Annotated in this window: 86 protein-coding genes and 1 pseudogene (1 of these 87 running past the window's edge); 44 read left to right on the top strand and 43 right to left on the bottom strand. The window is 58.5% G+C overall.

What is annotated here, in order from left to right:
• Positions 1-958 precede the first annotated feature (958 nt).
• Entirely contained in the window at positions 959-1,831 is an 873-nt protein-coding gene (locus tag ICA15_RS06445) for a helix-turn-helix transcriptional regulator (RefSeq protein ID WP_210552747.1), read from the bottom strand.
• Between the two features lie 144 nt (positions 1,832-1,975).
• Between ICA15_RS06445 and ICA15_RS06450 the strand changes: the two are divergent.
• Together ICA15_RS06450 and ICA15_RS06455 are read left to right on the top strand one after the other, a co-directional pair.
• Positions 1,976-2,329: pseudogene (locus ICA15_RS06450) on the top strand (asparagine synthase-related protein); the annotation flags it as partial.
• Between the two features lie 52 nt (positions 2,330-2,381).
• Positions 2,382-3,614 (top strand): MFS transporter, encoded by a 1,233-nt coding sequence (locus ICA15_RS06455; RefSeq protein WP_210552749.1) that lies wholly within the window; start codon positions 2,382-2,384, stop codon positions 3,612-3,614.
• Here the strand turns inward: ICA15_RS06455 and ICA15_RS06460 are convergent.
• The 4 genes from ICA15_RS06460 to ICA15_RS06475 form a co-directional block, all read right to left on the bottom strand.
• A complete protein-coding gene (locus ICA15_RS06460) occupies positions 3,594-5,996 on the bottom strand; it encodes a TonB-dependent receptor (protein WP_210552750.1) in 2,403 nt (800 codons plus the stop codon). The two genes, ICA15_RS06455 and ICA15_RS06460, sit on opposite strands and share 21 nt — an antisense overlap.
• Positions 5,997-6,063: 67 nt before the next feature.
• Positions 6,064-7,011: a FecR domain-containing protein gene (locus tag ICA15_RS06465; RefSeq protein WP_210552751.1), complete on the bottom strand. Its 948-nt coding sequence runs from the start codon at positions 7,009-7,011 to the stop codon at positions 6,064-6,066.
• Positions 7,011-7,520 (bottom strand): sigma-70 family RNA polymerase sigma factor, encoded by a 510-nt coding sequence (locus tag ICA15_RS06470; RefSeq protein ID WP_210552752.1) that lies wholly within the window; start codon positions 7,518-7,520, stop codon positions 7,011-7,013. Before ICA15_RS06470 ends, ICA15_RS06465 begins: the two co-directional genes overlap by 1 nt.
• An 84-nt stretch (positions 7,521-7,604) precedes the next feature.
• Positions 7,605-8,513 carry a helix-turn-helix domain-containing protein gene (locus ICA15_RS06475; RefSeq protein WP_210552753.1) on the bottom strand — a complete coding sequence of 303 codons (909 nt, stop codon included), beginning with the start codon at positions 8,511-8,513 and terminating at the stop codon, positions 7,605-7,607.
• Between the two features lie 161 nt (positions 8,514-8,674).
• Between ICA15_RS06475 and ICA15_RS06480 the strand changes: the two genes are divergently transcribed.
• The 5 genes from ICA15_RS06480 to ICA15_RS06500 all read left to right on the top strand — a co-directional run bounded on the left by ICA15_RS06480 (position 8,675) and on the right by ICA15_RS06500 (position 15,319).
• On the top strand, positions 8,675-10,033 hold the full coding sequence (locus ICA15_RS06480) for a glutamine synthetase family protein (protein ID WP_150603546.1): 1,359 nt from the start codon (positions 8,675-8,677) through the stop codon (positions 10,031-10,033).
• Positions 10,034-10,203: 170 nt separating this feature from the next.
• A complete protein-coding gene (locus ICA15_RS06485) occupies positions 10,204-11,292 on the top strand; it encodes a polyamine ABC transporter substrate-binding protein (RefSeq protein ID WP_210552754.1) in 1,089 nt (362 codons plus the stop codon).
• A complete protein-coding gene (locus ICA15_RS06490) occupies positions 11,289-12,590 on the top strand; it encodes an NAD(P)/FAD-dependent oxidoreductase (RefSeq protein WP_210552755.1) in 1,302 nt (433 codons plus the stop codon). The genes ICA15_RS06485 and ICA15_RS06490 overlap by 4 nt, the downstream gene beginning before the upstream one ends.
• A 505-nt stretch (positions 12,591-13,095) precedes the next feature.
• Positions 13,096-14,751: an intermembrane transport protein PqiB gene (locus tag ICA15_RS06495; protein ID WP_210552756.1), complete on the top strand. Its 1,656-nt coding sequence runs from the start codon at positions 13,096-13,098 to the stop codon at positions 14,749-14,751.
• A 16-nt stretch (positions 14,752-14,767) separates the two neighbouring features.
• Positions 14,768-15,319 (top strand): membrane integrity-associated transporter subunit PqiC, encoded by a 552-nt coding sequence (locus ICA15_RS06500; RefSeq protein ID WP_210552757.1) that lies wholly within the window; start codon positions 14,768-14,770, stop codon positions 15,317-15,319.
• Here ICA15_RS06500 and xerC read toward each other — a convergent pair whose 3' ends face one another.
• The gene (gene xerC / locus ICA15_RS06505; RefSeq protein WP_224450872.1) at positions 15,320-16,165 is read right to left on the bottom strand and encodes a tyrosine recombinase XerC; all 846 of its coding nucleotides are present in this window, start codon (positions 16,163-16,165) and stop codon (positions 15,320-15,322) included. It lies immediately after the preceding gene.
• Positions 16,166-16,549: 384 nt separating this feature from the next.
• Between xerC and ICA15_RS06510 the strand changes: the two genes are divergently transcribed.
• From ICA15_RS06510 to ICA15_RS06530, 5 genes are all read left to right on the top strand, one after another.
• On the top strand, positions 16,550-17,929 hold the full coding sequence (locus ICA15_RS06510) for a UDP-glucose dehydrogenase family protein (RefSeq protein WP_210552758.1): 1,380 nt from the start codon (positions 16,550-16,552) through the stop codon (positions 17,927-17,929).
• 195 nt (positions 17,930-18,124) lie between these two features.
• A complete protein-coding gene (locus ICA15_RS06515; RefSeq protein ID WP_210552759.1) occupies positions 18,125-19,303 on the top strand; it encodes an MFS transporter in 1,179 nt (392 codons plus the stop codon).
• A 155-nt stretch (positions 19,304-19,458) separates the two neighbouring features.
• Positions 19,459-20,148: an HPP family protein gene (locus ICA15_RS06520; protein WP_210552760.1), complete on the top strand. Its 690-nt coding sequence runs from the start codon at positions 19,459-19,461 to the stop codon at positions 20,146-20,148.
• 247 nt (positions 20,149-20,395) lie between these two features.
• Complete coding sequence (locus ICA15_RS06525) at positions 20,396-21,502, top strand: enoyl-CoA hydratase/isomerase family protein (RefSeq protein WP_210552761.1); 1,107 nt, start codon at positions 20,396-20,398, stop codon at positions 21,500-21,502.
• A gap of 3 nt (positions 21,503-21,505) precedes the next feature.
• A complete protein-coding gene (locus ICA15_RS06530; protein ID WP_150615577.1) occupies positions 21,506-22,657 on the top strand; it encodes an acyl-CoA dehydrogenase family protein in 1,152 nt (383 codons plus the stop codon).
• Positions 22,658-22,794: 137 nt separating this feature from the next.
• On the opposite strand, the gene ICA15_RS06535 is transcribed toward ICA15_RS06530, so the two are convergent.
• The 6 genes from ICA15_RS06535 to ICA15_RS06560 form a co-directional block, all read right to left on the bottom strand.
• Positions 22,795-23,568, bottom strand: a complete 774-nt coding sequence (locus ICA15_RS06535; protein WP_150615576.1) for an enoyl-CoA hydratase — start codon at positions 23,566-23,568, stop codon at positions 22,795-22,797.
• Between the two features lie 15 nt (positions 23,569-23,583).
• On the bottom strand, positions 23,584-24,711 hold the full coding sequence (locus ICA15_RS06540; RefSeq protein ID WP_210552762.1) for an acyl-CoA dehydrogenase family protein: 1,128 nt from the start codon (positions 24,709-24,711) through the stop codon (positions 23,584-23,586).
• Positions 24,712-25,058: 347 nt separating this feature from the next.
• Positions 25,059-26,252, bottom strand: a complete 1,194-nt coding sequence (locus tag ICA15_RS06545) for an acetyl-CoA C-acyltransferase (RefSeq protein WP_210552763.1) — start codon at positions 26,250-26,252, stop codon at positions 25,059-25,061.
• Positions 26,253-26,264: 12 nt separating this feature from the next.
• Positions 26,265-27,026 carry an SDR family NAD(P)-dependent oxidoreductase gene (locus tag ICA15_RS06550; RefSeq protein ID WP_150615573.1) on the bottom strand — a complete coding sequence of 254 codons (762 nt, stop codon included), beginning with the start codon at positions 27,024-27,026 and terminating at the stop codon, positions 26,265-26,267.
• Between the two features lie 16 nt (positions 27,027-27,042).
• Positions 27,043-28,707 carry an AMP-binding protein gene (locus ICA15_RS06555; protein ID WP_210552764.1) on the bottom strand — a complete coding sequence of 555 codons (1,665 nt, stop codon included), beginning with the start codon at positions 28,705-28,707 and terminating at the stop codon, positions 27,043-27,045.
• A gap of 273 nt (positions 28,708-28,980) precedes the next feature.
• Entirely contained in the window at positions 28,981-29,997 is a 1,017-nt protein-coding gene (locus ICA15_RS06560) for an AraC family transcriptional regulator (protein ID WP_210553186.1), read from the bottom strand.
• Between the two features lie 306 nt (positions 29,998-30,303).
• Here ICA15_RS06560 and efeU point away from each other — a divergent pair, with 306 nt between their 5' ends.
• The 4 genes from efeU to efeO (ICA15_RS06580) are packed head-to-tail and all read left to right on the top strand — an operon-like array spanning position 30,304 to position 34,520.
• Positions 30,304-31,143 (top strand): iron uptake transporter permease EfeU, encoded by an 840-nt coding sequence (gene efeU / locus ICA15_RS06565; protein ID WP_150603561.1) that lies wholly within the window; start codon positions 30,304-30,306, stop codon positions 31,141-31,143.
• An 8-nt stretch (positions 31,144-31,151) separates the two neighbouring features.
• Positions 31,152-32,351, top strand: a complete 1,200-nt coding sequence (gene efeO / locus ICA15_RS06570; protein WP_210552765.1) for an iron uptake system protein EfeO — start codon at positions 31,152-31,154, stop codon at positions 32,349-32,351.
• Between the two features lie 17 nt (positions 32,352-32,368).
• The gene (gene efeB / locus ICA15_RS06575) at positions 32,369-33,667 is read left to right on the top strand and encodes an iron uptake transporter deferrochelatase/peroxidase subunit (protein WP_210552766.1); all 1,299 of its coding nucleotides are present in this window, start codon (positions 32,369-32,371) and stop codon (positions 33,665-33,667) included.
• Between the two features lie 28 nt (positions 33,668-33,695).
• Positions 33,696-34,520: an iron uptake system protein EfeO gene (gene efeO, locus ICA15_RS06580; protein ID WP_210552767.1), complete on the top strand. Its 825-nt coding sequence runs from the start codon at positions 33,696-33,698 to the stop codon at positions 34,518-34,520.
• Between the two features lie 151 nt (positions 34,521-34,671).
• On the opposite strand, the gene pssA is transcribed toward efeO (ICA15_RS06580), so the two are convergent.
• Positions 34,672-36,015 carry a CDP-diacylglycerol--serine O-phosphatidyltransferase gene (gene pssA / locus ICA15_RS06585; RefSeq protein ID WP_210552768.1) on the bottom strand — a complete coding sequence of 448 codons (1,344 nt, stop codon included), beginning with the start codon at positions 36,013-36,015 and terminating at the stop codon, positions 34,672-34,674.
• Positions 36,016-36,230: 215 nt separating this feature from the next.
• Here pssA and ICA15_RS06590 point away from each other — a divergent pair, with 215 nt between their 5' ends.
• From ICA15_RS06590 to ICA15_RS06610, 5 genes are all read left to right on the top strand, one after another.
• Positions 36,231-36,794, top strand: a complete 564-nt coding sequence (locus tag ICA15_RS06590; protein WP_210552769.1) for a TetR/AcrR family transcriptional regulator — start codon at positions 36,231-36,233, stop codon at positions 36,792-36,794.
• A 55-nt stretch (positions 36,795-36,849) separates the two neighbouring features.
• Complete coding sequence (locus ICA15_RS06595) at positions 36,850-37,329, top strand: DUF1348 family protein (protein WP_150603567.1); 480 nt, start codon at positions 36,850-36,852, stop codon at positions 37,327-37,329.
• A 211-nt stretch (positions 37,330-37,540) separates the two neighbouring features.
• Positions 37,541-38,398 carry an SDR family oxidoreductase gene (locus ICA15_RS06600; protein ID WP_150603568.1) on the top strand — a complete coding sequence of 286 codons (858 nt, stop codon included), beginning with the start codon at positions 37,541-37,543 and terminating at the stop codon, positions 38,396-38,398.
• Between the two features lie 171 nt (positions 38,399-38,569).
• On the top strand, positions 38,570-39,943 hold the full coding sequence (locus tag ICA15_RS06605) for a cation:proton antiporter (protein ID WP_210552770.1): 1,374 nt from the start codon (positions 38,570-38,572) through the stop codon (positions 39,941-39,943).
• 242 nt (positions 39,944-40,185) lie between these two features.
• Positions 40,186-40,482 carry a hypothetical protein gene (locus ICA15_RS06610; RefSeq protein ID WP_150615566.1) on the top strand — a complete coding sequence of 99 codons (297 nt, stop codon included), beginning with the start codon at positions 40,186-40,188 and terminating at the stop codon, positions 40,480-40,482.
• A gap of 80 nt (positions 40,483-40,562) precedes the next feature.
• Here the strand turns inward: ICA15_RS06610 and ICA15_RS06615 are convergent, their stop codons facing one another.
• The 4 genes from ICA15_RS06615 to ICA15_RS06630 all read right to left on the bottom strand — a co-directional run bounded on the left by ICA15_RS06615 (position 40,563) and on the right by ICA15_RS06630 (position 47,069).
• The gene (locus ICA15_RS06615; protein ID WP_150603888.1) at positions 40,563-41,099 is read right to left on the bottom strand and encodes a hypothetical protein; all 537 of its coding nucleotides are present in this window, start codon (positions 41,097-41,099) and stop codon (positions 40,563-40,565) included.
• 77 nt (positions 41,100-41,176) lie between these two features.
• A complete protein-coding gene (locus ICA15_RS06620; RefSeq protein WP_210552771.1) occupies positions 41,177-43,096 on the bottom strand; it encodes a PAS domain-containing sensor histidine kinase in 1,920 nt (639 codons plus the stop codon).
• Positions 43,097-43,101: 5 nt separating this feature from the next.
• Positions 43,102-45,420: an ATP-dependent DNA helicase gene (locus tag ICA15_RS06625; RefSeq protein WP_210552772.1), complete on the bottom strand. Its 2,319-nt coding sequence runs from the start codon at positions 45,418-45,420 to the stop codon at positions 43,102-43,104.
• Complete coding sequence (locus ICA15_RS06630; RefSeq protein ID WP_210552773.1) at positions 45,417-47,069, bottom strand: VRR-NUC domain-containing protein; 1,653 nt, start codon at positions 47,067-47,069, stop codon at positions 45,417-45,419. Before ICA15_RS06630 ends, ICA15_RS06625 begins: the two co-directional genes overlap by 4 nt.
• A gap of 194 nt (positions 47,070-47,263) precedes the next feature.
• Between ICA15_RS06630 and ICA15_RS06635 the strand changes: the two genes are divergently transcribed.
• Positions 47,264-47,488, top strand: a complete 225-nt coding sequence (locus tag ICA15_RS06635; protein WP_150603884.1) for a YgdI/YgdR family lipoprotein — start codon at positions 47,264-47,266, stop codon at positions 47,486-47,488.
• 112 nt (positions 47,489-47,600) lie between these two features.
• Here ICA15_RS06635 and ICA15_RS06640 read toward each other — a convergent pair whose 3' ends face one another.
• From ICA15_RS06640 to ICA15_RS06705, 14 genes are all read right to left on the bottom strand, one after another.
• Positions 47,601-47,975: a hypothetical protein gene (locus ICA15_RS06640; protein WP_150615562.1), complete on the bottom strand. Its 375-nt coding sequence runs from the start codon at positions 47,973-47,975 to the stop codon at positions 47,601-47,603.
• Positions 47,976-48,232: 257 nt separating this feature from the next.
• Positions 48,233-50,086, bottom strand: a complete 1,854-nt coding sequence (locus ICA15_RS06645; protein WP_210553187.1) for a polyurethanase — start codon at positions 50,084-50,086, stop codon at positions 48,233-48,235.
• A gap of 258 nt (positions 50,087-50,344) precedes the next feature.
• Positions 50,345-52,033 (bottom strand): polyurethanase, encoded by a 1,689-nt coding sequence (locus tag ICA15_RS06650; protein ID WP_210552774.1) that lies wholly within the window; start codon positions 52,031-52,033, stop codon positions 50,345-50,347.
• Between the two features lie 23 nt (positions 52,034-52,056).
• Complete coding sequence (locus ICA15_RS06655; RefSeq protein ID WP_210552775.1) at positions 52,057-55,143, bottom strand: autotransporter serine protease; 3,087 nt, start codon at positions 55,141-55,143, stop codon at positions 52,057-52,059.
• 173 nt (positions 55,144-55,316) lie between these two features.
• A complete protein-coding gene (locus ICA15_RS06660) occupies positions 55,317-58,268 on the bottom strand; it encodes an autotransporter serine protease (RefSeq protein ID WP_210552776.1) in 2,952 nt (983 codons plus the stop codon).
• Positions 58,269-58,445: 177 nt separating this feature from the next.
• Positions 58,446-59,813, bottom strand: a complete 1,368-nt coding sequence (locus tag ICA15_RS06665) for a TolC family outer membrane protein (protein WP_150615558.1) — start codon at positions 59,811-59,813, stop codon at positions 58,446-58,448.
• A gap of 2 nt (positions 59,814-59,815) precedes the next feature.
• Positions 59,816-61,165, bottom strand: a complete 1,350-nt coding sequence (locus ICA15_RS06670) for an HlyD family type I secretion periplasmic adaptor subunit (protein ID WP_150603874.1) — start codon at positions 61,163-61,165, stop codon at positions 59,816-59,818.
• A complete protein-coding gene (locus ICA15_RS06675; RefSeq protein ID WP_210552777.1) occupies positions 61,162-62,940 on the bottom strand; it encodes a type I secretion system permease/ATPase in 1,779 nt (592 codons plus the stop codon). Before ICA15_RS06675 ends, ICA15_RS06670 begins: the two co-directional genes overlap by 4 nt.
• Positions 62,941-63,145: 205 nt before the next feature.
• Complete coding sequence (locus ICA15_RS06680) at positions 63,146-63,574, bottom strand: AprI/Inh family metalloprotease inhibitor (protein ID WP_191626463.1); 429 nt, start codon at positions 63,572-63,574, stop codon at positions 63,146-63,148.
• A 93-nt stretch (positions 63,575-63,667) separates the two neighbouring features.
• Positions 63,668-65,134 carry a serralysin family metalloprotease gene (locus ICA15_RS06685; RefSeq protein WP_210552778.1) on the bottom strand — a complete coding sequence of 489 codons (1,467 nt, stop codon included), beginning with the start codon at positions 65,132-65,134 and terminating at the stop codon, positions 63,668-63,670.
• Between the two features lie 448 nt (positions 65,135-65,582).
• The gene (locus ICA15_RS06690) at positions 65,583-66,668 is read right to left on the bottom strand and encodes a polyamine ABC transporter substrate-binding protein (protein WP_210552779.1); all 1,086 of its coding nucleotides are present in this window, start codon (positions 66,666-66,668) and stop codon (positions 65,583-65,585) included.
• A gap of 56 nt (positions 66,669-66,724) precedes the next feature.
• Positions 66,725-67,069, bottom strand: coding sequence for a cupin domain-containing protein (locus ICA15_RS06695; RefSeq protein ID WP_210552780.1), 345 nt, complete (start codon positions 67,067-67,069; stop codon positions 66,725-66,727).
• A 30-nt stretch (positions 67,070-67,099) separates the two neighbouring features.
• Complete coding sequence (locus tag ICA15_RS06700; RefSeq protein ID WP_210552781.1) at positions 67,100-68,506, bottom strand: NAD(P)/FAD-dependent oxidoreductase; 1,407 nt, start codon at positions 68,504-68,506, stop codon at positions 67,100-67,102.
• A 52-nt stretch (positions 68,507-68,558) separates the two neighbouring features.
• On the bottom strand, positions 68,559-69,374 hold the full coding sequence (locus ICA15_RS06705) for a helix-turn-helix domain-containing protein (protein WP_210552782.1): 816 nt from the start codon (positions 69,372-69,374) through the stop codon (positions 68,559-68,561).
• 263 nt (positions 69,375-69,637) lie between these two features.
• Here ICA15_RS06705 and ICA15_RS06710 point away from each other — a divergent pair, with 263 nt between their 5' ends.
• Complete coding sequence (locus ICA15_RS06710; protein WP_150603867.1) at positions 69,638-69,910, top strand: DUF1652 domain-containing protein; 273 nt, start codon at positions 69,638-69,640, stop codon at positions 69,908-69,910.
• Positions 69,911-69,960: 50 nt separating this feature from the next.
• Here the strand turns inward: ICA15_RS06710 and ICA15_RS06715 are convergent, their stop codons facing one another.
• On the bottom strand, positions 69,961-72,435 hold the full coding sequence (locus tag ICA15_RS06715) for a UvrD-helicase domain-containing protein (protein ID WP_210552783.1): 2,475 nt from the start codon (positions 72,433-72,435) through the stop codon (positions 69,961-69,963).
• Between the two features lie 277 nt (positions 72,436-72,712).
• On the opposite strand from ICA15_RS06715, the gene ICA15_RS06720 reads away from it, so the two are divergent.
• Positions 72,713-73,408 carry a pirin family protein gene (locus tag ICA15_RS06720; RefSeq protein WP_150603865.1) on the top strand — a complete coding sequence of 232 codons (696 nt, stop codon included), beginning with the start codon at positions 72,713-72,715 and terminating at the stop codon, positions 73,406-73,408.
• Positions 73,409-73,483: 75 nt separating this feature from the next.
• On the opposite strand, the gene pgm is transcribed toward ICA15_RS06720, so the two are convergent.
• The 4 genes from pgm to ICA15_RS06740 all read right to left on the bottom strand — a co-directional run bounded on the left by pgm (position 73,484) and on the right by ICA15_RS06740 (position 79,710).
• A complete protein-coding gene (gene pgm, locus ICA15_RS06725) occupies positions 73,484-75,130 on the bottom strand; it encodes a phosphoglucomutase (alpha-D-glucose-1,6-bisphosphate-dependent) (protein ID WP_210552784.1) in 1,647 nt (548 codons plus the stop codon).
• Between the two features lie 105 nt (positions 75,131-75,235).
• Positions 75,236-76,636: a PLP-dependent aminotransferase family protein gene (locus ICA15_RS06730; protein WP_150615549.1), complete on the bottom strand. Its 1,401-nt coding sequence runs from the start codon at positions 76,634-76,636 to the stop codon at positions 75,236-75,238.
• Positions 76,637-76,685: 49 nt separating this feature from the next.
• Entirely contained in the window at positions 76,686-78,140 is a 1,455-nt protein-coding gene (locus tag ICA15_RS06735; RefSeq protein WP_210552785.1) for a hypothetical protein, read from the bottom strand.
• Positions 78,141-78,687: 547 nt separating this feature from the next.
• On the bottom strand, positions 78,688-79,710 hold the full coding sequence (locus ICA15_RS06740; protein ID WP_150603861.1) for a zinc-dependent alcohol dehydrogenase family protein: 1,023 nt from the start codon (positions 79,708-79,710) through the stop codon (positions 78,688-78,690).
• A gap of 269 nt (positions 79,711-79,979) precedes the next feature.
• Between ICA15_RS06740 and ICA15_RS06745 the strand changes: the two genes are divergently transcribed.
• Entirely contained in the window at positions 79,980-80,897 is a 918-nt protein-coding gene (locus ICA15_RS06745; protein ID WP_224450859.1) for a LysR family transcriptional regulator, read from the top strand.
• 50 nt (positions 80,898-80,947) lie between these two features.
• On the opposite strand, the gene ICA15_RS06750 is transcribed toward ICA15_RS06745, so the two are convergent.
• On the bottom strand, positions 80,948-81,100 hold the full coding sequence (locus ICA15_RS06750; RefSeq protein ID WP_191623970.1) for a hypothetical protein: 153 nt from the start codon (positions 81,098-81,100) through the stop codon (positions 80,948-80,950).
• Between the two features lie 334 nt (positions 81,101-81,434).
• On the opposite strand from ICA15_RS06750, the gene ICA15_RS06755 reads away from it, so the two are divergent.
• The 6 genes from ICA15_RS06755 to ICA15_RS06780 all read left to right on the top strand — a co-directional run bounded on the left by ICA15_RS06755 (position 81,435) and on the right by ICA15_RS06780 (position 90,334).
• Entirely contained in the window at positions 81,435-83,174 is a 1,740-nt protein-coding gene (locus tag ICA15_RS06755; RefSeq protein ID WP_210552786.1) for a dipeptidase, read from the top strand.
• Between the two features lie 193 nt (positions 83,175-83,367).
• Positions 83,368-83,715 (top strand): DUF4190 domain-containing protein, encoded by a 348-nt coding sequence (locus tag ICA15_RS06760; RefSeq protein ID WP_210552787.1) that lies wholly within the window; start codon positions 83,368-83,370, stop codon positions 83,713-83,715.
• A gap of 15 nt (positions 83,716-83,730) precedes the next feature.
• Positions 83,731-84,183: a DUF805 domain-containing protein gene (locus ICA15_RS06765; protein WP_210552788.1), complete on the top strand. Its 453-nt coding sequence runs from the start codon at positions 83,731-83,733 to the stop codon at positions 84,181-84,183.
• Between the two features lie 272 nt (positions 84,184-84,455).
• Positions 84,456-85,709 (top strand): multidrug efflux RND transporter periplasmic adaptor subunit MexE, encoded by a 1,254-nt coding sequence (gene mexE, locus ICA15_RS06770; protein ID WP_150603857.1) that lies wholly within the window; start codon positions 84,456-84,458, stop codon positions 85,707-85,709.
• A gap of 15 nt (positions 85,710-85,724) precedes the next feature.
• On the top strand, positions 85,725-88,916 hold the full coding sequence (locus ICA15_RS06775) for an efflux RND transporter permease subunit (protein ID WP_150603856.1): 3,192 nt from the start codon (positions 85,725-85,727) through the stop codon (positions 88,914-88,916).
• Complete coding sequence (locus tag ICA15_RS06780) at positions 88,913-90,334, top strand: efflux transporter outer membrane subunit (RefSeq protein ID WP_150603855.1); 1,422 nt, start codon at positions 88,913-88,915, stop codon at positions 90,332-90,334. The genes ICA15_RS06775 and ICA15_RS06780 overlap by 4 nt, the downstream gene beginning before the upstream one ends.
• Positions 90,335-90,452: 118 nt before the next feature.
• Here ICA15_RS06780 and ICA15_RS06785 read toward each other — a convergent pair whose 3' ends face one another.
• Positions 90,453-90,923: a hypothetical protein gene (locus ICA15_RS06785; protein ID WP_210552789.1), complete on the bottom strand. Its 471-nt coding sequence runs from the start codon at positions 90,921-90,923 to the stop codon at positions 90,453-90,455.
• A 226-nt stretch (positions 90,924-91,149) separates the two neighbouring features.
• Here ICA15_RS06785 and ICA15_RS06790 point away from each other — a divergent pair, with 226 nt between their 5' ends.
• The 3 genes from ICA15_RS06790 (at position 91,150) to ICA15_RS06800 (ending at position 95,528) form a co-directional block, all read left to right on the top strand.
• Positions 91,150-92,205 carry a tetratricopeptide repeat protein gene (locus tag ICA15_RS06790; RefSeq protein WP_150603854.1) on the top strand — a complete coding sequence of 352 codons (1,056 nt, stop codon included), beginning with the start codon at positions 91,150-91,152 and terminating at the stop codon, positions 92,203-92,205.
• Positions 92,206-92,361: 156 nt separating this feature from the next.
• The gene (locus ICA15_RS06795) at positions 92,362-93,861 is read left to right on the top strand and encodes an ATPase domain-containing protein (RefSeq protein WP_210552790.1); all 1,500 of its coding nucleotides are present in this window, start codon (positions 92,362-92,364) and stop codon (positions 93,859-93,861) included.
• Complete coding sequence (locus tag ICA15_RS06800; protein WP_210552791.1) at positions 93,858-95,528, top strand: ATP-binding protein; 1,671 nt, start codon at positions 93,858-93,860, stop codon at positions 95,526-95,528. The genes ICA15_RS06795 and ICA15_RS06800 overlap by 4 nt, the downstream gene beginning before the upstream one ends.
• Before the next feature lie 106 nt (positions 95,529-95,634).
• Here ICA15_RS06800 and ICA15_RS06805 read toward each other — a convergent pair whose 3' ends face one another.
• Genes ICA15_RS06805 through ICA15_RS06825 form a run of 5 tightly spaced genes read right to left on the bottom strand, consistent with a single transcriptional unit; the run spans position 95,635 to position 102,182 of the window.
• Positions 95,635-96,012 (bottom strand): response regulator, encoded by a 378-nt coding sequence (locus ICA15_RS06805; protein WP_100846045.1) that lies wholly within the window; start codon positions 96,010-96,012, stop codon positions 95,635-95,637.
• A 44-nt stretch (positions 96,013-96,056) separates the two neighbouring features.
• Positions 96,057-97,271: a hybrid sensor histidine kinase/response regulator gene (locus ICA15_RS06810; RefSeq protein WP_150615539.1), complete on the bottom strand. Its 1,215-nt coding sequence runs from the start codon at positions 97,269-97,271 to the stop codon at positions 96,057-96,059.
• Positions 97,265-97,858, bottom strand: a complete 594-nt coding sequence (locus ICA15_RS06815; protein ID WP_210552792.1) for a chemotaxis protein CheB — start codon at positions 97,856-97,858, stop codon at positions 97,265-97,267. Before ICA15_RS06815 ends, ICA15_RS06810 begins: the two co-directional genes overlap by 7 nt.
• Positions 97,855-98,688 (bottom strand): CheR family methyltransferase, encoded by an 834-nt coding sequence (locus ICA15_RS06820; RefSeq protein WP_150615537.1) that lies wholly within the window; start codon positions 98,686-98,688, stop codon positions 97,855-97,857. The genes ICA15_RS06815 and ICA15_RS06820 overlap by 4 nt, the downstream gene beginning before the upstream one ends.
• Complete coding sequence (locus ICA15_RS06825) at positions 98,688-102,182, bottom strand: response regulator (RefSeq protein ID WP_210552793.1); 3,495 nt, start codon at positions 102,180-102,182, stop codon at positions 98,688-98,690. The genes ICA15_RS06820 and ICA15_RS06825 overlap by 1 nt, the downstream gene beginning before the upstream one ends.
• A gap of 264 nt (positions 102,183-102,446) precedes the next feature.
• Here ICA15_RS06825 and ICA15_RS06830 point away from each other — a divergent pair, with 264 nt between their 5' ends.
• From ICA15_RS06830 to ICA15_RS06875, 10 genes are all read left to right on the top strand, one after another.
• Positions 102,447-102,809, top strand: a complete 363-nt coding sequence (locus tag ICA15_RS06830; RefSeq protein ID WP_210552794.1) for a response regulator — start codon at positions 102,447-102,449, stop codon at positions 102,807-102,809.
• Positions 102,810-103,053: 244 nt separating this feature from the next.
• Entirely contained in the window at positions 103,054-107,004 is a 3,951-nt protein-coding gene (locus ICA15_RS06835; RefSeq protein ID WP_210552795.1) for a hypothetical protein, read from the top strand.
• An 80-nt stretch (positions 107,005-107,084) separates the two neighbouring features.
• The gene (locus ICA15_RS06840) at positions 107,085-108,389 is read left to right on the top strand and encodes a glycosyltransferase (RefSeq protein ID WP_210553188.1); all 1,305 of its coding nucleotides are present in this window, start codon (positions 107,085-107,087) and stop codon (positions 108,387-108,389) included.
• Between the two features lie 119 nt (positions 108,390-108,508).
• Complete coding sequence (locus ICA15_RS06845; RefSeq protein ID WP_210552796.1) at positions 108,509-109,405, top strand: phospholipase; 897 nt, start codon at positions 108,509-108,511, stop codon at positions 109,403-109,405.
• 101 nt (positions 109,406-109,506) lie between these two features.
• On the top strand, positions 109,507-110,412 hold the full coding sequence (locus ICA15_RS06850; RefSeq protein WP_150603843.1) for an AraC family transcriptional regulator: 906 nt from the start codon (positions 109,507-109,509) through the stop codon (positions 110,410-110,412).
• Between the two features lie 321 nt (positions 110,413-110,733).
• Complete coding sequence (locus ICA15_RS06855) at positions 110,734-112,044, top strand: ABC transporter substrate-binding protein (RefSeq protein WP_150598277.1); 1,311 nt, start codon at positions 110,734-110,736, stop codon at positions 112,042-112,044.
• 148 nt (positions 112,045-112,192) lie between these two features.
• Positions 112,193-113,119: a carbohydrate ABC transporter permease gene (locus ICA15_RS06860; RefSeq protein WP_150603842.1), complete on the top strand. Its 927-nt coding sequence runs from the start codon at positions 112,193-112,195 to the stop codon at positions 113,117-113,119.
• Positions 113,120-113,127: 8 nt separating this feature from the next.
• On the top strand, positions 113,128-113,958 hold the full coding sequence (locus ICA15_RS06865) for a carbohydrate ABC transporter permease (protein ID WP_150603841.1): 831 nt from the start codon (positions 113,128-113,130) through the stop codon (positions 113,956-113,958).
• 127 nt (positions 113,959-114,085) lie between these two features.
• On the top strand, positions 114,086-115,189 hold the full coding sequence (locus tag ICA15_RS06870) for an ABC transporter ATP-binding protein (protein ID WP_224450860.1): 1,104 nt from the start codon (positions 114,086-114,088) through the stop codon (positions 115,187-115,189).
• Between the two features lie 19 nt (positions 115,190-115,208).
• Positions 115,209-115,343, top strand: partial view of a mannitol dehydrogenase family protein gene (locus ICA15_RS06875; RefSeq protein WP_210552798.1) — the 5' portion only. It continues 1,338 nt past the right edge of the window; only the first 135 of its 1,473 coding nucleotides appear in the window; it begins with the start codon at positions 115,209-115,211; the stop codon falls past the right edge of the window.

Raw genomic sequence — 115,343 nt, forward strand, 5'->3', positions numbered from 1 at the left:
AGTACAGCGAAAAAAAGGCCTCGCATAATAGACGTTATGGCTAAATCCTCGCCGGGGCTTCGCGATTTTCCCGGCGTCGGATTCTGCCCGTTCGGGCGGCTTCGCTACCATAACGTCGGCCTCATTACACGTAACAAAGTATTACCGGATTGGCCCGACTACCCATAGGTGTCGAGATTACTTAAAAATGGAAAAGGCATTTGAAACTGAAAAACTTTTAAAGATCATTGCCTTATCGATCGCTACGCGCTAGGGATTCAGAGCATTTTGGAAATTTAACGTGAAAAGTTATTTAAATGCGAAACGACAAAGTCGTGCTTCGCTCCTCAAAAATCAGCCCTGAGCCGATACTTCTAAGCTTAGCTTCTCTGCTAGGTGTTTCCACCTCGGCAGTTTTCAGAAGTCATCATGGGAAAAATGTGAAGTTGTCGTGTAAATCAAGCATGGCATTTTTCACGTCACAACCCCGTCTTCAAGCACGTCACGCTATGAAATCTACAGCGTTCAACATGGAGTTGGTGCGTAGATTTCAGGCGGCTCCAATCGCTGGCTGATTTACATGCAGGTGCGCAAGGTGTGCCAGTACATACCTTGCGCTTGGCGCGCTGATCTCCGATTCCTCGAGTTTCAGGCATTAGGTGTCGAGCCTCGAGCCAATCCTATGTAAGCAGGAAGGCCTGGTGAATGGCATTGTTCATCATGACGAACCCAAAACTTTACGTAATTCTCATGCAGAACTGCGGCTGTTCGAGAGGAACACTTGCTGTGCCCATCCTCTGCTACAGATTTGTACTTCAAATTCGGCGCAAGCAGGCGAAACGATCATCGACTTCCTTTTTTGTACCGCAACTTCGCGAAAGCAGCGGTCACACTAATGTATGCCGCTAACTCATTGATAATTCGACTAAACGACCATTTAGTGTAGTTATATATAAACGCCATACTGCGATATCAAAAACTAAGAAATCACAAATTGATCACATTTAGCTCCAGTCACACCCTGCCCCAGCCATTTCTCAAATTCAAACAATGCCATTTTATGTTCCACAGGCGCGAAGTACACCAGGCGCAAGTGCCTTTCCACGTCGATGGTTAACGTCGTGTGCTCTAACGTGACATTGCCGAATGACTCAATCGCCAGATGTCGTATGCCTTGGCAGAGTCCATGGATGTCTTGCCTAGACCACCACTCCTTGAACTCCGGACTAGCGCTTTCAAGGTCACGTACCAGTGAAGCAACATCACTTTCATTCGACGCGTGAACGTAATCCCGACGAAAGCTGGACAGCATCTGGATCGCTTGGTCGTCCCACGGGCGGAAAAGCGACTTCATGTGTTCGTCGGTAAACAACATCGATAACATGTTGCGCTGCTCGGGCGCTTTTTCTGAAAACCTGAAGATCTTGTCAGCCGCGGGATTCCAGGCCAGAACATCCCAGCGCAAGTTCAAAACATAAGCAGGCCGCAGAGGGAGATCTGCCATCAAACGGTGGACGATCTGCGGAACGACGCACCATGTTTTGCCCTGCTCGGCTGGTGGACGCTGGTGGGAAAGTAGATAAAGGTGCCGGCGCTCAACAGCATCAAGTTTGAGAACCCGACACAAATTGTCCAGAAATGCAGGTGAGACGCCAATATCACGCCCCTGTTCAAGCCATGTGTACCATGACAATCCAACACCCGCCAACGCGGCTACTTCCTCGCGACGCAGCCCCGGAGTTCGGCGTCTTCCCGTAGGTGGCAACCCCGCTTCTGCCAGTGAAATGCGCTCTCGTCGGCTGCGTAAAAACTCAGCAAGGTCTTGACGAGTTCTTTCCAGATTCCTTTCCATTATCCAGTTACTCCTAGTAACACTATAAACAGTAGCCATTGTACTAACTATTAGGATGTTAAAGAATTCACTCGACCCGGAAACATCTGGTCACTGTACACCCGCCAAGGATTATCGCGGGATTTCATGCCAAGGAGTAGCAAGGTCGAATACGCGTTCAACATCCCTTGGGAGATCAAGGCGTTTGATGGCCGAGAGAAAAGCATCTTGCGCGCCGCAACACGCGACCTGCTCCCCGCTTCGATTTCCGATCGCGTGAAGAGCCCGTACCCGTCGACTCAAGATCCTGCCTATGAAGCGGTATTGCGGGCCGACCTTGCTGCAATCATGGCGGATCCGAATGCGCCGGTACGGGCATTGCTCGACAGCCAGCAAGTCACTACCACCCTCGCCCGTCAACTGGGCGACAACTCGCCCATGTACGATCGCATGGGCATGGAGTTAGCCGTGGGACTCAACGCCTGGCTCACCGAGTACGACGTCAATCTGGTGATCTGATCAAAACCTGGGGCTGCGGAGTCACGCCCCTGCTTTGCACAAGGAGTAACTCATGTCCAAAACAATACCGGCACCCGTATACCTCATCGCCATTGGCGCCTTTGCCTTGGGGATGGCGTCCTATGTCACCGCGGGCCTGATCCCGATGATCGAGCAAGCGTTTAATGTGCAAGTGGCCGTTGCAGCACAACTGGTAACTGCATTCACTCTGGCCTATGGCATCGGCTCGCCACTGTTCGTAGCCATGCTGCCGGCGCAACGGCAACGGTTCGGCCTGCTGGTCGCACTGGCGTTGTTCGTCGTGGCCGACGTGGCGAGTGCCTTGGTCGAAGACTTTGTCGCGCTGCTGGTGTGTCGAGCTGTCGCAGGCGTCGGTGCCGGGGTCTATCTGGCTACCGGCATCGCGGCGTCGGCGGCCGTTTGCGCGCCCGAACTGCGGGGCAAGGCGATTGCTGTGATCATGGGCGGCATGGCCAGCGGCACGGTACTTGGGGTTCCTGTCAGTCTGTTGCTCGCGGAACAGTTCGGCTGGCAAATGGCACTGTGGCTGGTGGCATTTCTGGGGCTGATTTCCTGGCTGGGGTTGCTGGTCAAGTTGCCCGCCATCCCTGCCGGGCCGGCGATGCCCATCAGCCGCAAGCTCGCCCTTCTGGGCGATCGCAACGTGATGACCATCCTGCTGGTTTCGCTGTTGGCGGCTGTCGCCAGTCTTGGCATGTATACATTCGTGGTTCCGCTGATGGCTGACCCGGCCTATGGCGGTGTCGCCAACATCACTCCATATCTCTGGGTCTGGGGCCTGGGCGGTGTCGGGGGCAGTTTCCTCGTCGGGCCGTTGGTGGATCGCATCAAAGGGCCGACGCTGACGTTTCTGATTCTGCTCATCCTCAGCGTTTCGTTGTTCGCGCTGCCAGCCGCCGCAGCCATCACACCTTGGCTGGCGATGATCCCGATTGCCGTGTGGGGCGCTGTAGGCTGGGCATTGCAGGTGCCTCAAAACAACGAGCTGATCGCTGCTCGTGATCACCAGGGCGATGGCAATCTTGCCGTGGCATTGAACGAATCAGCGCTCTATCTCGGTAGCGCCATGGGCGCCGCAGCAGGTGGCTTCATTTTGCTGCTGCAAATGCCGGGCTGGACATTGGCCATCAGTGCAGGCGCGGTATCCGTTATCGCGGCTTTATTGCAACTGGTGCATCTGCGCAACAGAAAAGCCCAAGCGACCAACACGCACTTGCACCTTGACCGGTCTGCGCGACCAGGATCAAAAATCCACAGTGGCTGACAACAGATAAGTCCGCGGCGTCGACAGCGTCAGCCCCGGCTCGCTGTCGTCCGAAGCGCCCGCCGAACTCCAATAGCGTTTATCCATCACGTTCTCGATGTTGGCACGCAAGGTAATGTTTTTGTCATCGACCTTGAACGCATAGCGCGTGCCTACGTCGAAGCGCTCCCAGGAGTCGATCTCCTTCTCGTTGGACTGATCCAGATACTGCGAACTGGAATAGATTCCGCGCCCGGTCAGCGTCAGCCCTTGCACAGTCGGCACGTCCCACTCAGCGCCCAGGTTGACGTTGTATTTCGGCGTTGCCGGCGCGCGGTTGCCATCGAAAGTGCCGTTGGTGGTGTGGGTCAACTCACTGTCGATATACATCACCCCGCCGAGCAGCCGGAAACCTTTCAGCGGCTCACCGAACATACTCAGCTCCACCCCATTGTTCTGCCGTTTACCGTTCGGACCGAACACTCGCGTCGTGGCGTTGGTTTCGTAGGCTGGCTGTTTGATCCGGAACACTGCAGCGGTCAGTGCGTACGCGCCGGCGTCGTATTTGGCGCCGACCTCGACCTGACGGCTGATGAACGGCGGGAAGATTTCATCCTCGTTCACCGAGGTCGAAGGCGCGATCTTGCCCTGACTCAGGCCTTCCATGTAATTGGCGTACAGCGACAATTTATCGGTTGCCTTGAACAGAATGCCGCCCGACGGCGAAATCTTTTCCTCGTCGTAAGCGGTGTCGCCCTTCACGTCATCGCTCCAGTCGTCGACCTTGACCCGCTGCCAGCGCGCGCCGAGGGTCAGCAAAAGGCGATCATCAAAGAAGCCCAGCGTGTCGGACAACGCCACGCCGCTGAAGCGGTTTTCGGTATAGACCTTGGCATCTTGACGCGTCGGTGTGCCGGGCTTGGCCGTTGTCACCGGGTCGTAAAGGTTGCTGCGCCCTGCCGCATAGCGGGCGCCGCCGTTTTCGAAGTCCATGTAGAAGTAGCTGGCCGCCAGGTTGACTTCATGGCTGACCGGGCCGGTATGGAACCAGTTGCGTACGCCCGCCGTGGCCGTACGAACGTTCTCGTCGCGGGTGAAATCCCGTGGCTGTACGCTGAAATCGCCAGCGTCGTTGGTGACGGAAACGGCATGGCGCAGGAAATCATGGTTGCTTTTACGCGCGCCGACACCGCCGTACACCATCACCGAATCGCTGACATCGAACTCACCGCTGACCGTGCCAAAGGTGTCCTTGGTTTGCGCCTGGCTCCAGGGCTGCGCGTAGTTGTCGCGCACGTCGTTAGCATTTGGAACCTTGGCATTGGCCGCCACCTGAACGCGTTCTTGCGGGGCGTCAGTATCGCGCTCGGTATGACCGATGTCGGTCGACAGGCGCAGACGATCGCCACGAAAGTCCAGGCCCAGCACAGCCATATCGCGATCGACACTCTGGTGATCCCATTCAGTGTCGCCAGACTGTTTGACGCCGTTGAAGCGCAGGCCGAATTGATTGTCTTCGCCGAAACGTCGACCGACGTCCACTGCACCGCCAAGCTGATTGTTGGAGGCGTAACTGGTTGTCAACGAAGTGATGGGCTTGTCGGTAGCGTGCTTGGGCACCACGTTGATCCCGCCGCCCACACTGCCCCGAGGTGAGATGCCGTTGATCAGTTGGCTCGGGCCTTTGATGATGTCGACGCGATCGGCCATTTCCATGTCGATCGTGTAGGTGGGCAAGACGCCGTAGAGGCCGTTATAGGCAACGTCACTGTTGAACAGACTGAAGCCGCGGATGGTGAATTGCTCGTAACGTCCGCCTGCCGGATTGGTGGCGCGCACCGAAGGATCACTGGCGATAAGGTCCCCCAGGGTTCGGGCCTGCTGGTTCTTGACCGCCTCACTGGTGTAAGTGGTCATGCTGAACGGGGTTTCCATGAAGTCCTTGGACCCCAACAGCCCTTGCGAGCCACGTCGTGCGACCTGGCCACCGGCAAACACGTCGGCATCTGACGAACCGGTGGCGCCGAGAATCGAGGTCGGCGCCAGTTCCAGACTGCTGCCGTCCGCCGCCGGAACCAGGATGTAGGCATTGCCGCCAACTGGCTGCAATTGCAAACCACTGCCCAGCAACAACCGGGTGAAGCCCTCCTCCACCCCGTATTCACCCGACAGCCCTGCACTGTTCCGCCCGCTGACCAGCGCCGGGTCCACCGACAGATTGACCCCGGCCAAACCGGCAAAACGCGTCAACGCCGCGCTCAGATTACCGGCCGGTACTTGATAGCTGCGGCGCTCGGCGCCATCGGCCCAACTGGTCGACATCAACAGGGGGCTGGCACTCAGGCTCAGCAGCAGACTCAATTGCAACAACGGACGCAAACGACTTGGGAATACTGCGGGCATTGGAAAAAGCTCTCGATTTTGTTCACTTGCCTGAAATGACCAGCGAGGCGAAAAAAAGGGACAGCCTTCAGCTAATGTTTTTTCGCGGGACGAGAGAAACCCAGAAACGGGTGCGCGTATGGACGTCGATTGGCAGACTCGCGGCCAGTAATGAAAGGACTTGATCAGTGTTGTCGAGACGGAAACTGCCGGTGATGCGCAAAGATTCCAGCGCCGGGTCCCAGCGCAATAGCCCGGATCGATAACGGCTCAGCTCTCGCAGGAAATCACCCAGCGGCTGGTTCTGCGCCATCAACACACCTTCACGCCAGCCCGGCATCAAGGCGTCGAACGCCGCGACAGGCCCGGCGCCGGAGGCTTGCAGACTGACCTGCTGGCCATGATTCAACATCAGCGCCGGCCCATGCAGCGGCTGCAACTGCACCGCGCCACTGACCACCGAAACGCGGCATTCACGTTCGCTGAGGCGCAGGCAGACTTCGCTGCGACTGACGCTGATCCGCCCGTAAGGAGCATTGATCATCAAGGCTGAGTTGCCGGGAACCTTGAGCGCCATCTCGCCGCGCACCAGCGTCAATTGACGGGCAACCAGATCGATATTGACCGCGCTGTCCGTGTTCAACTGCAACGAACTGCCATCCGCCAACTGTAATTGACTGCGCTCACCAATGCCGGTGTGCAGATCGGCCCGCCACACGTCCAGCGGCAATTGCCGACTGATCAGCCACGCCGCTGGCACCAGCGCCGCCAGACCGAGTGCGCGTTTCAGCGCTGCACGACGTTCTGGATCCGGGCGATCCAGGGTCGCCATGGCCAATGCCGAAGGCAGGCTGGAAAACCGTTGGCGCAACAGCTGAATCTTCTGCCAGGCATTTTCATGGCGGTGATCGCTGCTGCGCCAGTGTTGCAGGCGCGTGTGATCATCATCCGTGGCCTCGCCCGACTCCAGCAACGCCAACCATTGCGCAGCAGCTCGGGCCACTTCACGCGCTTCGTCGCTGGGGGCAACGCGCATCAGAAATCCACCAGCAAGCAATGCTCGTAGGCCTGCGCCATGTAGCGTTTGACCGTGCGTTCAGAAACCTTCAAGCGCTCGGCAATCTCGCGATAGCCAAGCCCTTCGAGCTGACTCCACAAAAATGCCCTGCGCACTGCTCGCGGCAAACCATCGAGCAACTCATCCAGCGCTTGCAGGGTTTCCAGCAGCAGCCAGCGCTGCTCTGGCGAAGGCACGCTCTCCTCCGGCAATTGCGCCAGTGCTTGCAGATAGGCTTTTTCGAGTTGGCGGCGGGTGTAGAAGTTGCTCAGCAGGCGTTTGCCCACGGTCAGCAGATAGGCTCGCGGTTCCTGAATATCGATCAGGGGTTGCGCACTGGACAGCACGCGCAGGAAGGTATCCTGACTCAGATCAGCCGCATCCCAGGCGTTGCCCATGCGGCGACGCAACCAGGTTTCCAGCCAGCCCCGGTGATCCCGGTACAGGTCGTGCAGGTTCTGCTCCGAGGGCGCTGCTGCTTCAATCATCTCAAGAGACCCTGCGCGAAGTTAGATTCAAATGAGACTGATTCTAATTAACTTCACGTTTTAGACAAAGGTCTTTTTTGTTGGTCAGGCCATTCGCGAACGCTTGAGGGTCTCGCTCGGCAACTCTTTGAACAGCGCTCGATAGCTACTGGAAAACCGCCCCAAGTGCCAAAACGACCAATGCATCGCGACCTCGGCCACCGTGGTTTCCGTCGGCCTGCGCTTGAGCAACTCGCGGTGCGCACTGTTCAACCGGCGCAAGCGCAACCAATGGCTCGGCGTCATCCCGGTGAAGTGCTTGAAGGCTTGCTGCAATTGCCGCAGCGGAACACCCGCCACTTGCGAAAGCTCCAGCAGATTGAGCGTTTCTTCGGGTGAATCCGCCGCCCATTCGGCGACGCGCTTCATGATCATTCGCTCTTCGGTGCGGCGCTGCAATTCGCTGCGATCCAGATGCACCCGAGCGTTATCAAGAATGAACAAACAGTCCTCAAGCAACTGCTGAGTAAGCACCTCTTTTTCAATCAGATCAATGGGTTGCGTCAACTTCGTGAGAATTGAGCTTAACCAGCGACTGAACAAGGCGTTCTGCCCGCCATTGAGCGGCGTCATGAACAGGCCTTCGAGTCTGGCCACATCCAGACCGTGCTGGCGAACGAATTCCGGGCCGAACACCACCGCAATTTCCTGATAGTTCTCCGGGGTGATCCAGATGTTGCGGCTCTCTTCATTGAGCAGATACAGCGCGTTGTCACTGCGATCAAAACAGAACGCCAAAGCACCCGATGGCGCGCTGAAATTTTGCTCGACCCGGGTGTTCATCTGCTCTTCGTAGACCTCGACGCCCTGCAAATCCAGATAGCGAATCTGTCCGGCAAAATGGCCCGGCGACATCTGTTGGTAATGCTGAACCCAGCCCGGCGTGGCGCGGACCTGCTCGGCCACATCGGCGGTGTTGAAAGCTTGAACCTGGAGCGAATTACACGTTGTCATGGGGTGACCTTGTGCACTCTTTTGGTGCGCTTTGGTGTGCTTAAAGTGGATAGATGGAACGGCAAGGCTCGCCCAAGATAGTCGTCAACGCGCTACAGGGGAAGGGGCGGAAGATGAAACCCGCCCTCCCCGGCGTCAATAAAACCAATAACGAGGTCTTTATGAATGCCCCTTTCGATCAGCTCTTCACTTGGCTGAAAGATCACAAGATTACCGAAGTCGAATGTGTGGTCAGCGACCTGACCGGCATTGCCCGCGGCAAGATCGCACCGACCAACAAGTTCCTGCATGAGCGAGGCATGCGCCTGCCGGAAAGTGTGCTGCTGCAAACGGTAACCGGGGATTTTGTCGACGACGACATCTACTACGACCTGCTCGACCCGGCTGACATCGATATGGTCTGCAAGCCTGTGGCGGACGCGGTCTACGTGATTCCATGGGCGATCGAGCCGACCGCCATCGTCATCCACGATACCTTCGACAAGTTCGGCAACCCGATCGAACTGTCGCCACGCAACGTGCTGAAGAAAGTCTTGCAGCTGTACACCGATAAAGGCTGGAAGCCGATTGTTGCGCCGGAAATGGAGTTCTACCTGACGCAGCGCTGCGAAGACCCTGACTTGCCGCTCAAGGCGCCACTGGGCCGCTCGGGCCGTGCTGAAAGTGGCCGTCAGTCGTTTTCCATCGATGCCGCCAACGAATTCGATCCGCTGTTCGAAGACGTCTACGACTGGTGCGAGCTGCAAGGCCTGGACCTCGACACGCTGATCCACGAAGACGGCCCGGCGCAGATGGAAATCAACTTCCGTCACGGCGACGCCCTGGATCTGGCCGACCAGATCACCGTGTTCAAACGCACCATGCGTGAGGCTGCGCTCAAGCACAACGTCGCGGCGACGTTCATGGCCAAGCCTGTGGGCGACGAGCCGGGCAGCGCCATGCACATTCACCAGAGCGTGGTGGAAATCGCCACCGGCAAACCGATCTTCGCCACCGCTGATGGGCAGATGAGCGAACTGTTCCTGCATTACATCGGCGGTTTGCAGAAGTACATCCCGAAAGTCCTGCCGATGTTTGCGCCCAACGTCAACTCGTTCCGCCGCTTCCTGCCGGACACGTCGGCGCCAGTGAACGTCGAATGGGGCGAAGAAAACCGCACCGTCGGCTTGCGTGTGCCGACGTCCAGCCCTGAGGCGATGCGCGTGGAAAACCGCTTGCCGGGCGCCGATGCCAACCCGTATCTGGCGATTGCCGCGAGCCTGTTGTGCGGTTACCTCGGCATGGTCGAGAAGGTCGAGCCAAGCGCGGGCGTCGAAGGTCGTGCTTACGAGCGCCGCAACCTGCGCCTGCCGATCACCATCGAAGAAGCGCTGACGCAGATGGAAGAGTGCGCCACCGTGGCCGAGTATCTTGGCAGCAAGTTCGTCCGGGGCTATGTCGCAGTGAAGCGTGCCGAGCATGAAAACTTCAAGCGCGTGATCAGCTCGTGGGAGCGTGAGTTCCTGATGATGAGCGTCTGATTCAAATCTGCACAATCCATGTGGCAGCGGGCTTGCCCGCGATGAGGCCGGCAGCCTCGCTATCAATGTTGCCTGTGCCGCCGCCATCGCGGGCAAGCCCGCTCCCACAGGGTCCGTGCAAGACATGACCTACCCAACACAATAAAAAGACCATTTAAAGAGGTGTCGATATGCGTCTATTGAAATCCCTGATCCCGCTCAGCCTGAGCGTTCTGTTCAGCGCCGTATCCCACGCCCAGCCACAGGTCAGCGTCTACAACTGGACCGACTACATCGGTGAAACCACCCTCGCCGATTTCCAGAACCAGAGCGGGATCAAGGTGATCTACGACGTTTTCGACTCCAACGAAACCCTCGAAGGCAAGCTCCTCGCCGGCCGCACCGGTTATGACGTGGTGGTGCCGTCCAACCATTTCCTCGCCCGCCAGGTAAAGGCCGGAGCGTTCCTCAAACTGGATCGCTCGCAACTGCCCAACTGGAAAAACCTCGACCCGAAACTGCTCGAACTGCTGGAGAAAAACGACCCGGGCAACGAGCATTCCGTGCCGTACCTGTGGGGCACCAACGGCATCGGCTACAACGTCGACAAGGTCAAGCAAGTGCTGGGCATCGATCGCATCGATTCCTGGGCCGTGCTGTTCGAGCCGGAAAACCTGAAGAAACTCAGCCAGTGCGGCGTGTCGATGATGGACTCTGCCGACGAAGTGTTCCCGGCCATCCTCAACTACATGGGCCTGGACCCGCGCAGCGAGAATCCCGAAGACTATAAGAAGGCCGAAGCCAAACTGCTGAGTATTCGCCCGTACATCACCTACTTCCACTCGTCGAAATACGTGTCGGACCTGGCCAATGGCGACATCTGCGTGGCGTTCGGTTATTCCGGCGACGTGTTCCAGGCGGCCAACCGCGCCAAGGAAGCCAAGAACGGCGTGAACATCGCCTATGCGATCCCGAAAGAAGGCGCCAACTTGTGGTTCGACCTTTTGGCGATTCCGGCCGACGCCGGTAATACCAAGGAAGCCCACGCGTTCATCAATTACCTGCTCGATCCGCAAGTGATCGCCAAGGTCAGCGGTTCGGTCGGTTATGCCAACCCGAACCCGGCCGCCAAGCAGTACATGGATCAGGAGCTGGTCAACAACCCTGAGGTGTATCCGTCTCAAGCGGTGCTCGACAAGCTCTACATCTCCTCTACCCCGCCCCAGGCGATCATGCGTTTGATGACCCGTTCCTGGAGCAAAGTGAAGTCGAACAAATGAATCAGCACAGCCACGAACACGCCCGCTCCTACTACGCAGCCTCGGCTCGGGCGACCACACCCTACCCTGTCCTGGACGGCGATCTGAGCGTCGATGTCTGCGTGATCGGCGGCGGGTTCACCGGGGTCAACACCGCCATCGAGCTGGCTCAGCGCGGCCTGTCGGTGGTGTTGATCGAGGCGCGGCGCATTGGCTGGGGCGCCAGCGGCCGCAATGGCGGCCAGTTGATCCGCGGAATTGGCCACGAGGTCGAAGGTTTCGCCAAGTATGTGGGTCAGGAAGGTGTGCGCTATTTACAGCGCGCCGGGATCGATTCGGTGGACCTGGTGCGCCAGCGCATTACAGACAACGGCATCGAATGCGATCTGCGTTGGGGTTTCTGTGAACTGGCGAATACGCCGGCGCAATTTGCCGCGTTCAAGGACGAACAAGTCAGTCTCGCCGAACTCGGTTATGCCCATGAAACCCGACTGGTCGGCCCCGAACAGATTCGCCGGCAAGTGGTGAATGCCGAAGGTTATGCGGGCGGTCTGATCGACATAGGCTCGGGCCATCTACATCCACTGGATCTGGTGCAAGGCGAAGCGCGACTGGCGGCATCACTTCGCGTGAAAATATTCGAGCAGAGCCCGGTACTGGAAATCATCCATGGCCCGACGGCTCAGGTGCGTTGCGCCACTGGCACTGTGCGTGCCGGCAGCCTGGTACTTGGTTGCAACGCGCATCTGGATGAACTCGAACCTCAGCTCAGCGGCAAAGTACTGCCCGCCGGTAGCTACATCATTGCCACCGAGCCGTTATCAAAGGAGCGCGCCGCGCAACTGATCCCGCACAATCTGGCCCTGTGTGATCAGAAGGTCGGACTCGATTACTACCGGCTCTCGGCGGACCGGCGCTTGTTGTTCGGCGGTGCCTGCCATTACTCCGGGCGAGATCCGGCAGACATCGCCGCCTATATGCGCCCGAAGATGCTCAAGGTCTTCCCGCAACTGGCCGACGTGCGCATCGAATATCAGTGGGGCGGCAAGATCGGCATCACCGCCAACCGTTTTCCTCAGGTCGGGCGCCTCAAGCAGCATCCGAATGTGTTCTACGCCCAGGGTTACTCCGGCCATGGCCTGAACGTCACCCACTGGTGCGCCAAGCTGCTCGGCGAGGCGATTGATGCGGGCCACAGTCAGGGCATGGACGTGTTCAGCGGCGTGCCACACATGACCTTCCCCGGCGGCCCGGCCCTGCGTTCGCCGCTGCTGGCACTGGGCATGTTCTGGTATCGCCTGCGCGAACTTATGGGCTAACCCCACGCAAGCCCCCTGTAGGAGCTGCCGCAGGCTGCGATCTTTTGATCTTGATCTGCGTGAAGATCAAAGGATCGCAGCCTCGTTTCACTCGACAGCTCCTACACCGCCACCCCACCACACTGGCACATGCACGATCCCCTGTAGGAGCTGCCGAAGGCTGCGATCTTTTGATCTTGATCTGCAAGAGGATCAAAAGATCGCAGCCTCGTTCCACTCGACAGCTCCTACACCGCCACCCCACCACACTGGCACATGCACGATCCCCTGTAGGAGCTGCCGAAGGCTGCGATCTTTTGATTTTGATTTGAATGAAGATCAAAAGATCGCAGCCTCGTTTTACTCGACAGCTCCTACAGGGGTTGGCGAGCGCATTTCATCTGCCGATCATTATTCATGGCGCCCGACTGCTAGACACATTTGCTCTATCGCCAAGCACTTCTATATTGATGAAGTGCTTTTGCGTTCCTGACGCTCAGTGCCCAATTATCAGAGGAGGACACGGATGAAGTCGTCAGCCATCGACGAGCCACGAGCACCAGGCCAGGCCCCCATAAAAACCCGACGCTTCAGCATATCGCTGGTATGGATCGTGCCGATTGTCGCGGTGCTGGTGGGTATTTCGCTGGTCGTGCACAACCTGATGCAGGAAGGGCCGACCATCGTCATCAACTTCAAGACCGGCAGCGGGCTGGTGGCGAACAAGACCGAGGTCAAATATCGCAACGTAGTCATCGGCCAGGTCACCGATGTCGAGTTGAGCGATGACCAGAAAAGCGTCAACGCCACCATCAAACTGGCCAAGCAGGCCGAAAGCTTTACCCGCGAAGACTCGCAGTACTGGGTGGTACGCCCGCGCATTGGCGCTGGCGGCGTGTCCGGCATCGACACCCTGCTCTCCGGCGACTACATCGGCGCCGACATCGGCCAGGCCAATAACCGCGCCAAGCAGTTCAAGGGGTTGGAGAACCCGCCGCCCATCACCTACGGCGAGCCGGGCAAGCGCTTCATGCTGCACACCCAGGATCTCGGTTCGCTGGACATCGGTTCGCCGGTTTACTACCGCAAGATTCCGGTGGGCCAAGTGGTCGCCTACACCCTCAGCAAGGACGGCAAAGGCGTCGACATCGAAATCTTCATTCATTCGCCCAACGATGCCTTCGTCACTGAAAACACCCGCTTCTGGAACGCCAGCGGCATAGACGTCAGCGTTGGCGCCAACGGCTTCCAGGTCAAGACCGAATCGTTGTCGTCGATGCTGGTCGGCGGCATTGCCTTCCGGGCGCCGGATTACAGCCCCAACGATGTCGCTGCGGCCGATGACAAAGATTTCGAGCTGTTCGAAGACCAGTTGACCGCCCTCGCCCCACCCAACGGCAAAGCGCAATACCTGAGCTTGCGCTTCGACCAGGCCCTGCGTGGGCTGAAAGTGGGCGCACCGGTGGAGTTCCTCGGCATGGAGATTGGCCGGGTGGTGGGGATCAATCTGGATTTCGACGCGAAAAAACGCAGCTTCCCTCTGAACGTCGGCATCGTCATTTACCCGCAGCGCCTCGGTCAGGCCTACAGCAAAATGCTCACGGCCTTCAAGCACGACCCCAACGACGAAGCCGCCGGCATACGCCTGATGGGCACTTTTATCGACAACGGCCTGCGCGCCCAGGCCCGCAGCGGCAACCTGCTCACGGGCCAACTGTATGTGGCGCTGGACTTCTTCCCTAAAGCCGAAAAAGTCGCCTTCGATCCGACGGCTCGTCCCGTGGTCATACCGACCGTGCCCGGCAGTCTCGAACAGTTGCAGGAAAAACTCGAAGCGATGGTCGACAAAATCAACAAACTGCCGGTGGAACGGATCGCCAACAACCTCGATGGCAACCTGGTCGAGTTGCGCAAAGGCCTGACCCAGTTCAATGCGAAAACCTTGCCGGGCGTACAGAGCACCCTCGCCGATGTCAGCAAAACCCTGCAGTCCGCCAACTCCACGCTGGCCGATGATTCACCGCAGCGGGAAAAAATCAATGAGACCCTCGACGAGCTCTCTCGCATGTCGCGCTCCCTGCGTGAGTTCTCGGATTACCTGGGTCGTCATCCGGAATCGTTGATTCGCGGTCGTCCCGAAAACGCCGGGCCGATGGACCTGAAAGGACCGCCACGTAATTGAGCACAGGAGCTGAACCATGGCTTTACCGTTGAAGATCACCGTGCTCGCTGCATTGATGCTGCTTGGCGCTTGTCGTAGCGATCCGATCAGCTTTCACACGCTGGTACCGGCACAACCGGGTTCTGGCCGAAGCGGATCGGAGATCGCCATTGAAGGCGTCACCGTGCCGCCGCAGGTCGATCGCGCACAAATCGTCATCCGCCAGGGCAACAGTGGCCTGGCGATACTGGAGACTGATTGGTGGGGCGCGACGCTCGCGGATGAATTGCGCAGTGCCTTGGTCGACCAGTTGAGCAGCGCCAGCGGCCAGCAGAAACTCTCGGTGCGCGTCGACGTGCAGCGCTTCGATTCGATCCCCGGCCAGTACGGCTTGATCGACGTCAAATGGCGTTTGCGGCCACTCGGCGCGGCTGACAGCGCACTGCTGACCTGCCGTTCCGTCCTGCAAACGCCTTCCGGGCCAAGCATCGACGAACTGGTGACGGCGCAGCAAAACAACGTCAAGCGTCTTGCCGCGCAAATCACTCAGGCCGCCAGTGGGTCGCGCGGTTGCCCACCCTCCTCCTGATCAGAGATCGAAGCGATCCACCGCCCGCCGCCGCTCGTTGTCGTCACGCACATCGTAGTTGGCGGTGGTCTGGATGTTGCTGTGATGCGCAAGCTTCTGCGCAATCGACAGATCATGCTCTTCGATCACCCGGGTGATGAACGAACGCCGGAAATCGTGGGGCATGATCTTCACCCCGACCTGCGTGCCGCGCTGACGGGCGATGTAATAGATCGCGTGTTTGGTGATGCGCTCGCGGGTGATGTGGCTGCCGCGACGGATGCGATTGAACAGAAACCCGTCATCGCTTTCACCTTCCTTGAGCTGTGATCTACGCAGTTTCAGCCACGCATCGAGCTTGGCGAACGCCCACGCCGGGGCATACTTGATCAGTTGCTTGTTGCCCTTGCCGATGACGGTCAGGCTGCGCTCAGTGAAATCGACCTGATTCAAATCCAGATCCACCGACTCGGATTTGCGCATGCCGGTGCCGTACAGCAGCGCAATCACTGCGGCGTCACGCAGCCCCTGCGGACGTGGATCGGCGGCGCAGACTTCCATCAATTCATGAATCAGCGTGCGCTTGAGGTTGCGGCCCTGCGACAACCGCGTGCCGGCGATGCCCTTGACCGAACGCATCTTCAACAAATGATCCTGGCTGATCAGGCTCATGCGCCAGGCTTCGTTCATCACCCCGCGTACGGCATTTACATACAGCGAAGAGGTGTTGGGCGCATAACCGTCGGAGCGCAATGCGGCGACCAATGCCACCACATCCTCCGGTTGCAGGGCATGCCAAGGGATTTCCTCGATATTCACTTCTTCGAATCCGAGGCGGTCGGCGGCATCCTGCAAAACGTAGCGCATGGTCAACTGGCTGGAAGGCGCCAGACGTGCCAGATAAAGCGTCAGCGGATTAGTGTTGGACGGGGTGGATTCAATACTCGACAAGTCAATCAAACGAAACGGCCTTGAATGGAAAACGGTTCATTACAACATGACAAAAAACGGCAAAACCTGAATGCAACCGTTTGCCGGAAAAGGCTCACAACCTGCCGGCCAAGGGCTTAAAAGTCAATCAGGCATTCCCCGGCCGGTATTCCAAGCCCTTGAAATTCCGTGTTTTTCAGACAACCGGGCGGACGTTGCAAGCGCGATAGACGAATTGAAACATGCGCCTGTCTACCCTGATCGCGGTCATCAACCGATCAACACTCATCTGGCTCGCGCGTCCGCATTCAGGAGTGCTTCATGAAAATCACGGTATTTGGCAGCGGTTACGTCGGTCTGGTGCAAGCGGCTGTGCTGGCCGAAGTCGGGCATGACGTGGTGTGTATGGACGTCGACCAGAACAAGGTCGACTTGCTGAGTCAGGGCCACGTCAGCATCTTCGAACCGGGGCTGGCCAGCCTGGTGCGCGAGGGGCTGGATGCGAAACGCCTGTTGTTCACCACCGATGAAAAACTCGCCGTGCAGCATGGTCGGGTGGCGTTCATTGCGGTGGGCACGCCGTCCCGTGAAGACGGCTCGGCCGATTTGCGCTACGTGCTCTCGGTCGGCGATGCGATTGCCCGTCACCGTGAGCAACCGCTGATTCTGGTGGAGAAATCCACGGTGCCGGTGGGCACTGGCGACACCTTGCGCACTCACATCGAAAAGGCCTTGATCAAAGTGGGTCGGTTGCTGCATTTCGATATCGTCTCCAACCCGGAATTTCTCAAGGAAGGCTCCGCCGTTGCCGACTGCCGCCGCCCGGACCGCATCGTCATCGGCTGCGAGGGCGATGAGGTGCGTGATGTGATGCGCGATCTGTACGCGCCCTTCAACCGCAACCATGACCGCATCATGTTCATGGACCTGCGCAGCGCCGAGCTGACCAAGTACGCCGCCAACTGCATGCTCGCGACCAAGATCAGCTTCATCAACCAGATCGCCGAACTGGCCGAACACTTGGGTGCCGACATCGAATCGGTGCGCCAGGGTATCGGCGCCGATACGCGCATCGGCTACCACTTTATCTATCCGGGTTGTGGTTATGGCGGTTCGTGCTTTCCCAAGGACATGCGCGCCTTGATCCACAGTGCCGAACAGGCGCACTGCTCCAGCGACTTGCTGCAAGCAGTCGAAGCGATCAACCAGCGGCAGAAGCACAAACTGTTCGAGCGCATCAATGCGTTCTACCGAGGCGAACTGCGCGGCAAGACCTTCGCCCTGTGGGGCCTGGCCTTCAAACCCAACACCGACGACATGCGCGATGCACCGAGCCGGGTCTTGCTGGAAGAACTCTGGGCCGCCGGCGCCAGCGTCCGCGCGTTCGACCCGGAAGCCATGCAGCAAACCCAGAATCTCTACCCGGACGAGTCGAAGCTGATGTTGATGGGCACACCGGAGTCAACATTGCCCGGCACCGACGCATTGATCATCTGCACCGAATGGCAGCAGTTCAAGGCGCCGGATTTCGACCTCATCAAGCAGCGCCTCAACACCCCGGTGATCTTCGACGGTCGCAATCTGTACGACGCCGAGCGGCTGGCGCGTAACGGCTTCCAGTACTTCCCGATGGGCCGTGGCGAGTCGCGCAAATTGCCGATCCCGCTACAACAATGGCCCCATGCGTCCGACGTCGCCTGAGCGGTTTATTGCGAACACGAGGCCCCATGTAGGAGCTGCCGAAGGCTGCGATCTTTTGATCTTGATTGTTAAAGATCGCAGCCTTCGGCAGCTCCTACATAGGGGATTTTGTTGTGTCAGGTTGACCGGTGACTGAGACCCGGTGAGGATGGCGACGCCCGCCTGTGCATTTGAAATAAGGACATTGACCTCTTCGTGGCCACCTACTCTCCCCTGATCCGCCGGCTGATGATCAGCTCGCTGACAGTCGTCATCAGCCGTGCCCTGATCAGCCCATTGCTGACCTTGTTTCTCAGCAACAAACTTGGCCTCAACCCACAGGACGTCGGGCTGCTGCTGGGCATTGCGGTGTTCAGCGCCACACTGCTGTCGCTTTATGGGGGCTACATCATTGATCGGCTGAACAAGCGCCAGTTGCTGATTCTGACCATGCTGTCGAGCGGTATCGGCCTGATGCTGCTGACCTTCGCGCAGAATCTGTACCTGGTCACGCTGGTGCTGATCATCAGCGAAACCGCCTCGGCGCTGTTCCTGATCTGCTCCAAGGCGATCCTCAGCGAGAACCTGCCCGTCGGCCAGCGGGTCAAGGCGTTTTCCCTGACCTACACGCTGACCAACATCGGTTACGCCGTCGGCCCGATGATTGGCGTGGTGATTGCCGGCATCCAGCCTGCCGCGCCTTTTATCGTCGCCGGGGCGATTGCGTGTGGCAGCGTGTTCCTGCTGCTCGGCGCCGCCAGGGAGGTGAACCCGATATCGCCGCTCGGCCAGCCGCAAAGCTTTCTGAATACCCTGATCATTCTGAAAAACGACCGCACGATGGTCCTGTTCACTCTCGGCTGCCTGCTCAGCACGTTGGTGCACGGGCGATTCACTTTGTACCTGTCGCAGTACCTGCTGGTGACGCACACTCAGCAACAGACCCTCGACACCATGGCCGCCCTGCTCGCCTGCAACGCGATCACGGTTATCCTGCTGCAATACCAGATTGGCCGCTTCCTCAAACGTGAACACCTGCGGTACTGGATTGCCGGGGGCACCGCGCTGTTCATCGTCGGGTTGATCGGCTTCAGTTTCGCCGACAGCCTCATCGGCTGGTGCGTGGCAATGTTCATTTTCACCTTGGGCGAGATGATCATCTACCCGGCGGATTTCCTCTTCGTCGATACCCTGGCCCCGGAAGAACTGCGCGGCAGCTACTACGGCGCACAGAATCTCGCGGCACTGGGCGGTGCTCTAAGTCCGGTAATGTGTGGGTTTCTGCTGATGCACACGCCGGCGCCGAGCATGTTTTATGCGCTGAGTATTCTGGCGGGATTGGGTGGTTATCTGTGTTTTGTCAGTGGGCGCAGGGTCGCTTCAATGCAAAAGTAATGCACTCAAACTGCATTAATATGAATTTGTCAGCATCGAGAATGAACGGCACACTGTGCGCGTTCCTCCCCCAATGTTGGAACACTTCGAGGGCTTACCGGATTTACCGGGCAAGTCCTTTTTTTTGCCCGGATTTTTGCAAGGATCGGTTTTACATGCTCGCTCGCTGGTTACCCGCCGCCATCAACACCCGACCGACCGAATGGAGCCGCGCCGCTATCGGCATGGCACTGGGGACGCTGTTCAGCGTGTGGTTGTGCGCCCAGGTCTTCGGGCATGAAGTGGCTTATCACCTGATCGGCCCGTTGGGCGCGTCGGCGGTGCTGCTGTTCGCCGTATCGTCCGGCGCCCTCGCCCAGCCTTGGTCGATTCTGGGCGGCTATCTGTGTGCCGGCGTCGTAGCGCTGCTGGTCGCCCATGTGCTCGGCCGAACACTCGGTAGCGCGTGCCTGGCGGCGGGCATGGCGTTGATTCTGATGTGCTGGTTGCGCTGCCTGCACCCACCGGCCGGCGCGTTGGCACTGACTCTGGTGCTGGCCGACCCGGCAACCATCGCCCTGGACTGGAAAGCCATGGAGCCAGTGATGCTGGGGGCTGCGTGCATGTTGGCCAGTGCCTTGGCCTACAACAACCTGACGCGCATTCGTTACCCGAAACGCCCCGCCGAACCTGCGCCCGTGGTTGCACCGGTCGACAGCCAGGCGATTACGGCTGAAGACCTGAAACTGGCGCTGGCCGACATGGAGGCGTTCATCGACATCACGCCTGAAGATCTTGAGCAACTGATTCACGCCAGTGAACTGCATGCCAAGCGGCGCAGCATCCGCAACGTGTTCACGCAATAACCTGTAGGAGCTGCCGAAGGCTCGGGCCGCGATCGGACGATCTTTTGATCTTGATTATAAAAAACAAGATCAAAAGATGCAGCCTTCGGCAGCTCCTACACTGGTACTGCATTCCATCACCTGATGTAAAAACGCACACAGCCCCTGCAGATATCCCCGTTGTACACGGCAAATTTGCACTGTTACGATCCGTTAACGCTCGCGTGCGAGCTTCTCGAATAAAGACAATAAAAGCAGGGAGTTAGTGATGACTGCTCAGGCTTCATCCCCGCGGACTCTGTCCATGGATGCCACGCAAAACGAAGTGCTGGCCGAGGTTCGCAACCACATCGGTCACCTGACCCTTAACCGCCCCGCCGGCCTCAACGCCATTACCCTCGACATGGTTCGCCTGCTGCAACAGCAGCTCGACGCTTGGGCGAGCGACGCCGATGTGCACGCCGTTGTGCTGCGCGGTGCCGGTGACAAAGCCTTCTGCGCCGGTGGCGACATTCGTTCGCTTTACGACAGTTTCAAGAGCGGCGACACGCTGCACGAAGATTTCTTCGTCGAGGAATACGCCCTCGACCTGACGATTCACCATTACCGCAAACCGGTGCTGGCCCTGATGGACGGATTTGTCCTCGGTGGCGGCATGGGCCTGGTGCAAGGCGCCGATCTGCGCGTGGTCACCGAAAAGAGCCGACTGGCAATGCCGGAAGTGGCCATCGGTTATTTCCCGGACGTCGGCGGCAGCTATTTCCTGCCGCGCATTCCCGGCGAGCTGGGGATCTACCTGGGCGTCAGCGGCGTGCAGATCCGCGCTGCCGATGCGTTGTATTGCGGGCTCGCTGACTGGTATCTGGACAGCAGCAAACTGGCCATCCTCGATGAAAAACTCGATCAGATGGAATGGCAGGACACGCCACTCAAGTCGCTGCAAAACCTGTTGGCCAAACACGGCGTGCAAACCCTGCCCGATGCGCCGCTTGAAGCCTTGCGTCCGGCCATCGACCACTTCTTCGCGCTGCCGGACGTGCCAAGCATGGTCGAGCAACTGCGTGCCGTGACCGTGGCTGACAGCCATGAATGGGCGACCAACACGGCTGATCTGCTGGAAACCCGCTCACCGCTGGCCACGGCCGTTACCCTGGAAATGCTCCGTCGCGGCCGGCACTTGAGCCTGGAACAGTGCTTCGCCCTCGAACTGCATCTGGATCGTCAGTGGTTCGCCCGCGGTGACCTGATCGAAGGCGTGCGCGCGCTGCTGATCGACAAAGACAAGACACCGCGCTGGAACCCGCCGACCCTCGCCGCGCTGGACCCTGCGCATGTGGCGAGTTTCTTCCACGGTTTTGCTGAGAGCGGGAGCTGAGCCATGCACGATCTCGAACTGACTGAAGAACAAGTGATGATCCGCGACATGGCCCGGGACTTTGCCCGCGGCGAAATCGCGCCTCATGCGCAAGCCTGGGAAAAGGCTGGCTGGATCGACGACGCCCTCGTGGCGAAGATGGGCGAGTTGGGTCTGCTGGGCATGGTCGTGCCCGAAGAATGGGGCGGCACTTACGTTGATTACGTCGCTTATGCGCTGGCCGTAGAAGAGATTTCCGCCGGCGATGGCGCGACGGGCGCGTTCATGAGCATCCACAACTCGGTCGGTTGCGGCCCGGTGATGAATTACGGCAGCGACGAGCAGAAACAGACCTGGCTGGCGGATCTGGCCAGCGGCGCGGTGATCGGCTGCTTCTGCCTGACTGAGCCGCAGGCCGGTTCCGAAGCGCACAACCTGCGCACTCGCGCCGAGTTGCGCGATGGCCAGTGGGTGATCAACGGCGCCAAGCAATTTGTCAGCAACGGCAAACGGGCAAAACTGGCGATCGTGTTTGCGGTGACTGACCCGGATCTGGGCAAGAAAGGCATTTCGGCGTTTCTGGTGCCCACCGATACACCGGGGTTCATCGTCGATCGCACCGAACACAAAATGGGCATCCGCGCATCCGACACCTGTGCGGTGACGCTGAACAACTGCAGCATTCCCGAGGCCAATCTGCTTGGCGAGCGCGGCAAAGGTCTGGCGATTGCCCTGTCCAACCTTGAAGGCGGACGCATCGGCATTGCCGCGCAAGCGTTGGGGATTGCCCGTGCGGCGTTTGAAGCGGCGTTGGTTTATTCGCGGGACCGAGTGCAGTTCGGCAAGCCGATCAACGAGCACCAGAGCATCGCCAATCTGCTGGCCGACATGCACATGCAATTGAACGCGGCACGGCTGATGATTCTGCATGCGGCGCGTTTGCGCACGGCGGGCAAACCGTGTTTGTCGGAGGCCTCACAGGCCAAGCTGTTTGCCTCGGAAATGGCCGAGAAGGTTTGCTCGTCGGCGATTCAGATTCATGGCGGGTATGGCTATCTGGAAGACTATCCGGTCGAGAAGTACTACCGCGATGCGCGGATTACCCAGATTTATGAAGGGTCGAGCGAGATTCAGCGGATGGTGATTGCTCGGGAGTTGAAGAACTACCAGCTTTAAAAGCAAAAGATCGCAGCCTGCGGCAGCTCCTACAAGGAAACACATATTCCCGTGTAGGAGCTGCCGCAGGCTGCGATCTTTTGATCTTCTAAAAGCATCGCCAGCAAGCTGGCGATGAGGCCAGTCAAGTTTGCGAATTACTTACCCTTGAACTCAGGCGCCCGCTTGGCCACAAACGCTGCCATCCCTTCCTTCTGATCCTGCGTCGCAAACGCCGCATGGAACACCCGGCGCTCAAACCGCACACCCTCCGTCAGGTTGACCTCAAACGCACGGTTGACGCTTTCCTTGACCATCATCGCAATCGGCAGCGATTTGCTGGCGATCACCGCGGCGACCTTCAGCGCTTCGTCCAGCAATTCATCACTCGGCACGATCCGCGCGACGATGCCGCAACGTTCGGCCTCAACCGCGTCGATCAAACGCCCGCTCAGGCACATTTCCATGGCTTTGGCTTTGCCCACAGCGCGAGTCAAACGTTGTGTGCCGCCCATGCCCGGCAGCACGCCGAGGTTGATTTCCGGCTGACCAAATTTGGCGTTGTCGCCGGCCAGGATAAAGTCGCACATCAACGCCAGCTCACAGCCACCGCCGAGAGCGAAGCCGTTGACCGCGGCGATGATCGGCTTGCGGCGGTTGGCCACGCGATCACTGTCGCTGAACAGGTCGTCCATGTAGATTTGCGGATAAGTCAGCTCGGCCATTTCCTTGATGTCGGCGCCGGCAGCGAAAGCCTTTTTTGAGCCGGTGATGACGATGCAACCGATGTTGCCATCCGCTTCCAGCGCATCAAGTGCCTGGTTCACTTCGCTGACCAGTTGCGCGTTCAGCGCGTTGAGCGCCTGCGGTCGATTGAGCGTGATCAGGCCCACGCGGCCGTGATTTTCCAGGAGAATCGTTTCGTACGTCATGAATAAAATTCCTTGTCAGAGATTGCGCGAAATAACCATGCGCTGAATATCGCTGGTGCCTTCGTAGATCTGGCAGACGCGCACGTCACGGTAAATGCGCTCCAGCGGGAAATCGTTGAGATAACCGTAACCGCCGAGCGTCTGCAAGGCCATCGAGCAGACTTTCTCGGCCATCTCGGATGCAAACAGTTTGGCCATGGACGCTTCAACCAGCGCCGGTTGACCGCTGTCACGCAGCGCCGCCGCGTAATGCACCATTTGCCGGGCGACGGCGATTTGGGTGGCCATGTCGGCAAGACGGAAAGCAACCGCCTGATGTTCGATGATCGGCTTGCCGAAGGTGTCACGGTCACGGGCGTAATCGCGCGCCGCTTCGAATGCTGCGCGGGCCATGCCCACCGATTGCGAGGCGATACCAACGCGGCCACCTTCGAGGTTGGCCAAGGCGATTTTGTAACCTTCGCCCTCCTCGCCCAACCGGTTGGCGACCGGCACTTTGACGTCTTCGAAGAGAATCTGGCAAGTGTCCGAGGCGTGCTGGCCGAGCTTGTCTTCAACGCGGGCGACCTTGTAGCCCGGCGAATCGGTCGGCACGATAAACGCGGTGATCCCGCGCTTGCCGGCACCGGGATCGGTCACCGCAAAGACGATCACGATCCCGGCGTTCTGCCCGGAGGTGATGAACTGTTTGCAGCCGTTCAGCACGTAATGATCGCCTTCCAGACGTGCGCGGGTCTTCAGGCTGCTGGCGTCGGAACCGGCCTGCGGTTCGGTCAGGGCGAACGCACCGAGCATCGCACCGCTGGCCAGCGGTTTGAGGAAGCGTTCACGCTGGTCGTCGTTGCCGAACTTGAGGATCGGCACACAACCCACCGAGTTGTGCACGCTCATGATCGTCGAGCAGGCACCGTCGCCGGCGGCGATTTCTTCCAAAGCCATGGCATAGGACAGGTAACCGGTGTCGCAACCGCCCCACTGCTCCGGCACGAGCATGCCGAAAAAGCCCAGTTCAGCCATCTCGCCAATGGCTTCCTTGGGAAAGCGGTGCTCGCGATCCCAATCGGCGGCGAACGGTTTCAGCCGTTCCTCGGCAAATTGCCGGGCCATGTCGCGGATCTGTTGTTGGTCTTCGTTGGGGATCATGGTGAGTCCTTAAATCCGGGTTACCACACGATTCCCTGTAGGAGCTGCCGCAGGCTGCGATCTTTTGATCTTTTTTTTGCGAACTAAAGTCAAAAGATCGCAGCCTTCGGCAGCTCCTACAGGGGGAAGGTGTGTGTCAGTAAACGCATTCCACGGCCATGGCCGTCGCTTCACCGCCACCGATGTTGTTGGTCTTCATTGGGGATCATGGTGAGTCCTTAAATCCGGGTTACCACACGATTCCCTGTAAGAGCTGCCGAAGGCTGCGATCTTTTGATCTTTTTTTTTGCGAACTAAAGTCAAAAGATCGCAGCCTTCGGCAGCTCCTACAGGGGGAAAGGTGTGTGTCAGTAAACGCATTCCACAGCCATGGCCGTTGCTTCGCCGCCACCAATGCAGATGGCTGCGATGCCGCGTTTCAAATTGTTCTGGCGCAACGCCGAAAGTAACGTCACCAGAATCCGCGCACCAGACGCACCAATCGGATGGCCCAGCGCACAAGCGCCGCCGTGGATATTGAGTTTCTCGTGCGGGATGTCGAGGTGCTTCATGGCTGCCATGGCAACCACGGCAAACGCTTCGTTGACTTCAAACAGGTCAACCTCGGCCAGCGACCAGCCGGCCTTCTTCACCAGTTTGTTGATCGCCCCGATCGGTGCCACCGGAAACAGCCCCGGCGTATCGGCGAACGCCGAGTGACCGTGAATGACCGCCAGCGGTTTCAAACCAAGTGTCTGCGCCTGCGACTGACGCATCAGCACCAGCGCCGCCGCACCGTCGGAGATCGAACTGGAATTCGCCGCCGTCACCGTACCGCCCTCGCGGAACGCCGGTTTCAGCGAAGCGACCTTGTCCAGCTTGGCTTTCGGCGGCTGCTCGTCATTGCTGATCAGCACCTGGTCTTTGCCGACAGTCACGGTCAGCGGGACGATTTCTTCCTTGAAGCGGCCGTCCTTGATCGCCTGTTGCGCGCGGGTGGTCGAGGCGATGGCGAAGGCGTCCTGCGCTTCACGGCTGAACTCATTGGTGTCGGCGCATTCCTCGGCGAAGGTGCCCATCAGACGCCCCTTGTCGTAGGCGTCTTCGAGACCGTCGAGGAACATCGAATCCAGCACCCGGCCGTGGCCCATGCGGTAACCGGCGCGGGCACGATCCAGCAGATAGGGCGAGTTGGACATGCTTTCCATGCCGCCGGCGATCACCACATCGGCGCTGCCAGCGACCAGCATGTCGTGGGCCAGGATGGTGGTTTCCATGCCCGAGCCGCACATCTTGTTGACGGTGGTGCAACGGGTCGATTTATCCAGCCCGGCGCCAAGCGCTGCTTGCCGCGCGGGGGCCTGGCCGAGTCCGGCAGGCAATACGCAACCGAACAGCACTTCGTCGACCGCATCGCTGGCGACACCGGCGCGTTCAACCGCTGCCTTGATGGCGGCAGCGCCGAGTTGTGGCGCGGTGAGGCTTTTCAGTTCGCCCTGAAAACCGCCCATCGGGGTACGAACGGCGCTGACGATAACAATCGGATCGTTGGAAATAGTCATGACAAATCCTCCTTACTTGGCGGCCATGCGCAAGGCACCGTCGAGACGGATCACCTCGCCGTTGAGCATGCTGTTTTCGATGATATGCCGAACCAGCGCGGCGTACTCGGCAGGCTTGCCCAGACGCGGCGGGAACGGTACGCCCGCAGCCAGCGAGTCGCGGACTTCCGGGGTCATGCCGGCCATCATCGGCGTTTCAAAAATGCCCGGGGCGATGGTCATCACGCGGATGCCGAAGCGCGCCAGTTCGCGGGCGGCTGGCAGGGTCAGGCTGGCGATGGCACCCTTGGATGCTGCATACGCGGCCTGACCAATCTGGCCGTCGAACGCCGCTACCGAAGCGGTGTTAATGATCACGCCGCGCTCACCGTCAGCATTGGCCTCGCTCTCGGCAATCGCCGCTGCAGCCAGGCGCAGCATGTTGAAGCTGCCGATCAGGTTGACGTTGATCACCTGGGCGAAACTGGCCAGTGCGTGCGGGCCGGTCTTGCCGAGAATCTTCTCGCCACGGACGATGCCGGCGCAGTTGACCAGACCGTTGAGGCTGCCAAATGCAGTGACGGTCGCTTGAACGGCGGCTTCGGCGGCGGCTTCGTTACTGATGTCGGCGACGACGCTTTGCGCACCCAGGCGCTTGGCCTGCGCGGCCACCGCTTCGGCGTTCATGTCCACCAGCATCACTTTGGCGCCGGCACTCACCAGCAATTCAGCGGTGGCTGCACCCAGGCCAGACGCGCCGCCGGTGACGATAAAAACCTTGTTCTCGATCTGCATGACTGTTTCCTTCGATTCAAGCTGAAACGTTGTGCGCCGCGGCCTCTTGAGCCTTGGCGATTTCCTGGTTGCGCAAGATAAAGCGCTGCAATTTGCCGCTTGGGGTTTTGGGCAATTCACTGACAAATTCGATTTCCCGCGGGTACGAATGCGCGGCCAGACGCTTGCGTACGTGCTGGCGAAGTTCTTCGGCCAACGCAGGCTCCGCGCGGTATTGCGCGCTGAGCACCACGAAGGCTTTGACCAGTTCGGTACGCTCCGGATCGGGTTTGCCGACCACCGCTGCTTCGACCACGGCAGGATGTTCGATCAGCGCGCTTTCGACATCGAACGGGCCGACGCGGTAGCCAGACGTGGTAATCACGTCGTCGCTGCGGCCGACGAAACTGATGCTGCCGTCCGGATTCCATTCCACGGTGTCGCCGCTCAGGTAGTAATCGCCGACGAAGGCTTTGGTTGGCGCGCCCTCATAGCCGCCAAACCAGCACATCGGCGACTTGGCGCGGTCGATGGCGAGGATGCCCGGCTGACCGACGCCGAGTTCGTTGTTCTGCTCGTCGAGCACCACAATGCGATGCCCCGGTGAGGCGAAACCGGCGGCGCCAACGTGAACCGCATGGTCGAGGCCATGGTGGTTGCACAGCACCATGCCCAGTTCGGTCTGGCCGTAATGGTCGTGGATGACCACGTCGAGGTTGTCGGCGAACCAGCGGATCACTTCCGGGTTCAGCGGCTCGCCCGCGCTGCTGATGATCCGCAGCTTGCCTTTTATCAACCTTGCGAACTCGTCACCGCCGGCAATCAGCAGACGATAGGCCGTCGGCGAACCGGTGAGATTGGTGATCCCGTACTTGTTGATCACCCGGCAGGTGCTTTCGAGGGTGAACGGGCCATCGTAGAAAGTGATCGGATGCCCCATGGCCAGCGGACCGGTAACGCCGAAATAGATGCCATAGGCCCAACCCGGATCGGCGACGTTCCAGAATGCATCTTCCGGGCGCAGATCCACCGCATCACGGGTGTAACTCTGGAACGCGACAATCGCCTTGAGCGGTACCGACAGCGCTTTCGCCGGGCCGGTGGTGCCCGAGGTGAACATCAGCAGGAACGGGTCTTCGCCGCTCAGCCGCACGGGTTCGCAGACGTTGGAATAATTGGCCAGTTCGGCCCAGAAACTGAAATCGCCACGGACAATGCCCTGGCCCTTGGGGCCGCCAACTGTGACCAGGGTCGGGCAGTCGGCAACTTCGCTGAGTTTCGGCCGGTTGACCGCGTCGGTCACCACGACTTTGGCGCCGGAGCTGTTCAGTCGATGTTCGAGGGCCTTGGGCCCGAACGCGGTGAACAGCGGTTGGTACACCGCTCCGATGCGCCAGGTGGCAAAAACGGTAATGAGCAATTCGACATTGCGTGGCAGCAGACCGGCGACCTTGTCACCCTTCTGTACGCCTTGGGCGAGGAGGAAATTGGCGAAACGCGCGGCTTTGTCCTGCAAGTCGCTGAAGGTGTACGTCGCGCTGGCGCCGTCGCGACCTTCCCAGAACAGCGCGATGCGCCCCGGCAATGCATGGCGGTCGCAGCATTCAACGCAGGCGTTGAGCGCCTCAAGCGAGCCGCTGAGCGCGGCGTCTACAGTGTGCTGATAGTTGAACTGTTCGGTGGCAGACAAGTAATCGCGCATTGCCAGAATCCCTCTGTGTTTTTATTAGGCTGGGAACCGTAAACAACAGAGGGATAGTCGCGCTGCGCGGGGCTGGGGGCAATGGTCAAAGCCATCAAAGTGGCTGACTGGTTTGGCCAAACCTCCGAAAATGATTCATACCTTCTGTAGGAGCTGCCGAAGGCTGCGATCTTTTGATTCTGCTTTTTAAGATCAAAAGATCGCAGCCTTCGGCAGCTCCTACAGGGAATGCAGTTCCAATGTGGGAGCCAGCCTGCTGGCGATGGCGGCAGATCAGACGGCTTCGTTAAGGATCAGCGTGCGGTAATGCCCGGGATTTGACCCCGACCACTTGCGAAACGCCTTGTAGAACGAACTGGCATCGGCAAACCCCAAACGGCTGGCGATCTCGACAAAGCTGATCGACGGCTCGGCCAGCCAGACAATCGCCAGCTCCTTGCGCACGCTGTCCTTGAGGCCCTGATAGGTCTGCCCTTCTTCCGCCAGACGGCGGCGCAAAGTCGAGGCCGACATGCACAGTTGCTGGGCCAGCGCTTCGGTTTCCGGCCACTGCTCGGCAGGCAACTGACGCAAATCGTGTTTGATCCGGCTGGCCAGGCTCTGCGGGTCGCGGTACTTGACCAGAATGTTGGCCGGCGCGTGAGCCAGAAAGCGCTTGAGCTCCTCGGCGGAACGTTTGATCGGCAAATCGAGGCAATCGGCGGAAAAGATCATCCGCGTGCGTGGCCGATCAAAGCGCAGGTTGTCCGAGAACATCACCCGATAGTCATCGGTAAAGTCCGGCGCCGGGCAACGCAGCTCGATGGCCAGGATCGGAATCCGCCGCCCCGCCAGCCAGCAGGCCACGCCGTGGACGATCATCCAATAGGTGAAATAGGTAAACGCGCGGCGTGGTTCGGGATCGTCTTCGAGCAGGACAATTTCCGCCAGACTCTGCTGATGCACCAGTTGCGCCGGCAGGCGTTCGAGCATCAGCGACAGAAAGCTCAGCCCTGTGCTCAAACCGGCCGCCAGCGTCGGTTGTGCCATGGCGCTGCGACAGAGGAACTCCAGACTGCCGGACTTGAGCTTGCGCGGGTCCATGCCGAAAAACTCGTCATCACCGCGCCGAGCCAACAAGCGCCAGAGCTTTGCATATTGCGACGCCGGCACACGGCCTTCGCCGGTTTGCAGCAATACCGGATCAATACCGACCTTGCTCAAGACTTCTTCCGTGGTAATGCCCGGGGCACAACTTTGCAGCAGCGCTTCACGCACCAGTTGCACGGCGATGGTGTCTTTTTCCGACATGGAACGCGGCAGACCTTGTTGTTTTTGAATGACGGGCATCTTACCGCAGCCACCCGCGCGTTGCTGTCTCGAAAACACTGCAAAACCCTGTGGGAGCGGGCTTGCCCGCGATAGCGATGGAACTGCTGGCATTTCTGTTGGCTGAAAGGACGCCATCGCGGGCAAGCCCGCTCCCACAGGGAATTGTGCAGAACAAAAATTCAGGTTGTTCAGCTTGTGTTCAGGTTCTTGTCAATCATTGTCATATGGGAATGAGTGTCATTATGTTACAACTTAGCTTCCTATCTAAATCACCGCGGATACCGAATGCTCGTTCCCTTTCTGATCATGCTGCGCGAAGGCATTGAAGCCGCGCTGATCGTTGGCATCATCGCCAGCTACCTGCAACAGACCGGCCGCGGCCAATGGATGCCCGCCGTGTGGATCGGCGTTTTTCTCGCGGCAGCCCTGGCATTGCTGGTCGGCGGTGGCCTGGAACTGGTCAGCGCCGAATTCCCGCAAAAGCAGCAGGAACTGTTCGAAGGCGTGGTCGGGTTGGTGGCTGTGGCGATTCTCAGCTCGATGGTGTTCTGGATGCGCAAGGTCGCGCGGTCGATCAAACATTCGCTGCACGCGTCGCTGGATCAGGCACTGACTTCGTCCAAGCATCAGGTGATTGCGCTGATCGCCATGGTCTTCTTCGCCGTGGCGCGAGAGGGTCTGGAAACCGTGTTCTTCCTGCTCGCCGTGTTCCAGCAGAGCGAAGGCCCGGGCGCGCCGATTGGTGCCCTGCTCGGCCTGATTCTGGCGATCATCGTTGGCTTCCTCATCTACAGCGGCAGCATGCGCCTCAACCTCTCGGCATTTTTCAAGTGGACCGGGTTGTTCATTCTGGTCGTGGCCGCGGGGATTCTCGCCAATTCGGTGCAAGCCCTGCATGAAGCCGGCGTGTGGAATCACCTGCAAACCGTGCTCTTCGATTTCAGCGCGACGCTGCCGATGGATGGCCCGCTGGGCTCGGTGCTGGCCGGCATGTTCGGTTATCAGGATGCGCCGACGGTCAGCACCCTTGGCGCGTACCTGATCTATCTGCTGCTGGCGCTGGTGATGTTCTTCCTGCCCGCGCCCAAGCCTGTCGCGCAATCGTCTTCCGTTTCCAGCCAATAAGGGCACTCATGTCAAAGCCTAATACTCCTCAGGCCTCGCCGCCCCGTGCCTTGCGTTGGGCGCTGGCTGGTTCGGTGGTCGTGATGATCGCCGCCGGTGGTCTGTTCTGGTACGCCTCGAAAATGGCCGCGGCCAAGCGTCAGCACAACCACGATGAAGTGGTGGTCAACATTCATCCGGGCAATTGCGAGCCGAACGCCCTGACAGTCCCGGCCGGTCGCGCCAGTTTCCGTATCGTCAACCGTTCCGAACGTGCGGTGGAATGGGAGATCCTCGACGGCGTGCTGGTGGTCGAAGAGCGTGAAAACATCGCCCCAGGCCTGAGCCAGGTGATCAATGCCAACCTGCAACCCGGCGACTACGCCATCACTTGCGGCCTGCTGAGCAACCCGCGCGGCACCCTGCATGTGACACCGACCGCCGCTTCTGACGCCGCCGCGAGAGCCAAGCCGTCGATGGTTGCCTTCATCGGGCCGCTGTCGGAATTCCGTGTGTATCTGGCCAGCCAGGGCAGCGCGTTGATCAAAGCCACCACCGCGCTCAATCAGGCGATTGCCAGTGGCGACTTGAGTCAGGCGCAGGCGTTGTACCTGCCGGCGCGGGCGGCGTATCAACGCTTGGCCCCGGCGGCTCAGCGACTGGCCGAACTGGACAAACGCATCAATGCACGCGCCGACTACTTCGAGAAACGCGAGCAGGATCCGGCGTTCGTCGGTTTCCACCGCATCGAATACTCGCTGTTCCAGCAACACAAACTCGATGATCTCGCCGTCGTCGCCCAGCGTCTGGTGAGCGACGTCACCACGCTGAAACAGCAACTGCTCGCACAATCGTTGCCGCCGGAGCAACTGGTCAACATCGTCGTGCGCAACCTCAACACTCTCGCCGACGTGCGTGCCGCCAGCGGTGAAGAAGAACGCTACAGCCACAGCGACCTCAACGGGTTCGCCGCCAATCTGCAAACCGCGCACAAAGTCGTCGATTTGCTGCGGCCGATGCTGAGCAAATCAGCGGCGGATCTCTTGCCGAAAATCGAGCAGACGCTGGCCGACTTCGACAACCAACTGAATAGCTACAAGGTCAAGGACGGCTACGCCAGCTACGACGCCATCAACGGCGCGCAACGCAAGCAGATCGCCGACAAGGCGCAGGCTTTGGCCGACGCACTTGATGGCATCGATCCAGCCCTTGGCCTCTCCGGCCTGTAAGCAGAAGACCCGTACCGATGAAAGACTCAGAACAACTCAACCTGCAACGCCGCCGCGTACTGATGGGCATGGGCGCTGCCGGTGTCGCACTGGCCGGATCGGCCCTGAGCTGCCCCGCCATGGCTGCCGCACCTGCGCAAGTCACCGAAGCACCGAGCAGCGACAAGACTGAAGACCGTCACGATTTCCACGGCGTGCATCAAACCGGCATCGTCACCCCTCGCCCGGCGTCGGGCATGTTGGTGGCGTTCGATGTGTTGGCCAGTGATCGCGAAGATCTCGAGCGACTGTTTCGCACGCTCAACGAGCGCATCGCCTTCCTGATGAAGGGCGGCCCGGTCGCGCAGCTCGATCCGAAACTGCCGCCGCCGGATTCCGGCATTCTCGGCCCGGTCGTCACCCCGGATAACCTGACCATCACCGTGTCCGTGGGCGAATCGCTGTTCGATGAGCGCTTCGGCCTGGCGGACGCCAAACCCAAACGTCTGCAACGCATGGTCGGTTTCCCCAACGATGCGCTGGAGGCCGATTGCTGCCATGGCGACTTGAGTCTGCAGTTCTGCGCCAACACCACCGACACCAACATCCACGCCCTGCGCGACATCGTCAAGAACCTGCCGGACCTGTTGCTGGTGCGCTGGAAACAGGAAGGCAGCGTGCCGCCGCAAGCCCCGGCCAAGCCCGGTGCGCCGGCGCAATCGGCGCGCAATTTCCTTGGTTTCCGTGATGGCTCGGCCAACCCCGATTCCAACGACGATAACGCCATGGATCGCCTGGTATGGGTGCAACCGGGCAGCGACGAACCGGCCTGGGCGGCGCATGGCAGTTATCAAGCCGTACGGATCATCCGCAACTTCGTCGAACGCTGGGATCGCACGCCGTTGCAGGAGCAGGAAAGCATTTTCGGTCGGACCAAGAACACCGGCGCGCCGATGGGCGGCCACCACGAAAGCGAGGTCCCGGATTACAGCAAAGACCCGGAAGGCAAGCTGACCAGGCTCGACGCGCACATTCGTCTGGCCAACCCGCGCACTGCCGCCAGCCAGGCCAACCTGATCCTGCGTCGCCCGTTCAACTATTCAAACGGCGTCAACAAGAACGGCCAGCTCGACATGGGCCTGCTGTTCATCTGTTACCAGGCCGATCTGGAAAAAGGCTTTATCACCGTGCAGACCCGCCTCAACGGCGAACCGCTGGAGGAATACCTCAAACCGGTCGGCGGCGGTTACTTCTTCACCCTGCCGGGGGTGACGGGCGACAAGGACTTTATCGGTCGCTCGCTGCTCAACGCCACACAACCCAAAACAGCCGCATAAAACAACTTCAACACTGGAGCCGCCACCCATGAAAAAGACGCCACTCGCGTTATTGCTGACCCTCGGATTGCTCAACACCCCGCTGTCGGCATTCGCCGCGACAGCACCGCTGGATCTGGTCGGGCCGGTTTCGGACTACAAGATCTACGTCACCGAACAACTCGATGAACTGGCCAGCCACACCCAGCAATTCACCGACGCCGTGAAGAAAGGCGACCTGGCGTCCGCGCAACAACTCTACGCACCGACCCGCGTTTTCTACGAGTCGATCGAGCCAATTGCCGAGCTGTTCAGTGACCTCGATGCGTCCATCGACTCGCGTGTGGATGACCACGAGAAAGGTGTGAAGGCTGAAGATTTCACCGGTTTCCACCGTATCGAATATTCGCTGTTTTCGGAAAAGAGCACCCAGGGCCTCGACGCATTGGCGGATGGCTTGAACAAAGACGTGCAAGACCTGCAAACCCGCGTCGCTGGCCTGACCTTCCCGCCGGAAAAAGTGGTGGGCGGCGCTGCTGCGTTGCTGGAAGAAGTGGCCGCAACGAAGATCTCTGGCGAGGAAGATCGCTACAGCCACACCGACCTGTATGACTTCCAGGGCAACATCGATGGCGCGAAGAAAATCGTCGATTTGTTCCGTCCGCAAATCGAGCAGCAGGACAAGGCTTTCATCGCGAAAGTCGACAAGAACTTCGCCACCGTCAACAAGGTGCTGGCCAGGTACAAGACTCAGGATGGCGGGTTTGAGACGTATGACAAGGTCAAGGATAACGACCGCAAGGCGCTGGTCGGACCGGTGAATACCTTGGCGGAAGACCTTTCCACGTTGCGTGGGAAGTTGGGGCTGAACTGAGTTTATGTAGGGTTTTTCAGGGCCTCATCGCTGGCAAGCCAGCTCCCACAGGTTTGGCCGGTGTTCACAAAATCTGTGTGCACTGCAAACCCTGTGGGAGCTGGCTTGCCAGCGATGGCGTCAGCAGGCCCGCCGCATCATCCGGATCAATTTACAAAATCCGGTAAAGCAACCGCTCAATCCGCACCCGACTCACGCGCTTGAGAAACTTCGCCACCCCTGCCGGGTATTCCGGCAAGGTCTCCAGATCGTGGAAGCTGGAAATCCGCGAAGTATGGCGGAAGATCGCCTCCAGCTCCTGCGCTCGCGGGGCCACCCACTCGCCTTTGGGATCATCGATCAACAACGCATTTTCCAGGTCCAGGCGGAACGCCCTTGGATTGAGGTTGTTGCCGGTCAGCAGCGTATAGCGCTGGTCGATCCACATGCCCTTGAGGTGATAGGTGTTGTCGCCGTCACGCCACAGGTGCAGGTTCAACTGACCACTGTCGATGCTGCGCTGATGGCGTTTGGCGAAGCGGCGCAGGCTGATCTCGTACAGGTACGGCAGCGCGGCGATCACCCGGAACGGCTCGCTCGGCGGGATGTAGAAGTCGTTGGCGGTCTTGTCGCCGACCACGATGTCGATCTTCACGCCACGGGCCAGCGCGCGGTTGATCTCGCGGATCACCCCCAGCGGCAGGTTGAAGTAAGGCGTGCAAATGGTCAGCTGCTTTTGCGCACTAGCGATCAATTCGAGAATCGCCCGGTTCAACGGGTTGTTCTTGCCCACGCCGAGCAATGGACTGACCGACAGCCCCTCTTTTGCGGTGCTGCCGGCACTGGTGTCGTAGGTCGCGTGCTTGAGGCGGCTGCGCAAATCACCGATGTCGTTGCGCAGGCTGCGGGTGGTCGGCAGGTTCGGCAGGTCGAGGCGATGCACCGCTTTGGATTCGATCAGGCCGTGCTTGACCAAGTGATGCATCGAGTCCGCCAGCTCATGGCTTTGCAAGACGTGATAGCGGTCGAACCGGTACTTGTCGAACTTGTGCAGGTAAACGTTGTTCAGGCTGGCGCCGCTGTAGACCACGCAATCGTCGATCACGAAGCCCTTCAAATGCAGCACGCCGAACAGTTCGCGGGTTTGCACCGGCACGCCATAGACCGGCACTTCACTCTGGTGAGTGCGGGTCATTTCCTGATACCACGCCGAATTGCCCGGCTGCTTGCCGGCACCGATCAGCCCGCGCTGGGCGCGCAGCCAGTCAACCACCACGGCGATTTCCAGCTCGGGACGCTTGAGTTTGGCGGCGTGCAAGGCATCAAGGATTTCCTGACCGGCTTCGTCTTGCTGCAAATACAGGGCGACGATATAGATGCGCTGGGTCGCCGCAGCGATTTTCTCCAGCAGGCAACGACGGAACTCGGCGGCGCCGGACAAAATGGTCACGGCCTCGGCGGTCAGCGGAAAGCTGCGCAGTTTAGGCAGCAGAGAGCGTTTGAAAAGCAACGGCATAGGGCTCGCAATGGGTCGAATCCGAAGAACCCGAGAGCTTACACCATCGATCTCTGTGGGTCTTGTGAGGGTCTGTAAAGAGATCAAAAGATCGCAGCCTTCGGCAGCTCCGGCACGGGGGTTGTGAACACCTTGCAGGAGCTGCCGAAGGCTGCGATCTTTTGATTTTAAAAAATACCTTGCCAATGAAGAACGGTCGTTCTACTGTGCGCAACATGAACAAAATCACTGACACCTCAACCCGCAACATCATTCTGGATGTCACCGAAAAGCTGATCTACAAAAGTGGCATCGCCGCCACGGGCATGGATCTTCTTGTGAAAACCGCCGGCGTCTCCAGAAAGAGCATCTACCGCTACTTCACCAATAAAGACGAGTTGGTGACCGCCGCCCTGCAACGCCGCGACGTGCGCTGGATGCACTGGTACCGGAGCGCTGTCGGTCAGGCCGAAACGCCGGCCGATCGCCTGCTCAACCTGTTTACCGTGCTCAAGGGCTGGTTCGCCTCGGAAGGTTTCCGCGGCTGCGCCTTTATCAACACCAGTGGTGAGACCGGCGACGCGCAAGATCCGGTGCGTCTGGTCGCCAGGGAACACAAACAGAAACTGCTCGACTACGTGTGCGAGCTGTGTACCGAACATGGCGCCAAGGACCCGCAGTTGCTGGCCAGACAACTGCTGATCCTGATTGACGGCGCCATTACCGTAGCGCTTGTGATGGGTGATCACAGTGCCGCCGATAATGCGCAATGCATGGCGCGAAAGTTATTGGACCTGTAACGCCTTAATAAGCCTGACAAGTTGTTTAAACGTTGAATCTATCGGGAGACTGATTATGTCTACTGCAGCTCAGGTACGTCCGCCATTGCCACCCTTCAACCGTGAATCGGCCATCGAGAAAGTTCGTCTGGCCGAAGACGGCTGGAACTCCCGCGATCCTGAAAGGGTTTCGCTGGCTTACACCCTCGACACGAAATGGCGCAACCGCGCCGAGTTCGCCAACAACCGTGAAGAAGCCAAAGCCTTCCTCACCCGTAAATGGGCGAAAGAGCTGGATTACCGCCTGATCAAGGAACTCTGGGCCTACTCGGACACGCGCATTGCCGTGCGCTATGCCTACGAGTGGCACGACGATTCAGGGAACTGGTTCCGCTCCTACGGTAATGAAAACTGGGAGTTCGACGACAACGGCCTGATGTTCCAGCGCTACGCGTGCATCAACGACATGCCGATTCAGGAAAGCGAGCGCAAGTTTCACTGGCCGCTGGGTCGCCGGCCGGATGATCATCCGGGGCTGTCGGACCTCGGTCTGTAACCCGCACCTGTAGGAGCTGCGGCACGCTGCGATCGTTTGATCTTGCTCTTAAAAAACGGATCAAAAGATCGCAGCCTCGTTTCACTCGACAGCTCCTACAGGGGGACTTGGGTTTTGCTCAACGCAAAATCGTCAGCGCAAATCCGATCGAACTCATGGCAAACCCGCCGGGTCAACCAGCCATACCCGCCATGAGACTCGGAGACCTACGATGACCGATTATCCAAAACCACCCTTCCCTGCGCAGGCCCAATCCGTTCCCGGTTCACAACGCAAAATGGAGCCGTACCCTGACTGTGGTGAGCAAAGTTACGTTGGCTCGGGCCGCCTCGCCGGCAAAATCGCGCTGATAACCGGAGGCGACAGCGGTATTGGCCGCGCTGTGGCCATTGCCTTTGCCCGTGAAGGCGCTGATGTTGTCGTCGCTTACCTCAATGAACACGAAGACGCGAAGGAAACCGCACGCTGGGTCGAACAGGCCGGTCGCCAATGCCTGTTGCTGTCGGGTGACCTCGCGCAAAAGTCCCATTGCCAGGACCTGGTCGATCAAACCATTGAACGCTTCGGCCGCATCGACGTGCTGGTCAACAACGCCGCGTTCCAGATGACCCATGAAAACTTCGAAGACATCCCCGATGACGAATGGGTGATGACATTCGACGTCAACATCACCGCGATTTTCCGTTTGTGTCAGGCGGCGATCAAACACATGCGCCCCGGCGCGTCGATCATTAACACCAGTTCAGTCAATTCCGACATGCCGAAGCCGACCCTGCTGGCCTACGCCACCACCAAAGGTGCGATCGCCAACTTTACCGGTGGTCTGGCGCAGATGCTCGGGCCCAAGGAAATCCGCGTGAACTGCGTGGCGCCGGGGCCGATCTGGACCCCTCTGATTGTCTCGACCATGCCGGATGAAGAAGTGCAGAACTTCGGTGGCAATACACCGTTGGGGCGTCCCGGCCAGCCGGTGGAAGTGGCGCCGATCTATGTGCTGCTGGCCTCGGATGAAGCCAGCTACATCACTGGTCAACGCTATGGCGTGACCGGCGGCAAACCGATGCTCTGACGTTCGCTCCTGATCAGTGCCGCCCCCGTCCCGTGTAGGAGCTGCCGCAGGCTGCGATGTTTTGATCTGGTCTTCTAGAATCAAAAGATCGCAGCCTGCGGCAGCTCCTACAGGGAATTCGGCGGGAAAAATGAACACGACGCCCGGTCTACCCATTACGAGAGAAGAATCATGAGTTTTACCGTGTGGGTTGCCGTGCTCGGCGCCGTGTTGCTGACCTTGGCGCTGACGTCCTCGTACTTGCGCTGGATGCCGGTGACCACCTCGGCGGTGTGCTTGCTGCTGGGTGTTGCGATTGGCCCCAGTGGCCTGGATCTGCTGAAACTGTCGCTGGAGGACGCCTCGTTGTGGATGGAGCACCTGACGGAAGTCGCGGTGCTCTTTTCGTTGTTTGTCTGCGGATTGAAACTGCGCCTGCCGTTACGCGATAAACGCTGGCGAATCGCGTTCGGCCTGGCCGGCCCGGTGATGGTGCTGACCATCGCTGGCGTTAGCCTGTTGCTGCATTGGGGCTTGCAGCTGCCGTGGGGGCCATCGTTGCTGATCGGCGCGATTCTGGCGCCGACCGACCCGGTACTCGCGGCGCTGGTCCAGGTCAACGATGCGCGGGATGTCGACAGCGTGCGGTTCGGCCTGTCTGGCGAGGCCGGGCTGAATGACGGTATCGCCTTTCCTTTCGTAATCCTCGGGTTGTTATTGCTACAGGGCGATAGCAGCACCGGACTATGGCAGGACTGGTTTTTGCGCAGCGTGTTATGGGCTGTACCCGCCGGATTGCTGACCGGTTACTGGATGGGCCGCGGCATTGGCCGCGTAACGCTGTCATTACGTATCCACAACGAAGACAGCACCCTGAGCCCCAATGACTATCTGGCGCTGGCATTGATCGCGCTGGCCTATGTCGTGGCCGAAGCCATTGGTGGTTACGGCTTCCTGTCGGTATTCGCTGCGGGACTAGGCCTGCGTCAGGTGGAAGTGCAATCCACCGGTGCCGGCCAGCCGCCCGCCGAGCATCTGGTGCAACCGGTGGTCGGTCACCTGAACGCTGAACCGCAGCATGCGGTGCATGGCGATACCGAGCAGTTGGAGGACAGCCAGGTTGCTGCCGGGATCATGATGGGTGACATGTTGTCGTTCGGGGGCTTGGTCGAACGGGCAATGGAAGTGTTTCTCGTCACACTGCTGGGTGTTGTGCTGATTGCACACTGGGACTGGCGGGCGTTACTGATTGGCGGCGTGTTGTTCTGCCTGATTCGCCCGCTTTGTGTTGCGCTGATGCCGTGGGGATCTTTGCTGGAGGGACGGCAACGTTTGCTGATCGGCTGGTTTGGCATTCGCGGGATCGGCAGCCTGTTCTATCTGTTTTATGCCTTGAATCATGGGCTGAGCGATTCGGTGGCTACGTTGTGTACCGACCTGACGCTGTCGGTTGTGGCGCTGAGCATTTTATTGCATGGCGTCAGTACGCAACCGATCCTGGCGCGGTATGAACAGCGCAAAAAGCGTTTCCCGCAACAACCCAAAAAAAACCGCCAACCCCTGTAGGAGCTGCCGAAGGCTGCGATCTTTTGATCTTGTTTTTTTTACGATCAAAAGATCGCAGCCTTCGGCAGCTCCTACAGGGAGTTGTGGGGGTGCAAAATTGTTGTGAAAAAAATGGATCGCTCAGCAATGGTCAGCGGTCACAACCTTAACCCCCGTCGCACCCTGTGTCGGGGCACGGCAGGTTCGGTTCCCCTGCGGCGCTACGCCTTAGAAAAGGAATCCCGTCATTTAAGGTTACGGTCATGAAAGAATGCTCGACTCCTGCGCAAATCAAGGCTTGCAGGGCTTTGGCCCTGGAACGCAATCGTCAATTGTTCGAAGAAGCGCAGGCGCTCAATCGAGCGGCGCATCAGTTACTCGAATCCGGGCAACTGGACGCCGAACAGTTTGAGCACTATCGGGCGTTGCGAGGCAAAGCCGATGTGAAGTTTGCCGATGCGATTGATCATCTGTGCGTGTTGAATGAGGATTTTCCGCCGATTCCGATGTCGGTGCAGAATTCGCAGGGGTTGCGGCGGGAGCTTGAGACAGCGCAGTGAGGTCGGGCGCCGAGAGCCCTCACCCTCTGGGAGAAGGCTGGGATGAGGGGCTGTTGATCTTCGACTCGGGTAGCTAAAACCTAGCCCCCCGGATTCGTAACCTGGATAAACACCGCATAACTGCCCAACATCACCCAGAACGTCGCAAAAATCCAAGGCGTACGCACCGAGAACAACAGTGACTTTCGGTAGCCCTTGTGGCTCGACTCCATCTCGCTGAACAGCGGCGATTCATCGTACGCCAGACCCATCAAAGGCTCGCTCTGCAGCAAATTGCTTTGTTTGAAGTGCCAGTGGTCGATGATGTCGTACGCCGCGCGAATCCCCGGCCAGGCGTTTAGCGAGCTGAGCAGCCCCAACAGCGCCAGAAACGGTGGCACCACCAGGGTGAACAACTTGCCCCATTCCGGGTTGAGGTTGGACATGCACGACGCAAAGGCAATCACCAAAAACGATTGCGCAGCCAGATAGGCATCGGTTCGATTGGCGAGGATGCTGGTTTCGTACTGGATCTCGCGTCGATAAAAGTCCAGACGTTCCTTGGGTGAACCGAACATCTTGGCATCATGTTCAGTCTGGATTTCTTCAGCGGTCGGGTGGGTCAATATGCGAGACACGAGACGCAGGCTCCGGGGCAGGTAAAAAACTTAGAAGCCGCCTGCCGCACACTAGTTCAGCCGAATATCCTCACACCTCATTTCATCGACCGAGCAATGATTTCCACAAGATTCAACTGCGTGAATGGTTTGGGTAGGCGCGGCAATTGCGCGGCAAAGCCTTCCAGGCGCTCGGCGTAACCGGTGGCCAGGACGATCGGCAGATCAGGTTTAAGCACCCGCACCGCGTGGGCCAGTTGTGCACCGCTCATGTGCGGCATGGCCATGTCGGTAATCATCAGGTCGATGACCTCGCCCCGGTCGAACAACGCCAGCGCCTCGGTGCCCGAGGTTGCGCTGACCACCCGGTGCCCGAGGTCTTCGAGCAGCAGACTGGTGCTGGTCAACACCAGCGAGTCGTCGTCCACCACCAACACGCTGAGCCGCGGAACAACAATCGGAGCGGCCGGCGGGAACAATGGCTTCGCCGTCGCGCCCTCGCCGGCCACCGGAATCCACAGTTCGGCAGTAGTGCCATTGGCTTGTTTACTTTTGAGGATGAAACGGCCACCGAGCTGTTCAATGAAGCCATGCACCATCGACAAACCCAGGCCAGTGCCTTTGCCGACGCCTTTGGTGGTGAAAAACGGGTCGCGGGCCGAAGCCAGCGTCTGTTCGTCCATGCCTTCGCCGGTGTCAGTCATGCTCAGGCAAATGTAACGCCCCGCCGCCAATTCCGAATGACTGAGTTCAAGCACGACTTCGCGTTGCGCGGCAATGGTCACGCTGCCGCCCTCGGGCATGGCATCACGAGCGTTGGTAGCCAGGTTGAGCAGCGCCAGTTCAAGTTGATTGACGTCCGCCAGCACCGGCTCCAGGTCTTCGGGAAAATCTGTTTCGATACGAATGCCCGGCCCCAGCGAGCTGCGCAGCAAGCCGGTAATGCCTTGCACCAATTGCGGAATGTCCACCGACTCGGTCTTGAGCTCCTGACGCCGGGCGAAGGCCAGCATGCGCTGGGTCAGTGACACGCCGCGCAGAGCGCCTTGAGTGGCGTTTTCCAACAGGCGGATGATTTTCGGATCGTCGCCAATGCGTTTCTGGACGATCTCAAGATTGCCGAGAATCACCGTCAGCAGGTTATTGAAGTCATGCGCTATACCGCCACTGAGCTGACCAATGGCCTGCATCTTCTGCGCTTGAGCCAGCGCCTCGCGAGTTTTTTCCAAAGACTGTTGGGCCTGATGGGCTTCGGTCACGTCGCGGGTGATCTTGGCAAAACCGAGCAACGTGCCGGTTTCACCGCGAATCGCATCGACCACCACGTGCGCCAGAAATTGCGTACCGTCCTTGCGCACACGCCAGCTTCGATTCTCGAAGCGGCCGGTTTCGGTGGCTATCGCAAGCGCCCGCTGCGGCTCGCCGCGCTCGCGGTCCTCGGGGGTATAGAAAATCGAAAAATGCTGGCCGATGATTTCTTCCGGCAGATAACCCTTGATCCGCTGGGCACCCTGATTCCAGTTGCTCACCCGCCCCTCGGGACTGAGCATGTAGATCGCATAGTCGGTGACGCCCTGTACCAGCAGACGGAACTGCTGTTCGCTTTGCTTGAGGGTTTCCTCGGCCATCTTGCGGTCGGTGAGATCACGAGTGATCTTGGCGAAACCCAGCAGTTTGCCATTGGGGTCGATGATCGGGTCGATCACCACATGCGACCAGAAGTTGGTGCCGTCCTTGCGCACGCGCCAGCCTTCGCCTTCGAACCGTCCTTCGCGGATCGCCGTATCGAGTGCCCGCTGCGGCAATCCGGCTGCGCGATCATAGGCGGTATAGAACCGCGAAAAGTGCTCACCGATAATTTCCGCTTCTTCATACCCCTTGAAGCGTTTGGCGCCGGAGTTCCAACTGGTGATGATGCCGTCGGGGTCGATCATGTAGATCGCATAGTCGACGACCGCGTCGATCAGAAGCCTGAAACGCATCTCTTCGATCGCTGCGGTCTTGTTGTTATCGCTCATCACACTCACCAGCCGTTGTCATGAACGGAAGTATGCGGTAATCCGGCGAATTGGGAAGCCGCCGCCTCATTTTTGATCGCCCACCAGCGCGGCAACAGTTGCTGAATGCGGCTTTCGGCAAAGCGGTCGTCGATCAGCATCACTACCCCGCGATCTTCGCGGGTGCGAATCACCCGGCCGGCGGCCTGCACCACTTTCTGCACGCCGGGGTAAAGATAGGTGTAGTCGTAACCGGCTCCAAAGATCGCTGCCATGCGCCGCTTCAGTTGTTCATTGACCGGGTTGAGCTGCGCCAGCCCCAGGGTGGCGATGAATGCGCCGATCAATCGCGCGCCGGGCAAATCGATGCCCTCACCAAACGCACCGCCCAGTACCGCAAAGCCGACGCCCTGGCTGTGCGGGGTGAACTGATCGAGAAACGCCTGTCGCGCCCCTTCGACCATGCCCCGCGATTGCTGCCACAGGGTGATGTGCGGGTGCCGTTCGGCCAGCAACGTCGCCACTTGTTGCAGGTAATCGAAACTGCTGAAGAACGCCAGATAATTGCCCGGCCGCTCGCTGAACTGGCGGGCGATCAGCTCGACGATCGGCTCAAGCGATGCTTGGCGATGGTTGAAGCGCGTCGAGATACGACTGACGATCTGCACCTGCAACTGCTCGGCGCTGAACGGCGATTCGACGTCGATCCATACGCTGTCGGCGGGTGTTCCGAGCAAGTCAGCGTAATAGTTGCGCGGGCTCAGGGTCGCGGAAAACAGCACGCTGCTGCGCGCAGCCTTCAGGCGTGGGCCGATGAATGCCGCCGGTACCACATTGCGCAAACACAGCTGCGAGAGTGGACGTTTGCGGTCGAGGTCGCGCTTGCTGATGTCGAACAGGTAATGCGCGTCGTACAGCTCCGCCACCCGGCCAAATTGCAGCAAGTCGAAATAGAAGTTCTGCAAACCGCTGTCGAGGCCCTGCGGATGATCGTTGAGGTAATCGCCAATCGCTGCGCAACACAGGGAAATCGCCTGCAAGAGCTTTTCCGGGGCTTTGTCGTAGGCCTGATACGCCGCCAGTTGCGGCGCATGCAGCGCGTTCCATTCGCGATTGACCCGTTGCAGCGACTTTTTCAGCGGTTCGGGCGCGGTTTTGCGCACGCTGCCCAGCGTAGCCTGATCGATACTGGCGCTGTACATCTGCCGGCCGCGCTCGACGAGGTTATGCGCCTCGTCTGCCAGCACCGCGACTTTCCATTGATTGAGCTGCGCCAGACCAAACAGCAATGCGCTGAAATCGAAGTAGTAGTTGTAGTCGGCGATCACCACGTCAGCCCAGCGCGCCATCTCCTGACTCAGGTAATACGGGCACACCGTATGCTGCGCGGCGACTTCACGCATCGCGGCTTGATCGAGCAGGTTGACGCGACTGGCCGCTTCACGGGCAGCGGGCAAGCGATCATAAAAGCCCTGGGCCAACGGGCAGGATTCGCCGTGGCATGCCTTGTCCGGGTGTTCGCAGGCCTTGTCCCGCGCGACCATCTCCAACACGCGCAACGGCAAGGTTGCCGATTGGTCGAACAACACCTGGCTGGCGTCCAGCGCCAGTTTGCGCCCGGGCGTCTTGGCGGTGAGAAAGAACACCTTGTCCAGTTGCTGCGGCGCCAGAGCCTTGAGCATCGGAAACAGCGTGCCGAGGGTTTTGCCGATCCCGGTCGGGGCCTGCGCCATCAGACAGCGACCGGTGCTGATCGCCTTGAACACCGATTCGGCCAGATGGCGCTGACCGGGACGAAAGTCTGGGTGCGGAAAGGCCAGTTGCTGCGCCGCCAGATTGCGCGCCTCGCGGTGGGCCATTTCCTGTTCGGCCCAGTACAGAAACAGGCCGCATTGCTGCTCGAAAAAAACCTGCAAGGCCTCGACGCTGAACGCTTCGACCAGACAGGTTTCCTTCTCGCTGACGATGTCGAAATACACCAGCGCCACGTTGATCTGCGCAAGATCAAGCTTGCGGCACATCAGCCAGCCGTAGACCTTCGCCTGCGCCCAGTGCAACTGCCGATGATTGGCCGGTTGCTTGCTCAAGTCGCCCCGGTAGGTTTTGACTTCCTCCAGGCAGTTCTGCGCCGGATCGTAGCCATCCGCCCTGCCCTTGACCTTCAATTGGCGGAACGTGCCTTCCAGGGCCACTTCGCTCTGGTAGTTGTCACTGCGCCGCGAGGCCACGGTGCGATGGCCGGCAATGCCTTCCAGTGCCGTCGGTGATGGCGTGAAGCGCAGATCGAGGTCGCCAGTCTTGGCGGTGAACTCGCACAGCGCCCGCACCGCAATGCTGTAGCTCAAGCGCTCTGCTCCGCCCATTGCACGTAACAGACGGCTACCGGCATCTGATGCTCATGGCAGAACTCCAGCCAACGCAGCTGGTTGTCCTGCAAGCGATCGCCCGGGCCTTTGACTTCGATCATCCGGTAGGTTTTGTGCTGCGGCCAGAACTGGATCAGGTCGGGCATGCCGGCGCGGTTGGCCTTGATGTCGAGCAGCAAGCGACTGAACCAGTGTTTGAGGTGGGCCGCAGGCAAACAGGCCAGCGCTTGCTCTAGCAGGGTTTCATTCAACGCGCCCCAGAACACGAACGGCGACTGCACGCCCCACTTGGCGACGAATCGCTGGCGGATGGTATCGGCATAACGGCCGTCATCCAGCTCGGTGAGGCAGGCCTGGAACAACTCGGCGCGGCGTTGCTGAAAGTCTTCATTGAGCAGATCCACCGGCCCGCGCTGGAATGGGTGAAAAAACGCCCCCGGCAGCGGCGCGAAAATCGCCGGCCAGCACAACAGGCCGAACAACGAGTTGATCAGGCTGTTTTCCACGTAGTGCACCGGGCCCTCGTCGTCGTGCAGATGCGCCTGCACATGAAACTCCACAGACCGCGCCGGATCGGTGCGCGGCAAGTGCAGATCCAGACGCTCCACCGGTCGCGGTGCCAGCCGTTTCAACGGCGGGCCACCGAGTTTGCGCCGCAGCCGGGGCAAAATGCGTTGCAGGCCTTGCTGCTCGGTGGCGCTTTGCGGCGCCTGTTCGGCCAGCGTGCCGAGTTCCAGCGCCAAGCCGTATTCGCCACAGCGCTCCAAGACCCGGATCATGCGCAATCGCGCCCCCGGATAGGCGCACGTCCGGTAAATGTCCAAGGCCAGGGCAAACTCAGTGATGCGCTCGCAATACTGGCCGATCTGAAACAACACCTTGGCGCGTCGACGCTCCAGCCACGGGTTGGCGAAGTGCAAGGCGCTGACCTGCGCAACAATGGTTTCCAGCGGCTCACCCGCCTCGAAGCGCAACTGGCATTGGTGCAGAAACAGGCAGGCGTCGACGTCTTCACGGCTGCGCAAACCACGGGAATCGGCGCAGAACTCGACTTTTTCATAGGTGAAAATGCCAAGGTCGGCCAGCACGAACTCCGACCAGTCCTGATAAAGGTTGCCGAAGAACATCAACCGCAAGCGGTCGCACAGGTCCATGATGGTCAGGCTGAACAGGCGATCTTGCAGCGCCGGCGCCCAATCATGCAGCGTGCGCGCATCAGTGAACCGCTCGGCCAACGCTGGCAGCCAATCGTCCTTGCGCGCCTTGGGTTGTTCGATGAAAGCGCCGAAGGCTTGCAGGATTTCGGCTTTGAGCAGTACGTCGAACAGCTCTGTGATCGCCAGCGCCGCGTGCTCGTCGATCCAGCCCTGCTCCAGCAGCGGTTGCGCCGCTTGGCCGATGTCACCGATTTCCGGGTAGTTGAGTTTACCGGCACGAAAATGCACGCCCTTGCGCATCACCAACCGCACCAGCAAACCCTGCGAAGCGCGCGGCAACACCTTGAAGTCACGCATGAACGCATGCTCTGCTTCACCCATCACATCGGCATAGCGAAGCTCAAGCCATTCAAGCACTTGCCGGAAGTTGTTGAGGTAATAGAACGGATCGTCGAGGGGATTGGCAGTCACGGGAATTCTGGGCCACGGGGAGCGAATACTGGTTATGCGTACAGATACCAGTTCTGCCCCGCCCGGCGCAAACGGAAAAGGATCAATGGCATTTTTTCCCCGGCCTATCGAACTTTTTCTGGTTGAATGGCACCAACCGCGTTAGAACACCGACATCGCTCGGCATCACATGGATTAAGGAATTAGAGATGGGCATGAAAATCAAGACTCTGGGCATCCCCTTCGCGGTAGCGACCCTGCTGACTCTGGCCGGTTGCGCGAGCCCGACCGTGGTCACCCTGCAAAACGGCACCCAGTATTTGACCAAGGACATGCCGAAGACCGAAACCGAGGACGGCTTCTATGAGTTCGAGGATATTTCCGGCGCCAAGGTGAAAGTACGCGCGGCGGAAGTGGCTACCGTGCGCGAAGAAGACTGACGAAACACGACCTGTGTAGGAGCTGCCGAAGGCTGCGATCTTTTGATCTTTTTTTTAAGATCAAGATCGAAAGATCGCAGCCTTCGGCAGCTCCTACAAGGGGATTAGGGTGTTACTGATCAAGGGTCATGCCGGGGATCGTGTTGTCGCAACGCAAGTACTGCCCGCCACGCCGGGCCAGTTCGCCCTGCAAACGCTGGCAACGCTCCTGATCCTGCTGGGCCATGCGGTCGATGCTCAGGTTGCCGGTGGTTTGCGGCTGTTTACCGTCACCCAGGCGAATGGTCACAAATGGCTGTTCAGGCTGGATCTGAAAGCGGCTTTTCTCTTCGACCGGCTCCACCATTTCGCTTTTGGCCGGGCTCGGCAATTGATCGGTGGTGATGCCGTAACGGCTCAGAATCGAGCTTTGAGGCAGATCGGCCCAGGTGTTGGCCGAGAACAGCGCCAATCCCACAATCCCGACATACCCTTTGAAACCTTTCACGTGTGAATCTCCTGTGCTCAATGGCGGCTAGCTATAGAACGTGTGTGCACGTACTGGCTTTAGGCCGCTTTTCCTGTTTGCACAGGTTGAGAGTCGGATGATGGCCGGCGAGTCACTTTTGATACCGCATTATCGTTCTTCGCGAGCAAGCTCGCTCCCACAGGGTTTTCCGTCGGCCACATGTTTTGTGTTCGACGCAAATCCACTGTGGGAGCGAGCTTGCTCGCGAAAGCGTCCTTACAGGCGCCGCATCAACATCAGGCGATCACAATCCCATCGCCACTCAAGCTATTCAGCGACACCCCCACCAACGTCACCGAATCATTACCGAACGACAGCACCGTATCCTGCCCAACTGCTGAAGCATGAGCACGGAAGTCATCGCTCGGCAAAACACCCTGCACGCCGAGGAACACCAGTTTGTCGTTGGCGGTGAACCCCACCACCCGATCCTGTCCGAACGCGCCGTTGAACAGGAACGTATCCGCCCCGCCGCCCGATTCCATCAGGTCATTACCGGAGCCACCGACAAACACGTCGTTGCCAGCGCCGCCAATCAAATGATCGTTGCCATCGAGCCCGAACAACCAGTCACCGCTGGCATGCGCCTTGAGCGTATCGGCGCCGTTGGTGCCCTTCACGCTGGATTCGTACGCCGTGACATTGTTGCCAGCCTTCAAACCGCTGGCCGTGACGCTGTGGGTCACATCGTCCTTGAACAGCCCCCAGAGGAAGCCCGGCTCCTTGGTAACAATGCTGCCGATGTCGCGGGTGATGCTGATCCCACCGTTGCCATCGCGGATGTACAGATTGCCCGCGCCGTCATTGGCGAAGTCGAAGGTGTTTACCGATTTCTGCAAGTCGAGGCTGTTACTGCCCTGCCCGCCGAGGATGACGTTATAGCCGCCGCCATCACGAAAGGTGTCGTTACCGGCGCGGCCTTCAAGATAGTCATGGCCGCTGCCGCCCTGGATCAGGTCGTTGCCGTCGCTGCCGATGATGAACGTGCTGCCCTTGTGGGTTTCGGCGTTGCGGTTGAGGTCCTGCACCCAGGTGTTGGCCCGCGCCGGGTCCGACAGGTTGGCGACGATGATCGTCGAGTCCTTGCTGGTCAGGTCGTAGAACTTCGACTCTACGATCCGGTTCATGCCGTCGCCATACGCAGTCGGCAAGTGCGAGATCCAGGTTGGAATATTCAGGATCGAGTACGGCAACACATTCCAGGCGTTAGAGGCGTAGTGATCGTTGAAGCTGACGATGTTGTCGGTGGCGGATTCCTTGGGCGCATCGTGTACGCCAATCGACGCGCCGGTGAAGGTCGAGCCGTCGAGCGCGCGGAACACCGGGTCGTTTTCGTAGCCAACATTGAGCACCTTGTCGGTACTGCTCTGGGTGGGCGAAGCGTAGGCGATGTAGTTGGAGTCACTGAAGAAGCCACCCCACTTGCCGCCGCTCAAGTCCGCCATGCTGTTGACGGCCAATCCACCGAGGCTGTGGCCGCTGACCAGCACGTCTTTGCCGCTGAGACCGTTTGCCGTGGCGAACGCGACCACGTCGTTGAGCAGATTGCCGAAAGCTTCACCGACGTAGTTCTTGGCGTAGTCGTTGGGGCCGAAGGCCGCGAGCAGGTCGTTGATGACGTCGCCGATGGAGTCGAGGATCAGGTTTTCTCGCGGGCCGCTGGTACCGCGAAAGGCAATGCCCAGTTCGGTGAGATGGCCTTGGGCGTCGTATTTTCCGAGGATCTCCACTTGGGCGCTGGTGTAACCGGCCTTCTCGCCGAAGAAGGTTCCGCGCGCGTCAGTCTTGCCGTCGTAGCCCAATTGCGAAGCGGTGATCGGCGTCCAACCGGCCTTTTGCACTGCTTCGAGGGCAAGTTTTTCTGAATCGGGATTCCACGGGATACCGGGGATGACGCCTTGCGAATCGGTACCGCCAATCAGCGCGGTCACCAGCGTGGCCGGCAGGCCGAGGCCGAAACCGTTGTGCTGATAACCGCTGGCAAAACCGTTATCGAGGTTGTGATAGGAATACAGCGTGATGGCCATGGCGTCACTGAACAACGCCTTGGAATCGGCTGTACCGAAGTTTTTGTAGTCATACACACCCATTGCCATTGCCTCTCTTTTTGTTGGAATTGTCAGAGATAGCTCACAGCCGGGGCGCCCCTCGCGGGACGCCGCGGAGCATTTCGATACAACACTTCTCAAATAAAACTCTGTACCTCCTGATCACCGCTCCCCTGTAGGAGCTGCCGCAGGCTGCGATCTTTTGACTTTGTTTTTTAAAGACAAGATCAAAAGATCGCAGCCTGCGGCAGCTCCTACAGGGGGAGCGTTGTTTGCTTCAATTGCGTCGGTTGCGGGAATCTAGGCGAAGACGAAACTCGAATCCGACAGATTAGCCACTCCCACACCGATCAGCGTCACGGCAAACTCGCCAATCTTCAGCACGGTATCGCCACCGGCCTGCGACGCATGCTGTTTATAGTCGTAGCCCTGCCCCGCGCCTTCGACACCCATGAACAGCAGTTTGTCGCTGCCCTGATAACCATTGATGGCATCGAAACCGAACTCGCCGCTGAACAGGAAGGTATTGTTGCCACCCACCGCGTTCATCACATCGTTACCCCCGCCACCGACGAAAGTCACATGGCCCTTGTCGCTGATCAGCGTGTCGTCGCCACCCAGGCCAAACAGCCAGTCACCGTCGACCGTGGCGTGCAACGCGTTGCCGTAGCCATCGCCGCTGAGCGAATGGTTGTACTGCGTCAGCTCGCTGCCATTGGTCAAACCTTTGGCCGTGACGCCCCAGGTGATCTCCTTGCTGCCCCACCACGACCCCGACTCCTTGCTCACCAGCGCACCAATGTCGCGGGTCATGCTGATGCCGCCGTAGGCGTCGCGCACATACAGCGTGCCGTCACCGTCGTTGGCGAAGCTGAAGTTCTGTAACGGCTTCTGCAGCTCGAAGGTGTTATGGCCCTGGCCGCCGAGCAGGATGTTGTAGCCGCCGTCATCGCGAAAACGATCATCACCGCCCAGGCCCTCAAGGAAGTCGTTACCCGCCCCGCCCTTGAGCCAGTCGTTGCTCTGGGTGCCGATGATGAAGGTGCTGCCGGTGTGCGGCTCGCCACTGCGGCCCAGATCCTCGACCCAGGTTTTACCCCGGGACGACTCCTCAAGGTTGGAGACGATGATCGTCGAGTCCTTGTGGGTCAGGCCGTAGAACTTCGAATCGATCACCCGATTCAAGCCATCGGCATACCCCAGGGAACTGTGGGCCGACCAGTTCATCGGATTGACGATGCTGAACGGCACCAGGTTCTGCGCGGTCGACGCATAGTTGTCGGTGAAGTTGACGATGTTGTCGGTGGTCGAATCGTGCGGCTTGTCGTGCTTGCCCATCGATGCGCTGCTGAACGTGGTGCCGTCGAGCACGCGGAACACCGGATCGTTTTCGTAACCGATGTTCAGCACGTTGTTGCCAGTGCTGCTCTGGGTCGGCGAGGCGAAGGCGATGTAGTTGGCGTCCTTGAAGAACCCGCCCCAGTTGCCGGCGCTCAACTCGGCCACACTGTTGACGCCAAGCCCGCCGAGGCTGTGGCCGCTGATCAACACGTCCTTGGCGCCAATGCCATGGGCGATGGAGAACGCCGCAACAGCCTTGAGCAGATTGTCGAAGGCATTTTTCGCGTACTGACTGGCGTAGTCCGAAGGACCGACGGCGGCCAGCAGATTGTTTTTCATGTCGCCGAAGGTATCGCTGTAACCCAGGCCCCCGGTGCCACGAAAGGCAATGCCGATGCCGATCAGTTTGCCGGCCGCGTCGTACTTGCCGAGCACTTCGGCCTCGGCGCTGGTGAAGCCATCCTTCTCGCCGAAAAACGTGCCTTGCGGCCCGACCTTGCCTTGATAGCCCAGCGCCGTCGCTGTAACCGGCGCCCAGCCCCCGGCCGGCAATGGCTTGCCGGTCGGGGTGTAGGCATACAGCGTCAGAGCGATGGCATCGCTGTACAACGCTTTGCCATCGGCATTTTTGTAATCAAACAGTCCCATGTTGTGCTCTCTCTTCCTTGAAATCAGAACTGCCAGTCGAGCGTCAGACCCACGCCGTGGTCTTTCTCGTTCGAACCGATCAGCCCGTTGTAATCCAGGTTCACCCGCACATCGCGGTTGAGCGCGAGACCAGCGCGCACACCGACCACCGCGGCATCACGATCCAGCGACACGCTCTGCACGTTGAACGCGCTGTTGCCATTGGCGAACGCCAAATGGTTTTCAGCATCGACACTGCTCAGGTTGTGCTGCCAGCCCAGGGTTGCGCCCAGTTCCAGCTGATGCTTCTCGGACAAGGCAAACGTGCGCTTGGCGCGAACGCCGAGTGTCGACAGCACCGCTTCGCGATTGTCTTCACCGCCCTTCAGCGCGGCGGCGTCACCCTTCTCGGTGAAGCTGTCGCTGTTGAGGTGCACGTAAGCCAGGTTGGCGAACGGCTCCAGGTTCATCGGTTGCAGGCCCAGATCGTAAGCGGCTTCTGTGAACAATTGCGCAGTGCTCGCATCGCGTTTTACTTTCTGGTTACCACTGACATCGCCGAATTGCAGATCACGTTTCACATCGATACGGTGCCAGCTATAGGCGCCGCCCACGGTCAGACGCAGTGCGTCGATTTCATGGCCCAAGTACGCGCCCAAGTGGTAGCTGTCGACGGATGCCGACGAATGCGTGCCGCTGCCCATGCTCAGTGAACTGTCGCTATAACCGGTAACGAAACCCAGGCGAGTATCTTCAGCAATCAAGCCGTCGACGCCGGCCAGCAAGCCACCGATGGAGCTGTTGAAATCGGCATTTTCATGCCCGCCATCGCTCTTGCCCCACGCGCCCAGCACCTTGACCCAGGCGTTGCTGCGATCATCAGTCGGCGCGGCGGCGTCGAACAGATCACGTTCGCGCAGACGTTCACCCACGGCATCGCGCAGGTAACGGCTGTCGTTGATCAGCATCGTGCCGATGGCCGGATGAATCTCGCCGGACAACTGCTGGAACGCTTGTTGCGCTACGGCGGCAGTCGGTGACACCAGCAGGGTTTCGAACAGGGCATTGCCCGCGCCCAGACGCTCGGCAGCGGCACCCACGGCGCGCTGGTTCGGCGTCAGACCCACGCTGGCGAATGAAGCGTCATTGCGCCCCACCGCCAGTTGAATACCGTTCGCCGAGTAAGCGAGCGTCCCGCCAAGAAACGCGTAATCCGGCAACACCTGGCCGAAGCGTCCTTCGATACCGCCCGCCGCTTGCAGGATGTTGTACTGCGTACCGAGCAGGCTTTGCACTTCGCCAGTGGTCAGCAGTGTCGGGCTGTTTTCCAGCGCCATGGTCACGGTGGCGCCATCGATTACGGCTTTACCGGTGGCGACGATCTGGTCGCTGCTGGTTGGGGACAGTTCCACCGCGTAAGTCGAGCCCGACGCGAAGGTCACGTCACCGGCGACATTCATCGTGCCGATCGAGTTGCCCGGCGCCACGGTACCGCCACTGTTCACCGACAACGCGCCGATCCGGCCATTGCCGCCGAGGATACCGCCGTCATTCACCGTGACCGCAGAGGCCAGCGAGCCGTTGATAGCGAGTCGGCCCTGATTGACCAGGGTCGGGCCGCTGTAGCTGTTGTTGCCGGTCAGCACCAGTGTGCCGATGCCCTGCTTGGTCAGGCCGCCATGGCCGGAAATGTCGTTGCGCCAGGTATCGAGGCCGCAAGTGATGTCGTTGCACACGCGCTCGGTGGGTTTGCCCTGATCGATGATCGCGCCAATACCCGGCAAGTCCGCGACAAACTGGCCGGAGCCGTAAGCGCCGTCGATGCGGAACTCGCTCGGAATATCCTGCTCGGTGACGAACATCGCCGGGCCATCGATGCCTTTGCGCAGGTTGATCATGCCCCAGCCATACAACGCGTCGATGCCCGGCGCGCCGAGGTCGGTCGCGGTTGTGCGCAACACGCTGGCGACTTGATCGCCGGACATGTACGGGAAGCGTTCCATCAGCACGGCCATTGAGCCGGCCACATGCGGGGCGGCCATCGAGGTGCCGTTGTAGTTTTTGTAGCTGGTGGTCAGGTTGTCGGCGTTGGTGCCCTCGATGATCGCGCTGAAGATCTTCGTGCCGGGCGCCGAAACGCAGAAACTCGCGGTGTAGCCGCAACGTGATGAGAACGTACTCATGATGTACGGATTGGCGCTGGTCTGGTCCGGATTCTGCTGTAACGCGGCGACGGTGATCCAGTTCGGTGCGATATCCGGGACGAAGTAACCGAGGCCGGCGATGGCGTCCGGGTTGTTCAGGTTGTAGTCGTTGCCAGCGGCGAAAATCGTCACGATGCCGCTGCGTGCCGCGGCAATTGCACCGTCATAGGCGCCGCCGGGTTTGGTGCCGAGCAGCGTGCGGATTTCGTTGAATTGCACCTGCGCGTCGTTGACGGTGAAGTGCGGGTACGCCGGATTGCGGCCACCGAGGTCGAAGCGATCGGTGATGCCAATGCCCCAGCTGTTGTTGATGATTCGCGCGCCACTGGCGATCAGCGCATCCCAACCTGCCTTGTACACGGCGCCGTCGTTACCGCGGACGATACCGTCTTCAGGGCCGGGGTCGCCGTTGTCGGCACTGATGATTTGTGCGCCGAACGCGACGCCATGCATCGGCCCGCCGTCACGGCTGCCTGCAGCGATGCCACCGACGTGGGTGCCGTGCGCACCGAGTTTGCCGTCGGAGCCGACCGAAGGCGAACCGTCATAACGGAACGCGTCCCCGGCTTTGACCGGGATGTACGGATCGGTGTATTCGCGGATGCCGCTGGTGACCAGGGTGACGACTTTGTTGCTGCCGGAAAACTCCGGATGCGCGGCGTACACCGGTTGATCGAAGATCCCCAGTTTCACGCCTTTACCGGTGTAACCAGCGGCGTATGCGTGATCGGCACCGATTGCGCCCAGGCCCCAGTCAGCCTGGAATTCGGCACTGCGCCAACTGCCGACATCGCCCGTGCGACCGTTTTCCACATAGGGCGCGGCCTGTGCGGTGCCCCAGGTGGTGAGCGCGCACAACACCGCGCCAGTCAGCGTTTTCAGGGCAAAGCAGCCACCCGTTTGCGCGGGGGTTTTATTGTTTTTCATCCTGCGACCTTCCTTAGTTGTGTTGCGAAAAATCCGTCTACGTTCAGCTAGCGCCCCCCCTGTAGGAGCTGCCGCAGGCTGCGATCTTTTGATCTTGCTTATAAAAATCAAAGTCAAAAGATCGCAGCCTGCGGCAGCTCCTACAGGGGTTTGCCTGTTTTTTAGGGGTTCGGTCAGAACTGCCAGTTCAGGCTCAACCCGACGCCATGGCTCTTCTCGCGGCTAGCCAACTGCCCGTTGTAATCAAGGTTCACGCGCACGTCTTTGCTCAACGCCAGACTGGCCTGCACACCGACCAACGCGGCATCGCGCACCAGCGCCGAACTCTCGACGCTGTAAGGCGTGCCGCCGCTGGCAAAGCGCAGATGCTGGTCAGACTCGATGTCGGTGAGGCTGTGCTGCCAGCCCAGATGGCCGCTCACATCCAGTGATTGCTGATTCGACAGATTGAACGTCTTCACCGCCCGCACACCGAGTGTGCTCATCACTGCATCACGCTGATCGCCCGAGCTTTTGAGCGCCGCCGCATCGCCCTTCTCGGTGAAGCCTTCGGTGTCCACATGCACGTAGGCCAGATTGGCAAACGGCTCCAGCGCCAGGGGTTGCAGCTGCACGCGATAAGCCGCCTCGCCGAACAACTGAGTCGTCGCCGCATCAACCTTGGCTTTCTGTTTGGCGCTGACGTCGCCGTATTGCAAATCGCGCTTCACATCGGCGCGATGCCAGCTGTAGGCCGCGCCGGTGCTCAGGCGCCAGGCGCCGATCTCATGCCCGGCGTAAGCACCGAGGTGATAGCTGTCGACCTTGGCCGACGAGTGCGTGCCCGAGCCCATGCTCAGCGAGCTGTCGCTGTAGCCGGTGACCAGACCGATGCGGGTCTGCTCGTCCAGCGCGCCGTCGACACCGGCCAGCAGGCCGCCAATCGACGTGTTGTAGCCCGCCGTGTCATGGCTCGAATCGGTGCTGCCCCACGCGCCGAGGGCCTTGATCCAGCCGTTGCTTTGCGTAGCAGAAGCATCGTTCAGGCGCTCACCGACGGCATCGCGCAACTGGCGGCTATCGTTGATCAGCATCGAACCCACGGCCGGGTAGATTTCGCCGCTTAATTGCTGGAAAGCCTTTTGCGCAGACGCGGCGTCTGCCGACAGCAGCACGCTTTCGTAAACCGAGTTGCCTGCGCCGAGGCCTTCGACAGCGGTGGCCACCGAGCGTTGATTCGGGGTTTGGCCGACGCTGGCGAACGCGGTCGCGTTGCGTTCGATATTGAGTTGAATGCCGTTTGCTGCGTAATCGAGGCTGCCGCCGATGAACAGATAATTCGGCACCACGGCGCCAAACCGGCCCTGAACACCACCCGCCGCTTGCAGGATGTTGTACTGGCGTCCGAGCAGGCTTTGCGCCTCGGAAGCACTGAGTAAGGTCGGGCTGTTTTCCAGCGCCAGGCTGACGGTTGCGCCGCTGACTGTAGCCGTGCCACCGGCAACAATCTGGTCGCTGCTGCTCGGTGACAATTCCACCGCGTAGGTCGAGCCTGGCGCGAAGGTCACGTCGCCAGCCACATTCAAGGTGCCGATGGAGTTGCCCGGCGCCACGCGCCCGCCGCTGTTGGCCATCAGCGAGCCGATTTGCCCGGAGCCGCCAAGGGTGCCGCCATCGTTGACGGTCACTGCAGAAGCCAGCGAACCATTAACGCTCAGCAAGCCGCCATTGACTGTGGTCGGACCGCGAAAGGTGTTGTCCCCGGTGAGAAACAGGCGCCCTGCCCCGGACTTGATCAGGCTGCCCTGATAAACCCGCGCCGTGGCGGCCGCATCACGGGCCATGCCCACCGCGTAGTCGGTCTGATCCTGCTGGCTGGCACCCGGCGCAACACCGTTCTGCCAGCCCTTGTCTTGCAGGGTTTGCTGCCAGGCAGTGTGTTCGGCGAGGTCTTCGTTCTGGCGCTGGATCAGCGCCTTGTCGGAAATGTCGTTACTCCAGACATCGCTCTGCCCGGCCGCCAGATTGGCGTCGAAGGCGCCGAGTAATTGCCCGGGCCCGCGCATCGCCCGGTTCAGGTTGGCCACGCCCCAGCCGAGCCGTTCGGTCGGCGCATCCGTCACCGAGCCATCGAGTTGCGTAGCGGTGGTCAACAGCACTTCGAGCGCCTGCTGATTGTTCATGTACGGGTAGCGTTCCATCACCAGCGCCAGGGCGCCGGTGGCGTGCGGTGCCGACATCGAGGTGCCGGACTTGATCGCGTAACCGCCACCGGGAATGGTGCTGTCGATCTTCGCGCCCGGCGTGGTGATGCACCAGTATTTGGCGATGCCGCACTGGTTGTACTTCTGCTGATTGCTCTGATCGAGACCGGAGACCGCCAGCCAGTGACCTTCGAGATCCGGCTGAAAGTACGGCAGCGCTGAGCGCACGCTGGCATTCGGATAACCGCTGTTGCCGGCGCTGAACACGTTGATGACCCCGCGATGGGAAACGTCGGCAGCGGCGTCGAGCCAGGTGCCTTTGTTCCAATGTTGGGCGTAGGCGGCATGCAGATCGGCCAGGGTGCGGTAGCTGACATCCGGCGGCTGACTGCCCCAACTGTTATTGATGGCGCGCACGCCGGCATCGGCCAATGCGTCGTATACCGCTTTGAAATAACGCGGATCGGGATTGGGGCCGAACAGGAAACTGTCGTTCTTGTTGGTGTTGCCGACGTAGATTTGTGCGTTGTACGCCCCACCGTGCATGCCGGTGCCGTCACGCGAGGCGCCCATGGTGCCGACCACGTGGGTGCCGTGGGAATCGTTGTTGGGGTTGAGGGTGCCGTCGACGTTGAACGGCGAGCCGTCGACATAGCTGCCGTTGGCCAGCACCGGGTGGTAACGCTCAGTGGCGAATTCGAGATGGGCGGCGTCGAAACCGGAATCGAGCGCACCGATTTTCACGCCTTTGCCGGTGATGCCAGCGGCGTAGGCTTGATCGGCCTGCATGCGCGCAAGGCCCCAATCGCGCTGGAATTCAGCGCTGCGCCAACTGGCGGGATCACCGGGTTTGCCGGATTCCAGGTACTCGGCATGGGCCTGGGAAATAGAAACTGCGAGCAACAGCGTGCCAACCGAAATCGGCTTGATACGTACGTCCATGTTCACTACTCACTTTTATTGTTTTATTCAGGAGTTGCCGAAAGCTGCGATCCAAAAAGCCAGATCAAAAGATCGCAGCCTTCGGCAGCTCCTACAGGGGCATGCATATTTCTGGATTAATCACTTTCCTGCTTTGTGTAGGAGCTGCCGAAGGCTGCGATCTTTTGATCTTCGGTGTTATCGAGTTTTTGGGCCTTGTCCAAACGCCTCATCCACCCGCGCCAGATCCTGCTCATTCAAGGTGCCGGCGTAATAATGCAACTTGGTCCACGCCATCAAATAGTCGTACCGCGCCTGCGCCAGATCGCGGCGGGTGGTGAACAGTTGTTGCTCGGCGTTCAACGCGTCGAGGTTGGTGCGTTCACCGCCGAGGATGCTTTGCTTGGTCGACACCACCAACGCTTCCGCCGAGCTCAGGGCCTTTTGATAGGCGCGCAATTTATTCACCCCCGACAAGCAAGCGCTGAACTGGCGACGCAGTTCGATCAGTGTCTCGCGGGTCTTGCCGTCCAGTTCGTACTCGGCCTGTTCCATGGTGCGGCTGGCCTGACGGGTGGAGGCCGACACGCCGCCACCGGCGTACAACGGCACGCTCACTTCGAGGCCGATGGTGTTGGTTTCGTAACGCTGGTTGTAGGTGTTGCCGCTTTCCGATTCGTTCTGGCGCATCGAGGCGTAGGCATTGATTTTCGGCAAGTGCCCGGCGCGGTTGCGCTCGACCTCGTAGCGCGCCACTTCCACAGCCTGGCGTTGCGAGGCCAGATTCGGGTTATTGCTGACCGCCATTTCATGCCAGGTATCGAAATTGGCTGGCTGCAGTGCGAAGGTCTGGAAATTCTGATCCAGCGGCGCCAGATCACCGATATCCACGGCCGGCACACCGACCAGTGCGCCCAGTTCGCGCAGCGCCGCGTCCTGCTCGTTACGCGCCTCGATCTCCTCGGCGGTCGCCAGTTCATAACGCGACTCGGCTTCCAGAATGTCCGTGCGCGTGCCTTCACCCTGCTTGAACATGTGTTCGTTTTGCTGGAACTGCTGCTCGTAAGCCTTCTTCTTCGCCAGCGCAATATCAATCTGGTCCTGGGCAAACAAGGCTTTGGTGTAGTTATCCAGCACGCGCACCAGCAGTTCCTGGCTCTTGCCGCGAAAGCTTTCGTCGGCAAACAGCGACTGCGCCACGCCCTTGCGATACGCCGCATAAGCTTCGTAATCGAGCAGCGGTTGTTGCAGGGTCAGGGCCGAGCCGTAACTGCTGTAATTGCGGTCATCGGTTTTATTGCGCGCGCGCTCATCAAGGGACGTGGCCTTCGACGAGTTACGGCCCTTGTTGTAGGTGTAACCGATTCGCGGCAGCAGCCCGGCACGGCCAATGGCGCGGTTTTCCAGACCTGCATCACGCTCCTTGATTGCGCCGAGGAACACCGGGTCATTGCGCAACGCCTGTTCGTAGATCTCAAACGGCCCCATGGCCGCTACGACTGAGTGACTCGCGAACAACGTCAGTGCTGCCGCGAGCATGCAAAGCTTATTCATACAGCTGAACATCCTTATTCTTCGGTCAACGCAGAGTTGGCGCGGTCGAGCAGCGGTTTGAACAGATAGTTGAGGAGCGAACGCTCGCCGGTGCGCACAAACATTTCTGCCGGCATGCCGGGCTTGATCACCAGGCCGTGAAGTTTTTCCATGGCCTGATCACTGACGCTGCTGCGCAACACGTAGTACGGCACGCCGGTTTTTTCATCGACCATCTGGTCGGCGGAAATCAGGCTGACTTCGCCCGGCACACGCGGGGTTTTGCTCTGGTTGAACGCAGTAAACAGGATGTCCACCGGCAGATGCGGGCCGACCTTGTCGATCAGATTGATCGGCAGGTGCCCTTCCACTTCCAGGGTGGTGCCTTGCGGAACGATCTCCAGCAGGGTCTCGCCCTGACGCACCACGGCGCCTTCGGTGTGTACGCCCAGATTGACCGCCACGCCGTCGGCGGTGGCGACAATCTCACTGTGTTGCAGGTCGAAACCGGCGGAGGTCAGTTGCTCCGACAGCGTGACGCTTTTGAGCTGCGCCTCGGCCAGTTGCGTACGGACTTCCTTCTGATATTCCTCGCTGTGCTGCTGCAGCTTCAGGCGCGATTCAAGAATGCCCTGCTCGACACGCCCGCTTTCACCGGTGTTTTCCGCCAGTTGCTGCTGGACCTGCGAGAGCTGGCGCTGATATTCCATCAAGCGGTTGCGCGGGATGTAGCCGTTGTCGGCCAACGGTTGCAGGTTGCTCAACTGCTGTTGCAGCGAAGAGGCCTGGGCATTGAGGTCGGTGCGCGCGCGGCGCATGCCGGCCAGTTGCGCGGTGGCGCCTTCGATGCTGGCGCGCAGTCCGGCCTGTTCGCGATAGAACGCTTCGCGGCGGCTGCTGAACAACTGGCGCTGACCTTCCAGCACCAACGCCAATCGCGGATCCGGGTCATTGCTCAATTCAGCCGGAAAGGTCACTTGCTTGAGGTTGTCGCGCTCGGCCTGCCAACGCGCCAGACTCGCCCAGGCCATGCGGTACTGCGCCTGCAGCGATTGGACATCGGCAGCGACTTGCGTCTGATCGAGGCGGAACAGTGGCTGGCCCTGCTTAACGATCTCGCCTTCGCGTACCAGAATCCGGCTGACCACACCGCTGCTCATCGACTGCACGGCTTTGCGTTTGCCCGACACCACCACGGTGCCCTGCACCGGGATGCCTTGATCAAGCGGCGCCAGTGCCGCCCAAGTGAAGAAACTGCCCGCGCCGACAATCGCCAGAATCCAGCCCATGCGCGCGAAGAATTTCGCGTCACGTTCCGGGCGTTCAGCGATGTACGCGTGCTCCATGCTCGCTTCGTTTTCAGTGTTCATGTTTGCGCTGCTCATACACCCGAATTCCTTGTCGTGGGCTGATACTGCCGGCTCATGCTGAGCCCGCCCGGTGCTTGTGCAGGTTTCTCGCGTGGTTGTTCATTGGCGGCGCCGGACAGCGCCTTGAGCACGTCCTGACTCGGGCCGAAGGCCTGCAGACGACCTTCGTTGAGCACCAGCAATTTGTCGGCCTGGGCCAGCACCGAAGAGCGATGTGTCACCAGCACCACGGTGGTGCCTTGGGCCTTGAGTTGTGCAATAGCGCTGGCCAGTGCTGCTTCACCCACGGTGTCGAGGTTGGAGTTGGGTTCATCCAGCACCACCAGGCTAGGCGTGCCGTACATGGCGCGGGCCAAGGCCACGCGCTGTTTCTGGCCGCCAGACAAACCGCTGCCGTCCTCGCCCAACTGCGTGTCGTAACCTTGCGGCAGGCGCAGGATCATTTCGTGAACGCCAGCCTGTTGCGCCGCCGCCACGACTTTCTGCGGATCGGCCTCGCTGAAGCGCGCAATGTTCTCGGCGATGCTGCCGCTGAACAGTTCGATGTCTTGCGGCAGGTAGCCAATGTAAGGGCCGAGTTGATCGCGATTCCAGCGGTGGATGTCCGCACCGTCCAGTCGCACCGTGCCACCGAGGGTCGGCCACACGCCGACCAGTACACGGGCCAGGGTCGATTTACCGGAACCGGACGCACCGAGCACACCCAGCACTTCACCCGCACCCAGATTGAAATTGACCATGTGCAAGGTCGCAGCGCGTTGCCCAGGGGGGCCGGCACTGACTTGCTCGAAGGTGATCTGGCCTTTCGGCGCTGGCAGGGCCATCGCGTCATCACTCGGCGGGAAGGCTTGCAGCAACGCATCGAGACGACGGTAAGCCAGCTTCGCCCCGCTCCACTGCTTCCAGACGGCGATCAACTGGTCGATCGGGCTGAGTACGCGGCCCATCAGGATGGAACCGGCGATCATCATGCCTGCGGTCATGTCACCTTTGATCACGAGCAAAGCGCCGAGGCCCAGCACCAGCGATTGCAGGCACAGACGCAGGGTTTTGCTCAACGAGCTGATCACCGCGCCGGTGTCGCTGGCCTGATTCTGCAAACCAAGAAAGCGCGAATGCACCTGGAACCAGCGTTTACGCAACGCACCGAGCATGCCCATCGCCTGAATGGTTTCGGCGTTGTGCAGGTGGCTGGTGGCCAACTGGCTGGATTGCTGCGAGAAACCGGCGGCTTCGCCCAGCGGCTTTTTGGTCATGTATTCGTTGAGGCACGCCAAGGCGATCAGCAGCAGCGCACCTGCGGTGGCGAGCACACCGAGCCAGACGTTGAACAGGTAAATAACGAACAGATACACCGGAAACCACGGCGCATCGAAAAAAGCGAACAGCGCCGGCCCGGTGACGAATTGGCGGATGTGAGTCAAGTCGCCCAGCGACTGCCCGGCATTGCCCTCGCCCTTGAACAGGTTGCGTTCGAACGCCGCCTGGTACACCCGCAGGTTGAAGCGGCGCTCCAGTTGGCTGCCGATGCGGATCACGATGAAGCTGCGCACCACTTCCAGCAGGCCGATAAAGAGAAAGAAGCCGACAACCATCAGCGACAGCATCGCCAGGGTGGTTTCGTTCTGCGAAGACAGCACCCGGTCATAGACCTGGAGCATATAAATCGAGGGCACCAGCATCAGCACGTTAATCAGTGCCGTAAAGCATCCGACGCTGATCAGAATGCTTTTATAGTCACCCAATGCCTTGAACAAGGGCGCGGTGGCTGGGGCCTTCGCCATCTTCATTGATTATTCCTGAGATCTAACTCTCGCCAATCTTTGGCGAGACTTCAAATTGATTATCCGCGCAATGCCGGAACATATTTACAGGGTATTCGCTTACAAATTCATAACAACTTGCGCTATTTAATGCGGCGCAGTTGTGATTGAACATACCGCTTATAACCTGACAGTGAGGCTTTATATTAAAACCTTGTCGCCTGATAGATCTTCACGACTGTTGCGCAACGCGCTCCAGGGTAATTTTCAGACCTGACTTCAAAGTTGCCAGATAAAGCCCGTCACGTTGTCGGCTGAAGAACTGGATTCTTGAGCCCTCTTTACCAGTAATCGAAATACCGTCCGGCTCGGGAAACCAGCCAATCGGTGCCTCTTCAAGCCATGCCCCCAGGCAGTCAGCGCCTTTACCAATCGTCTGGTTGGATTGCAGATCGACAGCGCAGGTATTCGACGGTTTATCCTGCAGTTTTTGCGCTTCAGCGCTGTCATTGCTAGCGCTCAGCGTCGCCTGCCACTGACCGGCAAATACCGAAGGTTCTTCGAGCCTGAGGCTGCTTGCCATGCTTGTCTCTCCTGAAATCATCATCAGCGCCGCCATCAGCCACGCCACCGTCATGTAGGTAAAAACGTTTCGACTCATAGGAAATTTCACCCCGTTGCGTAGCCTTGCCTACAGGGCAAGACGATGCAAGCGAAGAAAGCGGCGCATCACGCGCCGCCCTCTTGTTTCACATCAAGCCACGATGTCGCTGGTTGCTGCCTGGCCAACGGTGCTGACCTGGAAGTCGGCCGCGCCGAATCCGGAGAAGTCCACCGACAGCAGGCTGTTGCCACCCGACGAGGTCAACACTGCATCGCCCGCCGCACCGGTGAAGGCGCTGACGAAGTGCAGGCCGGCGCCCTTGGTGATGCCGGTCAGGTCGATTTTGTCCAGACCGCTGACAAAATCGAGGATCTGATCGATCGCACCCGGCTTCGAATCGGAGCTGGCCGCGAACACGAACGTGTCCGAACCCGCGCCACCCCACAGCTTGTCGGCACCGCCAGCCCCGTAGAGGATGTCGTTGCCGGCACCGCCCTTGAGCTCGTTGGCCACGCTGTTGCCGATCAGCAGATCGCTGCCCGAACCACCGATGGCGTTCTCGATGATCGCGCCCTTGGCAATGGACACGTTACCCACCATTCCGCCAACGTCGGAGAACGAGGCGTCATTGAGGTTGATCTTCTGGTTTTGGGTAAACCCCGAGAAGTCCAGAGTATCCTTGCCGCCCGCATCCCAGACCGAGAACACCACTTTGTCACTCGACGACGAAGCGCTGAGGAAGTCGCGACCGGTGTTGGAGTTGAACCCGTAGGTGGTGTCACCGGTACGGACGGTGGTGTTGGCACCGTAGAGCTTCTGGATCGCTGCGATGTCGTCCATCAGCGGGCCGGAGGCATAGGCTTCCACACCGTTCTTGCTGAAGTTCTGGTTGGTGTTGCTCTCGCTCCAGTAACTCATGATGCTGTAGCCGCGGGTGTCTTGCCCGTAGGAAGCATCGTTATAGGTCGGGTTGCCATTACCGGCGTTGTAGTCGCCAGGGTGAGCCAGACCGAGGCTATGACCGATCTCGTGAGTCAGGGTCTGACGACCGTAGTTGTTCAGATCCGGGTTCTTGTTTTGCGTGTAGCCACTGTTGATCAGATACCACGAAGTGCCGTCATAACCATTGCCGGTGCCCGGCAGGTAAGCAAACGCTGCCGCGCCATCTTGCCCACCGCTGTAGTTGCCGAAGGTCATATGACCGTCACCGCCCGTGGCTTTTTCGGTGAAGGTGACGTTGGCCACATCGGCCCAGGATTGCATGGCGAGCTTGGCCTGGTTTTGTTGTTGTGTACTGAACTGACTGAACCCGCTGATCCCGTGCTTGTTCATCGTGCTCGATGAAGCAGAAGTCAGGAACGTGTAGGTGAGTTCGATCTTGCCGCTGCCGTCCTTGTCCTGGTAGGCAGCGCCGTCGCGCAGCAACTGGGTTGCGGCCTGGTCGACGGAAAAGGAGGGTTTGCCATTGACCGTGAGGTTGCCGCCGCGATCGTATTGATGGCTGAAGCTATTGATCTGGTTCCAGGCGGAGCTGGATGCTGCCAGTGACTGCGCAGCCCCTACAGGTTGGAAAGCCTGTTCGGCGGTATCAATAGCGTTCTTTTTAACTTTCGACATAAACACACTTCCTTGTTAAGCAATGGAACAGTTTTTGTCCGATAGCGACAATCTCTGGCGAGATCGTCCTATCACTCGCCCAATGAAGGCGTAAGAAACCTGACACAATTTGAAATCTGACGTAAAGCATTTTTTTGAATTCAAATCGGGCTGTTCCGGGAAGCTCCCGTAAACAAAGCATGTGCGGTCGAAAGAATGTTTCAGATGTCTTGACTACGCCTAATTGTCTGACGATTTTCTATTTAATTATTAAATATGGCTAAGTTGTTTTTTGTCGAAGGCGTCTCACTTTCTGCTACTTATTAGTGCAAGTGCCAGCGCATTGATATCAACCACATACATTACCCCCTGTAGGAGCTGCCGAAGGCTGCGATCTTTTGATCTTGCTTATACAAAAACAGATCAAAAGATCGCAGCCTTCGGCAGCTCCTACAGGGGAAATCGTGGGTTAGCTACCGGTACGAATCTTGTTCCAGACCCGAGTACGAATCCGATCAATATTCATCGGCATCGCCTCCAGCGCGAACAATCTGCCCAACATCTCCGGAGTCGGATAAACCTTGGTGTCGTTCTTGATTGCCGGGTCGATCAGGCTGTCGGCCTGCTCATTACCGTTGGCGTAGTGCACCGAGTTGCTGATGTCGGCCATCACATCCGGGCGCAACAGGTAGTTCATGAAGGCGTAACCGGCCTTCTCGTCCGGCGCGTCGTTCGGCATCGCGACCATGTCGAACCAGATCGGCGAACCTTCCTTGGGAACCGCATAGCCGATCTCGATACCGTTCTTCGCCTCTTTGGCCCGGCTCTCGGCTTGTAGGATGTCGCCGGAGAAACCCACCGCCACGCAAATATCACCGTTGGCCAGATCGCTGGTGTACTTCGAGGAATGGAAATAGCTGACGAATGGCCGCACTTTCATCAGCAGCGCTTCGGCTTTCTTGTAGTCCTCGGGGTTCTTGCTGTGGTGCGGCAGGCCCAGGTAATTGAGCGCCGCCGGGAGCAATTCCGGGCCGTTGTCGAGGATGGCGACGCCGCACTTCTGCAGTTTTTCCATGTGCTCGGGCTTGAAGATCAGGTCCCAGGAATCGACCGGCGCGTCGTCGCCCAACACCGCTTTGATCTTGGCCACGTTGTAACCGATGCCGGTGCTTCCCCACAGATACGGGAAACCGTGCTCGTTGCCCGGGTCGTTGGTTTGCAGGGCCTTGAGCAACACCGGGTTGAGGTTTTTCCAGTTCGGCAACTGGCTCTTGTCGAGCTTCTTCAACGCGCCGCCCTGAATCTGCCGGGCCATGAAGTGGTTGGACGGAAAGACCACGTCGTAACCGGAGTTGCCGGTCATCAACTTGCCATCGAGGGTTTCGTTGCTGTCGTAGACGTCATACGTGACGCCAATGCCGGTTTCTTTCTGAAAATTTTTGGTGGTTTCAGGCGCGATGTAGCTGGACCAGTTGTAGACCTTGACCGTGTCGGCGGCGTGACTGATGGAGGCGGCCAGCAACAGCGACGCCAGAGTGAGGGTTTTCTGGATCATGGGTCGATTCCTGTAGAGGCTATTGTTGTTTGGCAGGCAATCAAAAGATCAAGCAATCAGAAAATCAGCACGTAGCTCTTGCGCACGGTTTCCTGGATATCCCAGATGCCGAGCGTATTGGCCGGCAACATCAATGCGTCGCCACCTTGTATGCGCAGGGTTTCGCCACCGTCGTCCGGGGTGAACGTGCAACGCCCGGAAATGAAATGGCAGAACTCCTGCGCGGTAATCTGCCGCCGCCAACGGCCGGGGGTGCATTCCCACACGCCGGTTTCGACACCATCGTCGCGCTCGACGCTGGTGGTCGAGGCAATGGCGATCGGCTCGCCAAGCGGTACGGCGACCGGATTGGATTCGTCCAGTTGTAGCGTGGCGGTGTTTTTGAACTGGGTGATGCTCATGGCGTTACCTGTCTTGTGAATAAACAACTGTCAGTGCATGAAACCTTCCATGAAACCGGCCACCTGGCTGGCGAGTTTGCGCCGCCATGGCGCGGTCGCCGGGTTGGCCAGAGTCTGGTCTTCGTGAACAAAGCTTTTGATGATCGCGTTGTAGCCAAGCCAGCGGCACGGTTCCGGTTCCCAGGCACGCAGCGCATGAATCCCGCCGTCCGGCAGCACCCACGGCTGGTGAACCAGTTCGCTGTCGCGCTCAAGAATCAGATCGGCCAGGGTACGACCGCCGAGGTTGCTGGCACCGACGCCCTCCCCGCCATAGCCGCCGGCCAGTGCAATACCGTTGGCCCGATCGCAAAGCATGTGCGGCTTGAAGTGTCGGGACATGCCGAGGTTGCCGCCCCACGCGTGGGTGATCTGCACATTTTTCAGTTGCGGGAACAGCTCACCGAACAGATAGCGACGCAGCTCCACTTCATCGCGGGTCAGATCAAAGTTGTGGCGCAGCTTGCCGGCGAATTGATAACCACCGCGGGCGCCGAAAATCAGACGGTTGTCGGCACTGCGCTGGCCATAGGTGACCTGGCGACTGAATTCGCTGAACGCCTGGCCGCGGCTGAGGCCGATCTCGTCCCAGGTAGCGGCGGACAGCGGCTCTGTGGCGACGATCAGGCTTTGCACCGGCAATTGGTAGCGCCCCAGAGGTGCCAATGTCACCGAATAACCTTCCACCGCCGGCACGATCCAGCGACTGCGCACATTGGCTTTGGCCGTGCGCAAGCTGCCCGACTGCCAGTGCGTAACGGGGCTGTTCTCGTAAATCTTCACGCTCATGCCTTGTACGGTGCGCGCCAGGCTGCGCACCAGTTTGGCCGGGTGAATGGTCGCGACATGCGGGGCGTAGATGCCACCGTAAGGTTTGGCGACACGAATCTGCTGCGCCAACTGCTCGGGGCTGAGCCAGCGGTAATCGTCGTCGGTCAGGCCCTGGGCGTGGAGTTTGGCCAGATAGTCGCGCAGCGTGGCTTCCTGTTCCGGATATCGCGCAGCGCAGTACAACACGCCACCCTTGCGGTAATCGCAGTCGATGCCCTCACGTTCGAGGACGACTTCGACTTCATCAGGAATACTGTGCAGCAGATCAAACGAAGCGCGGCGTTGCTCGGGAGACAGTCCGGCGAGCAAACGATCCTCGCCAAGCAGATTGCCCATCAGCCAGCCGCCGTTGCGCCCGGATGCGCCAAACCCGGCGGTTTGTGCCTCGATAATCGCGATATTCAGGCCCGGCGCGTGCTTTTTCAGGTAGTACGCCGTCCACAGCCCCGTGTAACCGGCGCCGATGATCGCCACGTCGACGTCCAGATCCCGCTCAAGCTCGGGCCGCGCGATCAGCGGCTCGTCGAGTTGATCCATCCACAAACTGATAGTGCGCCACGCTGGCATGCAAGACTCCGCCACTGAAAACCTTCGATGGCGTTGATCCTATTGCGCAAGCTCAGGGAATGTCTTGCGCGCGTGTCCGCAAAGAAATTTGTTTAACGTAGGCCTTGGGTGACTGGCCGGTATGTTGCCGAAAACAGCTATAGAAAGCCGAGAGCGAATTGAAACCAGCGGCGAACGCCAACTCATCGATGCGCACTGGCGGCACGGCATCGTCCAGTGACTTGAGCAGATGTTGCAGACGCGCGTGGTTGACGTAGCGGTAGAAACTTTGCCCGAGCACCTGATTAAGCAGGTAGGAAATCTGATTGCGGCTGTACCCGCACTCCTTCGCGACCCGCTGCAGGTCAAGCTCTGCATCGAGATACGGTTGCTGACGTTCGAAGTATTGCTGCAGATCGTCGGCCATAAAACTCAATTGACGCGGCGACAGGCCTAGGCGACTGACAGCCGGGCGCTGGCTCGGCGCTGTCGTATTGCCGGCCTGCGCACGCACCAGTGAGGCGTATTCATTGACGCGCCAGATCAGCCCGTCCTTTACCGTGATCGCCTCGCTGGAGCGGAACGACACCAGCCCCTCGCCGCCGCGCAGGGTCACTTCGTACTGAATGAACGCCGTGTTGCCGTCGACGCGAATGCGGTCGCAATGCTCAAGCGCTTCGTCGGATTCCCGCGGCATGCTCACACGCACGTACTCGCGCAACTCGTCGAGGCCGAGCACGCGGTTCTGGAAAAAATCGCTGTATTGAATCTCCGGGTGATACAGCGCCATGACGCTGTCCAGATCGCGGTGTTTCCAGCTCAAGTGATAGCGCATGACCGTGGCGGTCGTGGCCTGGGTCTGTGCGGGGCCGTCGTCGTCGGCGTGCATAAGGAGCTCGGCGAAAAAGAACCGAGCTTGCCCAAGTTCGGCACGGGCATCAATGACTAATCCGTGGTGGCATTTTGGCGATGAGTGCGTAGGCCGTGACCTACATCAAAAAATACGAATCAATCGCAAAATGAACTGAAAATTCTCACAGGAATTTCACATTGAGATGCTACTTTTAATGTCAGTCACCGGTTGAGCCAATGAAGGCTCTTCCCACCTAACATGAGCTAAAGGAAGCGCTCGATGAAGAAGGCGGGCAACACATGAATAAAGGGTCAAGCAAAGTCACGTTCCCCAATGCCTGCCAGCTGATGCGCTGGCATTTTCATCCCATGGGTTTCGAGGCAACGATGGATGCACCGGGCAGCATGATTGCCCGATTGTTTGATCGAGCCAGTGGCGAAACCATGATCGCCATCGCTGGCATCCCGTGCGCAACGGTAATGAATGCGGCAGACGTCGAGCGAATTATCGAGGCTGTGGAGGATGAGCTGGACGCTTTCATACCTCCAGAGTCTCTCAGGAATTACGCATAACTGTTTGATTTACAACAAAAAGCCCGCATTGATGCGGGCTTTTTTGTGAGTCACGCGGTTTGCTTTTCCGCTCGATGATCAGCGAAGAACGGTTTGCCTTTCGCCACGCGGTCGGACGCTTTGGGCATGTTCACCGCTTGCGCTTCCTGCGGATCGACATACCAGTAACAGTGGCTGACCGCGCGGGTAATCCCGACGTAAGCCAAGCGCAGGATTTCGTCCTTTTGCGCGCTGTCGTACGGCTCACTGTCACCGGTTTTGCCCAATCCGGCCATGCGATACACCTGATTCTTGTAGGGGGAACTGGTCAGGTGCTGACAGTCACCCAGCAGAAACACCGCGTCTGCCTGCAGACCCTTGGCGCTGTGATAGGTCAGTTGTTTCAAGCGGCGAGCTTCGTACGGCAAGCTAGAATCAACATTAACTACAGACTGAATATGCTGTTCAATCAATAACTTATCGCTGCTTTTTCGATAAAGCATCAAGATTGAATGCCCTTGCCGATAGTGCTCTGCAAGGCGCTCGCCCAGTGCCTGATCGTCGCGCTCCAGCACGTTGACCGGCTGCAATGGCTTGGGCTCACCGCTCGCCTTGGCCTTCTTGCCGGGGATCGCGGGGGCGGCACGGACGATGTGTTCCGCCGCATCGATGATGTGCTGATGACTGCGATAGTTGTCGCTGAGCATCACACGCGTGGTGCTCGGCGACGGGAATTCCTTGTTGAATTCCATGAAGTAACTCGGTGAACTGCCACGCCAGCCGTAAATCGATTGCCAGTCATCCCCCACACATAGCAGCGACGAGCGCTGCGCGCCTCGCCCGACATGCATGGCCGGCCCACGGCTGCGAATCTCCGAGAGGCTCGCGCGAATCCACGAAACGATCTGTGGCGAAACGTCCTGAAATTCATCGATCATCAGGTGCGACATCGGTCGCAGCAGTTCATCGCTGAGCAGTTTGAGGTTTTCCGGCGAGTGCTCGCTGAACAGCGCGAACATGCGGTTGTAGGTCATGATCGGGGGTTTCTGGTCGAGCAGATGATCTTCCAGGGCGCGCCAAAACAGGCTCAACGCCTCGAAGAAAAACCGGTCGGGGTCATCTTTGGCGAAACTCATGCGGCCAACAGCGTCCGGCACGTCCAGCCCCAGGTTCTCGATAAAACCGGCCGCGGCGACAAAACAGTCGAGCAACGGCGCTGAAGCGAGTTCGCCTTTAACCTTGTAGTCGAAGCCCGGGCCAGCACTGGCATCGCCCGCCAATGTCGCCAAAACCCGCTTTGACGACTCGTAACTATCTATCCATATCAATGGCTTACGACAGAAAGCTTGAAACAGGGTGCGCTTGACTGCCCATTCTGCACGTATCGAAAGCTTCGCATTGGGTCGGCTCAGCTGCGCGTTTTCCCGGGGATCGAAACCGAGCACGACCCACGCGTCGAGGCTTGGAATGTAGCCATGGCAGTGGAATTTAGCGCCGTTGATTTCGAAGGTCTGGCGGTTTGGCTCAATGCCTTTGATAGGCCAGGCACCGGCGCCGAACCACAGATCTTCGATGGCATCGCACAGTTCTTCATCGCGTTTGGCCGCCAGCTCGGTGACAGCCATGCGCTTCTGCACATCAGGGTGATCACGCTCCAGCTCCTTGAGCTGCAACCCGGCCTTGGACATCGGCTGAATCAGTTGGCGGAAACGTTCGTCCTGAGTGAACAAGCGGTGATAGCAGGCATTGAGCTGTTGGCGCTGCGCGTCGTTGATACGCAGATCGAACGGATTGCTGTCGACCTCCTCGTCAGCGCCGGGCGCTCGATGGCTGAGGTTCTCGAAAGCCTGCAAACGCTCGAAACCCGCGAGGCTGCGCACCATTGGCAGGATTCGCGAGTGGAAGGTTCGCACCAGTTCCCGCGCCTGTTTCAGGCTCAGCGCTCGTCCCCAAAGCGCAAACAGCTCGATCAGTTTGTTGATGAAGTCCTTGCGCGACTCGCGGGTGAAGGTCACCACGGTCATCGAATCGAGCTCAAAGCCCAGATAGTGAGTCAGCAATAGAATGCGCAGCACCAGCGTGGTCGACTTGCCCGCTCCGGCGCCGGCCACCACGGAAGTCGAAGGTGTGTCGCTGAAAATCATCTTCCACTGCGCGGTGCTCGGCTGAGCATGTGCGGGGAGTAAACGCGCGACATCAGCCTTGATGCGCTTCTTCAGCTCCGCAGTGAGCGGCAGACGCCAGTCGTCGAACAGGTGGTTATCCACGCTTGGCGGACGATGTTCGGTGTTGCGGCTGTCGCGGATCAGCAACACTTGCCGACCTTCTTCAAACCCCTCGAGCTTGCCCTCTTTATACCCGTACTCGACACCCGCGGTGTGACCACTACGAAAGCCATCCGCCTGACCATGCAGCCACGACGCACGGTGTTGCGCGCGCAAACGCGTCAAACCGTGGCCGAAGAAACGTGCGGCCATACGTTTGAACCACGGCATCTCGGCCAATGGACGAAGTTCGGGAGGAAGATCGGGTATTTGTTGCGCCACGCTGACGGGCTCCAGTGGGTAAGGCTGTTGAGGGCTATGGTGTCTTTATTTAACGCTGAGTTCTAGCGAAATGCTTACGCTTCATTGGTTTAGGCGATGAACTGAAGGTGGAGTGAGAAATTTTCGAGCTTTTTTTGATCGACTTATTCGATGCTGATGCCGCACTTTTTACGCTTTTTATCGATACTTGGCTGATAGATGATCGCCGTCATAAACCACCGGTCTTGGGCCGGGCGCAGTCACCGCGCCCCGTCACTAACCTTTTGAGGAGACGATCATGCTTGAACTCAGACCTTTCAACACACTGGGCGGCGCCCATCATGGCTGGTTGGATGCCCATCACCATTTTTCGTTCGCCGAGTACTACGACCCACAGCGCATGAGCTGGGGCAATCTACGGGTGTGGAACGATGACGTAATCGCCGCGGGCAGCGGTTTCCCGCAGCACCCGCACCGCGACATGGAAATCATCACCTACGTGCGCGAAGGTGCGATTACTCATCAGGACAACCTCGGCAACAAGGGCCGCACCGAGGCTGGCGACGTGCAAGTCATGAGTGCCGGCACTGGTATCGCGCACAGTGAATACAACCTCGAAGCCCAGGACTCCAAAATCTTCCAGATCTGGATCCTGCCCACCGAAACCGGTGCCCCGCCGTCCTGGGGTGCAAAACCCTTTCCCAAAGGTCAGCGTGAAGGGTTTGTGACACTTGCCAGCGGCAAGGATGGCGATGATCAGAGCCTGCGTATCCGCGCCGATGCACGCTTGGTGGCGGCGAACATCAAGGCTGGGGAAACGGCGGAATATCGTCTCGACGAAGGACGCCGCGCCTATCTGGTACCGGCTACGGGTGTGATTGAAGTCAATGGCTTGCGTGCACAAGCTCGAGACGGCGTGGCGGTTGCGCACGAGCAGGTGCTGACCGTTACTGCGATTGAAGACAGTGAGATTGTGTTGGTGGATCTGGCTTGATCGCCTGATTGCAGGCAAAAAAAGGGGCAACCACAATGGTTGCCCCTTTTTTTGGCCCGTAGCCCTGTTTTCAGCTTATTTGCTGGAAATGGCGCCATCCACCAGAGCTTGCGCTTCAACCACCAATTGCTTGAGGTGTTCGTCGCTGATGAAGCTTTCGGCGTAGATCTTGTAGATGTCTTCGGTGCCTGACGGACGCGCCGCGAACCAGCCGTTCTCGGTCATCACCTTCAAACCGCCAATCGCCTGATCGTTGCCCGGTGCGTGGCTGAGAATGCTTTGAATCTTCTCGCCCGCCAATTCGGTCGACGTGACTTGCTCCGGCGACAGCTTGCTCAGCAGCGCTTTCTGCTCCGGATTGGCCTTGGCGTCTACGCGCACCGAGAACGGCTCGCCCAGTTCATCCGTCAGCGCCTTAAAGGCCTGGCTTGGGTCGCGTCCGGTGCGAGCGGTCATTTCTGCCGCGAGCAGTGCCGGGATCAGACCGTCCTTGTCGGTGCTCCATACACCGCCGTCCTTGCGCAGGAACGATGCACCGGCGCTTTCCTCGCCACCAAAACCCAGGGAACCGTCGAACAAGCCGTCCGCAAACCATTTGAAACCGACCGGCACTTCGTAGAGACGACGCCCCAGGCGCTTGGCCACGCGATCGATCAGACCGCTGCTGACCACGGTTTTACCCACACCAGCATCGGCACGCCACTGCGGACGGTTCTGGAACAGATAATCGATGGACACCGCCAGATAGTTGTTCGGCGCGAGCAAGCCACCGGACGGAGTCACGATGCCGTGGCGATCGTGATCCGGATCGCAGGCAAACGCCACGTCGAAACGCTCCTTCAAACCGATCAAGCCTTGCATCGCATGGCTCGATGATGGGTCCATGCGAATCTGGCCATCCCAATCGACGGTCATGAAACGGAAGGTTGGATCGACTTGCTTGTTCACCACGTCCAGATCCAGACGATAGTGCTCGGCAATCGCCGACCAGTAGCGCACCCCTGCTCCACCCAGCGGATCGACACCCAGATGCAGTTTCGCATCACGAATGGCATCGAAGTCGATCACGTTGATCAGATCAGCCACGTAAGTATTCACGTAGTCATGACGATGGGTGGTGCTTGCCTTGAGCGCCTGCTCGTAGCTGATGCGTTTCACGCCAGCCAGTTTATTCGCCAGCAGTTCGTTGGCCTTGGCTTCGATCCACTTGGTGATATGGGTGTCGGCCGGCCCGCCATTTGTTGGATTGTATTTATAGCCACCGCTTTGTGGCGGATTGTGCGACGGCGTGATGACGATGCCATCGGCCAGGCCCGAAGTACGGCCGCGGTTGTAGCAAAGAATGGCATGGGAAATGGCCGGCGTCGGCGTGTACTCGTCACCTTCGGCGATCATCACGGTCACACCGTTCGCCGCCAGCACTTCCAGAGCGCTGGCACCCGCGGGGGTCGACAACGCGTGGGTGTCGATGCCTACAAACAGCGGCCCGGTGATCCCTTGGGCCTCGCGATACAGGCAGATCGCCTGACTGATCGCCAGCACGTGCCATTCGTTGAAACTCAGGTCGAAAGAACTGCCCCGATGCCCCGACGTGCCAAACGCCACACGCTGCGTGGAAATGGAAGCGTCAGGCTGGCCGGTGTAATAAGCCGTTACCAGTCGCGGGATATCGACCAACAATTCTGCCGGTGCCGGTTTGCCCGCAAAAGGACTGAGTGTCATGCAAAACCTCTGAAATAGAGTGATTCAGGAATAGAGCGCAGTTTACTGGCAGTTTGACCGCAGTGCGATGGGATCTATCCGGAACACTTCCGATGTTTTTTAACGTTAACCCTCGGGTGCCAGACGCAATGCGTCGCCCAGCAGCCCGACGACATTGGCCAGATCGTGGTCCCCGTGACTCAACGAGCTCAAGCGCAGATGGTGCGCGTGCAAACCCTGCAGGCTGAACAACTCCCCTGGCGCGATGATGATCTGTTGCTTGAGCAGGCGCTGAAAGACATTCCCCATGTCCACCGGACGCAACGAGCTTACCCAGACTGTCGCCCCGCCCTGCGGCTCGACAATCTGCAGCGAGTCGCCCAGGCGCTCGCGCAATAACTGGATCAACTGCGTCCGTCGCTCCTTGAGCATCCGCCGCAGTACCGACATATGCTGGTCCAGCCGGCCGCCGCCCAGCAGTCTCGCAATCGCTTTCTGGCGGATCAGCGACAAGCTGAACGCGCGTAACAGGAAATGGCGTTGCAACTCACTGCGCCAATGGCGCGACAGGATAAAACCGAAAGGCGCCTCTGCACCGATGAACTTCTCGAACGTGGAAAACACCAGCAGGCGATCCGGGTCCAGCCAGTCGCGCAGGCGTCGGGATTCGATCCCTTCATCGAGTTCGCTGTAGCAGTCGTTTTCCAGAACCCAGGTGCCATGGCATCCGAGCAAATGGGCGATGGCCTGCCGATTGGGCGCAGATAGCAGGCTGCCGTGGGGCATGCTCAATGCTGAGGACAACAGGATCAATCGCACCGGTTCGGTCTTGAGCAAAGACTCCAGGCGCTGCGGATCAATCACCCCGTCGGCGAGCAGCGGCAATTCGATCACGCGCACTTCGGCTGACTCCAGCAGACGCAGGATCACCCAGTCACACGGCGACTCAACCACCACGGTGGCCCCACGCAACTCGAGTACCGAAATCAGAATTTCCAGTACCCCGCGCAAATCGGCGCCGATATAGACGTCATCGGCATGCCAGCAATTCACCGTCGATGAGGTGTAACGCGCAGCCAGAACGGTGCGCAACTCCAGCTCACCGCAAGGCTGCACCAGTATTTGCGGCTGTCGCGGATACTGGCGCAGCAACTCCCGCTCAAGCATCAATAAAGGACGGTCCAGCGGTTGCAGCGAAGCCGGCTCATCAGCGCTCAGTACACACATGCCCGGTCGCTTGGCATTGACGTAGACGGTTTCGAGCAGATCCCTGCCACACCCGGGCAAGTCCAGCGCGGGCAGTGCTTGCGCGTAATAACCGGATTTGGCGATTGAATAAACCCGGCCCTCCTTTTCCAGCAACGAATAAGCGTACTGGACGGTCGAGATCGACACATTGAGTCGATCAGCCAGTTGCCGCAAGGATGGCAAGCGCCCTGCCGCGCCGCTCCCTGCTTCCTCGATCAGTAACGTCAGGTAGCGATAAACAGCCTGATAAACAAAGTCGTTTTCCCGCGACGTTTTCACGAGCCGGCATCCATTGGCTGTGATTCAGGGTTATGCGATGGGCTCACGGTCAGCCTTCCGCCGATCGATCGTTTGCTGGCTCGGCACCCGCCTCCTGCGCACTGGCACTGTCGCCGGACGCAAGTAACCGAACGGGCCCCATGGAGTAGAGACGCACAATCAATTTGACCGGCAACCCGCTGACGTCCGTCATCCACTTCAGCACTTGCTCAGGTGCATGCAGGCCCTGCATTGCCCGGTGCAGATCCGGCAATGCCACCAACATGCCGGGATGACAATTGCGCAGAAACCGTTCCAGCCCTGCCCCGCTATCAACAAACGGTGCAAACAGCAGGCACATCAGCTGGGTATCGTTCATGTCGAAACCGGCCGAGAGCCAGCCTTCCGCCTGCACCCGCAACTGTCGCGGATCCTGCAGATTGCCGAAGTTGGCGAGCATCTGTTCGCAAACCGGCTCGGGTACCTGTCTGCGCCGCATCGTCTCCAGACTGCTGTGCAGGTATTCGCTGATTCCGGCCTCGTAGGTTCTCCCTTCGATGAACCGCGCCTGCATTCCTCGAAGATGCGCAGCGACCAGAGGATCTGCATATTCGTCGTCACTTTGGTAAAGGCTCAGGTCATCCGCCTGGAACCCGAGAAAGTCACTGAGCAACGGCCAGCGCTCCTCGAGCTTGCCGACGATCATGTCATTGATGTTGATGAAACCGGTGCGCCGACACGCTTCGAACTCACCTTCGGGGCGCCACGTTACCTGCTCCTCTTCGGTGTAGAACTCGCGGTAGTAATCCCCACCCAGCCCGTCAAGCAGCGGGAACAGCGCTTCAAAGCCAGCAGAGCTCACCAGCGGACCGGCAATGGAGGCTTTTTGAACAGCGCGACTCAAGCCGTCGAGAAAGTGCTTCTGGCGGTGTAACGACTCACTGCCGATCATGGCATCGACGCCATTGTTCCAGCGGGAGATCTGACCGTAGTACTCGGCAGTAGCCAGATAAGCGTCGTCCCACAACTCAAGCGCTTCGCCGTAGTTTCTTCGATGCCCCAGCAAAAGCAGGTTAAGACGATGGGTCTCGCGCCCCTCTTCGCAAATCGGTGCCTGATGGTCGAATGGCAGGACCTGGCGATGATCCAGCATCAACAGCTCGACCCGAGGATCGTCATAGAGGAACAGCGCCCCGTAGCTTCGGTGCATGTTCTGCAGTGCCGTGTCACTGTTGCCGCTCCAGCGTAAAGTCGCCACCCGTAGCTGAAACGTACCGGGCGCGCGCCCGGCGATACTCAACTGCGCTGCCCGCAGCAGCGCCAATGTGTAACAGCTGTCGCGCGACCCGGTCTGGTTGACCAGCACCTTGAATTGACCGATGTTCTCCATGCCGCCAGCAGCCACGGCCAATCGCTGAATCAGCAACTGCAATGCCGTGCGCTCCGCTCGAGAGAAAAAACTCAGCAAACGTTGCAATACTTGCTGGTAGACATAATTCATTGCCTGATCATGGATCGTGCTCATCGGTATTTACCCGGTATAAAAGGTTTCATGGCGCGCAGACAGAAGACCGACCGCACGACAATTAATCAATAAGTAATAGACGCTCAGATGCTAACACTTACAAATTCGTAGTTATTTGAAACACTTGACCTGAGAAAAACTCTATTTTCGCCACAGAGCGCTCTCAAGTGATTGTTATGCAAAGGTATTTTTTATTGACAAATAATCCTAGGAAACTTCCCACAACGTCCCACGACAAGTGATTACAAGAAAAAGAGAAGGAGTTTCGGAATAGCCCTACAGCAATTAAACAAAGACTGCCGTGTTTAACAAAACTGAGGTCTATATGTTGAGGATGGTAAATTGAATGCACAGCCATGGCTCATTCCTTGAGATGAAAGTAATCACTCAATTATCAGGGCTTACATTGCGATTAGAAGATACAGATCCAGAGCAAAAACCAGTTCAGTTGCTGAACAGGTCCCGGACATGACGCCAGAGAGCTTTGCTTTTCAGACGGGGATAAACACGAAAGAGTCCGTGGGGCCACGGACTCTGATGACGAGGGTTACGCCGACTCGATTTGAAGGGCAACCCGTTCGCGGCATGGGCATTCGTCCATGTAGCGATGCGCTTCGACGAACTCGCTGAACGGGAACACCCGGGTCTTGAGCGGAAGCAACACGCGGTCAGCGGTCAACTGGTTGATGTCACGCAGGGCACGTTGCAGGGCCACGTGATCCTGGGTGATACCCAGCTCCGGTTTGCCGGTGAAGTTGCCGATGCAATGCACAAAGAACTGGATGTTCTTCTGGAACGCTGCGCATGCCGGGAACGGCGTCTGGTTCCCACCCTGAAGGCCGTACAGCACAAGGCTGCCACGGGGCGCCAGCACATCGCCAAGCAGCGACATCTGCGGACCGCCAAGGCCGTCGAACACCACATCGACGCCACGGTTGTCGGTGATCTTGTTGATTCGCATCAACAGATCTTCCTCTTCGGTGACAATCACCTTTTCCGCGCCCAGAGACAGCAGGTACTCGCGCTCTCCCGCCTCTTTGGTGGCGGCAATGACCCGCACGCCCATGGCCTTGCCCAGTTGTACAAACGAAGGGCCGGCGCAATGGCTGGCGTCAGTGACCAGGGCAAACTGCCCCGGTTTGACCCGTGCCAGATCGGCGTAGGCGAAATAGGCGATCAACAGCGGTGTGTAATGCACACTGGCTTCGATCGGGCTGAGCACATCCGGATAACGGGTCAGCGCGGTACGCGGCAGTACGATCGACTCGCCGTAGACTGGATAGTCGTTCGGACTTTCGGCCGGGAAACTGGCGACCTTGTCACCGACGGACAGGTCTTCGACATCAGCGCCAATCGCCGTGACCACGCCGGCCATTTCATGACCAAGGCCTGATGGCAGGCGTGCCTGGGACGACGCCAGATTCTGGCGCCAGAGCGTGTCGTACCAACTGATGCCGATTGCCTCGACACGCACCTGCACTTCGCCAGGACCTGGCTGAGCGGCCGCATGCTCTTCGCATTTGAGCACCTCGGCCGGACCAAACTTGTGAAAACGGATCGTGCGGGACATCGCAAACCTCGTCAAAGTAACCTCTAATGCCATGAACTCTATCTGGGCTTTTAACCCAAGACTATCAGTGGCTATTAATAGTCGACATGCCTGTCATTGATTCCGCAGTATGGGCGGTATTGGCAAAATCCTTGAAAAACTGCTGCCACCGTCTGAGTAAAGCTGAATTTTCCGGTGCAGAGTACCAGTCTTTCCCCGTAAGATTCATGCCGGCCATTGTTCTCATATGGCTGCCCTCGTCAAGCTTGATGACTCTGCCAGGACTCCAGATGAATCGTAATGACCTGCGTCGTGTCGACCTGAACCTGTTGATCGTATTCGAAACGTTGATGCATGAGCGCAGTGTGACCCGCGCCGCCGAGAAATTGTTCCTCGGCCAGCCGGCGATCAGTGCGGCGCTCTCGCGCCTGCGCAGCCTGTTCGATGATCCCTTGTTCGTACGCACCGGCCGGAGCATGGAACCGTCCGCCCGCGCGGTGGAAATCTTCGCCCTGCTCTCGCCTGCCCTCGACTCGATTTCGACCGCCGTCAGCCGTGCGGCAGAATTCGATCCGGCCACCAGCACTTCGGTATTTCGGATCGGGTTGTCGGATGACGTCGAATTCGCCTTGCTGCCGATGCTGCTAAAACGCCTGCGCGCCGAATCACCGGGAATTGTGCTGGTGGTGCGCCGGGTCAACTACATCCTGATGCCGGGCCTGCTGGCTTCCGGCGAAATCTCCATCGGCGTCAGCTACACCACCGACTTGCCGGCCAATGCCAAGCGCAAGGTACTGCGCCGTAGCGCGCCCAAGTTACTGCGCGCCGACACCGTGCCGGGGCCGCTGAGCCTCGACGATTACTGCGCCCGCCCCCACGCCCTGGTGTCGTTTGCCGGCGACCTCAGCGGTTTCATTGATGAAGAGCTGGAGAAACTCGGCCGCAAACGCCATGTGGTACTGGCCGTGCCGCAGTTCAATGGTTTGAGCACGCTGCTGGCCGGAACTGACATTGTCGCAACCGTGCCGGACTATGCCGCCGAAGCATTGACGTCTGCTGGTGGCGTCCGCGCAGAAGATCCGCCGTTGCCGACCCGCACGTTTGAACTGCACATGGCGTGGCGTGGGTCGCAGGATAATGATCCGGGCGAGCGTTGGTTGAGGTCGCGGATTCAGATGTTTTTTGGGGATCCGGATAGTCTCCAATAAAAGCCCCATGCGCGACCTGCAAACTCTGCATCGCTGGAACAAGCGCGCGACTACTTGCTCGGCTGCGCGTCATCCTTCTGCTGCATTTGGATCGATGACTTCGCGCCGTCGGTGTTGTCTTTGGTCTCGTTGTCCGAGTTATCGAAACAGCCTTGCAGCATGAGTGCACAGCACAGGCTTAGAAACAGAAGTGGCTTGTTCATATCGGGTGTCTCCATCGTTGCGTGGTAGGGACGGCTCGGTTTCAGTGTCGCCAGGGCAGTCATAGGGGTGGACGCCAAAAGCACCTCGACAGTTCGTTTTTTTGATCATTCTCGGCGAGAGGAGACTGCGCCGCCGATTGAAAAACACCGTAATGAAAAAGCCCGGGATTTTAATCCGGGCTTTTTTGTTTCTGCGCCCCTTTTGCATTTCTGTGCGACAGATCCCGTTTCAGGGCTCCCCCAACCCTCTAGCACGGTGTTAGTTTGTAAGTGCATGTGTCTCAGCGTTGAGACACTCCTTTATTAACAGCACTGCCAAGGAATGCCCTTCTTAATGAAATTTCCTTTCAAAAAACTGGCCGCCACCACACTGATGCTGGCCGGCCTGTCCGCTTTCATTGCACCCGCGCAAGCCAACATCACTGCGCAGCAAAGCGCTGAAATCCTCAAGACGTTCAAGGCCGAGTCGACTACGGATTTCCGTCAGTTCCTCGGCAGCCTGGCTAAAAGTGACTTGGCCAAGACAGCCAATATCAGCCCGGCCATTGGCGCTTTTCTCGACAACAAGACTCTGACGGCTGAACAGCAAAACGAGATCTATCGCCTGCTCGGTATCTACGCACGCGTGAAGTACAGCGCGGCGGCCACCGAGACCCTGCGCGAGTTGGTCGAGATCCCGACGTTTCGCAAGGACGGCGTTGCCCAGCATGACAATCCGGAGTTCATCAAGATCGGTGAGAAGATCAAAGACCTGGCCAAGTCTTTCAATCTGAATTTCCGCAACATCGACAACCGCGTTTACGAGATTTCCCTCGAAGGGTCCGGCGATGAAGTGGTCGGCATTCATGCGCATGCCGATGTGGTGCCTGTGACGCCGGAGAACTGGGTATTGAAGGACGGTACTCGTCTCGACCCGTTCAAGATCACTCTGATCGGCGATCGCATGTATGGCCGCGGGACCGAGGATGACAAGAACGGCATCGTGGTGACGATGTATGCCATGAAGGTAATCAAGGAAGAAAAGCTGCCACTGGCACGTAATTTCAAGCTGTTGGTGGACACCACCGAAGAAACCACTGGCGACGCGATCCCCTACTATTTCGAGCGTAACCCGACACCCAACTACAACCTGGCGCTGGATGGCGGTTACCCGGTGGTGATTGCCGAGAAAGGTTACGGCACCGTCATGGCCAACTTTGCCAAGCGCACGGCTGAGGGCAAAGGCGCAGAAATCATTTCGATGACCGGTGGCCTGGCGACCAACCAGATTCCGTCGGCATCCGTCGCGACGTTGATTACGGACAAACCTGCCGAGCTCGTCGCCAGCCTGCAAACAGCCGGCGCCGACTATGCCAAACGCAATGGCGGCAACTTCGAGATCAGCGCCAAAGTCGATGGCAAAGACGTGAAACTGACGGTCACCGGGGTGTCCGCGCACTCCTCCGAGCCCGAGTCTGGGGTCAATCCGGTGGCGCGCATGCTCGACTTCATCAATGGCCTTGATGGCAAGGTTGCGCTCAAGCACAACCACATCACGGACGCCGCGCGCTACGCCGCCGACAACTGGGGGCTGGACTACCTGGGCAACAAACTGAACGTCGGTTTCTCCGACGCCTTCATGGGTCCGCTGACCACGTCGTTGACCTACGTCGGCATGGATGACAAGGCCTTTAAACTGGCGGTCAACCTGCGCGTGCCGAAAGGCAAGTCGCCGGAAAAGCTCAAGGCTGAAATCGCCGAGAAACTGGCGGCGTGGAGCAAGAAAACCCATGTTGCCGTTGCCTTCGACTATTCGATCGCCGAGCCGATGTACCGCAATCCAGAGGGCGAGTGGGTCAAAGCGCTGCTGGCGGTTGCCACTGAAAATCTGGGCATGAAGCACGAATTCGGCACTTCCGCCGGCGCAACCTCGGTGCATGAACTGCCCAATGGCGTGCAGTTCGGTCTGGCCCGGCCAGAGGTCAAATACACCGGTCACACCGACGGTGAATTCAAGACCGTGGAGCAATTCCAGCTTGATCTGCAGATCGTGACGGAGATGATTGGCCGGATCGGTCAGTTACCGAAGCTCTGATGCACGTGTGGCGAGGGATCGAACTCCCTCGCCACCGCTCGTAAATCCCCCCGCAAAACATCTCCAAAACCCTGCTTTCAACAGCCATGCCGGATAATGGCAAAGTGCCGGGTGACAAATTTGGTAATAAAGTTTAACTTAGCGCGCCCCGCCAGATGGAAGGTCGGGTTTCAGCACTCAGTTAAGGAAAACGATGGCAATGGTCTATTGTCGTGCTTGCGCCAAGGAGCTTCACGAAACGGCGCTCAACTGCCCCCAATGCGGGGTTGTCCAGCAGGCCTTTGTGCCGCAAACGCAGGCTGAAATACCCTGGCTGGCCATCGTTTCACTGATCTTCGGGATTATCTGCGCACTCACCCTGTTTGATGACTCCGAATGGGACAGTGAGACGATCCTCGGTGTGGGGGTCTTCAGCATCGCAGGTCTCGCTTGCGGCATTATCTGCATCAACCAAAAACACTCAGGAAGAAACCTCGCGATCGCCGGCATTGTTTTGTCAGGCCTTACTGCGTTCGTTTTGCTCTGTCTATCGATTGAATAATTTTAGGGAAAAAATATGAGCATGGTTTTCTGCCGCGGTTGCGCCAAGGAAATAAGCACTTTGGCCGTGGCTTGCCCACAGTGCGGGGCGCCTCAAGCCACCCAACAGTCCTACCCAAGTGGCCCCGCCATTACGACGGGTAACCCGTACGTCGAGGCGTGGAGAAACTACGTAGTGTTCCGCGGCCGCGCCACTCGCCGTGAATACTGGATGTTCATTCTGATCAACCTGGGAATCTCTCTTGGCATCATCGCTGTTGATGCCATGCTGAACACCAAAGGCATGCTGTACAACCTCTACAGCCTCGCGATCCTCCTGCCATCGATCGCAGTAGGCGTGCGTCGCATGCACGACACCGATCGCAGCGGCTGGTGGTTGTTGCTGCCTATCGTCAACCTTGTGTTCCTTGCGCAAGACAGCCAGCCGGGCCCGAATCGTTTCGGTGAGAACCGTAAAGGCAACAACTGATACACATCGGCATCGCTGATCGAGACGGCCTTCATGGCCGTCTCTTTGTATCTGAAATCCGTACCCGTACGAATAGCTGCATCTTTACTGGCCGCGCAAAACAGAATTGTCATCAATCCGATTGATAGCCCCCTAACGAAAGGTGCATGCTAGAGGGCTTGTTCGGGTCTTATATCATTCCGAATGATAGTTACCTTCGCCTCATTCGATTCGTTTGCTCACTAGCCGCCGAGCATCATCCGCCCATCTTCAATACTTGGCGGATGCATTCCATGGAACAGTCACTCAAACATTTGCGCTTCCCGTTGGCCTTGCTGGCCGTACTGGTGATGAGCGCTTGCGGCAAAAATCCGGAAACCGCCGCCGCCCCGCCTGCTGCCAAAGTCAGCGTGGCCAAGGTGCTGGAACAACCGGTCAACGAGTGGGACGAATTCACCGGGCGCCTCGAAGCGCCGGAAACCGTTGATATCCGTCCACGGGTCTCTGGCCAGATCGACCAGGTTGCTTTCACTGAAGGCGCACTGGTGAAGAAAGGCGACTTGCTGTTCCAGATCGATCCGCGTCCGTTCCAGGCTGAGGTTCGTCGCCTCGAAGCTCTGGTTGCGCAATCGCGCGCCAACGCCACTCGCAGCGAAAACGAAGCCGGTCGTGGTGAACGTCTGCGTGCCAGCAACGCAATCTCCGCCGAACTCGCCGACTCGCGCACCAGCGCCGCCCAAGAAGCCCGCGCCGCCGTGGGTGCACTGCAAGCGCAACTGGATCTGGCCAAGCTGAACCTGAGTTTCACCCGTGTGACCGCGCCAATCAGCGGCCGCGTCAGCCGTGCCGAAATCACCGCCGGCAACCTGGTAACCGCCGACACCTCGCCACTCACCAGCGTGGTTTCTACCGATAAGGTCTACGCCTACTTCGACGCTGATGAGCGTGTATTCCTCAAATACACCCAGCTCGCCCGTCAGGGTCAGCGTGGAGCCACCACCCCGGTGTACATGGGTCTGTCCAATGAAGACGGCAATCCGCATCTGGGCCAGATGAACTTCGTCGACAACCAGGTCAATCCGAAAACCGGCACCATCCGTGGTCGCGCGGTGTTCGACAACAGCGATGGCACCTACACCCCGGGCCTGTATGCACGCCTGAAACTGGTCGGCAGTGGCACCTACGATGCCATGTTGATCAACGACGAAGCCGTCGGTACCGATCTGGGCAAGAAGTTCGTGCTGGTGATGGATGCGGACAACAAAACCGTTTACCGCGCCGTTGAACTCGGCCCGAAAATCGAAGGCCTGCGGATCGTCCGTAGCGGCCTCAACAAAGACGACACCATCATCGTCAAGGGTCTGCAACGCGTACGCCCTGGCTCACCGGTGACGCCTGAAGTCGTCCCGATGGCCAGCGAGCAAACCATCGCGGCACTCGCTCAACAACGTCAAGCGCTGGAAGCCAGCAACCTGCCTAAAGTCACGCCAGCCAAAGGCGCGTCCGGTTCGGTTGTGAAGCTGGCCGCTACGACCCCACGCGGTTAAGGGACGACAACTCCGATGAATTTTTCCCAATTCTTCATTTCACGGCCGATCTTCGCAGCGGTGCTGTCGCTGCTGATCCTGATCGCCGGTGCGATTTCGCTGTTCCAGTTGCCGATCAGCGAATACCCGGAAGTCGTGCCACCGACTGTGGTGGTTCGTGCAAACTTCCCGGGCGCCAACCCAAAAGTCATCGGTGAAACCGTGGCGGCGCCTCTGGAGCAAGCCATCACCGGCGTCGAAAACATGCTGTACATGTCTTCGCAATCGACCGCTGACGGCAAGATCACCCTGACCATCACCTTCGCTCTGGGCACTGACCTGGACAATGCGCAGGTGCAGGTGCAGAACCGGGTAACCCGGACCGAGCCGAAACTTCCCGAGGAAGTGACGCGCATTGGTATCACCGTCGACAAAGCTTCGCCTGATCTGACCATGGTTGTGCACTTGACCTCTCCGGACAAGCGTTACGACATGCTCTACCTGTCCAACTACGCGATCCTCAACATCAAGGATGAGCTCGCTCGTCTGGGTGGTGTCGGTGATGTGCAACTGTTTGGCATGGGCGATTACTCGCTGCGGGTCTGGCTTGATCCGAACAAGACCGCTTCGCGCAATCTGACGGCGACCGATGTGGTGACCGCCATTCGTGAACAGAACCGCCAGGTGGCCGCCGGCCAACTGGGTGCGCCCCCTGCCCCGACGGCACAGAGCTTCCAGCTGTCGGTCAACACTCAGGGCCGACTGGTCACCGAGGAAGAGTTCGAAAACATCGTCATTCGTGCAGGTGACGACGGTGAAATCACTCGACTCAAAGACATCGCTCGCATTGAACTGGGTTCCAGCCAGTACGCGTTGCGTTCGCTGCTGAACAACCAGCCGGCGGTAGCGATCCCGATCTTCCAGCGTCCAGGCTCCAACGCCATCGACATCTCGAACGACGTTCGGGCGAAAATGGACGAGTTGAAGAAAGGCTTCCCGCAAGGCATGGATTACAGCATCGTCTATGACCCGACGATCTTCGTGCGCGGCTCGATCGAAGCAGTGGTTCACACCCTTTTCGAAGCGCTGATCCTCGTAGTCCTGGTGGTGATCCTGTTCCTGCAAACCTGGCGCGCCTCGATCATTCCCTTGGTGGCGGTGCCGGTATCGTTGATCGGTACGTTTGCGGTGATGCACCTGTTTGGCTTCTCACTCAATGCCCTGTCGCTGTTCGGCCTCGTGTTGGCCATCGGTATCGTGGTGGATGACGCCATCGTGGTGGTGGAGAACGTCGAGCGAAACATCGAACTCGGACTCACACCGGTCGAAGCCACCAAACGCGCCATGCGTGAAGTGACCGGGCCGATCGTTGCCACGGCACTGGTGCTGTGTGCGGTGTTCATTCCGGCGGCGTTCATCTCCGGCCTCACCGGTCAGTTCTATAAGCAGTTCGCACTGACCATCGCGATCTCGACCGTGATCTCGGCGTTCAACTCGCTGACCCTGTCGCCAGCACTCGCTGCGGTATTGCTGAAAAGTCATGACGCGCCGAAAGACCGCTTCTCGAGAGTGCTCGACAAGATCTTCGGTGGCTGGCTGTTCCGTCCGTTCAATCGCTTCTTCGAACGTGCCAGTCATGGCTACGTCGGCACGGTGGCTCGGGTTATCCGCAGCAGTGGCATCGCCCTGATCTTGTATGCAGGCCTGATGGTGCTGACCTTCTTCGGGTTCTCGCACACCCCGACCGGTTTCGTACCCGGCCAGGACAAGCAATACCTGGTGGCTTTCGCGCAATTGCCGGACGCCTCAAGCCTGGATCGCACTGAGGACGTGATCAAGCGCATGTCCGATATGGCGCTGAAACAGCCGGGCGTGGAAAGTGCTGTTGCGTTCCCGGGCCTGTCGATCAACGGCTTCACCAACAGCCCGAATGCCGGCATCGTGTTCGTGACCCTGAAACCGTTCGACGAACGCAAAGACCCGAGCATGTCTGCCGGCGCCATCGCCGGCGCCCTGAACGGCCAGTTCGCGGACATTCAAGAGGCGTACATGGCGATCTTCCCGCCGCCGCCGGTACAAGGTCTGGGCACCATTGGTGGTTTCCGCCTGCAAATCGAAGACCGGGGCAACCTGGGCTACGACGAGCTGTACAAAGAAACCATGAACATCATCAACAAGAGCCACAACGTGCCGGAACTGGCTGGCCTGTTCACCAGTTACACCGTGAACGTGCCGCAGGTCGATGCCGCTATCGATCGCGAGAAAGCCAAGACTCACGGCGTGGCGGTCAGCGACATCTTCGACACCCTGCAGATCTACCTGGGTTCGCTGTATGCCAACGACTTCAACCGTTTCGGACGCACCTATCAGGTCAACGTTCAGGCCGAGCAACAATTCCGCCTCGAATCCGATCAGATCGGTCAGCTGAAAGTGCGTAACAACAAAGGCGAAATGATCCCGCTGGCGACCTTCATCAAGGTCAGCGACACCTCGGGCCCGGATCGTGTGATGCACTACAACGGCTTCATCACCGCAGAAATCAACGGTGCGGCAGCCCCCGGCTACAGCTCTGGCCAGGCCGAAAAAGCCATCGAGAAACTGCTCAAGGAAGAACTTCCGAACGGCATGACCTACGAATGGACCGACCTGACCTACCAGCAGATTCTGTCCGGCAACACCGCGCTGTTCGTGTTCCCGCTCTGCGTACTGCTGGCGTTCCTGGTACTCGCGGCACAATACGAAAGCTGGAGCCTGCCACTGGCGGTGATCCTGATCGTACCGATGACCCTGCTGTCGGCCATCACCGGGGTGATCATCTCTGGCGGTGACAACAACATCTTCACCCAGATCGGACTGATCGTACTGGTGGGACTTGCATGCAAGAACGCGATTTTGATCGTCGAGTTCGCCAAGGATAAACAGGAAGAAGGCCTCGACCCGCTCGCCGCGGTACTGGAAGCCTGCCGTCTGCGTCTGCGGCCGATCCTGATGACCTCCTTCGCGTTCATCATGGGTGTGGTGCCACTGGTGTTCTCCAGCGGTGCCGGTGCCGAAATGCGTCACGCCATGGGTGTGGCGGTGTTCTCCGGGATGCTCGGGGTGACCTTCTTCGGTCTGTTGCTGACGCCAGTGTTCTACGTACTGATTCGTAACTTTGTCGAACGCGGCGAAGCCCGCAAAGCGGCCAAGGCGCACTCTCTTCAAAAGCCACTGGAGGCGCAACAATGAGTCTGAAAGTCTTCCTGCCGAGTCTGCTGGTGCTGGCCCTGAGCGCCTGTGCCGTCGGCCCCGACTACAAGACCCCGGCGACGGAGGCGGCCAACATCACGACCGCCACCGACGGCGCCAACGGTCAGAAGAATTTTGACCGTTCGAAGTTCGAAGGCATCTGGTGGCAGCAGTTCGACGATCCGACCCTCAACCAGTTGGTGACGCAATCGCTGCAAGGCAACCGTGAATTGCGCGTGGCATTTGCCCGTTGGAAAGCCGCACGGGCGATCCGCGATGACGCCAGCAATGACATCATGCCGACCATCACCAGCCGCGCCAGCAGTGACCTGGCCAAGGGGCAAATCCCCGGCCAGACCACCAACCGGGTCAATAGCGAACGCTATGACCTGGGTCTGGACATGGCCTGGGAGCTGGACCTGTTCGGGCGCATCCAGCGCAATCTGGAAGCCAGCGATGCCGATCAGCAGGCCGCCGAAGCCGATCTGTACCAACTGCAAGTCACCATGATTGCCGAACTGGTGGACGCCTACGGTCAACTGCGTGGCGCACAACTGCGCGAAAAGATTGCGGTGGCCAACCTGAACAACCAGCAGGAGTCACGCAAGATCACCATCAGCCTGCGTGATGCCGGCGTTGGCGATCAGCTCGATGTCGAACGTGCCGACGCGCGTCTGGCTTCGGTCGAAGCCAGCGTGCCACAACTGCAAGCCGAGCAGGTTCGGCAGAAAAACCGCATCGCCACTCTGCTGGGTGAACGTCCGGACAAACTGACCGTCGACCTGAGTCCAAAAGACTTGCCGGCAATTGCCAAGGCCTTGCCAATCGGCAACCCGGGCGAACTGCTGCAACGTCGTCCGGACATCCTCAGTGCTGAACGCCAGCTCGCTTCAGCCACGGCGCGAATTGGCGTGGCGAAAGCCGATTTGTTCCCACGGGTCAGCCTCAGCGGTTTCCTCGGCTGGACGGCCGGGCGTGGTTCGCAGATCGGTTCCTCGGCGGCCAACGCCTGGGCACTCGGCCCAAGCATCACCTGGGCAGCGTTCGACCTCGGCAGCGTGCGCGCTCGTTTGCGCGGTGCTGATGCCGATGCCGAAGGCGCACTGGCGACCTACGAGCAACAAGTGCTGCTGGCACTGGAAGAGTCGGAAAACGCCTTCAGCGACTACGGCAAACGTCAGCAACGCCTGATTTCGCTGATCCGCCAGAGTGAATCGAGCCGCAACGCTGCCGATCTGGCAGAGATTCGCTATCGCGAAGGCACCACAGACTTCCTGGTGCTGCTCGACGCTCAGCGCGAACGTCTGAATGCCGAAGACAGCCAGGCCCAGGCCGAAGTGGATCTGTATCGCGGCATTGTCGCGATCTACAAAGCCCTCGGCGGTGGCTGGCAGCCGGAGACGGTCGCCAGCAAGTAACCATTGATTGTTAAAGAGCTCCTTTGGTTGGCCGCAACCAACCAATTTTTTGCCCCGCGTATCATTCGGTCGCGGGGCTTTTTTATGCCTGGAATTGCAGGAGTTGCCAAAGTTGCTCCTACATTTGAAATGCGTTCCCCCTGTAGGAGCTGCGGAACGCTGCGATCTCTTGATCTTGAAACAGCAAAGTCAAAAGATCGCAGCCTTCGGCAGCTCCTACATTTGAAATGCGTTCTCCCCTGCAGGAGCTGCGGAACGCTGCGATCTCTTGATCTTGAAACAGCAAAGTCAAAAGATCGCAGCCTTCGGCAGCTCCTACATTTGAAATGCGTTCCCCCCTGTAGGAGCTGCGGAACGCGGCGATCTCTTGATCTTGAAACAGCAAAGTCAAAAGATCGCAGCCTTCGGCAGCTCCTACATTTGAAATGCGTTCCCCCCTGTAGGAGCTGCGGAACGCTGCGATCTCTTGATCTTGAAACAGCAAAGTCAAAAGATCGCAGCCTTCGGCAGCTCCTACATTTGAAATGCGTTCCCCCCTGCAGGAGCTGCGGAACGCTGCGATCTCTTGATCTTGAAACAGCAAAGTCAAAAGATCGCAGCCTTCGGCAGCTCCTACATTTGAAATGTGTTCCCCCTATAGGAGCCGCGGAACGCTGCGATCTCTTGATCTTGAAACAGCAAAGTCAAAAGATCGCAGCGTTCCGCAGCTCCTACAGGGGATTGCGTTACGATTCGCATGCTCGGGGTTTGACTCACGGCCCGAGCTGACCGAAGCTTGCCACTCTGCTCAAGTACGTCTGTTTTCGGAAACCCGCATGCCTCAGTCTCGCCGCTTTCTGCTTATCTGCCTTGGCCTTGTGCTTATTGTCGTCGTGGCTTGGCTGGCCCTGCGCAGCACCACGCCGGTGATTCCGGACGCGATCAAGCACGGCTACAGCGAAGCGCTGGGCGCTGCCCGAACCGGCGAACCGGGGGCGGCGCGTCAGCTGTATCAGCAATTGGCCCGGCCGGATCTGTCGGTCAAGCGCCGCGTCTGGCTGCACGGCGAACTGCCCAATTACCCGAGCCCTCAGGCGTTGAAGCTTGCCGACGCTGACCTGCAGCACGAAGAACCCGAGGTGCGGCTGGCAGCGATCAAAAGTGTGGTTGGACTCGTGCCGGGTGGGCAACGCAGTCTGTTGCTGGGGCCAATGCTTGATGATGAGGCGCCGACTGTCCGGTTTGCCGCGATCAACGCCCTGCTCGGCCTGACCCCGGATGAACTCGGGCTGTATTTTGCACCGTTGCAGCAGGCCATCGACGGCTGGGAGCAAGCACTCAAGGATCAACCGCCGAGCGCCACTTCTTATGCGCAACTGGCGCGCCTGCATCTACATAACGCCGAGCTGAAAGAGGCACAGCAAGCATTGGAGAATGCGCTGCGCCTGGACCCCGGCAACCTGCCGGCGCTGGTGATGCAGATCGACGTGCTCGACCGCCAGGGGCAGGCCGACGCCGCCCGACAGTTACTCGCGCAAAAGCTTAAAGCGCAACCTGACTCAGCCTATCTGCAACATGCCCTGGGGCTGTGGTTGCTGCACCATGGACAGCGTGAATACGCCCTGCTCGGTTTATCCAAAGCGGTGGAGCTGGAGCCGGACAACAAGGATTACCGCTACGACCTCGCCACCACTCTTCACAGCGCTGAAGAACTGGAAGCGGCGCAGAAGCAACTGCAGGAAATCGTCCAGCGCCACCCGGCCGATCGCAAGGCGCGGGTGCTGCTGATCAACTACTGGAAAGAAAGCGGACAGTTGCAGAACGTACAGATTCTGCTCGCCCAGCTTGAACAGTTGAACCCCGACGATCCGGCAATACAGCAAGGCCTCTGAAGTTGTCCTGTGTGAGGGGATAAATCCACTCACCACAGAGAATTTCCAGCCTTCATGAAAGAAAAAGCGGAACTGCCATCACGGCTACGGGTCAAGTAAACAGGCAGTTCACACTAGACGGCTGCCTCGCTTCCCCTAGTCATGAGAGGGCATTTTTTGTCTACATCTAACGAGTTGATCAGTGCAAAAGCCGCCACCGGCATCGTAGGCCTGGATGACATCCTCGCCGGAGGCTTGTCCCGTGGTCACGTATTTTTGCTGGAGGGTGAGCCCGGTACCGGCAAAACCACCGCCGCGTTGCATTTTCTAATAGCTGGCGCGAAAGCCGGCGAACGCTCGTTGTACATCACGCTCTCGGAAACCGAGCGTGAACTGCGCCAAGGGGCGCTGTCCCACGGCTGGGAGCTGGACGAAAACATCAAGATCTTCGAACTGACGCCCCCGGAAAGCCTGCTTAATGCAGAGCACCAGCAGAGCTTGCTGTACTCCTCCGACCTGGAATTGGGCGAAGCCACCAAACAGATTTTCGAAGCTGTCGAACGCTTCAAGCCGACCCGCGTCGTCCTCGACAGCCTCTCCGAGATCCGTCTGCTCGCGCAAAGCTCCTTGCGCTACCGCCGACAGATTCTGGCAATCAAGCACTACTTCGTGCGTTACAACGCGACGGTGCTGCTGCTCGACGACCTGACCACCGAGTCTCTCGACAAAACCGTGCACAGCGTGGCCCACGGTGTGATTCGCCTGGAAGAAATCACCCCCAACTATGGCGCCGAGCGTCGCCGAGTGCGGGTCGTGAAGTACCGTGGCCAAAAGTACCGCGGCGGTTATCACGACTTCACCATCATGGGCGATGGCGTGCATGTGTTCCCGCGACTGGTCGCAGCCGAGCATCGCGGCGACTACCCACGCCTGCAATTGAGCAGCGGTATCAAAGAGCTGGATGCGTTGCTCGGTGGCGGCATCGAGACGGGATCAAGCACATTGATTCTCGGCCCGGCAGGTACGGGCAAATCGCTGATTTCGATGATCTTCGCGGCTTCTGCTGTAGCACGCGGGGAAAAAGCTGCGCTGTTTATCTTTGACGAAGAGCTGGAACTGCTTTTCGAACGAATGAAACACATCGGCATCGATCTCAAGGCACTGCGGGCCTCCGGCAATTTGCTCATCGAACAAGTGGATGCCGCCGAGCTGTCACCGGGCGAGTTCTCCCATCGGGTACGTCGTTGCGTTGATGAAGGCCAGATCAAAACGGTGGTCATCGACAGCATTAACGGTTATCAGGCCGCGATGCCGGAAGAAAATGCGCTGGTGCTGCACATGCACGAACTGCTGCTGTACCTCAACCGCAAAGGCGCTGCGACCTTCATGACGGTCGCCCAGCACGGTCTGGTCGGCGACATGCAGGCACCCGTCGACATTACCTATCTGGCCGACACGGTGATTCTGTTGCGCTACTTCGAAGCCATCGGTAAGGTGCGCCGCGCCATCTCCATCATCAAGAAGCGCACCGGCAGCCATGAATCGACGATTCGCGAATACCTTATTTCGACGCAAGGCATGATCATCGGCGAACCGCTGGAAGCCTTTCAGGGCGTACTTCGTGGCGTCCCGACCTACCTCGGTGAGAGAAAACCGCTGCTGCAGGAAGGCTTATGACCGGCTCGGTGCCGCTCGCCGAACGGGCGCTGATTCTGGCGCCCATGGGGCGCGACAGCCAAATTGCGTTGATGATTCTCAACGAGGCCGGGTACAGCGGCCTGATTACACCGGATCTCACCACACTGTGTGCGCAATTGGAGACTGGCGCCGGCATGCTGTTGATCGCCGCCGAGGCGCTACGCGGCCCGGAACTGGAGGCGTTGTTCCTGTATCTGGACCAGCAGCCAGCGTGGTCGGATCTGCCGATTGTGTTGCTCACTCATCACGGCGGACAGGAACAGGGTCCCTCCTCTCACCTCAGCGATCAATTAGGCAACGTAACGTTCCTTGAGCGGCCATTTCATCCGGCAACGCTGATCAGTCTGGTGTCCGCTGCCCTTCGCGGCCGTCGACGACAGTACGAAGCCCGCGACCGTCTGATCGATCTGAGTGAAAGCGAACGACGCCTGCAATCGACACTGGAAACCCTCGAACAGCAAGTCGAAGAACGCACCGCGCAACTGCGGCACAACGAAGAAGCGTTGCGTCAGTCGCAAAAAATGGAAGCGGTCGGTCAGCTCACCGGCGGTATCGCTCACGACTTCAACAACATGCTCACCGGCATTATCGGCAGCCTTGAGTTGATTCGCCGGCGACTGGCCCGAGGGCGCACCGAAGACCTCGACAGCTTGATCGACCTGGGCGTGACCTCGGCCAATCGTGCCGCCAGCCTGACTCATCGCCTGCTGGCCTTTTCCCGTCGGCAATCGCTCGACTCCAAAGCCGTGCAGATGAATAGCCTGGTGCTGTCGATGGGCGAGCTCCTACAGCGCAGTATCAACGAAAGCATTCAACTGGAAATGCGTCTGGATGAAAAACTCTGGGTAGCCGAGGCGGACCCCAATCAACTGGAAAGCGCCCTGCTCAACCTCGTCATCAATGCCCGCGATGCCATGCCCGAGGGCGGAAAACTGGTAGTCGAAACCAGCAATCAGGTGCTGCATCGTGAATTCACCGTGGCCTACCCCAATCTGGAACCCGGCGATTATGTGATGTTAAGCGTCACCGACAATGGCAGCGGCATGCCGCAAAGTGTGATCAGTCGCGCGTTCGATCCATTTTTCACCACCAAGCCGATCGGTCAGGGAACAGGCTTGGGCCTGTCGATGATTTACGGGTTCAGCAAGCAGTCACGCGGGCATGTTTCGATCGACAGTGAAGTTGATCAGGGCACAACCGTCAGGCTTTACTTGCCGCGTTACCGTGGCCAGGAACTTGAGCAGCCCACTTGCGATATCCAGCAATCGCCGCACGCAATAGATGGCGAAACCGTGCTGATCGTCGAAGACGACCCGGCCGTTCGCGTGCTGGTCAGCGCAGTGCTCAGCGAGTTGGGTTATGCGTTTGTGGAGGCTGCAGATGCCGACGGCGCGGTGCCGATTCTCAACTCGACGCAGCGCATCGACTTGTTGATCAGCGACGTTGGTTTGCCGGGCATGAACGGTCGGCAGTTGGCTGAGATTGGCCGGCAATACCGGCCTGAGCTCAAGATTCTGTTCATCACCGGATACGCCGAGCATGCGGCGGTGCGCGGTGGTTTCCTGGATTCGGGAATGCAGATGATCACCAAACCGTTCACCTTTGATCTGTTGACCGCCAAGGTGCGCGAGATGATCAAAAGCTGAGACCCTGAAAAACCTGTAGGAGCTGCCGCAGGCTGCGATCTTCTGACCTTAAAACAAGATCAAAAGATCGCAGCCTGCGGCAGCTCCTACATGAGGGCGATCGCGATCAGGCCAGCAGTTCCTGAATCTTTTCCTGCAACACGTCCAGATCAAACGGCTTTTCCAGAATCGGTGCCTTAAGCGTGATCGGGCTACCGGTCTCGCGGATTTCCTGCGGATAACCGCTGATGAAAATCACCTTGAGGTCAGGTCGCAGCTTGACGGCGGGTTCGGCGATCTGCACGCCGGAGATGCCGCCAGGCAAACGGAAGTCAGTGATCAGTACGTCCAGATGCGGCTTGCTCGCCAGAATCTCGAAAGCCTGCTCGCCGCTTTCCGCCTGGAGCACGCGATAGCCTTGCCCCGACAGATAATCCGTCAGAACCATCAAGATAACCGGTTCGTCCTCGACGACGAGTACTACATCTTGTGCATCTACGCTCATGGGAAGCCTATGTTCGGTCAATAGCTGCTGATACGACCGTGCGGTCACTCAGAGGTTGCGTCGGATTTGCCGTTTTCCTCGATCGGCAGACAAACGCGAAACAGGGCGCCCTCGTTGATTTGACTCTCGACGACGATGGAACCGCCATGGGCGGCGACGATCTGCTCGGAAATGAACAGACCCAACCCGAGACCGGCCACTACCGTCTTGGCGGAAACCCGTTCGAACTGTTGGAAAATACGTTTCTGATTCTCGGCGCTGATGCCAATCCCGTGGTCCTGAACCTCAACCCGGGCTTCGTTGCCCTGGCGATAGACGCGGACCTGAATCGGGCTCCTGCCGCCGTAACGCAGGGCGTTGGTCAACAGATTGGAAATCACCTGCTCGATGCGGAACTCATCCCAGCACCCTTTTACCGGCATATCCGCTTCAAAGGTGACTGTAGTTTCGGCGGCTTCGATTTGCGCCGCAAAGTTTTGCAGCAGATTGCTCACCAACTGCACAAGGTCGAACGAATTCGGCCGGATCGACAGCTTGCCGGTACGAATCCGCGACACGTCGAGCATGTCCTCGATCAAGCGGATCAGGCTTTTGATCTGCCGCTCATCGCGATCGACCATGGCGTGCATCTTGTCGAGGGTGAACGCCGCGGCGTTGTCCCGCGCCAGGTGCATCTTGCGCAATTGAGTTTCGAGTATCAGGCCATTGAGTGGCGTGCGCACTTCGTGGGCGACGATTGACATGAAGTCATCGCGCATCCGCACCGCTTGTTCAAGCTCCGACTGGGTGCTCTGCAATTGTTGCAGCAGCGCTTCCTGCTCCCGTCGAGCCTGCTCCAGCGCTTCGACCTGTTGCTTCATGGCCTTGCTCTGGCGATATAGATCGACGAACACGTTGACCTTGCTCTTCACCGCGTGGATATCCAGCGGTTTGTGCAGAAAGTCCACCGCGCCGCTTTCGTAGCCCTTGAACGCGTAGTTCAGTTCTCGGCCAGCGGCGCTGACGAAAATGATCGGGATGTTCTTGGTTTTCTCTGTGCCGCGCATCAACTCCGCCAGTTCGAAGCCGTTCATGCCGGGCATCTGCACGTCGAGAATGGCCATGGCGAACTCGTGTTGCAACAGCAGCGACAATGCTTCGTCGGCCGACAACGCCTTATACACGGTGCGGTCTTCGCGTTTGATCAGCGCTTCGAGAGCCAGCAGGTTCTCGGGCAGATCGTCGACGATCAGCAGTTTTGCCTGGATATTACTCAGCATGCGATTCGTTCCAGCTCGACTAACAGACGGCCGATGCCGTGAATGGGTAAGACATGATCCGGCTGCTGAATTTTCAGCGCAGCCAGGGGCATAGTGGCGATCTGGGCGTCATCAGGATCCTGCACGATGGTCAGCCCGCCGGAGCGTTTGACCTGCGCCAGCCCGCGCGCGCCATCGTGATTGGCACCGGTCAGCAGCACCGCGGCCAGCGCCGGCCCGTAGACATCGGCAGCAGACTCGAAAAGATAGTCAATCGATGGCCGCGAATGATGCAGCCGGTCCTCAAGGCTCAAGGACAAACTGCGGTCCTGTTCCACCGACAGGTGATAACCGGGCGTGGCGAAATACACCGTGCCGGCCTGGATGTCCTGTTTGTCGGTGGCCTCTTCGACCGGCAGCTGCAAACGTCGGGCGAACACTTCGGCCAACTGGCTGCGACGCTCCTCCGGCAAATGCAACACGACGATGATCGGCAGCACAAAACCTTGGCGCAATGGCCCCAACAGGTTCATCAATGCCTCGACGCCACCGGCGGAAGCCCCCATCACAATAGCCTCGATTCGAGGCAAATCCGCAGTCTCGTTCATTTTTTGCGGTAGATCCGTTCTTGCTTTACCAGCGGCTCGAACTGGTTCGCATAGCTGGAAAAATCCAGCGTCTCTTTGCTGCCGAGCACCAGAAAACCGCGATGACAAAGCGATTCATGGAACAGCCCGAACGCCCGATCCTGAAGCTTCTTGTTGAAGTAGATCAGCACATTGCGGCAGGAAATCAATTGAGTTTCGGAGAACACGCTATCAGTGGCCAGGCTGTGGTCGGCGAACGTCACGTTCTCGCACAGGCTCTTGTCGAAAATCGCGTAACCATAAGCGGCAGTGTAATAGTCGGCAAATGAACACTGACCACCGGCCTGCTGATAGTTGGCGGTGTAGGCGCGGACATTTTCCATCGAAAAAATACCCTGCTTGGCCTTGTCCAGCGAGCGCGGGTTGATGTCGGTGGCATAGATGATCGTGCGCTCGAGCAGGCCCTCTTCGCGCAGCAGAATCGCCATCGAATAGACCTCCTCCCCCGTGCTGCACCCGGCGATCCAGATCTTGATCGAAGGGTAGGTGCGCAGCAACGGCACCACTTCCTTGCGAATGGCGAGGAAGTGCGACGGATCACGAAACATCTCGCTGACCGGGATCGTCAGCAATTGCAGCAACTGCATGAACGCTGTCGGGTCATGCAGGACTTTCTCCTGCAACGCCGAAATGGTCGCGCATTCGAACTGGCCCAATGCGTGCTGCACCCGACGCTTGATCGAAGCGCCGGAGTAATCACGAAAATCGTAGCTGTACTTGAGGTAAATAGCCTCAATCAACAACCGCAGTTCGATCTCACTGTTGCGCTCTGATGAGTTACTGCCTTCCACTAAATGCGTTCCATCTTCGGTAACCACACACGAATCAGCGAGAACAGGCGATCCAGGTCGATAGGCTTGGCCAGATAATCGTTGGCGCCCGCCTGCAGGCAGCGCTCCTGATCATCCTTCATGGCCTTGGCCGTCACCGCAATAATGGGCAGTTTGCGCCAGCGCGGATCCTTGCGGATCTCGATGGTGGCTTCGAAACCATCCATTTCCGGCATCATCACGTCCATCAGCACCAGATCGATGTCGTCGACTTCATTGAGTTTTTCAATCGCCTCACGACCGTTCCGGCCGATCACCACGACTGCACCTTTTGTTTCCAGCGCACTGGTCAGGGCGAAGATGTTGCGCACATCGTCGTCCACCAGCAGCACTTTGCGACCTTCAAAGACCTTGTCGCGGCTGCGCGCGGTCTTGAGCATCTTCTGCCGTTCATGGGACAACTGCGATTCGACTTTGTGCAGAAAGAGTGTGACCTCATCAAGCAAACGTTCCGGTGAGCGCGCACCCTTGATGATGATCGAGCGCGAATACTTGCGCAGCTCGGCCTCTTCGTCGCGGGTCAGGTTGCGCCCGGTGTAGACAATCACCGGTGGGAACGAACAGATGTCCTCGGTTGACATGCGCTTGAGCAGCTCGTTGCCGAGCATGTCCGGCAGCTTCAGGTCGATCACCATGCAGTCAAAGATTGTCGTGCGCAGCAGATCCAAAGCATCTTGAGCAAGACCCACGGCGGTGATTTCGATGTCGTCATCGCCAATCAGCCGCGCAATGCTTTCGCGCTGCAGATCATCGTCCTCGACCAGCAGCACGCGTTTTACCTTTTGCGTCAGTTTGGCTTCGAGACGGGCAAACACGTCCTTGAGCTCTTCGCGGGTGGTCGGCTTGACCGCGTAACCGATGGCGCCCATGTGCATGGCTGCTTCGACACGATCCTCGACCGAGATGATATGGACCGGGATGTGACGGGTTTCGGCGCGTTCTTTCAAGCGCTGCAACACGGTCAGGCCAGAGTGGTCCGGCAGGCGCATATCGAGGAGGATCGCGTCCGGTACAAATTCCCGCGCCAGGTCATAACCTTCGTCGGCCCCGTGGGCGACCAGGCACTGATAACCCAGCTCATGCGCCAGGTCATAAAGAATGTGGGCGAAATTCGGCTCGTCCTCGACCACCAGAATGCAGCGGGTGGCAAACGGTGCCTTGTCGCGGTCATCGGCAAAGCGCGGGATGTTGACCGGTGCCAGCGATGTAACCGGCGCCGCTGGCGCGGCAACGTGCGTGACTGGCGCGGGTGGAGTGAAGCTCAGCGGCGCGAACGGCGTATCGCCCGGCTCGCTGTACTGCAACGGCAATACCAGGGTAAACACACTGCCCTGCCCCGGTGTGCTGCTGACGCTGATCGAACCGCCGAGCAACATTGCCAGGTCCCGGGAAATCGACAACCCCAGTCCGGTGCCGCCGTACTTGCGATTGGTGGTGCCATCGGCCTGACGGAAGGCTTCGAAGATGCTTTCCTGCTGATCCGTGGCAATGCCGATCCCCGAATCCTGAACGATGAACGCAATGCGCTCATCGGGCTGACTGGCAATCGTCAGGCTGACCGATCCTCGCTCGGTAAACTTCACCGCGTTGGACAGCAGGTTCTTGATCACTTGTTCAAGGCGCTGGCGGTCAGTGAACATCGTCGTCGGGGCGCCGGGTTGCACTTCGACATGGAACGCCAGCTTCTTGTCCGCCGCGATCGGTTCGAAGACACCCCGCAAACCGTCCGCCAGCCGCGCGACGTGAGTGTTTTCCGGTAGCACTTCGAGCTTGCCCGCCTCGACCTTGGAGATGTCGAGAATATCGTTGATCAAGTTCAGTAGATCGTTGCCGGCGGAATAGATCGACTCGGCAAACTTGACCTGCTCGGGACTGAGGTTGTCCTGCGGGTTTTCCGCGAGCAACTTGGCGAGGATCAGCGAACTGTTCAGCGGCGTGCGCAGTTCGTGGGACATGTTGGCGAGGAACTCGGACTTGTACTTGCTCGAACGCTGCAACTCTTCGGCGCGCTCTTCGAGTTGCACCTGTGCTTGATTCAGCTCGGTGTTTTTCAAGTCCATGGCGTCGCGTTGTTCTGCAAGTGTCTGGGCCTGTTCGGCCAGTTGCTCGTTGGTCTGCTCAAGCTCCACTTGCTGGGTTTCCAGATGCGCCTGGGATTCCTTGAGGATCCGCGACTGCTCTTCCAGCTCTTCGTTGGCGGTTTTCAGCTCTTCTTGCTGCACCTGCAACTCTTCGTTGAGTTGCTGGGTTTCGGCCAACACTTCCTGCAGGCGCTGGCGATAACGGGCCGCCTCGATAGAGGTGCCGATATTGCTGGCGATCAGCTCCAGCAGCTCGATGTCGCGGTCATTGAGCGGACGCAGGAAACCCAGTTCGATCACGCCGTTGACGCGGTCGTCTTCACTGGTCGGCACCACCAGCACACTGTGCGGCAGACCTTCGCCAAGACCGGAACTGACCTTGAAGTAATCGAATGGCACGGAATCCAGCCGAACCAGACGCGCCTGCTGCACCACTTGACCGACGATGCCTTCGGCACTGTGAATCGCCTGATCCTTTTCTTCCTGTTCACGCGAGAAGCCATAGGTGGCGACCCGCTTGAGGCCACCGTGTTCTTCGCGAACATAGAGCGCAGCCACCGCGACGCCGAGATATTGGGCGCAGAACTGCAGAATGTTGCGCCCCAGCAGATTCAGTGTCAGTTGCCCCAGCACCTGCTCGGCCAGTTCGGTCTGGCCGTTACGCAGCCAGGCCTGGCGCTCCAGGCGCTCGGCGCTGGCCTGCTGCGCTGCCAGCGTGGCACCGTAGCTTTCAGACAAATTGACCAGATCGCGACGACCAATGTAGGCCAGCAATCCGCTGATACCCGCAACGAACAGCAGATAAAGGGTGATGCTCCAGATCGTCGTGCGGCGCACTTCTTCATTGCGCGAGGCGCGCAACTGCTGCTCCATGTCGATCACGTCTTCGAACTGCTTGCGAATCTCGTCAGTCAGGCGCTTGCCCCGCCCGGCCCTCACCGCACCACGGTAATCACCGCTGCTGCGCTGTAAATCGATCATCGACTGCGCGTAGGTCGCCCATTCGGTCTGCAAGGCTTGCAGGCGGCGTAAACGATCGGTTTGCACTGGGTTGTCGCCGGTCAACTCAAGCAACGTATTGAGCGCCACGGCGATTCGCGGCTTGGCCGTTTCGTACGGATCGAGGAAGTGTTCATCGCCGCTGAGCAGGAAACCGCGCATACCGGTTTCCAGATCCACGGTCAGTTTCACCGCTTCGTTGGCGTTATTGATCACCCGGTCAGTGTGTTCAACCCACTGGATGACCGATAGCAGGTAAGTGATCAGCGACACGAAGAACACCGCGCTGAGCACGCCGACGCCCAGTGGCAGACTGACGTTGCGACTCAGGAGTTTGCGAAAGCGTTGCTCATCAACCGAAGACGGAGAGGACATGGGGCAGCCTTGTCGAACTGTTGAAAACCCGAGAGTTTGCCCCAAAACACCGGCCTGGATCCATTTTTCTGACGAATTTGGCAGCAAATTCCTACATTTGCCTGCGCGTGGATGCGTGCCAACAGTTATCCTTGCGCGCCCCGCAGCTGCTAATCTTTTTTGTATCAAACCGGGAACTTGTGGCTATGCGCCACTTACTCATGCAAAAGCACGGTATTTTTGATCGACCGGCGCACCCGATTCCTACCCTTTGAGAGCTTAATTATGTCCGCCACCCTTTCCACCATCCTGGTCGTCGAAGACGACGCCATCGTGCGCATGCTGATCGTCGATGTGCTGGAGGAACTGGAATTCAAAGTGCTGGAAGCGGACGGCAGCGAGCAGGCGCTGGAAATTCTCGTGGATACGGCCAAGCACATTGATCTGATGATGACGGATGTCGGTTTACCCGGTATGGATGGCCGTGAGCTGGCCCTGGAAGCGCGTAAAATGCGCCCCGAATTGCCAATCCTGTTTGCCAGTGGTTACGCCGAAAGTATCGATGTGCCAGATGGCATGCACGTTATCGGCAAACCTTTTTCGATTGACCAGCTGCGCGACAAAGTGAAGGGAATACTTAAACCATAACGTGTTCGCCCTTCACCTTTTAAGCAAAATAACCTCGAACACGGGGTTCAATCGATCATTTACGCAACAGACTATTACCGGTCTGTTGCGCTGCACAACTTGCAACTCTTTTAAACTTTAAAAGTCGCGAAAACAGATTTACTGTGCGCCCACCTAACGGCGCAAACACTTACCTGTGTGTTTCACCTAATTGAACTCACCAAGGCCGGAGAGGAACTACAAGCAACTGACAAGGATGAAATCAGTGAAGCCATCACCAAAACAAAGTCTCGTCGAGCAGCGTGACGGAAAACTTGCCCCCTCAAATTTCAATGCTCCGGAACAACGGGACATTGAAGAAAAAAACAATATTCTTGCTGCCATCAAAGCAAAAATCGGCGAGCGCACCGACGAAGAAACCCTGGACCTCAATAAGTTATTCGCCTCACGAGTCACCGACAGCACTTTCGATCATGCCTGTGAATTTGCGCGAATAGAATTGCAGAAGCTCACGAAAAGGGATGCCTTTCTCCTACTGGATGACAGATACATTTTCTGCGAAGAAACAGTGTTTGAAGTTGATGAAAACGCCAGACTGCGCGGACTCGATGATGACTTCTGGCTGGATCTGGATAACTCATCCGGTCTGATAGAACCTCCTGATCGTGACTGGTTTGATATGAGCACGGATTCGCTTGTCACCACCTATCTTAGCGAGGATCTTACCCTGCTCGCCGAATGTGCAGCCAACCTTGGTGGCCGAGTACTTATCGGGAAATACATCAGCGTCGGACAGTGGCTTCGCTTTCAAAAACACGACCTGCCCCACACGGTGCTGGAAGCCAGGCAATTGATCGCGCATCTCACGTTCAAATTACCGTCCCCCCCGCCACTGGGCAACTATCACGAGTTGATCTTCGCCGCGCAAGACAGCCCCTTTCGACTCACCGATGCTGACCGCCAGACCATCAAAGCGTTGATCGAGGAAACCACCGGCGGGGTGACATCGCTGTTTCAGCACATCGTTCCTTACAACAATTTCAATGAAATAGGCGTTGCTGATCGCAGACAGCATGCCGCTACTTTTATTGAACAGTTCCTGAAAAAACCCAAGGCGCAGGCCTTAGGCGCAACGATGCATACCCGGCTGAACTGGAATCTTGAACAAGACGATAGCGAGGTCGCCCGCATGCAAATCATGCATCTGGTCGTATCCGCATTGATCATTGACATCATTCCTACACTGCAACACCACAGCGCAGTCATTGCCGGGTTCGACATGTACCACCCGAACAACGCGTCATTGACCCCTGCGGACGTCGTCGAGAACCTTGAACAGCACTTGCTGCAAACCACGGCAATTGAAGCGACCAATGTGCAAATCGCAGCACACCTGCTGTTGTCCGGGACAGCGCCCGAATTTTTGATCGCCGATACACCGGCGGAGTTGACATTGGGTAAGGCAGGTTGGGTCGTGCTGTCGCAAACAGTCGCGACGATTGAACTGGCCACGCCCGGAGCCGCGCGCTTGTTGAGTTACGCGGACATCATAGCGTTTTCCGAACTGAGCCCAATTAGCAGCGATCAGCGCACACTGCAGGAATTAACGTCCGCCTTGCCGGTCATCAACTGGGCAGTGATGAATAATCTTGTCCCTTATACACAGGGAAAGGATTACAGCCACGAAACGTTTTTAAAAGCGGCTACATACTTCGACCGTTACAGCGATGCATTGCACCAATCCGAAAAAGGTCTGTCAGGCGTCGCGCCCGACCGAACAAAGTTGTCGCTAAAAGCGCTACAGCAAGTTCTTGCACCTGGTGATTACCTGCAACGTAAAGCGTTTTCGATCAAATACGATAAATCCTTCACTGACCGCAACTGGCTCGACCTTCTGGGCTCACTCAACTTGAAGGGGCTGGCCGAGGAAATATTCGACTATTCACTGGATAGACGAGGTATGAGCAAATTCGCCTTGAGCGAACTGCGTAAGTTACGCCTCAGCGTGGTTGACCTCTACATGTCCGGTGATTTGAGCGAAAACGGCAAGCTGACCTCGAAATACAAAACCGCAGCTAACTTCGCGGCACCCGTGGGCGCTTTTCAACGTCTGAATGAGCTGGAGCCCGCAGCCGCGATCTTTGATCGCGCATTCACACAATATTATGAAGAATTGCAGGCGGGTCGGGACGCGTTGATCAAGCTTGCCATCTGCAATCTGCCCAACCGCGACAGACAAGCACTGATGAACGGCCATGTCTCGATCTATACCGTTCGCGAAACAGCCAATCCTATCAACGCCTTCGAGGAAACCCAGAATCATCGCGACGCGAAGAAAGGTCGCTTTGGCGTCATTCTGTGCACCCAGTCCGCGGGGGTGACCCGAAGCTACGAGCTATTCACATTGAGGGGATTGTGCCGGGAGTGCCCCGAACTGGCGTTGATGTTACGGAAGACCGGTGTGATCAATCAGAATCCCCAGCTCTCGTACACAGGAAAAAAAACCGATTTCCAGAAGAAAAATCAAGACCACGTCTGGCCACTGGACTTCAGTGCCTATGCCAGTGGCAGCGAACCCCGCAGTGGCATGACATCCAGCGTCGTGGTGGAAAAACTATGTCAGATGCACCTGCAGGCAGACAATGTCGGGCAAGTAGCACTGTTCTTCGCTCCGGCGCTGAAAGAACTGACTGATTGGGTGCTGACCTATCACCCTGTTCTGACTCGCGAAGAAATGTATGCATCGCTGAATACGCAGACCGAGCTGCAGGTATTGCGTCAGCACAACAGGGTGGTGGATAAATTCCTCGTGGATCTGGTCGTGCCTTTCAAAAAATGCATTGAGGATATCCAGTCCGGGGATGCACCGCGTGTTTCCGAAGGCATCGGAGGCTGCATTCTGGACGGTCTGGCCTTGGTCGGTTTGCTGGTCGGTCTGGGTGTTACGGTGGCGAACATCGTGACCAAATCTGTATCGACCACCGCAAAGGTCTTGAGTATCGCCAAAGCCTCGCTCAGATTTGCTGTCGCAGTGGTCAATCCACTGGACGGTTTACCCGATCTGGCGCAAAAGGGTGCGCGGTTGGCCAAGCGTGGGGCGCTGTTGTTGTCCCAGCGCAGTTCGCAAGCTCTGGAAGTTGCCAGCAGTCAAATCCGCAGATTGAGCGGCAGCTCGCAATCCTATGATTTGATCAAGGCCGCCAAGCGCACTGATCTCATGCAAGGCCAGTGGAAAGCGGTCGATGATCTGGCTGAACCGCTCGAGCTCGTGGCCCTGCAACGCAACAACGAGTGGCATGCGCTGCACTTCAAGACAGGCGGCGCCTGGGGACCGAAGCTGCCGAATTTCAAGATTCTGGATTTTTCGCCTTTGCGGCGTTTTTTTGCGCGCTTCAAGCCGCACGGTTACACCCGGCGTTACTTGAAAAGGTCGCTGCCCCTCGCCAAAAGCAAGCTGGATAACGCCATTAGCGTATGTACCGACCCTAACTGGGAGGCCCAGGTTCGACTGGTTTTTGAACACGTATTCGGGACATATTCCGACGATGCCCTGAAACATGTGCTGCAGAGACTGCGTGCCATGCGCCACGATCTCAACGGTGTCTCACTGGCCAACATGTCGTTCAAGAAAGACCCCGTCAACGCCTTGGCAGCCTTGCGAACTACGGACTATAAACAGTGGAAAGCAGCCAGGAAAAATGTTGACGATCCTGCGGGTTCGTTCAAACGCTTTTTGAAGATATTTCCCGACCAGATGGATGAGTTCTACCGCACCAGCCGTTACGACGACAGCCGGATCGCCGACGTGCTAATCCATGAGTTATCGCACGGTGCACCAGGAACGCTCGATTTGTATTACGGGCATGTGACCCCGTTTTCCCAATTAGACGTCACCTCGCTGGTTGATTTGGCAAGGAGTTCGACCCGGGCTCACCCGCGGTTCCCGGACAATCCCCACGCGGTATTGGCGCGACCAGGCGACTGGAAGATTCTTGACTCCAGCGCCGCCAGTCAACCGCTGTTGGTGCGTCAAAATCCGGCACTACTCAATGCCGACTCCTATGAACTGGCCGTGGGTCTGCTCGACCAGATCAAAACCGAGCGCCCTATGTTCGAGTTGAACATCGACGCAATCCGTTTCCCGGTATACCACGCCCACCCCGAGCGCTTCCTGGACCAACCGGTCCTGGTCAACCTCGGCACGCCGATTACCTGATATAGACAAACCGGACACCGTCCGGTTTGTGTTTTAATCCGCGCTGCTTTTTTCCCACCGTACGTTTAGGAATCCGCGTTATGAGCCAGCCTGCAACCAAAGTTCTCGTCATTGGTTACGTCTGGCCCGAACCCCGCTCATCCGCCGCCAGCGGGCACGTGATGCAGATTCTCGAGACGTTCCTGGAGCAAGGCTGGGAGATTACCTTCAGCAGCCCGGCAGGTCCCGGTGAGCACAAGGCCGATTTGTGTGCACTGGGGATCCGCGAGGTGCCGATCGAACTCAATAACAGCAGCTTCGATACCTTCATCAGTGACCTGGCGCCCGACATTGTGTTGTTCGACCAGTTCATGATGGAAGAGCAGTTCGGCTGGCGGGTTGAAAAGCACTGTCCAGGCGCCCTGCGTGTTCTGGAAACATCTGATCTGCAAAGCTTGCGACATGCCCGCCATCAACGGCTCAAGGATCGTCTGAAAGCCAATAACGATCAGGATGACTTCAGCGATTTGTTTATTCCTGCGTTGCGCGAAGAATTCGAATTGATGGCTACCACCGACCTGGCCAAACGGGAAATTGCGGCGTTGTATCGTTGTGACTTGAACCTGATGATTTCCGAAGTGGAAATCGAGTTACTGGTCGAACAGTTCGGTTTACCGCGCCAGTTGCTGCATTGGTGTCCACTGATGGTTGACCTGCCAGAGGCACCAGCGCGAACCTTCGAAGATCGGGAACATTTTCTGAGTATCGGCAATTTCCGTCATGCCCCCAACTGGGATGCCGTGCTCTGGATGAAATCGACCATCTGGCCGCTTATTCGCCAACAATTGCCTGAAGCACAACTGCACATTTACGGCGCCTACACGCCCCCCAAAGCCACGGCTCTGCACAACGCGGCGCAGGGCTTTCATGTAATGAACTGGGCTGAAGATGCATTGCAGGTCATGTCTGCGGCGCGGGTCTGTCTGGCGCCTCTGCGCTTTGGCGCCGGGATCAAGGGCAAGCTCGTTGACGCGATGCTTTGCCGCACTCCGAGTGTCACAACGCCGATCGGTGCCGAGGGCATGCACGGTGAATGCCGATGGCCTGGAGATGTCACCCGTACCGCGACTGAATTCGCCGACTGCGCGATCAAGTTATATAAGGACGAAACTTACTGGCAAGCTGCCAGCCTGGCTGGCGACAGGTTATTGAGCGAGCGTTACCAACAGAAAACCCATGGACCAGCGCTCATCGCGAAACTGCAAGAATGCAAAATAAACTTACAATCACTGCGAGCCAATAATTTTATCGGCAGCATGTTGCGCCATCATGCCCACAAAAGCACACAATATATGGCTCAGTGGATTGAAGCCAAAAACAACAACACCCCGTCGACCCAGGCATAAAGATACCAGCACTACAAAACTTGTATTACATCGGCTATTGGCGAACCAACAACCCAGACTTATAAACATCCTGCCTGTGCGAACGTTATTCGCACTTATTGAATTACGCAGGATACAACATGAACAACTACACCTTTAAAAACCTGCTCCCTTATCAATGGATGGGGAGCACTCCAGAAATTGACAATCTGTCATTGTTCGAAATGACATTGCCCGGCACGCATAACGCTGGCTGTGACTGGGAGGCCTCTTATGCACCATTCGTCGCAAACTGGGTAGTTTGTCAGGATGTCTCTTTTTATTCGCAACTCAATCGCGGTGCGCGGGCGCTTGACCTGCGCCTGATATACGACTCAAAGTCCAGCGGACTCGCAAAATTCCGCTTCCTGCATAACAGCGAATTGTCCTCGCGCACGCTGGAAGATCTCGTTCGCGACATCAAAGGTTTTATGGAACGCAGCTACAATGAATTCATCATCCTCGACTTCCACGAATTAAAGGGAGGCAAGGAGCCCTTCGATTACAAGTACTTCAGCGAAATGATGATCAAGCATTTGGGCGAGTACATAATACCGTCAGAAAACATACACCTCACTCTTGGACAATTGAAAAAAGTCAGCCGAACGCAACGATTGTTGGTGGCAACTCCATCGCATTACGATCTGGACTGGAAGTTGTTCTGCGGGCAGGTCGTTCACAAGTGGGCTGGAAATTCTTACGTCCAGGAAACCCTGCACCCTACTTCCTCATTGTTTGCTTACGTGATCGAAGTCATGAAAAGCCCCCCTTCGAGAGACTATCTTTGGTCGCTCTCGGCAGCCATCTGGACTTTGGAGGGGCCGCAAAGAATCCTTGAAGTCCTTGATGACTGGTTTGATCCTGAGAGAAGAAATTGGGTGGAGCACTGCAACATCATCAGTTTCGATTTTATTAAAAACTCCAAAATCGTATTTTTTTGCCAGGCAGCCAATCTGGGAAAAGCTGCTAAAAAATCCACAACAGGCGCCGTGACTTGATCCAATGCCGGGCCGCTTCAGCCGCGGCCCTTCAGCAAGCTGGCGCACAACCGGCGGAACGAGGCATGATCGCCGGGCGATAACAAAAAAAGCGCCCAGCCATGACCCGAACCGCACGCGTGACCGACCCCTCTTACGAGTTGATGGATGACCATAACGGGTTGTCCATCATTTACCGTCAGCATGGCTTTCCCTGCCCGCTGGTGCGCTGGCATTTCCACAAGGAGTACGAACTGCACCTGATCGTCGCCAGTTCAGGCAAAGTGTTCATCGGCGACTACATCGGCAACTTCTACCCACAAACCCTGTTCCTCACCGGGCCCAATCTGCCCCACAACTGGATCAGCCAGGTGGCGGAAGATGAAATCGTCGAAAAACGCGACATGCTGGTCAACTTCACCGACGAGCTGTTCGAGAGTGGCCATCAGGTGTTTGCTGAACTGAAGACGCTGGCGCCATTACTGGAGCGTGCTCAATACGGCATCGAGTTCCGCTGCAAACGCACGATTGGCCAGGCCATGACGCTGATGCAGCGAATTGCCGACAGCCGCGGCATCACTCGACTCGGGCACTTTTTCATCCTCATGGAATTGCTGGCGGCCAGCGATGACTTCCAGTTGTTGTCCGGCGCAACCACGTCGCAATTGGCGGATGAGCACAATATCGACCGCACCAACCGCGCCGTTGATTACATCTTCAGCCATTACGCCCGGGACATTTCCCTGGAAGAAGTCGCCGAGCATCTGGGCATGACACCGACCTACTTCAGCCGCGTATTCAAACAGGCGACCGGGCGCACCTTCATCGAGTTCGTCAATCGCTTGCGCATCAGCAAGTCCTGCGAATTGTTGGCCGATGGCGATAAACCAGTGACCGATGTGTGCTTCGAGTCGGGCTTCAACAATATTTCCAACTTCAATCGACGCTTTCAGCAGCTCAAGGGCATGACGCCTTCGCATTATCGACGCCTGGCAGTGCAGCGCCTGACCGAGCAAAACCACAGCTGAAAGCAGGATCAAAAGATCGCAGCCTTCGGCAGCTCCTACACCGGTCATCTGTAGGAGCTGCCGAAGGCTGCGATCTTTTGATCTTCGCTATTAATCTCTGAAAACCTGTACGTATCCGCTGCCCTCCCAGCGCTGCAATCCCCTTCCCTGCGTTTACCCCTTCAAAGTCCAGTGCAAAAAAGTATCAATCAAAGTGCGACGGATGATTTGTCAGCCCTGCGATTGAAGGCTGTAATCAGCGCACATTCTTCCTGCACTGGAAGACACAAAAACAATAACCGTCCTTCTGCCTCCCCCGGGGTGCAGAAAAAGGAGTGCACGATGCAACCCACTGCAAAAGCTCTGCTTGCCCTCACCTGCATGACCCTCAGTAGCGTCAGCCTTGGCGCCCAGACCCTGACCATCGCCACCGTCAACAACAGCGACATGATCCGCATGCAGAAGCTCTCGAAAACGTTCGAGACCGAGCACCCGGACATCAAGCTCAATTGGGTAGTGCTGGAAGAAAACGTGCTGCGCCAACGCCTGACCACCGACATCGCCACTCAGGGCGGGCAGTTCGACGTGTTGACCATCGGCATGTACGAAGCTGCACTGTGGGGCGCCAAGGGTTGGCTTGAGCCGATGAAAGATCTGCCGGCCAGTTACGCCCTCGACGATGTGTTCCCGTCGGTGCGCGAAGGTCTGTCGGTCAAGGGTTCGCTGTACGCCCTGCCGTTCTACGCCGAAAGCTCGATTACCTATTACCGCACCGACCTTTTCAAGGAGGCCGGCCTGACCATGCCAGAGCGGCCGACCTGGGAACAGATCGCCGGTTTTGCGGAAAAACTCACCCACAAAGATAAAGAGCAATACGGCATCTGTCTGCGCGGCAAGGCCGGTTGGGGCGAGAACATGGCGCTGATCACCACCGTAGCCAATGCCTATGGCGCGCGCTGGTTCGATGAACAGTGGAAGCCGGAATTCACGGGGCCCGAGTGGAAAAACGCGCTGAATTTCTACGTCGACACCATGAAGAAATCCGGCCCGCCGGGCGCCTCCAGCAACGGTTTCAACGAAAACCTTGCGCTGTTCAACAGCGGCAAATGCGCGATCTGGGTCGATGCCAGCGTCGCCGGTTCGTTCGTCACCGACAAGACCCAGAGCAAGGTTAGCGACCACGTCGGCTTCACCTTCGCACCGCATCAAGTCACCGACAAAGGTTCGGCCTGGTTGTATTCGTGGGCGCTGGCGATTCCGACCAGCTCCAAGGCCAAGGATGCTGCGAAAACCTTCAGCGCCTGGGCCACGTCGAAAGAATACGGCGCACTGGTTGCCGAGAAGGACGGGATCGCCAACGTACCGCCGGGCACCCGTGCCTCCACGTACAGCGACGCTTACATCAAAGCCGCGCCGTTTGCCAAGGTCGCGCTGGAATCGCTGAAGGCGGCCGACCCAGGCAAACCGACCCTGAAGCCCGTGCCGTACATCGGCATTCAACTGGTGACCATCCCTGAGTTCCAGGCGGTGGGAACGCAGGTCGGCAAACTGTTCTCGGCGGCGTTGATCGGCCAGACCACGGTGGATCAGGCGCTGGCGTCAGCGCAGCAGACCACTGAACGCGAGATGAAGCGCGCGGGTTATCCGAAGTAACTTGCACCGCTCGCTCTTGCTTTTGTAGGAGTGAGCCTGCTCGCGATAGCGGCTCTCCATCCAACAAAGCGGTGACTGACACACCGCTATCGCGAGCAGGCTCACTCCTACAGGGGATCTTCATTCGCCTGTCGAATCGGTTACTGCCATGAATACTTCAACTGCCAAAGCCCACCTCGACCTGTCGCCACCTGCGCGCAAGGTCCGCGTACGCAATCCCGGCTGGTTTCTGGTCAGCCCCTCGGTGGCCTTGTTGCTGCTGTGGATGATCGTGCCGCTGGGCATGACCATTTACTTCTCGATGATCCGCTACAACCTGCTCTACCCCGGTGAAAACCAGTTCGTGGGGCTGGAGAACTTCACTTATTTCCTGACCGACTCAGGGTTCATGCCCGGCGCTACCAACACCTTGTTACTGGTCGGCAGCGTATTGCTGATCAGTGTGGTGTTCGGCGTGTTGATCAGTGCCTTGCTGGAGGCCAGCGAGTTTCTCGGGCGTGGCATCGTGCGGGTCATGCTGATTTCGCCGTTCTTCATCATGCCCACGGTTGGCGCGCTGATCTGGAAGAACCTGATTTTCCATCCGGTGTCGGGAATCCTCGCCTACATCTGGAAACTGTTCGGCGCACAACCGGTGGACTGGCTGGCGCACTACCCGCTGCTGTCGATCATCATCATTGTGTCGTGGCAATGGCTGCCCTTCGCGATCCTGATCCTGATGACGGCCATGCAGTCCCTCGACCAGGAGCAGAAAGAAGCTGCGCGCCTCGACGGCGCGGGCCCCATCGCCATCTTCTGGCACCTGACGCTGCCGCACCTGGCCCGGCCGATTGCGGTGGTGGTGATGATCGAAACGATCTTCCTGCTGTCGGTGTTCGCCGAGATTTTCACCACCACCAATGGCGGCCCCGGCTACGCCTCGACCAACCTCGCCTACTTGATCTACAACCAGGCGCTGGTGCAGTTCGATGTCGGCATGGCCTCGGCGGGCGGCTTGATTGCCGTGGTCATCGCCAACATCGCCGCGATCATTCTGGTGCGGATGATCGGCAAAAACCTGACTGACAAAGCCTGAGGCCTGCCATGACTCTTCAACAATCCCGCCGGCTGCAAAGCCTGCTGCTCGGCACCCTGGCCTGGGCCATCGCGATCGTGATTTTCTTCCCGATCTTCTGGATGGTGATGACCAGTTTCAAGACCGAAATCGACGCCTTCGCCACGCCGCCGCAGTTCATCTTCACGCCGACGCTGGAGAATTACCTGCACATCAACGAGCGCAGCGACTACTTCAGTTTTGCCTGGAATTCGGTGGTGATCTCCTTCAGCGCCACCGCCCTGAGCCTGCTGATTGCCGTGCCGGCCGCCTACTCGATGGCGTTCTACGAAACCCAGCGCACCAAAGGCACGCTGCTGTGGATGCTCTCCACCAAAATGCTGCCGCCGGTGGGCGTGCTGATGCCGATCTACCTGCTGGCCAAGAGTTTCGGCCTGCTCGATACGCGCATCGCGCTGATCGTGATCTACACGCTGATCAACCTGCCGATTGTGGTCTGGATGATTTACACCTACTTCAAGGACATCCCCAAAGACATCCTCGAAGCCGCCCGCCTCGACGGCGCCACGCTGTGGCAGGAAATGGTCCGCGTGCTGCTGCCCATCGCCAAGGGCGGCCTGGCCTCGACCGTGCTGCTGTCGCTGATCCTGTGCTGGAACGAGGCCTTCTGGTCGCTGAACCTGACCTCGTCGAAAGCCGCACCACTGACCGCGTTGATCGCCTCGTACTCAAGCCCTGAAGGGTTGTTCTGGGCCAAGTTGTCGGCGGTGTCGACCCTGGCCTGTGCGCCGATTCTGATCTTCGGCTGGATCAGCCAGAAACAACTGGTCCGCGGCCTGTCGTTTGGCGCTGTGAAGTAGATATTTCAGAAGCAAAAGATCGCAGCCTTCGGCAGCTCCTACACAGAGCACACCGTCCCCCTGTAGGAGCTGCCGCAGGCTGCGATCTTTTGATCTTAAAAAAACAACAATGCGGAGGCCCATCACCATGGCCAACCTGAAAATCAAGAATCTGCAAAAAGGCTTCGAAGGTTTTTCCATCATCAAGGGCATCGACCTGGAGGTGAACGACAAGGAATTCGTGGTCTTCGTCGGCCCGTCCGGTTGCGGTAAATCGACTCTGCTGCGCCTGATCGCAGGGCTTGAAGAAGTCAGCGGCGGCACCATCGAGCTCGATGGCCGCGACATCACCGAAGTCAGCCCGGCCAAGCGAGACCTGGCGATGGTGTTCCAGACCTACGCCCTGTACCCGCACATGACCGTGAAAAAGAACATGTCCTTCGCCCTCGATCTGGCCGGCGTACCAAAAGCCGAAGTCGAGCAGAAAGTCGGTGAGGCGGCGCGCATTCTTGAGCTCGGGCCGATGCTCGAGCGCAAACCTAAACAGCTGTCCGGCGGTCAGCGTCAACGTGTCGCGATCGGCCGCGCCATCGTGCGCAATCCGAAAATCTTCCTGTTTGACGAACCGCTGTCCAACCTCGACGCCGCGCTGCGCGTGCAGATGCGCCTGGAACTGCTGCGTCTGCACAAAGACCTGCAAGCGACCATGATCTACGTGACCCACGATCAGGTTGAAGCGATGACCATGGCCGACAAAGTCGTGGTGCTCAATGGCGGCAAGATTGAGCAAGTCGGCTCGCCGCTGGACCTCTATCACAGCCCGGCCAACCTGTTCGTCGCCGGTTTCCTCGGCACGCCGAAAATGGGTTTCCTCAAGGGCAAGATTACCCGCGTCGACGGCCCAAGCTGCGAAGTCGCACTGGACGCCGGCACGCGCATCACCCTGCCCTTCAATGCCGCCCACCTCAGCATCGGCAGCGCCGTGACTCTCGGCATTCGCCCGGAACATCTGGAACTGGCGCAACCGGGCGACTGCACCCTGCAAGTCACCGCCGATGTCAGCGAACGTCTGGGCAGCGACACCTTTTGCCACGTCAAAACCAACGCCGGCGAAGCCCTGACCATGCGTGTGCGCGGTGATCTGGCGAGCCGTTATGGCGAGCAACTGAACCTCTATCTGGACGCCGCCCACTGCCATCTATTCGATGCCGAAGGCGTGGCGCTGGCCCGTCCGCTGCGTGCGGCTGCCTGATTTTCTCGAGAGTTTTCCCATGAAACTGAACAAACAGAATCTCAACCGCCTCGCCACCGAAGTGCAACTGCCGGCCTACAGCCTCAGCGACACTCGCCAAGGCATCGCGCACATTGGCGTTGGTGGCTTTCACCGGGCGCATCAGGCGTATTAC

It is taken from the genome of Pseudomonas sp. P116, assembly GCF_020149425.1.
GTDB classification, from domain to species: Bacteria; Pseudomonadota; Gammaproteobacteria; order Pseudomonadales; family Pseudomonadaceae; genus Aquipseudomonas; species Aquipseudomonas anatoliensis.

Bases quoted from the DNA above. Each gene is read 5' to 3' on its own strand.
- ICA15_RS06445 (WP_210552747.1), bottom strand. From the start codon at position 1,831: ATGGAAAGGAATCTGGAAAGAACTCGTCAAGACCTTGCTGAGTTTTTA.
- ICA15_RS06455 (WP_210552749.1), top strand. From the start codon at position 2,382: ATGTCCAAAACAATACCGGCACCCGTATACCTCATCGCCATTGGCGCC.
- ICA15_RS06460 (WP_210552750.1), bottom strand. From the start codon at position 5,996: ATGCCCGCAGTATTCCCAAGTCGTTTGCGTCCGTTGTTGCAATTGAGT.
- ICA15_RS06465 (WP_210552751.1), bottom strand. From the start codon at position 7,011: ATGCGCGTTGCCCCCAGCGACGAAGCGCGTGAAGTGGCCCGAGCTGCT.
- ICA15_RS06470 (WP_210552752.1), bottom strand. From the start codon at position 7,520: ATGATTGAAGCAGCAGCGCCCTCGGAGCAGAACCTGCACGACCTGTAC.
- ICA15_RS06475 (WP_210552753.1), bottom strand. From the start codon at position 8,513: ATGACAACGTGTAATTCGCTCCAGGTTCAAGCTTTCAACACCGCCGAT.
- ICA15_RS06480 (WP_150603546.1), top strand. From the start codon at position 8,675: ATGAATGCCCCTTTCGATCAGCTCTTCACTTGGCTGAAAGATCACAAG.
- ICA15_RS06485 (WP_210552754.1), top strand. From the start codon at position 10,204: ATGCGTCTATTGAAATCCCTGATCCCGCTCAGCCTGAGCGTTCTGTTC.
- ICA15_RS06490 (WP_210552755.1), top strand. From the start codon at position 11,289: ATGAATCAGCACAGCCACGAACACGCCCGCTCCTACTACGCAGCCTCG.
- ICA15_RS06495 (WP_210552756.1), top strand. From the start codon at position 13,096: ATGAAGTCGTCAGCCATCGACGAGCCACGAGCACCAGGCCAGGCCCCC.
- ICA15_RS06500 (WP_210552757.1), top strand. From the start codon at position 14,768: ATGGCTTTACCGTTGAAGATCACCGTGCTCGCTGCATTGATGCTGCTT.
- xerC (WP_224450872.1), bottom strand. From the start codon at position 16,165: ATGCGCTACGTTTTGCAGGATGCCGCCGACCGCCTCGGATTCGAAGAA.
- ICA15_RS06510 (WP_210552758.1), top strand. From the start codon at position 16,550: ATGAAAATCACGGTATTTGGCAGCGGTTACGTCGGTCTGGTGCAAGCG.
- ICA15_RS06520 (WP_210552760.1), top strand. From the start codon at position 19,459: ATGCTCGCTCGCTGGTTACCCGCCGCCATCAACACCCGACCGACCGAA.
- ICA15_RS06525 (WP_210552761.1), top strand. From the start codon at position 20,396: ATGACTGCTCAGGCTTCATCCCCGCGGACTCTGTCCATGGATGCCACG.
- ICA15_RS06530 (WP_150615577.1), top strand. From the start codon at position 21,506: ATGCACGATCTCGAACTGACTGAAGAACAAGTGATGATCCGCGACATG.
- ICA15_RS06535 (WP_150615576.1), bottom strand. From the start codon at position 23,568: ATGACGTACGAAACGATTCTCCTGGAAAATCACGGCCGCGTGGGCCTG.
- ICA15_RS06540 (WP_210552762.1), bottom strand. From the start codon at position 24,711: ATGATCCCCAACGAAGACCAACAACAGATCCGCGACATGGCCCGGCAA.
- ICA15_RS06545 (WP_210552763.1), bottom strand. From the start codon at position 26,252: ATGACTATTTCCAACGATCCGATTGTTATCGTCAGCGCCGTTCGTACC.
- ICA15_RS06550 (WP_150615573.1), bottom strand. From the start codon at position 27,026: ATGCAGATCGAGAACAAGGTTTTTATCGTCACCGGCGGCGCGTCTGGC.
- ICA15_RS06555 (WP_210552764.1), bottom strand. From the start codon at position 28,707: ATGCGCGATTACTTGTCTGCCACCGAACAGTTCAACTATCAGCACACT.
- ICA15_RS06560 (WP_210553186.1), bottom strand. From the start codon at position 29,997: ATGTCGGAAAAAGACACCATCGCCGTGCAACTGGTGCGTGAAGCGCTG.
- efeU (WP_150603561.1), top strand. From the start codon at position 30,304: ATGCTCGTTCCCTTTCTGATCATGCTGCGCGAAGGCATTGAAGCCGCG.
- efeO (WP_210552765.1), top strand. From the start codon at position 31,152: ATGTCAAAGCCTAATACTCCTCAGGCCTCGCCGCCCCGTGCCTTGCGT.
- efeB (WP_210552766.1), top strand. From the start codon at position 32,369: ATGAAAGACTCAGAACAACTCAACCTGCAACGCCGCCGCGTACTGATG.
- efeO (WP_210552767.1), top strand. From the start codon at position 33,696: ATGAAAAAGACGCCACTCGCGTTATTGCTGACCCTCGGATTGCTCAAC.
- pssA (WP_210552768.1), bottom strand. From the start codon at position 36,015: ATGCCGTTGCTTTTCAAACGCTCTCTGCTGCCTAAACTGCGCAGCTTT.
- ICA15_RS06590 (WP_210552769.1), top strand. From the start codon at position 36,231: ATGAACAAAATCACTGACACCTCAACCCGCAACATCATTCTGGATGTC.
- ICA15_RS06595 (WP_150603567.1), top strand. From the start codon at position 36,850: ATGTCTACTGCAGCTCAGGTACGTCCGCCATTGCCACCCTTCAACCGT.
- ICA15_RS06600 (WP_150603568.1), top strand. From the start codon at position 37,541: ATGACCGATTATCCAAAACCACCCTTCCCTGCGCAGGCCCAATCCGTT.
- ICA15_RS06605 (WP_210552770.1), top strand. From the start codon at position 38,570: ATGAGTTTTACCGTGTGGGTTGCCGTGCTCGGCGCCGTGTTGCTGACC.
- ICA15_RS06610 (WP_150615566.1), top strand. From the start codon at position 40,186: ATGAAAGAATGCTCGACTCCTGCGCAAATCAAGGCTTGCAGGGCTTTG.
- ICA15_RS06620 (WP_210552771.1), bottom strand. From the start codon at position 43,096: ATGAGCGATAACAACAAGACCGCAGCGATCGAAGAGATGCGTTTCAGG.
- ICA15_RS06635 (WP_150603884.1), top strand. From the start codon at position 47,264: ATGAAAATCAAGACTCTGGGCATCCCCTTCGCGGTAGCGACCCTGCTG.
- ICA15_RS06645 (WP_210553187.1), bottom strand. From the start codon at position 50,086: ATGGGTGTGTATGACTACAAAAACTTCGGTACAGCCGATTCCAAGGCG.
- ICA15_RS06650 (WP_210552774.1), bottom strand. From the start codon at position 52,033: ATGGGACTGTTTGATTACAAAAATGCCGATGGCAAAGCGTTGTACAGC.
- ICA15_RS06655 (WP_210552775.1), bottom strand. From the start codon at position 55,143: ATGAAAAACAATAAAACCCCCGCGCAAACGGGTGGCTGCTTTGCCCTG.
- ICA15_RS06660 (WP_210552776.1), bottom strand. From the start codon at position 58,268: ATGGACGTACGTATCAAGCCGATTTCGGTTGGCACGCTGTTGCTCGCA.
- ICA15_RS06665 (WP_150615558.1), bottom strand. From the start codon at position 59,813: ATGTTCAGCTGTATGAATAAGCTTTGCATGCTCGCGGCAGCACTGACG.
- ICA15_RS06670 (WP_150603874.1), bottom strand. From the start codon at position 61,165: ATGAGCAGCGCAAACATGAACACTGAAAACGAAGCGAGCATGGAGCAC.
- ICA15_RS06675 (WP_210552777.1), bottom strand. From the start codon at position 62,940: ATGAAGATGGCGAAGGCCCCAGCCACCGCGCCCTTGTTCAAGGCATTG.
- ICA15_RS06680 (WP_191626463.1), bottom strand. From the start codon at position 63,574: ATGAGTCGAAACGTTTTTACCTACATGACGGTGGCGTGGCTGATGGCG.
- ICA15_RS06685 (WP_210552778.1), bottom strand. From the start codon at position 65,134: ATGTCGAAAGTTAAAAAGAACGCTATTGATACCGCCGAACAGGCTTTC.
- ICA15_RS06690 (WP_210552779.1), bottom strand. From the start codon at position 66,668: ATGATCCAGAAAACCCTCACTCTGGCGTCGCTGTTGCTGGCCGCCTCC.
- ICA15_RS06695 (WP_210552780.1), bottom strand. From the start codon at position 67,069: ATGAGCATCACCCAGTTCAAAAACACCGCCACGCTACAACTGGACGAA.
- ICA15_RS06700 (WP_210552781.1), bottom strand. From the start codon at position 68,506: ATGCCAGCGTGGCGCACTATCAGTTTGTGGATGGATCAACTCGACGAG.
- ICA15_RS06705 (WP_210552782.1), bottom strand. From the start codon at position 69,374: ATGCACGCCGACGACGACGGCCCCGCACAGACCCAGGCCACGACCGCC.
- ICA15_RS06710 (WP_150603867.1), top strand. From the start codon at position 69,638: ATGAATAAAGGGTCAAGCAAAGTCACGTTCCCCAATGCCTGCCAGCTG.
- ICA15_RS06720 (WP_150603865.1), top strand. From the start codon at position 72,713: ATGCTTGAACTCAGACCTTTCAACACACTGGGCGGCGCCCATCATGGC.
- pgm (WP_210552784.1), bottom strand. From the start codon at position 75,130: ATGACACTCAGTCCTTTTGCGGGCAAACCGGCACCGGCAGAATTGTTG.
- ICA15_RS06735 (WP_210552785.1), bottom strand. From the start codon at position 78,140: ATGAGCACGATCCATGATCAGGCAATGAATTATGTCTACCAGCAAGTA.
- ICA15_RS06740 (WP_150603861.1), bottom strand. From the start codon at position 79,710: ATGTCCCGCACGATCCGTTTTCACAAGTTTGGTCCGGCCGAGGTGCTC.
- ICA15_RS06745 (WP_224450859.1), top strand. From the start codon at position 79,980: ATGAATCGTAATGACCTGCGTCGTGTCGACCTGAACCTGTTGATCGTA.
- ICA15_RS06750 (WP_191623970.1), bottom strand. From the start codon at position 81,100: ATGAACAAGCCACTTCTGTTTCTAAGCCTGTGCTGTGCACTCATGCTG.
- ICA15_RS06755 (WP_210552786.1), top strand. From the start codon at position 81,435: ATGAAATTTCCTTTCAAAAAACTGGCCGCCACCACACTGATGCTGGCC.
- ICA15_RS06760 (WP_210552787.1), top strand. From the start codon at position 83,368: ATGGCAATGGTCTATTGTCGTGCTTGCGCCAAGGAGCTTCACGAAACG.
- ICA15_RS06765 (WP_210552788.1), top strand. From the start codon at position 83,731: ATGAGCATGGTTTTCTGCCGCGGTTGCGCCAAGGAAATAAGCACTTTG.
- mexE (WP_150603857.1), top strand. From the start codon at position 84,456: ATGGAACAGTCACTCAAACATTTGCGCTTCCCGTTGGCCTTGCTGGCC.
- ICA15_RS06775 (WP_150603856.1), top strand. From the start codon at position 85,725: ATGAATTTTTCCCAATTCTTCATTTCACGGCCGATCTTCGCAGCGGTG.
- ICA15_RS06780 (WP_150603855.1), top strand. From the start codon at position 88,913: ATGAGTCTGAAAGTCTTCCTGCCGAGTCTGCTGGTGCTGGCCCTGAGC.
- ICA15_RS06790 (WP_150603854.1), top strand. From the start codon at position 91,150: ATGCCTCAGTCTCGCCGCTTTCTGCTTATCTGCCTTGGCCTTGTGCTT.
- ICA15_RS06800 (WP_210552791.1), top strand. From the start codon at position 93,858: ATGACCGGCTCGGTGCCGCTCGCCGAACGGGCGCTGATTCTGGCGCCC.
- ICA15_RS06805 (WP_100846045.1), bottom strand. From the start codon at position 96,012: ATGAGCGTAGATGCACAAGATGTAGTACTCGTCGTCGAGGACGAACCG.
- ICA15_RS06810 (WP_150615539.1), bottom strand. From the start codon at position 97,271: ATGCTGAGTAATATCCAGGCAAAACTGCTGATCGTCGACGATCTGCCC.
- ICA15_RS06815 (WP_210552792.1), bottom strand. From the start codon at position 97,858: ATGAACGAGACTGCGGATTTGCCTCGAATCGAGGCTATTGTGATGGGG.
- ICA15_RS06825 (WP_210552793.1), bottom strand. From the start codon at position 102,182: ATGTCCTCTCCGTCTTCGGTTGATGAGCAACGCTTTCGCAAACTCCTG.
- ICA15_RS06830 (WP_210552794.1), top strand. From the start codon at position 102,447: ATGTCCGCCACCCTTTCCACCATCCTGGTCGTCGAAGACGACGCCATC.
- ICA15_RS06840 (WP_210553188.1), top strand. From the start codon at position 107,085: ATGAGCCAGCCTGCAACCAAAGTTCTCGTCATTGGTTACGTCTGGCCC.
- ICA15_RS06845 (WP_210552796.1), top strand. From the start codon at position 108,509: ATGAACAACTACACCTTTAAAAACCTGCTCCCTTATCAATGGATGGGG.
- ICA15_RS06850 (WP_150603843.1), top strand. From the start codon at position 109,507: ATGACCCGAACCGCACGCGTGACCGACCCCTCTTACGAGTTGATGGAT.
- ICA15_RS06855 (WP_150598277.1), top strand. From the start codon at position 110,734: ATGCAACCCACTGCAAAAGCTCTGCTTGCCCTCACCTGCATGACCCTC.
- ICA15_RS06860 (WP_150603842.1), top strand. From the start codon at position 112,193: ATGAATACTTCAACTGCCAAAGCCCACCTCGACCTGTCGCCACCTGCG.
- ICA15_RS06865 (WP_150603841.1), top strand. From the start codon at position 113,128: ATGACTCTTCAACAATCCCGCCGGCTGCAAAGCCTGCTGCTCGGCACC.
- ICA15_RS06870 (WP_224450860.1), top strand. From the start codon at position 114,086: ATGGCCAACCTGAAAATCAAGAATCTGCAAAAAGGCTTCGAAGGTTTT.